The organism is Cerasibacillus sp. (assembly GCF_036516575.1).
In the GTDB taxonomy this organism is placed as follows: domain Bacteria; phylum Bacillota; class Bacilli; order Bacillales; family Amphibacillaceae; genus Cerasibacillus.
Genome location: NZ_DATBTY010000024.1, coordinates 1 through 115,343 on the forward strand (window position 1 = coordinate 1; position 115,343 = coordinate 115,343).

The following is a 115,343-nucleotide window of genomic DNA, read 5'->3' on the forward strand; positions in this document are numbered from 1 at the left end:
CCCTCAGAGACGATGAGGTTGATAGGTCCGAGGTGGAAGCGTGGTGACACGTGGAGCTGACGGATACTAATTGATCGAGGATTTGACTAGCTATTTAATTGATGTCTAAGGTTTTCTTCTTATTTGGTTTTCAGGGTATAAAAATCTTGAAAAAAACACTTGCATTTTGTGAAAAAAGTGCGTATAATAGATTTTGTCTTTCAAATCATTCTGTCTGGTGACGATGGCGAAGAGGTCACACCTGTTCCCATATCGAACACAGAAGTTAAGCTCTTCAGCGCCGATGGTAGTTGGGGCATAGCCCCTGCAAGAGTAGGACGTTGCCAGGCAATTAATTAAGCGAGGTATACCAATAAATGGTATACCTCGCTTTTGTTCTTTCTTGAGAAACTCTCCTTTATCCTCACTTTACTCCAAATCAATTCTCAATGTAACATGTTTTTCTTTCTATTTTTTTGTCAACAATAATATAAATGTAGATATTGGCAACTTCGTTTATATTGAAGTATAATAAAGATAAAGTCAAAGATAGTCAAAGTCAGGTAACACGCCTATAATATCCTTGTTAAACGTGTTGTGATGATAGTGAGGAGGTGGCTACATGAAGAATATCACAGATATTATTGAACAATATTTAAAAGAAATATTAGATAAAAAAGGCAAGAATGTCATTGAAATTAAGCGTAATGAAATAGCTGATCAATTTCAATGTGTACCTTCACAAATAAATTATGTTATCAATACACGTTTTACGACTGAAAAGGGTTATATGGTAGAAAGTAAGCGCGGTGGTGGTGGCTATATACGTATCATTAGAGTAAAGCATAAGGATGAAGCAGAATTAATTGATGAAATTATTCAAATGATAAATCCAAAAGTCAGCTTTCAGGCTGCGGTTGATGTAGTTGAACGCCTATTAGAAGAAGAAATGATTACAAGGCGTGAAGCAAAGATTATGATAAGTGCTTTAGACCGCGAAACATTAGCATTCAAGCTACCATTACGGGATGAAGTAAGAGCGAGGATTTTTACTCAGATGCTGAATACATTAAAATACATGAAGCATTAAATGTCAAGTTTATGAAAGGAGAGGTGTATAATGAAATGTCAGCAATGCCAAAAACGACCAGCGACAGTACATTACACACATGTGATGAATGGAAAAAAAACAAATATACATGTTTGTGAAGTGTGTGCCAAAGAAAATGGTTATATGACTTATCCTGAAGAAGGGTTTTCTCTCCATGATTTATTAACCGGTTTATTTCATTTAGATACACCAAAAGTCGATTTACAAGGACATCCTTTTCAACAGATTGAAGAAGTACGTTGTCCATCATGCGATATGACTTTTACAGAGTTTAAACGAATTGGTAAATTTGGTTGTGCTGAGTGTTACCATACATTTTCCAACCGCTTAGATCCTATTTTCAGTAGGGTCCATAGTGGAAACACCCGCCACATTGGTAAAATTCCTAAGCGAAAAGGTGGCCATTTACATTTAAAAAAACAACTTGAGGATTACCGTCAACAATTGAGAACCTTAATTGAAAATGAAGCATTTGAAAAGGCTGCTATCGTAAGGGATAACATTAAAGAACTAGAACAGCAAATTCGAAATAAGGAAGCGGGTGATACACCATGAGCTATGAACAGTTTATGGATCAAGCGATTAGTCCTTGGATGCTTGAGGACGGACCTGACCATGATATTGTTTTAAGTAGTCGAATTCGCTTAGCAAGAAATTTAGCAGATCACAAATTTCCAGTCATTGCGCCAAGTGAAGAACTAAACGATGTTAAGAACTTCTTTGAAAAAGAATATAATCAAGCATCGTTTGAAGGAAGTGGACCGCTCCAATTTGTGCCTGTTCAAGATTTAAGCACGATTGAGAAAATGGTTTTGGTTGAGAAGCATCTTATTAGTCCACTATTAACAAAGAAGTTTAACACTGCGGCATCACTTATTTCGCCAGATGAACAAATATCGATTATGATTAATGAAGAAGATCATTTACGTATTCAGCTTTATTATTCAGGTTTTCAACTTCAAGATGCTCTTACTAAAGCATTTGAAGTTGATGATTGGATAGAGGATAAAGTGAATTACGCTTTTGATGAAAAAAGGGGATATTTAACAAGTTGTCCAACGAATGTTGGAACAGGCATGCGTGCTTCTGTTATGATGCATTTGCCAGCACTTGTTATTACAAAACAACTGAACCGTATGATCCCTGCTATAAACCACTTAGGTGTCGTAGTAAGAGGGATATATGGTGAAGGCAGTGAAGCGCTTGGACATTTATTTCAAATATCCAATCAAATTACACTTGGTAAATCAGAAAATAATATTATTGAGGATTTACAAGGGGTTGTTCGTCAATTAATCGAACACGAACGCCATGCACGCAATAAGCTGTTAAAGGAATTAGGAACAGGATTAGAAGATCGTATATTCCGTTCTTTAGGCGCATTAAAATATAGTAGGATTATGGATACAAAAGAAATGGCAACTCGCTTGTCACACGTTCGACTAGGTGTTGATTTAGAATTAATTAATTTACCACGCCATATCTTAACAGAATTAACCGTATTGACTCAACCAGGTTTCTTACAATACCATACACAAAAAACATTAACGCCGAGAGAACGAGACGTATTACGGGCATCTGTCATTCGAGAAAAATTAGCAGATCTATAAACTAAGAATGTATACAAATTGATGGGAGGTTATACATGATGATGTTTGGACGTTTTACAGAGAGAGCACAAAAGGTTTTAGCATTATCGCAGGAAGAAGCAGTTAAACTTGGACATAATAATATCGGTACCGAACATATCTTATTGGGACTTATTCGTGAAGGTAAAGGTATTGCTGCCAAAGCATTACAATCATTAGGTTTAGAAGTGGAAAAAATTCAAGAAGAAGTTCTGAAGTTAATTGGAAAAGGGAAACAGCCGATGCAGGCAATCCATTATACACCACGCGCAAAAAAGGTCGTCGAACTTTCTCAAGATGAATCACGTAAACTTGGACATTCTTATGTAGGAACGGAACATATTTTGTTAGGTCTTATTCGCGAGGGTGAGGGAGTAGCTGCAAGAGTTTTAAACAATTTAGGTGTAAGTTTGAATAAAGCAAGACAGCAAGTTCTACAGCTATTAGGCAGTAATGAAACAGAAGCTTCTAGACAAGGACGTGGACGTCAAAACCATGTGAGTACACCAACACTTGATTCATTGGCACGTGATTTAACTGAGAGTGCTAAAGAAGGTAAAGTGGATCCGGTTATTGGTCGAAGTAAAGAAATTGAACGGGTGATTCAAGTATTAAGCCGTAGGACAAAAAATAACCCTGTTCTAATCGGTGAGCCCGGTGTTGGAAAAACAGCTGTTGCCGAAGGGTTAGCTCAACAAATTGTAAATAATGAAGTCCCAGAGACGCTCCGTGATAAACGCGTGATGACATTAGATATGGGAACGGTTGTAGCTGGAACGAAGTATCGTGGAGAATTTGAAGATCGGTTGAAAAAAGTAATGGAAGAAATTCGCCAAGCAAATAACGTCATTTTATTTATTGATGAATTGCATACATTAATTGGCGCTGGTGGAGCAGAGGGAGCAATTGATGCTTCAAATATATTAAAGCCTTCTCTTGCTCGCGGTGAATTACAATGTATCGGTGCAACAACACTTGATGAATATCGCAAATATATTGAGAAAGATGCAGCTCTAGAGCGACGCTTCCAGCCAATCCAGGTTGATGAACCAACGCCAGAAGAAACGGTACAAATTTTACACGGTTTACGAGACCGCTATGAAGCACACCATCGTGTAACAATTACTGATGAGGCAATTGAGTCAGCGGTAAATCTATCCGACCGTTATATTACTGACCGCTTCCTACCAGACAAAGCGATTGATTTAATCGATGAAGCAGGTTCGAAGGTACGTCTCCGTTCTTATACGATACCACCTAGTTTAAAAGAATTGGAACAAAAGCTAGAGGAAGTACGTAAAGAGAAAGACGCAGCTGTACAAAGCCAAGAATTTGAAAAAGCTGCTTCATTACGTGACTCTGAACAGCGTTTACGTGAAGAATTAGAAACAACTCGGGAAAAATGGAAGGAAAAACAAGGAAAAGAAGATTCAAAAGTGACCACTGAAGATATTGCCACCGTTGTTTCAAGTTGGACAGGAGTTCCGGTTGTTAGTATGACAAAAGATGAAACAGAGCGCCTACTTAATCTTGAGGAAATATTACACGGACGTGTCATTGGTCAAGAAGAAGCAGTGAAAGCGGTCGCCACTGCTATACGAAGAGCAAGAGCTGGGTTAAAAGATCCGAAGCGTCCGATTGGTTCATTTATCTTCTTAGGACCTACTGGTGTCGGTAAAACAGAATTAGCTCGTGCCTTAGCTGAAGCCATGTTTGAAGATGAGGATGCGATGATTCGGATTGATATGTCCGAGTATATGGAAAAACACGCCACATCCCGTTTAGTCGGTTCCCCACCAGGTTATGTTGGTTATGAAGAGGGTGGGCAATTAACAGAGAAAGTCCGCCGTAAACCTTATTCTGTTGTCCTGCTCGATGAGATTGAAAAAGCTCATCCAGAAGTATTCAATATTTTATTACAAGTGTTAGAGGACGGGCGTTTAACAGACTCTAAAGGAAGACTAGTTGATTTTCGTAATACGGTTCTAATTATGACATCTAATGTTGGTGCGAGTGAGTTAGAACGAAATAAATATGTCGGTTTCACGCTAAACGATGATGGTCAGGAGTACAAAGATATGAAAGATAATGTACTCACCGCTTTGAAGAAAGCCTTTCGTCCAGAATTCTTAAACCGAATTGATGAAACAATTGTCTTCCATACACTCGAGAAAAAGCATATGAAAGAAATTGCTAAATTAATGTTAAAACAATTACAAAAACGTTTAAAAGATCAAGATATCGAGTTTTCATTAACCGATAAAGCGGTTGAAAAAATTGCCGAAAAGGGTTTTCAACCAGAGTATGGTGCACGCCCGTTACGTCGAGCAATTCAAAAGAATATTGAAGACTTGCTATCTGAGGAATTATTAAAAGGAACAATAGTTAAAGGAAGAAAGGTTAAAGTTGGCTTAAATAATAAAGGAGAATTTATCGTTCTTCCGTAAGAACAACTTTGATATTTAACAGCTGGAAGGATCATTTCTTCTAGCTGTTTTTCCTATCTGTCTATAATTGTGGCATAAATATGTGACAAAGCAAAGGAAATGATAACTAATTGTAATTTCATGGTAAAGAAATTCGTATACAATAAAATTAGACGGGAAAGAGCGAAAAGTTATTTTGCTTTTTTGCCAGTGGAAGGGACCGAGTAAATTGGCTAAAACAAAGACAAAGTATGTCTGTCAATCTTGTGGATATGAAACCCCGAGGTGGATGGGGAGATGCCCAGGCTGTTCGAATTGGAATACACTTGTTGAGGAAATTGAGAGGAAGACAAAAGCGAACCGCCCATCAACTGGATTGACTTCAGGAAAACCTGTCAAAATCACATCTATCGAATCACAAGAAGAACCACGCATCATGACTTCTATGAAAGAATTTAACCGCGTTTTAGGTGGAGGTGTTGTTCAAGGTTCGCTCGTTCTAATCGGTGGTGACCCAGGAATTGGAAAATCAACACTGCTCCTACAAATATCATCACAACTTGCCGATCAACAATTACCGGTTTTATATATTTCTGGAGAGGAATCTACGCGCCAAACGAAGTTACGTGCTGATCGATTAGGTGTTGTTTCCGACTTGCTATATGTCTTAGCAGAAACAAATCTTTTTGATATTGCTAATCATATTGAACAATTAAAACCCTCTCTTGTTGTTGTTGATTCAATTCAGACAATCTATAGAGATGAGGTGACAAGTGCACCAGGTAGTGTGTCACAAGTTAGAGAATGTACAAGTGAATTGATGCGTATTGCAAAGACAAATAATATCCCCATTTTCATCGTCGGTCACGTGACTAAAGAAGGGGCGATTGCTGGTCCACGTATTTTAGAACATATGGTAGATACCGTCTTATATTTTGAAGGAGAAAGACATCATACTTATCGGATTTTGCGCAGTGTTAAGAATCGCTTTGGGAGCACGCATGAAATGGGTATCTTTGAAATGAAGGAAGAAGGACTTCGTGAAGTGATGAATCCGTCAGAGATTTTCTTAGAAGAACGATCAAAAGGAGCTGCTGGATCAACTGTCGTTGCCTCGATGGAAGGCACACGTCCTGTTTTAGTGGAAATTCAAGCACTTATTTCACCGACTAGCTTTGGAAACCCTCGTCGTATGGCTACAGGGATCGATTATAATCGTATACCACTATTAATGGCGGTATTAGAAAAACGCGTCGGACTCATGTTACAAAACCAAGATGCTTATGTGAAAGTAGCCGGTGGCGTTAAATTAGATGAGCCAGCCATTGATTTGGCGATAAGTGTAAGTATTGCATCAAGTTTTCGTAATCAACCGACTCGCCCAGATGATATTTTTATAGGAGAGGTTGGATTAACAGGCGAGGTGAGACGTGTATCTAGAATAGAACAACGGGTACAGGAAGCGGCTAAATTAGGGTTTAAACGAGTTATATGTCCACAAAAAAATATAGACGGATGGACCTTACCAAAAACAATTGAAGTCATTGGTGTGAACACTGTTCAAGAAGCATTGAATGTCGGATTACACCGATAAACAAACACATCGACATTGACATTGAATTAAATCTATGATAAAGTTTATTGTTTTACTAAATTGAATCTTTTTCAAGGCTATGCTATGATTTTAATGAAATCATATATGGAATTTTAAGATAACGGTTATTTTTTTAAGAGTTGAGGCAATAATAGAAATAGGAGGTGAAGTATCATGTTGCAAAGGATTGTTCATTTGTTTTTTTTGATTACAGGTGCAACAATGGGTTATTTGTATATACCTGAAATTATTATTTTACTAGGTATTACTGATATTGGTTGGTTACATTCTAGTTATTTTGGATTAATTGCCGGTGCGATTATTTTCTTCCTCATTTCATACTTCATTACCGATTATATTGTTGGTTTTTTGAAATGGGTAGAAGAAGCACTTATTAAGGTGCCACTTGGTGATTTGGCATTTGGAACACTTGGATTAATCGTTGGTTTAGTTGTCGCCTATTTGATTAATATTACGATTCAAGACATTAAGATACGCGTTGTTTCTCAAGTTGTTCCACTATTTATCATGATCATTCTCGGTTATCTTGGCTTTCAGGTTGGTTTTCGAAGACGTGAAGAATTTCTACAACTATTAGCAACAAAAAAAGATCGGGAAAAAAAGCGTCAGACATCAGAAGAGCAAGTTAAAAGAGAATATCAGAAACCAAAAATACTAGATACAAGTGTTATTATTGATGGTCGGATTGCTGATATTTGTCAAACCGAATTTTTAGAAGGAACTCTTGTCATCCCACAATTTGTACTTGGTGAGCTACAACATATCGCTGATTCTTCCGACGTATTAAAACGCAATCGTGGACGTAGAGGTTTAGACGTCTTGAATCGTATCCAGAAAGAGCTACCAATAGAAGTTAAAATTTACGAAGGTGACTTTGAAGATATTCCTGAAGTTGATAGCAAGTTAATCAAGTTGGCTAAGGTGATTGATGGAACAGTTGTCACAAATGATTTTAACTTGAATAAGGTCTGTGATCTACAAGGCGTACGGGTGCTAAATATAAACGATCTGGCAAATGCAGTAAAGCCAGTCGTTCTCCCTGGAGAGGAATTGGCAGTCCAAGTGATTAAAGATGGGAAAGAACATAATCAAGGCATCGCTTACTTAGACGATGGAACAATGATTGTTGTTGAAGAAGGGATGCGCTACATCGGTAAGAAAATCGAAGTCATTATTACAAGTGTTCTTCAAACATCAGCCGGTCGTATGATCTTTGCTAAGCCAAAACTACTTGAAAAAGCATTATAAAAAAGGTATAACATTATATAAGATGTATAGAAATAAAAAGTGATAACAGTAATTGTTATCGCTTTTTGTTATACTTATATAGGACACTTTTAAAGTGTGAATAACTTCGTGGTTTTCGTTGTCACACATGTATTGAACTTATTTATTTTTAGGAAGGGGTACCACCATGACAAAAGAAGTCCGCGTACGCTATGCACCAAGTCCAACAGGTCATTTACATATTGGGAATGCACGTACGGCTTTGTTTAATTATTTATATGCTAGACATTTTAATGGGAAATTTATCATTCGTATTGAAGATACGGATGAGAAACGAAATGTTGAAGGCGGCGAGGAAAGTCAATTAAAATACTTAAAATGGCTAGGCCTTGACTGGGATGAAGGGGCTGACATTGGCGGTGATTATGGACCATATCGCCAAATGGAACGCCTTGAAATTTATCAAAAATATATTGATGAGTTATTGGAAAAAGGTCTAGCTTACAAATGCTATATGACAGAGGAAGAACTCGAACAGGAACGTGAAGAACAAAGAGCTCGCGGCGAAATGCCGAAGTATTCTGGCGCGCATCGGAATTTAACAAAAGAACAGATTGCACAATTTGAAGCAGAAGGCAGAAAGCCGAGTATTCGCTTCCGTGTGCCAGATGATGTGACCTATACTTTTAATGATATCGTTCGTGGCGACATTTCATTTGAATCCAGTGATGTTGGTGACTGGGTAATGGTCAAGAAAAACGGCATTCCAACATATAATTTTGCTGTTGTCATTGATGATCATTTGATGGAGATTTCTCACGTGTTACGTGGAGAAGAACATATTTCAAACACACCACGACAATTGATGGTTTATGAGGCATTCGGTTGGGAGCCACCGACATTTGGTCATATGACATTGATCTTGAATGAAGACCGTAAGAAATTAAGTAAACGTGATCAACATATCATGCAATTTATTGAGCAATATAAAGATATGGGTTACTTGCCAGAGGCTTTATTTAACTTTATTACATTACTTGGTTGGTCACCAGTTGGCGAGGAAGAGATTTTTGATCAAGATAAATTAATTGAGATATTTGATCCAAATCGCCTGTCAACCTCTGCTGCTATATTTGATCAACAAAAGTTAAAATGGATGAATGGAGAATATATCAAGAAATTAGCTCCTGAAGAAGCTGTTTCTTTAGCATTGCCATATTTGATTGAAGCTGGAAAACTTTCAAAAGATATGGATGAAGCAAAACGCGAATGGGCAGAGAGACTCATTCATCTATACCAAGAGCAGTTACACTACGGCAAAGAAATTGTTGAACTGACAGACATGTTCTTTAAAACAGCTATCACATACGATGAAGCAGCAATGGACGTATTAAAGGAAGAACAGGTTCCAGAGGTTCTTCAAGTGTTTACTGACAAATTGATTCATTTAGATGAATTTAAAGAAGCGAACATTAAAGCGCAAATAAAGGCTACCCAAAAAGAAACAGGGCACCGAGGGAAAAAATTGTTTATGCCAATCCGTGTTGCTACAACAGGTCAAAAGCACGGGCCAGAGTTACCATTAGCGATTGAATTACTTGGAAAAGATGTTATTGTAAGCCGCTTAGATGATGTGTTGAAGAAGTTGAATGCATAAATAAAAAAAGGCAGCCACATCATTCATTTCGGTTCACATAATGAAATAAATATAATATAGTAATATCACATACTTGTGCGTTGAAGAGGGAAAGTAAAAAATAAATCGGTTACCCAGAGAGAACCACCTAGGCTGTAAGTGGTTTTAACCGCTATTTTTGAAATGCTCCTCTGAGCCCGTCATGGAATTAAAGTATATGACGGCGGTACTCTACCGTTATTTAGAGATTGAGCTGGGGGAGATGATTGCTTTTCCTCAATCAGAGTGGAACCGCGCAAATGAGCGTCTCTGTGTTAAAACACAGAGACGCTTTTTTTTATCAAATGAGAAGGAGGTTTAGAAGATGGGTATTTTTAAGCGGATGAAGGAGGATATGGATGTCGTTTTTGAACAGGACCCAGCGGCACGTACGTATATAGAGGTGTTCTTGACATATTCAGGTTTACATGCCATATGGTGGCACCGCATAGCACATGCGTTTTTTAAACGGAAAATGTTCTTTATTGCTCGTGCTATATCACAAATTAATCGCTTTTTAACAGGAATCGAGATACATCCGGGAGCTAAAATAGGCAGACGCTTTTTCATTGACCACGGCATGGGTGTTGTCATTGGTGAAACATGTGAAATCGGTGATGATGTGACTGTGTTTCAAGGTGTTACATTAGGCGGAACTGGAAAAGAAAAAGGAAAGCGTCACCCAACGATAGAGGATCATGCACTCATTGCCACTGGTGCGAAAGTGCTTGGATCGATTACAGTTGGTGAATATGCACGAATTGGAGCTGGTTCAGTCGTGTTAAAGGATGTCCCTGAACATGCGACAGTGGTCGGCATTCCAGGGAGAGTCGTTCGGCAACACGGTAAAAAGGTAGAGAAAACATTAGATCATCATAAATTACCAGACCCGATTCAAGATCGTTTCAATCACTTACAAAAAGAAATAGAAGCATTAAAAAAAGAGCTTGCTCAAAGAAAGGAAGGGGAACGACATGACGATTCAAATTTTTAACACATTAACAAGGGAAAAAGAAACCTTTAAGCCAATTGAAGAAGGAAAGGTACGGATGTATGTCTGTGGCCCAACGGTATATAATTATATTCATATTGGAAATGCGCGACCTGCTATTGTTTTTGATACGGTAAGACGTTATTTAGAGTTTAAGGGCTATGATGTGACATATGTCCTTAATTTCACTGATATTGATGACAAAATCATTCACGCGGCAAATGAAGCGGGTGAAGATGCCAAAACGATTGCGGATCGCTATATTAAAGCTTATAAGGAAGATGTTGCAGCACTAGGAGTTAATAAAGCGACTTACCACCCACGTGTAACTGAAACAATTGAAGATATTATTCGTTTTATCGAGGGATTGATTGAAAAAGGTTATGCTTATGAAGTAGACGGTGATGTTTACTTTAAACCGAGAGCTTTTGAGGATTATGGGAAACTATCACATCAATCAATTGATGAATTACGAGCTGGTGCACGTATTCAAGTTGGTGAGAAGAAAAATGATCCACTCGATTTTGCATTGTGGAAAAAGGCAAAAAAAGATGAAGTGGCTTGGGATTCACCGTGGGGGAAAGGGCGTCCGGGTTGGCATATCGAGTGCTCTACGATGGCAAAGAAATATCTAGGAGAGACAATTGATATTCACGCAGGTGGTCAAGACTTAACTTTCCCACATCATGAAAATGAAATTGCACAATCAGAGGCTAAAACGGGCAAACCTTTTGCAAATTATTGGATGCATAATGGCTATATCAACATTAATAATGAAAAGATGTCAAAATCTCTTGGCAATTTCGTTTTAACACGTGAATTGTTAAAATGGCATGATCCAAAAATTATCCGCTTCTTTATGTTAAGTGTTCACTATCGTCATCCAATTAACTTTTCGGAAGAATTGTTAGAGGGAGCTAAACAGAGCTTTGATCGAATTCAAACAGCATATTTTAACTTAGAACATCGTAAAAAGGTAAGTATGAATTTAACGAAAGATAACACCGAATGGCTTGAAAAAATTGGATTATTAAAAGAAAAATTTGAAGCGGCCATGGATGATGATTTTAATACAGCTAATGCCATATCTGTTTTATTTGATGTAACAAAAGAAGCCAATCTATATGTTGAACAGGATCAAACAGCAACAAGTGTAATCGATGCCTTCCAGAATACGATTCAAGCAATGCTTGGTATATTGGGTATAACACTGGAGGAAGAAGAAGCATTGTTAGATGAGGATATTGAACGTTTAATTGAAGAAAGAAATGAAGCACGGAAAAATCGCGATTTTGCACGTGCTGATGAAATTAGAGATCTTTTAAAAGAAAAGCAGATAATATTGGAGGATACGCCTCAAGGTGTCCGGTGGAAAAGAGGTCAATAATGAAACTTGATGTTAAACAAATGAAAAGTTTGGCACTTGCTTATATGGGTGATGCTGTTTACGAAGTTTATGTACGTGAGTATTTATTGAAATCTGGCGAAATCAAGCCAAATGAGCTACATCAAAGAGCGGTTACTTTTGTTTCGGCAAAAGCTCAGGCTAATGTCATATTAGCCTGGCTTGAGACCGACTTTCTAACAGAAGAAGAAAGGAAAGTCACGATTCGTGGACGTAATGCGAAATCCGGATCAATTCCAAAGAATGCAAGTGTGCAAGCTTACCGTTATTCCACAGCATTTGAAACGTTAATAGGCTATCATTATTTACTCGGTAACAAAGAAAGACTAAATACGTTGTTAAAAAAAGCGGTTGACCATTTAGATGTTCAGAAGGGAGGAAGCTTATGATGAAAGAGGAAATGATTATTGGCCGAAATCCAGTCATAGAGGCATTAAAATCAGGCCGAGCGATTCATAAAATATTAATTTCGGAACAATTAAATGCTCATGCACGTCGGGAAATCAACCGTCTAAGTAAAAGAGTCAATGCTGTTATCCAACAAGTGCCGAAGCATAAGCTCAATCAATTATCAAAAGGTAACCACCAAGGAATTGTGGCATTTGTAGCTTCTTATGAATACGCACAGCTGGATGATTTATTTGCAATCGCTAATGAACGCAATGAAGATCCCTTCTTTATTATTTTAGATGAATTAGAGGATCCACATAACTTAGGTTCCATTTTAAGAACAGCTGATGCGACAGGGGCGCATGGCGTTATTATCCCAAAGCGCCGTGCTGTCGGTTTAACAGAAACAGTTGCTAAAACATCAGCCGGGGCAATTGAATACGTCCCAGTTGTTCGCGTAACGAATATCGCTCAAACAATTGATCACTTAAAAGAGAAAAATCTTTGGATTGTAGGTACAGCTGGAGAAGCTAAAGAGGATTATCGGTCACTAGATTTAACGATACCTCTTGCCATTGTGATTGGAAATGAAGGAAAAGGGATTAGCCGCCTAGTCAAAGAAAAATGTGACTGGCTAGTGAAGCTCCCAATGGTTGGACATGTGCAATCACTTAACGCATCAGTAGCTTGTAGCTTGTTACTGTATGAAGTATATCGCAAGCGTCATCCCATAAGCGCCCAAACATGATTTATCTTGTAGTAGATGGCTATAACATTATTGGAGCGTGGGAAGAATTACAAAGATTAAAAGAAAAGGATATCGGACAAGCTCGTGATCGCTTACTTGATATGATGGCTGAATATCAGGCTTATTCAGGCTATCGTGTAATTGTTGTATTCGATGCTTATTATGTCAAAGGGAAAGCATCGAAATATCGAAAGTACAAGCTTGATATTATTTTTACAAAAGAAAAAGAAACAGCCGATGAGTGTATCGAAAGACTCGTCAAAGAGCTACATAATGTTCGTGATAAAGTGTATGTAGCGACATCAGATTATGACGAACAGCGAACGATTTTTGGAAGTGGGGCTTTGAGGAAATCAGCTAGAGAGCTCTATATCGAGATGGAATCGATGCAACAGGATATTAGAAATTGCATAACAAATCAAAGTCAACTCAAACCCCCTTCCAAGATTCCTTTAGACCCGAAAGTCCAAGAAGTTTTCGAAAAATGGCGCCGCGGCAGAAAGTAACTAGCCCTAAAGACCTAAAATAACCCTACGGATTATTGGTAATTTTATAAATTGAGCGAAAATACCTATCACATTTTATTGAGAAATTATCCTCTATATTGTATAATAGTTCCATAATTGCCAACAATTTGGTGGGGGAGGGCATACCAGGTGAGTGTAAAGCAACTTAGGGCTCGTTCGAATCAAATCCATCGTCTTAAAGATGAGGAATTGATTCAATTAATCCATCGAGGATGTGGACAAGCAATAGACTTTCTAATCAATAGGTACAAACATGTTGTTAGAGCAAAATCACACACATATTTTATCGTTGGAGCAGATCGTGAAGATATTTTTCAAGAAGGTATGATTGGTTTGTATAAGGCGATTCGTGATTACGATGCAGAGAAGTTGACGTCGTTTCGTGGGTTTGCAGATATTTGTATTACGAGGCAAATCATCACGGCGATAAAAGCTGCGACGAGACAAAAACATATCCCACTAAATTCTTATGTTTCCTTGGACAAACCAATTTATGATGAAGACTCAGATCGGACATTATTGGATACGATTGCGGGTTCGGAAACAACCGATCCACAAGAATTGCTTGTTTATCAAGAAAAGCAAGGATATATCCACCTTAAGTTAACTCAGTCTTTAAGTGACCTTGAGAGAAGGGTACTTGTTTTATACCTCGATGGGAAGTCCTATGAGGAAATATCGACAGAACTAAAAAGACATGTTAAGTCCATAGACAATGCATTACAACGGGTAAAGCGTAAGTTAGGTGAGTTTCATCGTTCTGGAGAAGTGATTCTATCATTTAATGAATATGTCGACTATTGACATTGATAACTTAGACATGCTACATTAAAGTGAGCATATCCCGAGAACGGGGTGACAGGATGAATAAGAAGATAACTTTAGCGTGTACACATTGTGCCAGCCGAAATTATACGACGAATAAGAACGTATCACAACAATCTGCACGCTTGGAAGTTAGAAAGTTTTGCAAAACATGTGGCAAACATACGTGGCATCGTGAAACTAAATGATAGATTAGAGCTTCTAGCGAAGATTGGGAGGTACAAAAGACTATGTTTAAATTTTTAAAAGATGTTACACGAGAGATGAGAAAAGTTTCTTGGCCAAAAGGTAGTGAATTAACAAGTTATACGATTACCGTTATTGCGACAGTTGCTTTCGTGGCTATATTCTTTTTTATTGTTGACCTTGGTATTACACAAGTAATTGAGTGGGTTCGCTAAGTAGCTTTTGGACTTATATTTTGAATAAATGTATGATAAATATGTTATAATGCTATATATACCTATTACAAAAAAACCCGACATAACGGGTTTTTTAAATTGTTTAAATATCACGATACAGATGTGCCTTATATGTTTAGAAATAGAGTTTATTGAATTTTAAGGGAGGGAAAGCAGGATGGATAAGAAATGGTATGTCATTCATACGTATTCTGGTTACGAAAATAAAGTAAAGACTAACTTAGAAAAACGTGTAGAAACGATGGGAATGGAAGATAAAATTTTCCGCGTTATCGTTCCAGAAGAAGAAAAAACAGAAATAAAAGATGGAAAGAAAAAAGTAACGAAGAAGAAGGTTTTTCCCGGATATGTTTTAACCGAAATGATTATGACAGACGATTCATGGTATGTTGTCCGAAACACACCAGGTGTTACTGGGTTTATCGGATCAAGTGGTGGAGGAACAAAGCCAACACCGTTATTACCACATGAAGTCGACGGTATTCTAAAACAAATGGGCTTAGCCGGCCAAGAGTATCAAGTTGATTTCGAGATTAAGGAAAACGTCCGAGTGACTGATGGTCCGTTTGCTAACTTTACAGGAACGATTGAGTCGATTGATACTGATAAGCAAAAAGTAAAAGTACATGTCAATATGTTTGGTCGCGATACACCAGTTGAATTGGAATTTGGCCAAATTGAAAAGTTATAACGACTGAAACACTTGCAAAAATGAAAGAAACATGCTAAAATCTTTTTGTTATTCATGTTCTGTTCTAATCGGTAGAACGGAAAGATTTAGAGTGGGAGGAGAAATAATAGGTTCTCCTATTACCACATCACGGACTTTAAGGAGGTGTGTCTCGTGGCTAAAAAAGTTATTCAAGTTGTAAAATTACAGATTCCTGCAGCTAAAGCAAATCCTGCACCACCAGTAGGGCCAGCATTAGGTCAAGCAGGTATTAATATCATGGGATTCTGTAAAGAATTTAATGCGCGTACACAAGAACAGGCAGGATTAGTTATTCCTGTAGAAATTACTGTTTTTGAAGATCGTTCTTTCACATTTATTACTAAAACACCACCAGCTTCTGTACTACTGAAAAAAGAAGCGGGAATTGATAAAGCATCTGGTGAACCGAATCGTAATAAAGTAGCAACGGTAAAACGTGACAAAGTTAAAGAAATTGCAGAATTAAAAATGCAAGATTTAAACGCAGCTGATGTTGAAGCGGCCATGCGCATGGTTGAAGGAACAGCGCGTAGTATGGGAATCACGATTGAAGATTAATTTTGAAATCTAACAGGTTGCGGCAAGTTAGCATTCAACTCGCAACCTTTTCGTATGATGATACCCTCTGTATGTCGGAGGGTGTTTTATAGTCATCTAAGCTTTATAAAGGCTCGTGTTCGTGCTTTTATAAGTGGGAGGTCAAACCGTTATAACCACAATAGAGGAGGAAATATAATGGCTAAAAAAGGTAAAAGATATCAAGAAGCGGCAAAATTAGTTGATCGCTCAAAAACTTATCAAATAGATGAAGCCGTTGAACTTTTAAAGCAATTTCCAAAATCAAAGTTCGACGAAACCGTTGAAGTAGCCTATCGCTTAGGAGTTGATCCGAAAAAAGCTGATCAACAAATTCGCGGTGCTATGGTATTACCGCACGGAACAGGGAAAACGCAAACTGTTCTCGTGTTTGCAAAAGGTGAAAAGGCGAAAGAAGCAGAGGCAGCAGGTGCTGATTATGTTGGTGACCAAGAATATATCGAAAAAATTAACCAAGGTTGGTTAGATTTCGATGTTATTGTAGCGACACCTGATATGATGGCGGAAGTAGGGAAGTTAGGTCGTGTACTTGGACCGAAAGGCTTAATGCCAAACCCGAAAACAGGAACAGTAACGTTTGAAGTTGGAAAAGCTGTAACAGATATCAAGGCTGGAAAAGTAGAATACCGCGTTGATAAAGCTTCAAATTTACATGCGCCACTTGGTAAGCTTTCATTTGATGCTAATCAGCTTGTCGAAAACTTTAAAGCTTTAACAGAAACAATTGTAAAAGTAAAACCACAATCTTCTAAAGGGAAGTATTTACAAAACGTCACCCTTACTTCTACGATGGGCCCAGGCATTAAAATTGATGTTTCGGAATTCCGTCCATAATAGAGTTGACTTTTGCATGTGAAGTCGATATAATAAATGACGTTACAAAAATAAATACGTTATACCGTAGACAGCAGGGGCGTTAAGCTTAATATCCTGCCGAGGTTTTTCTAATAAAGTAAGATGATGTCCGTTTGCAATCGTCTTAATTAAAGGAGCCTCTCTGTCTCGAGGCTCCTTTTTATTATGAGATTTATACGGTATGATGATTCCTTTCAGGAGGTGGAACGATGTCCAACGTAATGGAAACGAAGAAACAAGTTGTTGAAGAGATTACTGAGAAATTCCGTTCTAGCCAGTCAACTGTACTCGTCAACTACAGAGGTCTTGATGTTGCAGAAGTAACTGAGCTTCGTAAACAGTTACGTGAAGCTGGCGTTGATTACAAAGTTTATAAAAACACATTGGCACGACGTGCAGCAGAAGCAGCCGGTCTAGGTGAATTATCTGATACATTAGTCGGTCCAACTGCTATTGCATTTAGTGACGAAGATGTTGTCGCACCGGCGCGTATTTTAAATGATTTCGCTAAGGATCATGAAGCACTAGAAATTAAAGCTGGCGTGATCGAAGGAGAAATCGCATCTTTAGAGGATATTAAAGAACTTGCAAGCCTACCGAACTACGAAGGTATGGTTTCTATGTTGCTTAGTGTTCTTCAAGCACCAATTCGTAATTTTGCTTACGTTACAAAAGCTGTGGCTGAGCAAAAAGAAGAGCAAGGTGCTTAATTAAGAATGTTATTTAGAACGTATATAATAAATTAATAGGAGGAAATAACATGACACCAGAACAAATTATCGAAGCGATTAAAGAAATGTCTGTTTTAGAATTAAATGATTTAGTAAAAGCTATTGAAGAGGAATTCGGCGTTACAGCTGCAGCTCCTGTAGCAGTTGCTGGCGGTGCTGCTGGTGGCGATGCTGCTGAAGAAAAATCTGAATTTGACGTTGTTCTTGAAAGTGCAGGATCATCTAAAATTAAAGTTATCAAAGTGGTTCGTGAAATCACAGGTCTTGGCTTGAAAGATGCTAAAGAATTAGTTGACAACGCTCCAAAACCAGTAAAAGAAGGCGTTGCAAAAGAAGAAGCAGAAGAAATCAAAGAAAAGTTAGAAGAAGTTGGAGCAGCTGTAGAATTAAAATAATGGCACTCAATAAAAAAAGCTCGTCGGATTACGGCGAGCTTTAAATTTACACCTATTAACCAGTGAAAAAGCAGGTGTTTATGATGACAAATCATTACTTTTCCAAAAAACCCCAATCAAATAGTTCACCAAAGACATGGAAATATCAACTACGAAAAAGAGAGTTCACTTTTGTTAGTGATACCGGCGTATTCTCTAAAAACGAAGTCGATTATGGGAGTCGTCTCTTAATCGAACAATTTACCCCTCCGTCACACCAAGGAAATATTTTAGACCTCGGTTGTGGGTATGGACCAATTGGTATAGCTATAGCGGCAAGTTTTCCTGAACGGGAGATAACAATGGTGGACATCAATGAGCGAGCGGTCGAGCTTGCAGAACAAAATGTCAAAATAAACGATATAAAAAATGCAGAAGTTTTTGTGAGCAATCGCTTTGAAAAATTGCAAAATCGCTCATTTGTAGCTATTTTAACGAATCCTCCGATTCGGGCGGGAAAAAAGACAGTGCATGCGATGTTTGAAGAAAGTTTGGCTTCCTTGTATACTGAAGGTGAGTTATGGGTCGTCATCCAAAAAAAGCAAGGTGCTCCATCGGCGAAGAAAAAACTCGCTGAATTGTTTAGTCGTGTAGAAGTAGTTACTAAAAGTAAAGGATATTATATACTAAGAGCGATAAAAGTTTGACGTGACGCGCTCGTTATGATAATATTATTAAATGCTAATATGGGATTTCTTTTGTCAAGGATTTTATATTAAAAAAACATGTGAAAATATGAAAGGTATATTCTATTTTGAATCGGAAACAATGATAAAATGGTTACAAATTTTTGTTTTCCGATTTTTTATTCAACGATTTTCCATGAAAAATCTTTTCTATTTTAAGATAACGCATTAATCAATTATAAGCAAGATAATTATTTATTATTTTACGACCATTATTCATATAAGGCAAGTTATTATTTAAAAAGAATCCTTCATAGCGCAAGATATGTTTTAATTAAAATCTATAGGTATCAAGAGAAACCGAGACGTTTTAAGTGTACCGGTTTTTCTAAAAATATATTATTCATTTTTGTATGTATGTGTACATATTACATGCAAACAATGCAAGATTTGAGAGGTGAAGCAGTTGGCAGGTCAACTAGTTCAGTATGGACAACATCGCAAACGTAGAAGTTATGCTCGAATTAGTGAAGTGTTGGAGTTACCAAATTTAATTGAAATTCAAACCGCTTCCTACCAATGGTTTTTAGAAGAAGGAATGCGAGAGATGTTTCAAGATATTTCTCCGATTGAAGACTTCACAGGAAACTTGTCATTAGAGTTTGTAGATTATTCGATGGGAGATCCGAAATACCCTGTCGAAGAATCGAAGGAAAGAGACGTAACCTATGACGCTCCACTTCGAGTGAAAGTACGATTAATTAACAATGAGACTGGAGAAGTAAAAGAACAAGAAGTATTTATGGGTGATTTCCCGTTAATGACTGATACAGGAACATTTATTATTAACGGTGCAGAACGGGTTATTGTATCACAGTTAGTACGCTCACCTAGTGTTTATTTCAATGAGAAAATTGATAAAAACGGTAAGCGCGGACTGACAGCAACTGTGATTCCAAACCGTGGTGCATGGCTGGAATACGAAACAGATGCGAAAGATGTCGTCTATGTTCGTATCGATCGTACGAGAAAACTACCAATTACTGTTCTATTACGTGCTCTTGGCTTTAATTCAGACGAGGAAATCATTGATCTAATAGGTGACAATGAGTATCTATTAAATACGCTAGAAAAAGATAATACCGAATCAACTGAAAAAGCATTGTTAGAAATATATGAACGTCTGCGTCCTGGTGAACCACCTACAGTCGAGAATGCTAAGAGTCTCATCATATCACGCTTTTTTGATCCGAAGCGTTACGATCTTGCACATGTCGGTCGTTATAAAATCAATAAGAAGCTCCATTTAAAAAACAGATTATTTAATCAGGTGCTTGCAGAACCTATTGTAGATCCGGAAACTGGAGAAGTGCTCGCTCAAAAAGGCGATAAATTAGAACGGAAGTTATTGAACAAAATAATCCCTCATCTAGAGAATAATGACTCACTAGTAGGTGAGAAGGTTCTAGATTCAGAGGAAGCTATTTTAGGTGAACCAGTTCGCCTACAGTCTGTCAAAATTATTGATCCAACAGATCCAAGTGGAGAACGTGTTCTTCATGTCATTGGTAATGGAAACATCGAAGCAAATGTTAAAAATATCACACCAGCAGATATTCTATCTTCCATTAGCTATTTCTTTAACCTATTACATCAAGTTGGACACACAGACGATATTGACCATTTAGGAAATCGTCGCTTACGCTCTGTTGGCGAATTATTACAAAATCAGTTTAGAATCGGATTATCCCGAATGGAACGTGTAGTTAGAGAACGTATGTCGATCCAAGATACGTCTAGCATTACACCACAACAGCTGATTAATATTCGTCCGGTTATTGCGTCGATTAAAGAGTTCTTTGGTAGTTCCCAGCTATCACAGTTCATGGATCAGACGAATCCACTCGCTGAATTAACACATAAGCGTCGTTTATCTGCTCTTGGACCGGGTGGTCTAACACGTGAACGCGCTGGATTTGAAGTGCGAGACGTACACTATTCACACTATGGAAGAATGTGTCCGATTGAAACACCAGAGGGTCCGAACATCGGGTTGATCAACTCACTCTCATCCTATGCAAAGGTGAATAAATTCGGATTTATTGAAACACCATATCGTAGGGTTGACCCAGAAACTGGAAAGGTAACAGGGCATATCGATTACTTAACTGCAGACGAAGAAGATAATTATGTCGTTGCTCAAGCAAACGCGCCATTAGATGAGCAAGGGAAATTTATTGATGAAGAAGTTGTTGCAAGATTTCGTGGGGAAAACATCGAGGTAAAACATAGTCAAATCGACTATATGGACGTTTCACCAAAACAAGTTGTTTCGGCAGCGACAGCATGTGTTCCATTCTTGGAAAATGATGACTCCAACCGTGCTTTAATGGGAGCGAACATGCAACGTCAAGCTGTTCCATTACTTGAGCCTGAAGCACCAATTGTCGGAACAGGAATGGAATATGTTTCTGGTAAAGACTCAGGAGCCGCCATTATTTGCCGTCACACCGGAATCGTCGAAAGTGTGGAAGCAAAAGCAATTGTTGTTCGCCGTATTTCTGAGGTGGATGGCAAGGAAGTGAAGGGTGACCTTGACCATTACCGTCTACGAAAGTATGAACGTTCTAACCAAGGAACGTGCTATAACCAGCGTCCAATTGTTAAAAAAGGTGATCGCGTATCCAAAGGCGAGATCTTAGCTGACGGTCCTTCCATGGAAAAAGGCGAATTAGCTTTAGGACGAAATATTTTAATTGCCTTCATGACATGGGAAGGGTATAACTATGAAGATGCGATTATTATGAGTGAACGCCTCGTGAAGGATGATGTTTATACGTCCATTCACATAGAAGAGTATGAGTCGGAGTCGCGTGATACAAAATTAGGCCCCGAGGAAATTACAAGAGACATTCCGAATGTTGGTGAAGATGCACTTAAGAATCTAAATGAACAAGGTATTATTCGCATCGGAGCAGAAGTAAAAGACGGGGATATCCTCGTCGGGAAAGTAACGCCAAAAGGAGTTACAGAGCTTTCTGCGGAAGAGCGACTCTTACATGCGATTTTTGGTGAAAAAGCTCGCGAAGTCCGTGACACATCTTTACGTGTACCACATGGGGCAGGCGGTATCGTCCTTGATGTGAAGATTTTTAACCGCGAAGATGGTGACGAACTTCCGCCAGGGGTTAATAAACTTGTTCGCGTGTACATCGTTCAGAAGCGTAAAATAAAAGAAGGAGATAAAATGGCAGGAAGACACGGAAACAAAGGTGTTATTTCCAAAATCCTTCCAGAAGAAGATATGCCATTTTTACCAGATGGAACACCAATTGATATTATGTTGAATCCATTAGGTGTCCCGTCACGAATGAATATTGGGCAAGTATTCGAATTACATTTAGGCATGGCGGCTCGGAAACTCGGTATTCACGTCGCGTCACCAGTATTCGACGGAGCATCAGAACAAGATGTTTGGGATGCCCTAGCAGAAGCGGGTATGCCACGCGATGCAAAAACTGTTCTCTATGATGGTAGAACAGGAAAACCGTTTGATAACCGTGTATCTGTCGGTGTTATGTATATGTTGAAACTGGCACATATGGTTGATGATAAATTACATGCCCGTTCAACTGGACCATACTCCCTAGTTACACAACAACCATTGGGTGGTAAAGCACAATTTGGTGGTCAGCGGTTTGGAGAAATGGAAGTATGGGCACTTGAAGCTTATGGTGCGGCATATACACTACAAGAACTACTAACCGTTAAATCGGATGATGTCGTTGGACGTGTTCAAACTTACGAAGCGATTGTAAAAGGTAACAATGTTCCAGAACCTGGTGTTCCAGAATCCTTTAAAGTATTAATTAAGGAATTGCAAAGCTTAGGAATCGATGTAAAGATTCTCTCAAGTGATGAAGAAGAAATTGAGATTCGCGACTTAGAGAAGGAAGATTCTCAAACAGCTAGTAAGCTTAACTTAGAATTAAACAAAAAATAAGGATTGGCACCATAAAAAAGGAAAACCATTGATGAATTAAGGGATACCTTGATTCATCAGTGGTTTATGATATAAAGAAACCATACATTAAAAAGGGAGGTAGCCCCTTGTTAGATGTAAATAATTTTGAGTATATGAAAATAGGATTAGCTTCACCTGAAAAAATTCGCTCTTGGTCATATGGTGAGGTAAAGAAGCCAGAAACGATTAACTATCGTACATTAAAACCAGAAAAAGATGGGCTTTTCTGTGAGCGGATTTTTGGACCAGCCAAAGACTGGGAATGCCATTGTGGAAAGTATAAACGTATTCGTTACAAAGGGATTGTCTGTGATCGTTGTGGTGTTGAAGTTACTAAAGCAGCCGTTCGTCGTGAGCGTATGGGACATATAGAGTTAGCAGCACCTGTATCACATATTTGGTATTTCAAAGGGATTCCAAGCCGAATGGGACTTCTATTAGATATGTCCCCGAGAGCGCTAGAAGAAGTCATTTATTTTGCAGCATATATTGTAACAGAGCCAGGCAGCACACCATTAGAAAAGAAACAATTATTATCTGAAAAAGAATTCCGTTCCTATTATGAGAAATACGGAAATACTTTTAATGCGCAAATGGGTGCAGAGGCCATTCGAAAATTACTTCAGGATATTGATTTAGATAAAGAAGTTGCACAAATTAAAGAAGAACTAAAAACCGTTCAAGGTCAGCGTAGAACACGAGCCATTAGAAGGCTTGAAGTGCTTGAAGCATTCCGTCATTCTGGTAACGATCCATCATGGATGGTGCTAGATGTTCTACCAGTCATCCCACCGGAAATTCGTCCGATGGTCCAGCTAGATGGTGGAAGATTTGCAACTTCAGACTTAAACGATTTATATCGTCGCGTGATTAACCGAAATAACCGTTTAAAACGTTTATTAGATCTTGGTGCACCCGGCATTATTGTTCAAAACGAAAAAAGAATGCTCCAAGAAGCGGTAGATGCGTTAATTGATAACGGTCGCCGAGGACGTCCAGTTACAGGTCCAGGTAATAGACCATTAAAATCACTTTCACACATGTTGAAAGGTAAACAAGGTCGCTTCCGCCAGAACCTTCTAGGAAAGCGTGTTGATTACTCAGGACGTTCAGTTATCGTTGTTGGTCCAAGTTTAAAAATGTATCAATGTGGTCTGCCGAAAGAAATGGCATTAGAATTATTTAAGCCATTTGTTATGAAAGAGCTTGTTGACAAAGGCATTGCTCATAATATTAAATCGGCAAAGCGAAAGATTGAACGGATGCATTATGAAGTGTGGGATGTTTTAGAAGAAGTGATTAAAGAACATCCAGTACTACTTAACAGGGCACCAACCTTACACAGACTCGGTATTCAGGCGTTTGAACCGACATTGGTTGAAGGCCGTGCCATCCATCTTCATCCACTCGTCTGTACAGCATATAACGCGGACTTTGATGGAGACCAAATGGCTGTCCACGTTCCGTTGTCTGCTGAAGCGCAAGCCGAGGCGCGCATTTTAATGCTGGCGGCACAGAACATCTTAAACCCTAAAGATGGAAAGCCGGTTGTAACACCTTCACAAGATATGGTTTTAGGTAACTATTATTTAACACTTGAAAGAGAAAATGCCGTTGGTGAAGGGAAAATCTTCAAAGATACAAACGAAGCCCTTATGGCGTACCAAGCAGGCTATGTGCACTTGCACACACGCGTGGCTGTCCGGGCGGCAAGCTTAAATAACGAAACCTTTACAGAAGAACAAAACGATAAATTATTAATAACAACAATCGGGAAACTCATTTTTAATGAGATGCTCCCTAATTCATTCCCTTATATTAATGAACCGACACGTATGAATTTAGAGGTTCATACACCTGAGCAATACTTTATTGAACGAGGCGCGAACGTTGTCGAAGAAATCCAATCTAGAGAATTAGTAAAGCCATTCAAGAAAGGTTTCTTAGGCGATATTATTGCTGAAGTCTTTAAACGATTTAAAGTGAGCGAAACATCTAGAATGCTTGACTTAATGAAAGACCTCGGATTCCATTTTGCCACTGTTGCAGGAATGACAGTAGGGATTTCAGATGTTGTCGTCTTACCGGAGAAAGAAAAGCTTCTCGATGAGGCACAACAAAAAGTAGATCGTGTTCTCAAGCAATTTAGACGTGGATTGATAACAGAGGAAGAGCGCTATGAACGCGTCATTTCAATTTGGTCTGATGTAAAAGATGTTGTTCAGGACAAATTAATGGCATCCTTAGATCGACTCAATCCAATCTTTATGATGAGTGATTCAGGTGCTCGTGGTAACCCGTCTAACTTTACACAGTTAGCTGGTATGCGTGGTCTGATGGCTAACCCATCCGGACGAATTATCGAATTACCGATTAAATCCAGCTTCCGAGAGGGTCTATCTGTGTTAGAGTACTTTATTTCGACACACGGGGCACGTAAAGGACTTGCTGATACCGCCTTGAAAACAGCCGATTCAGGATACCTAACGCGTCGTCTTGTTGATGTTGCTCAAGATGTTATTATTCGTGAGACAGATTGTGGCACAGATCGTGGCTCTACCGTTTCTGCCATTACAGAAGGGGCCGAAGTCATTGAACCATTATATGATCGACTAGTTGGTCGAACGGCCTTTGAAGAAGTGACACACCCAGGAACTGGTGACGTCATCGTAACAGTTAATGAAGTCATCACAGAAGATCAAGCAAAACAAATTGTCGAATCAGGTATCGAATCTGTGACAATCCGGACAGTGTTTAACTGTAACACGCGTCACGGTGTCTGTAAGAAATGTTACGGGCGTAACTTGGCAACAGGTGCAGAAGTCGAAGTTGGTGAAGCAGTCGGAATTATTGCTGCTCAATCCATTGGAGAACCGGGTACACAGCTTACAATGCGTACGTTCCATACAGGTGGGGTAGCGGGCGATGATATTACCCAAGGTTTACCACGTATTCAAGAACTGTTTGAAGCGCGTAACCCTAAAGGAAAAGCAACTATTAGTGAAATCCATGGTTTTGTACATGAAATTACAAGCGAAAAAGACAAACAAGAAATCATTGTAAAAAGTGATGTTGAAGAACGGGCATACGCTGTGCCAATGAATGCTCGCCTAAAAGTTTCTGTCGGTGATGAAATTATTGCTGGACAGGAATTAACCGAAGGGTCTGTGGATCCAAAAGAACTTATTAAAGTTCAAGGGGTAGAAGGCGTTCAAGATTACCTACTACGTGAAGTCCAGCGTGTATACCGACTGCAAGGTGTAGAAATCAGTGACAAGCACGTGGAAGTAATGGTGCGTCAAATGCTACGCAAAATCCGTGTCCTAGATGCAGGGGAAACAGATGTATTACCAGGATCATTAATGGAAATACATCAATTTAAAGATGCGAACCGCAAGGCTTTAGAAGAAGGTAAGCAACTTGCGGTAGGAAAACCTGTTTTACTCGGAATTACGAAAGCATCCCTAGAAACGGACTCTTTCCTATCGGCTGCATCTTTCCAAGAAACAACTCGTGTGTTAACAGATGCAACGATCAAAGGCAAAGTTGATGAATTACTAGGCCTTAAAGAGAATGTTATTATCGGTAAACTCGTTCCAGCTGGAACAGGAATTGAACGCTACCGTAAAATTCAGGCGCCTACTTTTGATGAGGAAACAGAAGAGACGGAAGAAGTTGAAGAAACGGTTTAATATGACTGTGATACAAAAGTAAAGAGACATGTCTAGCAAGAAATCCCCTATATTTTGATTTCTTGCTGACATCTTTACTTCTTTTTTTAATAGCAGATTAATTATTAGTAAAAATAACGAAAAAACCTACGTATTCAGTTGACATTAAAAAAAGAGAATGATAATATATTCAAGGTGATTCCGTTTAAAATGTGTTGCTTTGGAGGATATAGAAAGATGTCTTATGAAAAAGTAACTCAAGCAAAATCGCGTTTAATTATTGGAACAAAACAATCGCTAAAGGCTATGAAAAATGGCGAGATTTGCGATGTGTTTATAGCTGATGATGCCGACCGGAAAATCACACAAGAAGTCATTGAAATGGCAGGAGAGTTAAGTATTCCGTGCCATTATGTTGACTCTAAGAAAAAACTAGGTCGTGCATGTGGAATTGAAGTTCACGCAGCAACAGTTTCCATAAGAAAACCTTAGTTTTGGTGGGTGTTACCACGAAAGCTTTGTTTTTTTACCAAAAGATGAGCCACCTGGATGTGTGGCATTAGAAAAAACGCATTTCAACGTGGTTCAAATCATTAAAAACGAGAAAGGAGGAACCATTAACATGCCTACAATTAACCAATTAATTCGCAAAGGTCGTAAGAGCAAACCTAAAAAATCTGACTCACCAGCTCTTAGCAGAAACTACAACAGCTTTAAAAAGCAATTTACACGCGTTAACTCTCCGCAAAAACGTGGAGTATGTACACGTGTAGGAACACTAACACCTAAAAAACCGAACTCAGCATTACGTAAATATGCGCGTGTTCGTTTATCAAATAACATGGAAGTAACTGCATACATTCCTGGAATTGGTCACAATCTCCAAGAACACAACGTTGTTTTACTACGTGGTGGACGTGTAAAAGACTTACCGGGTGTTCGTTATCACGTTGTACGTGGTGCATTGGATACCGCAGGAGTTGAAGGACGTATGCAAGGACGTTCTAAATACGGTGCTAAAAAACCGAAAAACTAAACTAATACAGACAGAAGGGAGGATTTTACATGCCACGTAAAGGTCCAGTACCAAAAAGAGACGTGTTACCAGATCCGGTATACGACTCAAAATTGGTCACTCGTTTAATCAACCAAATCATGGTAGATGGTAAACGAGGAAAAGCGCAAAAGATCTTATATAAAGCATTTGAATTAGTAAAAGAAAAAAGCGGCCAACAACCAATGGACGTTTTTGAAGAAGCGATGAAAAACGTTATGCCGGTATTAGAAGTTCGCGCACGTCGTGTTGGGGGTTCCAACTATCTTGTGCCGATGGAAGTGCGTCCAGACCGACGCCAAGCATTAGGTTTACGTTACCTTGTAAATTATTCTCGTCTACGCGGGGAAAAAACAATGGAAGAGCGTTTAGCTAATGAAATTCTAGATGCTTCTAATAATACAGGTGCAGCAGTGAAAAAACGCGAAGAACTTCATAAGCAAGCAGAAGCTAACAAAGCGTTTGCTCACTATCGTTGGTAATCAATTAAACATTTTTATATTAATAAAAGATAGGAAGGAGAAAGAGATATGGCTAGAAAGTTCTCCTTGGAAAAGACGCGAAACATTGGTATTATGGCACACATCGATGCTGGTAAAACCACTACAACAGAGCGTATTCTTTTCTACACAGGACGCATTCATAAGCTTGGTGAAACACATGAAGGTGCTTCACAGATGGACTGGATGGAGCAAGAGCAAGAACGCGGAATTACCATTACATCCGCAGCAACCACTGCTGAGTGGGATGGCCATCGTATCAACATCATTGATACACCAGGTCACGTAGACTTTACAGTTGAAGTTGAACGTTCACTTCGTGTACTTGATGGTGCAGTTACTGTACTTGATGCACAGTCAGGTGTAGAGCCGCAAACAGAAACAGTATGGCGTCAGGCGACAACATACGGTGTACCGAGAATTGTCTTTATTAATAAGATGGATAAAACAGGTGCGGACTTTTTATATGCAACAAACACATTAAAAGACCGTTTAGGAGCGAATGCTCATCCTGTACAACTTCCAATCGGTGCTGAAGACCAATTCGAGGGAATCATTGATTTAATTGAAATGGAAGCACATTTCTATTTAGATGATCTCGGAACAAAATCAGATTCAGGTGAGATTCCTGCTGAATTACAAGATAAAGCAGAAGAACTTCGTGAGTCTCTAGTGGAAGCTGTTGCTGAATTAGATGAAGAATTAATGATGAAGTATCTAGAAGGCGAAGAAATCACTAAAGATGAACTTAGAGAAGCTATCCGTAAGGCAACTTTAAGTGTTGACTTCTACCCTGTATTCTGCGGCTCAGCATTTAAAAATAAAGGGGTTCAATTACTACTAGACGGTGTTATTAACTATCTTCCGGCTCCAACAGATATTCCTGCAATCCAAGGGATTGTTCCAGGAACAGAAGAAGAAGTTGAACGTCCAGCAGACGATAATGCTCCATTCTCAGCATTAGCGTTTAAAGTTATGACAGATCCATACGTTGGTAAGCTAACCTTCTTCCGTGTGTATTCTGGTACATTGGATGCAGGTTCATATGTACAGAACCCTACGAAAGATAAACGTGAACGTATTGGACGTATTTTACAGATGCACGCAAACCACCGTGAAGAGATTCCAACCATTTATAGTGGGGAAATTGCGGCAGCTGTAGGTTTAAAAGATACGGCAACAGGGGATACACTATGTGATGCAAAGAATCTTGTTATCCTTGAATCTATGGAATTCCCTGAACCAGTTATCTCCGTAGCTATTGAACCTAAGACTAAAGCAGACCAAGATAAGATGGGGATCGCTTTAGGTAAGTTAGCGGAAGAAGACCCAACATTTAAAACAGAAATGAACGCCGAAACAGGCCAAACAATCATTTCCGGTATGGGTGAACTTCACTTAGACGTTATCGTTGATCGTCTAAAACGTGAATTTAAAGTTGAAGCTAACGTAGGTGCTCCACAAGTTGCTTATCGTGAAACATTCCGTAAAGCAGCTGAAGTGGAAGGTAAATTTATTCGACAGTCTGGTGGTCGTGGTCAGTACGGACATGTTTGGGTTAAATTCGAACCACTTAAAGAAGGTGCTGGTTTCGAGTTTGAGAACAACATCGTCGGCGGGGTAGTTCCACGTGAATACATTCCAGCTGTAGAACAAGGTATCGAAGAGTCAATGGAAAATGGGGTACTTGCAGGCTATCCACTTATTGATGTGAAAGCATCACTATACGACGGAAGCTACCATGATGTTGACTCGAATGAGATGGCATTTAAAATCGCAGCATCTATGGCATTAAAAGCTGCAAAAAATAAATGTGATCCTGTATTACTAGAGCCAATGATGAAAGTAGAAATCGTCATTCCTGAAGAATACATGGGAGATATCATGGGTGATGTTACATCACGTCGTGGCCGTGTAGACGGAATGGAAGCTCGTGGTAATGCGCAAGTTGTTAGAGCATTTGTACCACTTGCAGAAATGTTTGGTTATGCAACAGCACTTCGTTCGAATACACAAGGTCGTGGAACATACACGATGTATTTTGATCACTATGAAGAAGTGCCGAAAAGCATTGCTGAAGAAATTATTGAAAAAAACACAGGTGAATAATTGATTTTTTCGCCTGTGTCAAGTATAACTTTGAGTAAGGCTTAGATTTTCTAAGTTTAAATAAAAAACTATTCTTTTCATTTTGAAGGAGGAACTATAAATGGCTAAAGAAAAATTTGATCGCTCCAAAGAGCACGTTAACATTGGTACAATTGGACACGTTGACCATGGTAAAACAACATTAACTGCTGCAATCACAAACGTTATGAACAAATTAAACGGTTCAGGTGAAGCAAAAGCATATGACGAAATTGACGGTGCACCAGAAGAAAGAGAACGTGGTATTACAATCGCTACTTCTCACGTAGAATATGAAACTGAAACACGTCACTATGCACACGTTGACTGCCCAGGACACGCTGACTATGTTAAAAACATGATTACTGGTGCAGCACAAATGGACGGTGCTATTCTAGTTGTATCTGCTGCTGATGGCCCAATGCCACAAACTCGTGAGCACATCTTACTTTCACGTAACGTAGGTGTTCCAGCAATTGTTGTATTCATGAACAAAGTAGATATGGTTGATGATGAAGAATTACTAGAATTAGTAGAAATGGAAATTCGTGAACTATTATCTGAATACGAATTCCCTGGTGACGATATCCCAGTTATTGCTGGTTCAGCACTAAAAGCATTAGAAGGTGTTGAAGAATACGAGCAAAAAATCGTTGAACTAATGAACGCTGTTGACGAATATGTACCAACTCCAGAGCGTGATACTGACAAACCATTCATGATGCCAGTTGAGGACGTATTCTCTATTACTGGTCGTGGAACAGTTGCAACTGGACGTGTAGAGCGTGGTCAAGTTAAAGTCGGAGACGAAGTAGAAGTTATCGGACTTGCTGATGAAGCTACAAAAACAACTGTTACTGGTGTTGAGATGTTCCGTAAACTTCTTGATTATGCAGAAGCAGGAGACAACATCGGTGCATTACTTCGTGGAGTAGAACGTGAAGACATTAAACGTGGTCAAGTACTTGCTCAACCAGGTACAATTACACCACATACAAAATTCAAAGCAGAAGTTTATGTTCTATCTAAAGAAGAAGGTGGACGTCACACAGCATTCTTCTCTAACTATCGTCCACAATTCTACTTCCGTACAACTGACGTAACTGGCGTTGTTAGCTTACCAGAAGGTGTAGAAATGGTTATGCCTGGTGACAACGTAGAGATGGAAGTTGAATTGATCTCACCAATCGCGATTGAAGACGGTACACGTTTCTCTATTCGTGAAGGTGGACGTACTGTAGGTTCAGGCGTTGTTACAGAAATCTCTAAATAATAAATAGACTGAATCAAATCAGGTAGCTTCTAAATAGAGCTACCTGATTTTTCTTTTTGGGTATTCTTAACAAGTAATCATTTAAAAGGTAATGATTTTAACGAAAATAATTCCCCGTAACCCTTGCAATCTATATAGATAGTTTGTATAATTAATAAATGTGCAATCCTATAAAAACGGAAGAAGTTGCATTGTCAGCGTCATTTTTGTATAATATCAACGTTGACGAAAAAATAGGCAATGATGCGAAAGGTTGTTGGCACACCCGGCCCCTTTGCCATGGCGGTGCGCTAAGAAATTTTCGTGGAGCAAGTCTATTATAAAATGGGCGAAAAGGAGGGAAAGTAATGGCAAAAGAGAAAATCAGAATTCGTTTGAAAGCATATGATTATCGTATTCTAGACCAATCCGCAGAAAAGATTGTTAACACAGCAAAACGCTCCGGAGCAAACGTATCTGGACCAATCCCATTACCAACAGAAAGATCTGTTTATACAGTTCTAAGAGCGGTTCATAAATACAAAGATGCTCGTGAGCAATTCGAAATGCGCACTCATAAGCGCTTGATTGATATTGTCAATCCAACGCCACAGACAGTTGATTCGTTAATGCGTCTTGACTTACCGTCTGGTGTTGACATAGAAATAAAATTATAATTTTGAAAGACTTTAGGAGGTGTAACGGATATGACGAAAGGAATCTTAGGCCGCAAAATCGGCATGACTCAATTGTTTACTGAGAATGGAGAACTCATTCCAGTAACTGTTATTCAAGCTGAGCCAAATGTTGTATTACAAAAACGCACGATGGAAAATGACGGCTATGAAGCCATTCAAATCGGTTTTAAAGATCAAAAGGAATCACGTACAAACAAAGCCGCAAAGGGCCATGCTGAAAAAGCAAACACAACCCCTAAGCGCTACATTCGTGAGATCCGTAACGCAAATCTTGATGAATATGAAGTAGGTCAAGAAATTAGCGTAGATGTATTTGAACCAGGTGAAAAAATTGATGTAACAGGTACATCTAAAGGGAAAGGTTTCCAAGGATCCATTAAACGCCATAATTATGCGCGTGGACCAATGACTCACGGTTCTAGATATCACAGAGGACACGGAACGATGGGGCCTGTTGACCCTGCACGTGTATTGCCAGGAAAGAAACTCCCTGGACAAATGGGTTCAGAACAAGTAACGATTCAGAACTTAGAAGTCGTTAAAGTTGATACAGAACGCAACCTGTTATTAATTAAAGGTAATGTACCAGGTGCAAAGAAATCATTCGTAAAAATTACGAGTGCAGTAAAGGCTAAATAATCACATAAATGAAGGGAGGAAATGTCATGCCTAAAGTAGCACTATTTAAACAAGATGGTTCACAAACAGGTGACATCGAATTAAACGAGGCTGTTTTCGGAATAGAACCGAATACACATGTTTTACATGAAGCAGTCGTTATGCAACGCGCATCTCTACGTCAAGGAACACATAAAGTGAAAAATCGTTCCGAAGTAAGAGGAGGCGGACGTAAACCATGGCGTCAAAAAGGAACAGGTCGTGCACGCCAAGGCTCTATTCGCTCACCACAATGGGTAGGAGGCGGAGTAGTCTTTGGACCGACACCACGTAGCTATAGCTATAAGCTTCCTAAGAAAGTACGCCGTTTAGCATTAAAATCTGCTCTTTCATCGAAAGTAGCAAACGATAATGTTGTTGTATTAGAACAATTAGCATTTGAAGCACCAAAGACAAAGCAATTTGTCGACATGCTAAACAATTTAAAAGTAGATACAAAAGCATTAATCGTTACAACAGAAAAAGACGATAATGTAATTCGCTCAGCAAATAACCTTCAAGAAGTTAAAGTGCTAACTGTTGAAGAAGTAAATGTATTAGATTTGCTGGCGCATGACAAGCTGATCTTAACAAAAGACGCAGCGGAAAAAGCAGGGGAGGTGTTCGCGTAATGAAAGACCCACGTGATATTATCAAACGCCCCGTCATTACAGAACATTCTGCTGACTTGATGGCAGAAAAAAAATACACATTCGAAGTTAGCCCAAAAGCAAACAAAGCAGAGATTAAACACGCTATCGAGGTTATCTTTGATGTAAAAGTTGATAAAATAAACACAATGAATTTAAAAGGGAAGTTCAAAAGAATGGGCCGCTACGGTGGTTTCCGCCCAAATCGCAAAAAAGCGATTGTACAGCTTTCCGAAGATAGCAAGGAATTAGATTTTCTATAATAAAGTGAGGGAGGGAAATAAAAATGGCGATTAAGAAATTCAAACCTACCACTGGCGGTAGACGTACAATGACTGTATCTACTTTCTCAGATATTACAACAGATCGAGCTGAGAAATCATTATTAAGTCCACTAAGTAAACGTGCTGGACGTAATAACCAAGGAAGAACAACGGCGCGCTTTAAAGGAGGCGGCCATAAACGTCAATATCGTGTTATTGACTTCAAGCGAAACAAAGACGGTATACCAGGACGCGTTGCTACAATCGAATACGATCCAAACCGTTCTGCTAACATTGCATTAATCAACTATGTTGACGGTGAAAAGCGTTATATCCTAGCACCAAAAGGTTTAAAAGTTGGCGACACTATTGAATCTGGTGAACAAGTGGATATTATCACAGGAAACGCATTACCACTTAAAAACATTCCTGTAGGTACAATTATCCATAATGTAGAATTAAAACCAGGACGTGGTGGTCAGCTTGCACGTTCTGCTGGCGCAGAAGCGCAAATCCTTGGACGCGAAGATAAGTATGTGTTAGTTCGTTTGTCTTCAGGTGAAGTTCGTTTAATCCTTGGAACATGCCGTGCAACTGTCGGCCAAGTGGGTAATGTTGAACATGAATTGATCCGTATCGGTAAAGCGGGACGTTCACGCTGGTTAGGTAAACGACCACACGTACGTGGTTCTGTTATGAACCCAGTTGATCACCCACACGGTGGTGGTGAAGGACGTACACCAATCGGACTTAAGTCACCTGTTACACCATGGGGTCAGCCTACACTTGGATATAAAACACGTAAAGCGAAAAAGTCTGACAAATATATTGTACGTAGACGTAAAAAATAAACGAAACAGAATAGGATGACGGGATGATAATCCCCGTCTCTTAACTCTGAAAGGAGGTTTACTCATGGGTCGTAGCTTAAAAAAGGGACCTTTTGCAGATGACCATCTGATGAAGAAAATTGACGAATTAAATGAGCAAGACAAAAAACGTGTTATTAAAACATGGTCACGTCGCTCAACTATTTTCCCATCATTTGTGGGACACACAATTGCCGTATATGACGGACGCAAACATGTACCTGTATATATCACAGAAGACATGGTAGGACATAAATTAGGTGAATTCGCACCAACACGCACGTTCAAAGGGCATTCTGGTTCTGAGAAAATTACAGCAAAATAATGAGAGGAGGCACTTCGTATGCAAGCAAAAGCCGTAGCGAAATCAGTTCGTATAGCGCCTCGTAAAGTACGCTTAGTCATAGATTTGATTCGAGGAAAAGACGTTAATGAAGCAGTTGCTATTTTAAAGCACACACAACGCAGCGCTTCACCAGTCGTCGAAAAACTATTAAACTCAGCGATTGCAAATGCTGAACATAACTATGAAATGGATACAGACAACTTAGTCGTATCTGAAGCATATGTAAATGAAGGTGTAACACTTAAACGATTCCGTCCTCGTGCACAAGGTCGTGCAAGCGGAATTAATAAACGCACAAGCCACATTACCGTGGTTTTAACAGAAAAGAAGGAGGGGTAATCAGTGGGCCAAAAAATTAACCCAACAGGTCTTCGTGTCGGGATCATCAAAGACTGGGAGTCTAAATGGTATGCCGATGACAAAGACTATGCAGACTTACTACATGAAGATATTAAAATTAGAGAATATCTTGAGAACCGCTTAAGCAAAGCTGCTGTTTCGACAATTGAAATTGAGCGCGCTGCTAACCGTGTTAATATTACAATTCACACAGGTAAACCAGGAATGGTGATTGGTAAAGGCGGTTCTGAAGTAGAAGCTTTACGTAAATCATTAAACAAATTAACTGGCAAACGTGTTCATATTAACATTGTTGAAGTTAAAAAAGTTGATCTAGATGCTAAATTAGTTGCTGAAAACATCGCACGTCAATTAGAAGGACGTATCTCATTCCGTCGTGCACAGAAACAAGCGATCCAACGCGTCATGCGCGCAGGAGCAAAAGGTGTTAGAACGATTGTTTCAGGCCGACTCGGAGGAGCAGATATTGCTCGTGCAGAACAATATAGCGAAGGGACAGTACCACTTCACACATTACGCGCAGACATTGACTACGCAAATGTAGAAGCTGACACCACATACGGTAAACTTGGCGTAAAAGTGTGGATTTATCGTGGAGAAGTCCTTCCAGAAAAACCAAAAAAATAAGGAAGGGGGCAACGAATTATGTTAATGCCTAAACGCGTGAAATATCGTAAAGAACATCGTGGCAGAATGAAAGGCCAAGCTAAAGGTGGAAAAGAAATTGCCTTTGGTGAATACGGACTACAAGCATTAGAACCAACATGGATTACAGCACGTCAAATTGAGGCAGCTCGTATTGCCATGACACGTTTCATGAAACGTGGAGGAAAAGTTTGGATTAAAATTTTCCCGAACAAACCATATACCGCTAAACCTCTAGAAGTACGAATGGGTTCTGGTAAAGGTGCCCCGGAAGCATGGGTTGCTGTCGTTAAACCAGGAAAAATCCTATTTGAAATCGCAGGTGTTGAAGAAGAGGTTGCACGTGAAGCATTGCGCCTTGCCTCTCATAAACTGCCGATTAGAACTAAATTTGTAAAACGTGAAGAAATTGGTGGTGAAATCAATGAAGGCTAATGAAATCAGAGAACTGACCACTGCCGAAATTGAGCAAAAAGTACAATCGTTAAAAGAAGAATTGTTTAATCTTCGTTTCCAACTAGCGACAGGGCAACTTGAAAACACAGCACGTATTCGTCAAGTTAAAAAGTCCATCGCACGTATGAAAACAGTTATCCGTCAACGTGAATTAAGCGTTAATAACTGATTATGAGAGGAGGTTAACCTCATTATGGCTGAACGTAATGATCGAAAAGTTTATACTGGTCGGGTTGTATCAGATAAAATGGATAAAACAATTACTGTTTTAGTTGAAACATATAAAGTCCATCCATTATATAAGAAACGTATTAAAGACTCGAAAAAATTTAAAGCACATGACGAAAATAATCAAGCAAAAACAGGCGACATCGTACGTATAATGGAAACTCGTCCATTATCAGCGACAAAACGTTTTCGCTTAGTCGAAATCGTTGAAGAAGCAGTTATTATATAATTAATGTTCGCTCGGAAGGTGTCCGAAAGGAGGTCAGAGTGTTATGATCCAACAAGAAAGTTCTTTGAAAATTGCAGATAACTCTGGTGCACGTGAAGTAAAGACAATCAAAGTCCTCGGCGGAACTGGCCGTAAGACCGCAAATATTGGTGATGTTATCGTTTGTTCAGTTAAACAAGCTACACCAGGAGGCGTTGTCAAAAAAGGCGAAGTCGTTAAAGCGGTTATCGTACGTACAAAAACGGGCGTGCGCCGCAACGATGGTTCTTATATCCGTTTTGATGAAAACGCAGCTGTCATCGTTCGCGATGATAAGAGCCCACGAGGAACACGTATTTTTGGGCCTGTAGCACGTGAATTACGAGATGCAGACTTTATGAAAATTATATCTTTAGCTCCAGAAGTATTGTAATAACCGAATTGACCTTGTAAGGAGGTGCATCAAGCATGCATGTAAAAAAAGGTGATAAAGTTAAAGTGATTTCCGGAAAAGACCGCGGAAAACAAGGTACAGTTTTAGAAGCATTTCCTAAAACGGATCGTGTACTTGTAGAAGGTATTAACATGGTTCAAAAACACGCAAAACCTTCACAAGAAAACCCGCAAGGCGGAATTCTTAATCAAGAAGCACCGATCCATGTTTCCAATGTCATGCCAATTGATCCAAAATCAGGTGAACCAACTCGTGTTGGCTTTGAGGTTCGCGATGGCAAAAAAGTTCGCATTGCAAAAAAATCCGGTGAACCTTTAGATAAATAAATTGTTGGCGAAAGGAGGGCATCATGATGAATCAATTGAAGCAAAAATATCAAGAAGAAATCGTTCCATCTTTAGTTGAGAAGTTTAACTATTCATCCGTAATGGAAGTACCAAAAATCGAAAAAATCGTAATCAATATGGGAGTGGGCGACGCCGTTCAAAACGCTAAAGCATTAGATAGCGCAGTTGAAGAACTCTCATTAATTTCTGGGCAAAAGCCTGTGGTTACACGCGCGAAAAAATCTATCGCAGGTTTCCGTCTACGTGAAGGCATGCCGATCGGAGCAAAAGTAACCCTTCGCGGTACACGTATGTATGAATTCTTACAAAAACTTATCAGTGTTGCATTACCAAGGGTTCGTGACTTCCGTGGCATATCTAAAAAAGCATTTGATGGTCGTGGAAACTATACACTTGGAATTAAAGAACAATTGATTTTCCCAGAAATTGAGTATGATAAAGTAAACAAAGTCCGTGGTATGGATATTGTTATCGTAACAACTTCTAACACAGATGAAGAAGCTCGTGAACTGTTAGCTCAACTAGGCATGCCATTCCAAAGATAATCACTCTTTAGGAATATGAAGGAATGACCGATGTAAAAGGCTATTTCGTAAGTGGTTTTACTTCTATATTAAAGGACGACTCCATTACGAGATAAACCGGTTAACCGAAACACGTTTTAGAGCTAAACAAGGAGGGAAAATTGTGGCCAAAAAATCAATGATTGCGAAACAGAAGCGCCCACAGAAATTTAAAGTTCGTGAATATACTCGCTGTGAACGTTGTGGTCGTCCACATTCTGTAATCCGTAAATTTAGACTTTGCCGTATTTGTTTCCGCGAACTTGCCCATAAAGGTCAAATTCCTGGTGTCAAAAAAGCAAGCTGGTAAACCCGTAAATTAGGGAAGGAGGTAAATATTAATGGTAATGACAGATCCAATTGCAGATATGTTAACTCGTATTCGTAATGCGAGCGAAGTAAAACATGATAAATTAGAGCTTCCGGCTTCTAAAATGAAAAAAGAAATAGCTGATATCCTAAAACGTGAGGGTTTTGTCCGTGATTACGAATATATCGAAGACAACAAACAAGGTGTTCTCCGTATATTCCTTAAATACGGTCCAAATGATGAGCGTGTTATAACTGGCCTAAAACGTATTAGTAAACCAGGTCTTCGTGTATATGCTAAAGCAACAGAAGTGCCACGTGTACTAAATGGTTTAGGTATTGCAATCGTGTCAACATCAAAAGGAGTGCTTTCAGATAAGGAAGCACGCGCACAAGCCGTTGGTGGCGAAGTTCTTGCATATGTGTGGTAAGTAACAATTAGGTTGAGGAGGTGCAAGTGATGTCTCGTACAGGATTAAATCCAATTGAAATTCCACAAGGTGTAGAAATTACACTTGATGGAACGACTGTAAAAGTAAAAGGCCCAAAAGGCGAATTGACAAAAGAAATCAGTGAATCAATTCATGTTAAAATAGAAGAAAACACAGTATTCGTTGAACGATCAAATGATACGAAAGAACAACGATCTTTACACGGAACAACACGTAGCCTAATTGCTAATATGGTTGAAGGTGTTAGCAAAGGTTTCCAAAAAGAACTAGAAATAATCGGTGTTGGTTACCGTGCTCAAAAACAAGGTAACAAGGTGATCATCAACGCAGGATATTCACACCCTGTAGAAGTTGAACCATTAGAAGGTACTGAAATTGACGTTCCTAAAAACACACAACTTGTTGTAAAAGGAATTGACAAAGAGGCAGTAGGTGCACTAGCTGCAAACATTCGTGCAATTAGACCACCTGAGCCATACAAAGGAAAAGGTATTCGTTACGTTGGTGAATACGTACAACGTAAAGAAGGAAAGACTGCTAAATAAGGTTAGTTAGAGCAGAAAGGAGTGACGTTAATGATCACTAAGACAAGTAAAAATGTAACACGAAAAAGAAGACATGCACGTGTGCGTCGTACGCTTCAAGGTACAACAGAACAGCCACGTCTAAACGTTTTTCGTTCAAATAAACACATCTACGCTCAGTTGATCGACGATACAGAAGGTAAAACTTTAGCAGAAGCGTCAACAGTAGATAAAGAATTATCACTTGATTCAACAAGTTCAGTAGAAGCTGCTGAAAAAGTTGGAGAACTGATTGCTAAACGTGCTCAAGAAAAAGGCTATACTTCGGTTGTATTCGACCGTGGTGGTTATCTTTTCCATGGGCGTGTCAAAGCATTAGCAGACGCTGCTCGTAAAGCAGGTCTTGAATTTTAATAAGAAGGAGGGGACCTTTAGATGCGTACAATTATTGATCCAAACAAATTAGATCTTGAAGAACGTGTTGTTACAGTTAATCGTGTAGCAAAGGTAGTAAAAGGTGGACGTAATTTCCGTTTTACAGCACTAGTAGTTGTTGGTGATAAAAACGGTCATGTAGGATTCGGTACAGGAAAGGCGTTAGAAGTGCCAGATGCAATTAAAAAGGCAGTAGAAGACGCTAAGAAGAATCTTATTAAAGTACCAATTGTTGGAACGACGATTCCACATGAAATCCATGGGAAATTCGGCTCTGGTAATGTCCTTATGAAACCAGCAGCAGAAGGTACAGGAGTTATCTCTGGTGGTCCAGTTCGTGCGGTTCTTGAGCTTGCAGGAATTGGTGACATCTTGACGAAATCCTTAGGATCAAACACTCCAATCAACGTTGTCCGTGCTACAATTAACGGCTTAGTTAGCTTAAAGCGAGCAGAAGATGTAGCAAAACTACGCGGCAAAACGGTTGAAGAACTGTTAGGTTAAGGGAGGGAAGTCAGATGTCTAAAAAAATTAAAATCACCCTTACAAAGAGTGTTATTGGTGCACAAAAAAGACAATTACAAACGGTAGAAGCACTTGGCTTAAAAAAAGTCAACGAATCCGTTGAGAAAGAAGATACACCTTCTGTTCGTGGGATGATCGATAAAGTATCCCATCTCGTAACAGTTGAAGAGATATAATGACTATATAGTGTAAAGAGGAGGTGCTCGCATGAAACTTCATGAATTACAACCAGAAGAAGGTTCACGTAAAAAACGTAATCGAGTAGGACGTGGAATGGCATCAGGAAACGGTAAAACATCTGGTAAAGGACATAAAGGTCAGAAGGCACGTGCAGGCGGAAAGGTGCGTCCAGGATTTGAAGGTGGTCAAACACCTTTATTCCAACGTTTGCCAAAACGTGGATTTACTAATATTAACCGTAAAGAATATGCGGTTATTAATCTTGACACACTGAATCGATTTGAAGACGGTACAACAATTACACCAGAGCTCTTACTTCAAGAAGGTATCGTAAAAGACCTTAAATCAGGAATTAAGGTTTTAGCAAACGGAACGCTTGATAAAAAATATACAGTAAAAGCTCATAAGTTCTCTGCTTCTGCTAAAGAAGCAATAGAAACAGCGGGCGGTAAGGCTGAGGTGATTTAATTGTTCCGTACAATCTCCAATTTTATGCGCGTAGGTGATATCAGACGGAAGATTATTTTTACACTGCTTATGCTTGTTGTATTCCGTCTGGGCACATTTATTCCTGTGCCTTTTACAGATAAGCAGGCACTCGATTTTATGAACCAGCAAAATGTGTTTGGCTTTTTGAACACATTCGGCGGTGGGGCATTACAGAACTTCTCCATCTTTGCCATGGGAATTATGCCTTACATTACAGCATCGATTATCATGCAATTATTGCAAATGGATGTTGTACCAAAGTTTACTGAGTGGAAAAGAGAAGGTGAAACAGGCCGTAAGAAATTAGCACAAATCACTCGATACGGAACTGTCGTTCTTGCATTTATTCAAGCTATTGCAACCTCGATTGGATTTAATGCGATGGCAGGTGGTCTTTTAATTAAAGATCCAAGTGTTATGAAGTTCATTATCATTGCACTTGTATTAACTACAGGAACAACCTTTTTAATGTGGTTAGGTGAGCAAATTACGGCAAATGGAGTCGGTAATGGTATTTCGATTCTCATTTTCGCTGGGATTGTTGCTGCTGTACCAAATGGTATACAACAACTCTATATCCAGTTCTTCGATAACCCAGGTGACGAGTTATTCCTAAACATTGTCACGGTTGCATTAATCGTTCTAGTAGCGATTGCAGTGACAGTAGGAGTTATCTTTATCCAACAAGCATTAAGAAAAATACCGATTCAATATGCTAAAAAAATTGTTAACCGTTCACCAGTTGGTGGGCATTCTACCCACTTACCACTTAAAGTAAATGCTGCCGGTGTTATTCCAGTTATCTTTGCTGTGGCATTTATAATGGCACCACGTACTGTGGCAGGATTCTTTGATGGAAAAGTAGCTGGAACAATTGAGTATATTTTTGATTATACAAACCCTGTCGGTATGATCATCTATGTTGCGTTAATTATCGCATTCACCTATTTCTATACGTTCGTTCAAGTTAATCCTGAACAAATGGCTGAGAATTTGCAAAAGCAGGGTGGATATATCCCAGGCATTCGACCTGGTAATAATACAGAAACCTATTTAACCCGAGTGATTAATCGATTGACATTTGTTGGTGCAATATTCCTTGCTGTTGTATCTGTATTCCCAATTATACTAGCAGCAGTAGCAAACCTTCCATCAGGTATCCAAATCGGTGGAACGAGCTTGCTTATCGTCGTTGGGGTAGCACTACAAACAATGAAACAGCTGGAAAGCCAATTAGTCAAACGACATTACAAAGGGTTTATCAGGTAATTACAGGTCAATGAAAGCGAGGGGAAAACGTGAAATTAATATTAATGGGTCTTCCTGGTGCTGGTAAAGGCACTCAGGCGGAAAAGATAAGTGAAGCATATCATATCCCTCATATTTCAACAGGAGATATGTTCCGTCTAGCAATGAAAGAAGGAACTGATCTTGGTAAAAAGGCAAAATCTTTCATGGACCAAGGTAATCTTGTGCCAGATGAAGTGACCATTGGCATAGTGAAGGAACGCCTTTCAAAAGAAGACTGTAAAGATGGGTTCTTATTAGATGGCTTTCCACGAACAATAGCTCAGGCGGAAGCATTACAAGAGCTATTAGAAGAAATGGATACAGCTATTGATTATGTATTGCATGTAAATGTACCAAAGAACAAACTCGTCGAACGATTAACAGGACGTCGTGTATGTCCAACATGTGGTACATCTTATCATGTGCTATATAACCCCCCTAAACAAGAGGGATTATGTGACAAAGACGGAGCGACTCTAATCCAAAGAGATGATGACCAAGAAGCAACCGTCAAAAATCGTTTACAAGTTAATATCGAACAAAGTCAACCATTACTAGACTTTTATAAAGAGAAAGGTTATCTTGTTGATATTGATGGCGATCAAGAGATCGGCCTTGTATTCAAAGATATTCAAACCATTCTTGAAAACAATAAATAGAGAGATGCAATTCTCTTTATGACGTTATATAATAGATGTCGTAGTGTTTGAAGTATACAAGTGACACACGATTAACAGTGAACTACTGTAGGTCTTTGCAAGCTTTAAATAAACCTAAACGAAGGTGATCGTTGTTGAGCGAAGTGGATGGTATACCGCGAATAGGTGAAGTTGTCCGTATTCTGCGAGGACGTGAAGCGGGACAGTACGCGATTATTATAGATGTTATAGATGATCGTTTTGTTCTGCTTGCTGATGGTGAAAAGCGTAAATATGACCGGCCAAAAAAGAAGAATCGGAATCATATTGAGCTCTTAGATTACATTTCTCCAGAAGTCCAAAACAGCCTTCTAGAAACTGGTCGTGTCACAAATGGTAAATTACGATTTGCTTTAGATAAATTTGTAAATGAGATTGTGACTGATTAAAGAAGGGAGATCAACACGATGGCAAAAGAGGACGTTATTGAAGTGGAAGGTATTGTCACTGAAACATTACCGAACGCTATGTTTCATGTAGAACTCGAAAACGGTCATACTGTTTTAGCACACGTATCTGGTAAGATCCGTATGCACTTCATTCGTATTCTACCAGGTGATAAAGTGACTGTAGAACTTTCACCGTATGATTTGACAAAAGGGCGAATTACGTATCGTTATAAATAAGTGCATAAGCTCCGATATAAAAGGAGGTAAAGATAATGAAAGTAAGAGCATCCGTTAAACCGATGTGCGAAAAATGTAAAATAATCAAACGCAAAGGAAAAGTAATGGTGATTTGCGAAAATCCAAAGCATAAACAAAAACAAGGATAAATTTCGAGGAGGTGCTGATATAAAATGGCTCGTATAGCAGGAATTGATATTCCACGTGATAAACGTGTAGTTATTTCATTAACATATATCTATGGTATTGGTAAAACAACTGCACAAAAAATCCTTCAAGCAGCAGGTGTATCCGAGGATACACGCGTACGTGACTTAACAGAAGACGAACTTGGAAAAATTCGTCAAGAAGTTAACAATTACACAATTGAAGGGGATCTTCGTCGTGAGAAATCATTAAACATTAAACGTTTAATTGAGATCGGCTCATACAGAGGAATGCGTCACCGTCGAGGATTACCAGTACGTGGTCAAAGCACGAAAAATAATGCTCGTACACGTAAAGGTCCACGTCATGCAATCGCTGGTAAAAAATAATAAGTAAAGGAGGAAAAATCATCTATGGTACGTCAAAAAACTAATAACCGTAAACGTCGTGTGAAAAAAATCATTGAATCAGGAGTAGCACATATTCGTTCTACGTTTAATAATACAATTGTAACCATTACTGATACACATGGTAATGTTGTTTCTTGGAGTTCTGCAGGTGCACTAGGATTTAAAGGTTCACGTAAATCCACTCCTTTTGCTGCTCAAATGGCTGCAGAAACAGCAGCAAAACCAGCATTAGAAAGTGGTATGAAAACATTAGAAGTTACTGTAAAAGGCCCAGGTGCTGGTCGGGAAGCAGCAATCCGCTCTTTACAAGCAGCGGGATTAGAAGTTACTGCTATTCGCGATGTAACACCGGTACCACATAATGGTTGTCGCCCACCAAAACGTCGTCGTGTATAACGCTCAAAATGCGTATAGAATTTGTCAGCCTGTCTATAATGGGTTATGATGGCATAAGATATGTCTTTTAACTCATGAACCTATTAAACAACATCGCATAGACAAAATGGTACGAAAGAAATAGTGCAGAGACAATGCAAACTGCCTATTTGGGGAATTTCGGTTAAACATTATGTTTAACCGGGGTTTCGACGTTTTAAAGGAGGGGTTTAAGGAATGATCGAAATTGAAAAGCCGAAAATTGAAACGGTAGAGATCAGCGAGGACGCTACATTCGGGAAGTTCGTTGTCGAACCACTTGAACGTGGGTATGGAACTACACTAGGAAACTCCTTGCGTCGTATCCTGCTATCCTCACTTCCGGGCGCTGCTGTTACATCAGTTCAAATTGATGGAGCTCTTCATGAATTCTCAACAATTGATGGGGTCGTTGAAGATGTAACAACGATTATTTTAAATTTGAAAGATTTAGCTCTGAAAATTTATTCCGATGAAGCAAAAACATTGGAAATTGATGTGCAAGGAGAGGGGACAGTTACGGCTCGAGACTTGATTTATGATAGTGATGTAGAAGTATTGAATCCGGATCTCCATATTGCAACGCTAAATGACAAAGGAAGCCTGCATATGAAACTAACTGCTGAACGTGGCCGTGGCTATCGTCCAGCAGAGGATAATAAGCGGGATGATTTACCGATTGGGGTTATTCCAATTGATTCCGTATTTACACCAGTTTCACGTGCAAACTATCAAGTTGAAAATACTCGTGTAGGTCAAAGCGCAAACTTTGACAAACTGACATTTGATGTTTGGACAGATGGAAGTATTCGCCCAGAAGAAGCAGTTTCTCTTGGCGCTAAGATTTTCACAGAACATCTCAATATATTTGTTAGTTTAACAGAGGAAGCCCAAAGCGCTGAAATTATGGTAGAAAAAGAAGAAGATCAGAAAGAAAAAGTCATGGAAATGACTGTTGAAGAGCTTGATCTTTCTGTGAGATCTTATAACTGCCTAAAACGTGCCGGGATTAATACTGTACAAGAACTAACAACAAAATCTGAAGAAGACATGATGAAAGTACGTAATCTTGGACGCAAGTCATTAGATGAGGTTAAATCAAAACTAGCCGAACTTAATTTAGGTTTGCGTAAAGATGACTAACACTTAAAACGACATCTTTAGATTAGGTTCAAGAAGCCTGTCGATACGCTATATTATTCTTCGTTGACTTCTTGGTAACGACTATTTGTCAGGAAGCATTCTTTAAAAAGAAAATAGATCGTTTAACAGAACAAGAACAAGACGAACAATTATAGCGTTTTTTACAGCTTTTTGACCGGTTACATTTGGAAAAAGGGAGGGATAGTCCATGCCAAGAAAACTAGGCCGTAGTACGGACGCTCGTATGGCATTACTTCGCAACCTTGCATCTGATTTAATCCTTCACGAACGTGTTGAAACAACAGAGGCAAAAGCGAAGGAACTTAAAAAAGTAGTAGAAAAAATGATCACACTCGGTAAACGTGGTGATCTTCATGCACGTCGCCAAGCAGCTGCATTTCTATATAACAAAACAAATGAAGAAGAAAAAGTTATCGATAAACTTTTCGGTGATATTGCATCACGTTATGAAGACCGGCAAGGTGGCTACACACGCGTACTTAAATTGGGTACACGTCAAGGTGATGGCTCCAAAATGGCGATTATTGAACTTGTGTAATAATCCATACAAGCTAAGGGCAGGACTGAATCTCTTTCATGAGGTGAATCCAGGCCCTTTTTTTGCACATTGAATGGAATGTAAATCGAACCTTTATTAAAACCCAAGCAGTTGAGCTAAGGATGATGAGGAGGAACACCATGGAGAACAAGTTAATAGAGTTTAGAAATGTATCCTTTCGATACACAGATGAGCAGCCTTGGGTGTTGAAGGATTGTTCGTTTACCATTTATGAAAATGAATGGGTAGCGATTATCGGACATAACGGTTCAGGAAAGTCAACGATAGCAAAACTCATGAACGGACTTATCTTTCCACAAGAAGGGGAAATTTTAATCGGCGGTAGGGCGGTTAATGAAGAAACAGTTTGGAGTATACGGCATGATGTCGGAATGGTGTTTCAAAACCCTGATAACCAATTTGTCGGAACAACAGTTCAAGATGATGTCGCTTTCGGTATGGAAAATCGAGGCTTTTCAAGAGATGAAATGATACGACGAATAGAAGAGTCATTAGCAGCAGTAGGTATGCAAGATTATCGACTTACAGAGCCATACCGTCTCTCTGGTGGTCAGAAGCAACGTGTCGCCATTGCAGGAGTCTTAGCCATTTCGCCACAAGTACTCATCCTTGACGAGGCAACATCGATGCTAGACCCGAGAGGGCGACTTGAAATTATGCATACTGTTTCAAACATCCAAACAGATCGTGATTTATCGTTAATTACAATCACACATGATTTAAATGAAGTGGTCCAAGCGGGTCGAGTCATCGTGATGAATAAAGGTGAAATCTGGAAAGAAGGTACACCGAGAGAAATTTTCACAGAGAAGAAAGTCCTTCGTCAAATTGGTCTCGATGTCCCATTCACATCGACATTAGCAGAAGAATTACGTAATTATCAAATACCGATTGAAATGGAACCATTAAATCATGAGGAATTGTTGGAGGAACTATGGACATTACATTCAAAGATGTGAGCTATGTTTATCAACAGAACACACCATTTGCTCACAAGGCACTTGATAATATTTCATTTCACATACCATCGGGTTCATTTGTTGCGATTATCGGACATACAGGGTCAGGTAAATCAACACTTATTCAACATTTAAATGGTTTAGTCTTCCCTAGCGAAGGAGAAGTCATCATTGGGGATGTTCGCTTAACCAATCGAGAAAAACCAAAAGACATGAAAACATTACGCAGCCAAGTTGGCGTCGTTTTCCAATATCCGGAACATCAATTATTTGAAGAAACGATTGAAAAGGATATCGCATTTGGTCCACAAAACTTCGGTGTAGCTGAAGGAGAAATTAACGAGCGAATCAAAACGATATTACCAATGGTGGGCTTATCTGAAGAGTTTTTAGAGCGTTCGCCTTTTGATTTAAGTGGAGGACAAATGCGGCGTGTAGCGATTGCAGGTGTCTTAGCAGTAAAACCACGCATTCTCGTTCTAGATGAACCAACAGCTGGTTTAGACCCAAGAGGGCAACAGGAAATCATGGACATGTTTTATCAACTGCATCAAAAGGAACATTTAACGACCGTTCTTGTGACACATAGTATGGAAGATGCAATGAAATACGCCGATCATATCATTATTTTAAATAAGGGTAAGAAATATATGGAAGGCCGACCAGAAGACGTATTTACACAAGTAGAAGCGTTAAATAAGGTACAACTTGACACACCAGAGGTTATTCAATTTATGAATAAGTTTTCCGAGCGCTTTAACAAGGAAATCCCTTTTCAACGGCAGAGCCCGAAGCAACTCGCAGAACAGATTTGCCAACTGCTTAAAGGAGATGAACGAACATGAATTCTCTTGTTATTGGTCAATATGTACCTGGTAATTCAGTCGTTCATAGGCTTGATCCTCGGACGAAAATAACAATCATCTTCTTTTTTGTTATTATTGTCTTCTTTGCGAATTCGTTTTGGAGTTATTTTGTACTAACATTATTCGGTTTAACGAGCATGCTAGCTTCAAGGGTGCCAATTCGATTTATTATGAAAGGGTTAATGCCGGTCTGGTTTTTAATTATCTTTACATTTATTTTGCACTTATTTATCAATAAGGAAGGCACTCTGTTAATCGACTGGTCATTTATTAAAATTTATTCCAGTGGTGTCATTCAAGGAATTGCTATTTCAATGCGTTTCTTTTTATTGATTTTAATCACATCTTTATTGACACTGACAACAACACCGATTGAAATAACCGATGCTGTTGAAGAAATGCTTCACCCATTGAAGCGGATTAAATTTCCTGTCCATGAACTTGCGTTAATGATGTCGATTTCACTTCGCTTTATTCCGACTCTCGTACAGGAAACAGATAAGATCTCTAAAGCACAAGCCTCAAGAGGTGTTGACTTTAGAACTGGTCCAGTCAAAGAACGTATAAAAGCAGTTGTTCCATTACTCGTTCCGCTTTTTGTCAGTGCCTTTAAACGTGCAGAAGAATTGGCGATGGCCATGGAAGCACGTGGTTATCAAGGTGGCGAAGGTCGTTCGAAATTGCGGGAATTAAAGATTTCCAAATTAGATCTATGGATTTATTTATTATTTATTGGGGTCATCATTGCCCTGTTTTTAACGAGAAACTATGGATAAATACTTAGAAAGGCCGATCCACTTATGAATAAGGTGAAATGTATCGTCAGTTATGACGGGACCAACTTTTCTGGATTCCAAGTCCAACCTTTAAAAAGAACAGTCCAAGGTGAAATTGAAAAGGCACTTAAGCGAATTCATAAAGGACAAGGCATTCGAATCTATCCTTCTGGTCGGACCGATCGGGGGGTACATGCGATTCGGCAAACGATTCATTATGACACACCGATTAAAATGAATGAGGACAGTTGGAAAAAGGCACTTAATGCCTTGTTGCCAGAAGATGTATATGTGAAAGAAGCTCAAATAGCTTCGTCGTCCTTTCACGCCCGTTTTTCAGCGATTGAAAAAGAATATCGTTATATCGTATTAAATGATAAAGAGCCGAATCTATTCCGCCGTCATTATGTCTATCAATTTCCATATGCATTAGATATTGATAAAATGCAAGAAGCATGTCAATATTTAGAAGGTGAGCATGATTTTACTGCCTTTTCTTCTGCTAAATCCACAGCTAAAGGAAGTAAAGTCCGTACACTCTATGAAGCGTCTTGCATACAAAAAGGCTCCGAAATTATGTTTGTTTTTCGTGGCAATGGTTTTTTATATCATATGGTGCGCATCTTAGTGGGAACATTATTAGAGGTCGGTCAAGGGAAACGGGAACCAGTGAATATAAAAGGGTTACTTGAACAACAGGACCGTCAGCAAAGTGGCAAGACAGCTCCTCCACAGGGGTTGTATTTATGGAATGTCACATATTCTGATTAAAATGAGGAAAAGACGATAATTTCTTGACATCATCCTTTGTTTTGTTATATAATTTTTTATGGCGTTTTATTTCTAATACCATGATTAGCCCCGAAACTAATTATGTTAATGATAGGAATAACTTTTTGAAACGAGTTTGAAATTGGAGGGAAACATGATGCGTACAACATTTATGGCAAATGAAAATAATATTGAACGCAAATGGTTGCTTGTAGATGCAGAAGGCAAGCGTCTTGGACGTTTAGCGAGTGAAGTAGCTCATATTCTTCGCGGTAAGCATAAACCAACATACACACCACATGCTGATACAGGTGACTATGTGATTGTAATTAATGCTGAAAAAGTAGAACTTACTGGTAACAAAGAAACAGATAAGATTTATTATCGTCATTCTGGCTATGCTGGTGGTCTTAAAGAGCGTACAGCGGCTGAAATGCGTGAAAAGTTCCCAGAAAGAATGATTGAACAAGCGGTAAAAGGTATGTTACCAAAAGGTAAACTTGGCCGTAAGATGGGTAAGAAATTATTCGTCTATAAGGGTTCTGAACATAATCAAGAAGCACAAAAACCAGAAGTTTACGAGCTTCGTGGATAATTAAAGGGAGGTAAATCAATTGGCACAAGTACAATACTATGGCACAGGTCGTCGTAAGAAATCAACTGCACGTGTACGTTTAGTTCCTGGAACTGGCCGTATCGTCATTAATGATCGTGAAGCAAAAGATTATTTTCCATATGAAACACAGCTACTTATTATGAACCAACCATTAGTAGCGACAGAAACACAAGGCACATACGACGTTTTAGTTAACGTTCATGGTGGAGGTTTCACTGGCCAAGCTGGAGCAATCCGCCACGGAATCTCTCGTGCACTTCTAGAAGCAAACCCAGAATTCCGTACAGTACTAAAACGTGAAGGATTCCTAACACGTGACGCACGCATGAAAGAACGTAAGAAATACGGACTTCGCGGCGCTCGTCGTGCACCACAGTTCTCAAAACGTTAATAGAAACATTGATATATCAATGTTTGCAGAGCTTTTTTGGTTCAAGTTGGTTTAAATCAGCTTGAACCTCATAAAGAACTTAACAGATTTAAAGCATCAGCATCTTGCTGGTGCTTTTTTTCTGGCATTAATTCCAGATAATAATTCTGTGTTGTTTGTATATTTATGTGTCCTAATCGTTTGGATACATATGCAATATCTATGTCTTGAGAAAATAGAAATGATGCATGAGTGTCTCTTAAACCGTGAAACGTTGTTTTCTTAATATCTAATTTCTTCAATAACTCGGCTAATTGATCGGACTGCTTAAATCCTCCAAAACTAAAAATATAACCATTTTCTTTAACAGGAATTTTACGAATGAGTTCATATACTTCTTTGTTAATAGAAACATCGCGTTTTGCATTTTGTGTCTTTAACGAAGTGTCATCAGTCATCAGAAGTAGGACTGATTGAATGTCTAACTTTTATTCCGTATTCATAAAGACTCTCTGGGCGTATTGCTAGTAGTTTTCCACGAGTTCGAGCAAAATCATTTGCAATATAACCACGAGCATATGCATCACGTAAAGATGTATTTATTTAAAGAAGAACCCGGTAGTATGGTTATTAGGGTTAATGTATTATTAGAATATGGATTCATTGCATATTAAGATATTTTATTTCAATATATATCCCAAATTTTGTTCAACGAACGGGGGTAGTAGAGTAGAATAATAGTGAATATTTGAATCGATAAATATTATATTTTAATTAAAAGTGCAGTGCTTGAGGTTTCTATAAATTTAACCCTCAATTTTACGAAGGTTATTTCTAAATGATAGAGTGGAAAAAATTTAATATTTCCGATAAATAAAGGGATTATTAATGTTATTATAAAGATGTTTAAACAAATATTTAATAGGAGGTATTTTCATTGGTACAAGGAACACCGAATACATACACACCACCAAAACATTTTGTGTCAGCGGCAACTGTTGTAATTAATGATAAAAATGAAATTTTATTAATCAAGGGACCTATAAGAGGTTGGGAGATGCCAGGTGGAATAGTTGAAGTAGGAGAATCATTAAAAGATGGTGCAATCAGGGAAACAAAAGAGGAAACAGGGATAGATATAGAAATTATAAGGTTTTGTGGCATATTTCAAAATGTAAAGAAATCGATTTGTAATACCCTCTTTTTAGCAAAACCTGTTGGAGGTAAATTTACAACTTCATCAGAAAGTTTGGAAGTAGATTTTTTCCCTATTGAACAAGCCTTAGAAATGGTGACTATTGGAAATTTTAGAGAAAGAATTGAATACTGCCTTGATTATAGTAAACACCCATTTTATATAGAATTTTAGTTCTCAAGGGAATTAGGTATATTGCATAAAACTTAAATGGTAAAAAATTCAATATGGTTATAGTAATGAATATCTTTCATTTTTCACAATAAAGGTTCTGATTATTCTAATTGGTCAGGTTTGGAAGAAAACCATATTTTAATGGAGGGATATACAATGCAAATGCCAGTACATATTGTTGCTGTAGGGGGATTTGTTGAAAATGCCAAAGGTGAAATATTATTAGTAAAAATCCGTCGAGATGGTCATTGGGTATTTCCAGGAGGTCAAGTAGAGGTAGGGGAAAATTTAATAGATGGGGTAATTAGAGAAGTTAAAGAGGAAAGTGGAATTGATGTTAAAGTATCTCACTTGGTAGGGGTTTTCTCTAATACAGCTACATATGAGGGGCATAGCGGAGTAAAGATAGTACCGACAAAAGTTATGTTTGATTTTGTATGTGAACCTATAGGTGGGGAATTGACATCATCGGATGAAACATCAGACAGTCGCTGGGTTAGTAAAGGGGAAGTTCTAAATATGGTTTTAGCACCCGCATTGCGTACACGCTATCAAGCATATTTAGATTATAAAGGAAGTGTCCATTATATGGACTATATAACTAAGCCACAGTTTGAATTAAAATTTAAGAGAAATATATAAAATAATGAATTAACTATTACATTTTATACTCATCAGTATTCAACAAACTGGTGCTTTTCTTGAATAAGCTCCATAATCAAAAGACCATAAATATACTCCATTTTATATGCAGACAGTATGTTAAAGGTCTTAATATATCTAAGAAATATACTGCCATTCCATACATGAATTAAATGCCAAATACAGTTTAAGTTGAAATCGGGAGAAACTTTTTAAAATGTATGTAACTGTTCTCCATTTTCAGTGACGAAACAGTGACGACTTCATGATATAAGTCTATTGAAGCTAATATAAAAGTTATGGTCAGATATAAAATAATAATTAGTATTGTATTCAATTAACATCTATCATGTTGGTTCAAATTGGTTCAAGTTTGTCATTTTCAATCCTCTTTTATACATTTTCATCCATATAACAATTCCTAAAACGTTGATATAAATGGATTACAATGTATTTAATACACTTAGAATTTATCTGTATATTTTTCAAGACGTTAATATATACGTTTCAAAGACTCTTTTCACTTCGGTGGAAAGGGTCTTTTTATATGCTTAACATAGCCCGTGACCACATTATGACCAGCTCTCATCCTGGTCAGTAAATTATTTCATACACAGTTCTATCCTTTGCAATGACTAAAATGAGCTTAAAATATACAGTGTAATCCTTCGTGTACCAAACTTTCTTAAAGCATATAGCACTTGACCTTATATGACACAAAAACTACAAGATTTTCTCCTGAAATTTTCAGTTTTAGTCTTAAATTGAAGTAATTAACTTAAATAAAATTTTAAAATAATGTTGACAAATTAGAAATGGTTTGCTATAGTTTCTATTAACAAAATTGGAAACCAAAATTGATGACGAGAAGAGTAAGATAAGCGCCCTGTTCTACAGAGAATCGGTATATGGTGCGAGCCGATGTCCAGAACTTGTCTGAAAATCATCTCTGAGATGTAATCCTGAAACTTTAGTAAGGATTACCGGGTGGTCCACCGTTACCAAGGAACACGTATGATAGTACGTTAAGTAAGTGCCTCTTGTGTATTTTTTATACATAAGTTGAACTAGGGTGGTATCGCGAGTCAACTCGTCCCTTATTTAGGGACGAGTTTTTTGTGTTTTCAAATAACTATAAAAGGGGTGTAAGTATGAAGGGACAATGGATTTATTTAAATGGCGAATTTGTCAAAAAAGAAGACGCTGTTGTATCTGTGTATGATCATGGATTTCTTTATGGAGACGGAGTGTTTGAAGGTATTAGATTGTACGATGGCGTTGTTTTCCGTCTGGAGGAACATGTTGATCGACTGTATGATTCTGCAAAGTCAATTATGCTAGATATTCCTTACTCGAAGCAGGAAATGAGTGATGTAATCGTCGAAACATTAAGGAAAAATGAGCTTCAAAGTGGTTATATCCGTGTCGTTGTTTCGCGTGGAGTTGGAAGTTTGGGGATTGATCCAAGGACTTGTAAACAGCCACAAGTTATTGTCATTGCAGAGGACCTAGCCATATTTCCAAAGGAATTATACAAAACGGGAATCGAGATTATGTCTGTGGCAACAAGAAGAAATCGCTCCGATGTTTTATCGCCAAAGGTAAAATCGATGAACTACTTAAATAACATTTTAGTAAAGATCGAGGCCAATTTAGCGGGAGTAAGTGAGGCACTCATGTTAAATGACCAGGGCTATGTAGCGGAAGGGTCAGCGGATAATGTTTTTATCGTAAAAAACGATGAAATTCTTACACCGCCTGGTTATGTTGGTGCGCTTGAAGGAATTACAAGAAATGCCGTTATGGAAATAGCAACTAAATTAGGCTTCACCATGAAAGAGGAAGTATTCACTAGACACGATGTTTACACCGCGGATGAGGTGTTTTTAACTGGAACAGCAGCTGAGATTATTGCTGTTGTGAAAGTAGATGGAAGAATAATAGGAGATGGCAAACCAGGATTTTATACAAATAAGCTTCTCAGGGAATTTAGGAAAACTGTCTCCACAGATGGTGTTGAAGTGTATGCATTTCAGTAGCTAGATGACAGATAAAAAAAGGGGGGGAAAGCATGCGAAGTGACATGATAAAAAAAGGAATTGACCGAGCACCACATCGGAGTTTGTTATATGCAACAGGGGTAAAAACAAAGGACTTAGATAAGCCATTTATCGGTGTCTGTAACTCTTACATTGAAATCATCCCCGGTCATATGCATCTTAATAAATTTGCTGTTGTAGTAAAAGAGGCGATTCGAGCAGCAGGTGGAATTCCCTTTGAGTTCAACACGATCGGAGTTGATGACGGAATTGCTATGGGGCATATTGGAATGAGATATTCGTTGCCTAGCAGAGAGTTAATTGCTGATTCAGCGGAAACGGTGATTAATGCACACTGGTTTGATGGGGTCTTCTATATTCCTAATTGTGACAAAATTACGCCGGGAATGTTAATGGCAGCTGTTCGAACCAATGTCCCTTCTGTTTTTGTTTCGGGTGGTCCAATGGAAGCTGGTGTTTCAAGTAGTGGTAAGCCCTTATCATTAGCATCTGTCTTTGAGGGAGTAGGTGCTTACCAATCCGGAAAGATGTCATATGAGGAGTTATTGGATATAGAAGCTAATGCTTGTCCAACTTGTGGTTCTTGTTCAGGAATGTTTACCGCAAATTCCATGAACTCTTTGATGGAAATACTTGGATTAACTGTTCCAGGAAATGCAACAACTGTAGCAACTTCAAAGGATCGATACAAGTTAATCTATGATGCCGCACACCACCTAGTGGAGATGATTAAAAAGGATATAAAGCCACGAGATATTGTTACGAAAGAGGCGATAGATGATGCATTCGCCCTTGACATGGCAATGGGGGGATCAACTAACACAGTTCTTCATACGTTGGCTATCGCGCATGAGGCAGAAATTGATTATGACTTACGGCGAATTAATGAAGTGGCAAAGAGAACCCCTTATTTATCTAAAATCAGCCCTGCCTCTGACTATTCGATGGAGGATGTTAATAACGCTGGTGGCGTAAGTGCAATTATAAATGAGCTTTGCAAAATAGACGGAGTTATTCATAAGGATCGCATCACAGTAACAGGAAAATCAGTCTATGAAAATGTTAAGAATGCAGAAATTTTAAATGATCAAGTCATACGGCGAAAAGAAAATGCATATAGTCCTGTTGGTGGCCTTTCTGTCTTATTTGGAAATGTTGCTCCAGATGGATGTGTCATTAAGGTAGGTGCGGTTGATCCCTCCATTAAGACGTTCACTGGGGTAGCGATAGTTTATGAATCTCAGGATGCTGCCTTAGCGGGAATTGAAAGTGGAGAAGTGAAGCCAGGTCATGTGGTAGTCATTCGCTATGAGGGGCCAAAAGGAGGTCCTGGTATGCCAGAAATGCTAGCACCAACAGCTGCCATTGCTGGAAGAGGCCTTGATAAAGAGGTAGCACTCATAACGGATGGAAGGTTTTCTGGAGCATCGAGAGGAATATCAATCGGTCATATTTCACCGGAAGCAGCTGCAGGAGGACCGATTGCTTTTGTTGAAAATGGTGATTCAATCTTTATTGATTTAACGAACCGGACAATAGCTGTTCTTGTTTCTGATGAAGAGTTAAAGGAGCGAAGGAAGAATTGGAATCAACCACCTCCGAAGATTAAAAATGGGTATTTAGCCCGATATTCTAAGTTAGTTACTTCTGCCAGTACTGGCGGAGTATTAAAAATTTAAATAAGTTAATTCGTTGACGAGGCTTAAGATTTGGATCCCGTATTTACAGAGAGCTGGTTGTGCTGGAAGCCAGTAATACGCCCAGATCTTTCATCCCCTCTGAGTGATGTTCCGAACTGGAAGTAAGAACATCCGAGTAAAACCGATACTCGTTACCAAAAATGAGGCAGGATATTGTTTTTACCTAGAATTGGTCTGTAAACTGCTTCGTAAGGTAATATTTTGTAAGAAATATTACGAATGAGGGTGGTACCGTGAAAAGATTGAAGCCTTTTCGCCCCTATAGAATGACATATTATTCTGTAGTAGGGTGAGAGGGCTTTTTTTATATTTCTTTATCTCGCTATTTCAGGGAAAAAACTAATACAAAAGGAGACAATCAGATGGAAGCTAATAAATCCGCTCAGCTTGAGAGCGTTCAAATAAATGGGGCAGATTTATTCATCCAAGCTTTAAAAAACGAGGGTGTAGAAATGTTGTTTGGGTATCCTGGTGGGGCCGTCTTGGGGCTATATGATGCACTATACAAATCTCCAATCGATCATGTTTTAGCACGTCATGAGCAGGGAGCTATTCATGCCGCAGAAGGTTATGCTCGTGTATCTGGTAAACCAGGCGTAGTTATTGCAACCTCAGGACCCGGAGCAACTAATGTAATGACTGGCATTGCAGATGCAATGATGGATTCGTTACCAATGGTTGTTTTCACGGGGCAGGTTGCTTCTCATGTAATTGGTACAGATGCATTTCAGGAGGCAGATGTAGTAGGAATGACGACACCAATTACAAAACAAAATTATCAAATAAAAAGTATAGAAGAGTTACCAAGAGTGGTAAAAGAGGCATTTCATATCGCAACCACAGGAAGACCAGGACCTGTGTTGGTGGACATTCCAAAAAATATTGCAGCAGAGCTTACTCCACCACTTCAGGAGGAAGAAGTGAACCTTCCGGGGTATGAACCAAAGCTAAAACCTAATCCATTGGAAGTACAACGATTAGTAAGTGCTCTTAGAAATTCAAAAAAACCTGTTATTTTAGCGGGAGCAGGGGTGCTATTCTCTAAAGCGACCGTTGCTTTGGAGAGGTTTGCCAAAAACAATCATATTCCTGTTGTCCATACGCTTTTAGGACTTGGGGGGTTTCCTGCTAAGGAACGTTTGTTTATAGGAATGGCTGGAATGCACGGTTGTTTTGCTGCGAATATGGCCCTTTATGAATGCGATTTATTAATAAATATAGGTGCTAGGTTTGATGATCGCCTTACAGGGGAATTGAAACATTTTGCACCCAATGCAAAGGTGGCCCATATTGATATTGATCCAGCGGAAATTGGCAAAAATGTTGAAACACATTATCCGATCTTAGGTGATGCAAGATTTGCCTTAGAGGAGCTATTGAGTCAAATCGAGCAGAAGCCTGATACATCAGAATGGCTACTACATTTAAAGAAATACAAACAGCAACATCCTTTTTGGTATAACAAATCGGATGAGTTCTTACCACCTCAACAGTTAATGGAATTGATACATCATCATACAAGTGGTAAGGCTATTGTCACTACAGACGTAGGGCAACATCAAATGTGGGCGGCACAATATTATACCTTTAACCAACCGAATCGTTGGGTAACTTCGGGTGGCCTAGGTACGATGGGGTTCGGATTTCCCGCAGCGATTGGTGCTCAGCTAGCTGAACCAGATACAACAGTAGTATCAATTGTTGGCGATGGTGGATTCCAAATGACGTTGCAGGAACTGATTTTATTAAAAGAGCTCGATCTTCCTATAAAGGTTTTTATCGTAAATAATGGTTCATTAGGAATGGTCCGTCAATGGCAAGAGACATTTTATGAAAAACGGTATTCACAATCAATTCTCTCGCTTCAACCGGATTTTCTAAAACTGGCAGAATCGTATGGGATAAAAGCAGTAAGAGTTAAGACGAAAGAGCAAGCGGAAAAAATTTTTCCAAAAGTATTAAATAGTTCAGAGCCTGTTGTCATTGATTGTTGTGTGAACCCGGGCGAAAACGTATACCCAATGGTAGCCCCCGGAAAAGGGTTACATGAAATGATTGGAGTGAAACCAATATGATGCGGATAGTGTCCGTTCTAGTCCTTAACCAAACTGGGGTATTATTAAGGCTTACAGGGATGTTAACTAAGCGTCAAATTAATATTGAAAGCATGTCTGTAGGACCCACTGAGAAAGAAGGCGTTTCAAGAATGACCTTTTTAATAAGAGTGAGGGACGACAAGAGGCTAGAGACATTGTTGAAACAAATAAGTAAGCAGGTTGATGTACTACAAGTATCAGATCTGTCGAATGAAAGGGCAATTATAAAAGAACTTGCCCTCATAAAAGTTGTTAGTAATGGACTAACGAGAGTTGAAATAAATGGAATTATTGAACCATTTCGAGCTTCCGTCATTGATGTTAGTAGGGACAGCTTAACTGTTCAGGTTACAGGTGGTATATCCAAAATTGAGGCGATGATTGACCTTTTGAGTCCTTATGGGATAAAGGAAATTACACGTACAGGGATCGCTGCATCCACTAGTGAAGGAAGAGTAAAAAAAATTCAACAAATCGGATTAAAATAAATGAGATAAAGGGGAATACAAGATGATTAAAGTTTATTATAATGACGATGTGAATGAGGATGTAATGAAGAGAAAGACTGTCGCGATTTTAGGTTATGGCTCACAAGGCCATGCCCATGCACAAAACTTACGGGATAGTGGCTATGAAGTGGTCGTTGGATTACGTCAAGGAAAATCATGGCAGCAAGCTGAGAAAGATGGGTTTAAGGTGTTATCGGTTAAGGATGCATGTCAAAAAGCAGATCTCGTAATGGTCCTTTTACCAGATGAATATCAAGCTTTTGTTTTTGAAAAGGAAGTAAAACCTTACTTGACTGCTGGAAAGGCATTAGCCTTTGCTCATGGTTTTAATGTTCATTTTCATCAGATAGTACCTCCCGAGAACGTAGATGTATTTTTAGTAGCACCAAAAGGACCTGGTCATTTGGTAAGAAGAACCTTTGAAGAGGGTGCTGGAGTTCCTGCCTTATTTGGGGTGTATCAAGATGTAACAGGAAAAGCGAAAGAACTTGCCTTAGCTTATTCTAAAGGAATTGGGGCTGGAAGAGCAGGAATTTTGGAAACGACTTTTCAAGAGGAAACTGAGACGGATCTTTTTGGAGAGCAGGCAGTACTTTGTGGTGGTTTAACGTCACTTGTCAAAGCAGGATTCGAGACACTTGTAGAGGCAGGATACCAAAAGGAGGTCGCTTATTTCGAATGTCTACATGAGCTGAAGTTAATTGTTGACCTTATGTATGAAAAAGGAATTGCGGGGATGAGATATTCCATCTCAGACACTGCTCAATGGGGAGATTTTGTGTCCGGTCCAAGGGTTATCAATGCCGAAACAAAAGAAAGAATGAAGGAGGTTCTAGTAGATATTCAATCGGGTAAGTTTGCTAAAGGGTGGATTTTAGAAAATCAAGCCAACCGAGCGGAATTTAATTCGATTAACAATCGTGAAAAACAACATCCAATTGAAGTAGTAGGAAAAGAACTTCGACAAATGATGCCATTTATTCAACCTAAATAATAATTTGCAGGAAAAGAGAGGTGAATCCTATTGGGGATTTGTTAACGAGTAAACATGTAGTAAAAGCAATGGGAAACTTGATTGAATTAGTACACCGTACCCCATTAAAGCAAAGTACAACATTAAATAGAATAACGGGGTCAGATGTATTCTTGAAGTTAGAGAATTTGCAGAAGACTGGTTCTTTTAAAATTCGAGGTGCGTTAAACAAGGTCTTATCATTACCTGAAGATGAAGCTAAGAAGGGGATATTTGCAGCGTCTGCAGGAAATCATGCACAGGGTATTGCCTTAGCCTGCTCATTACGTGGAGTGCCATCCAAAATATTTATGCCAAAGCATACACCTTTATCAAAAGTGTCAGCCACTAGACAATATGGTGCAGAAGCAATATTAGTTGGAGACACGTACCAGGAATCATACAGCCAAGCATTAGAGGAAGTGGAAAAAGCAGGGAGTACGTACGTCCATGCTTTTGATGATTATAGGGTCATGGCTGGGCAAGGAACGATAGCGTTAGAAATGCTTCAGCAAAATAGTCAATTGGATATGATTTTCGTTTCTGTTGGGGGTGGAGGTCTAATTTCTGGAATGGCTGTCGCTGCCAAGGCAATCAATCCAAGGATTAAAATTGTAGGTGTCCAGGCAGAGGGGGCTTCCGCTACCTATAAGAAGTTCCATGGAATTCATTATAAGGGAACAGAACGAGTGGGGACAATTGCCGATGGAATATTGGTAAAAGAGCCAGGGCAAAAAACCTACCCGCTAATACAAAAATATGTCGATGAAATGGTTACGGTATCTGATGAAGAAATTGCATATACAATTATGTTTATGTTAGAAAGAGAGAAAATGCTTGTAGAAGGTGCTGGTGCGGCGGCGCTAGCGGCAGTTCTATATAAAAAAATTATAACCAATGGAAAAAATATTGGTTGTGTTATAAGTGGTGGAAATGCTGATTCCATTCAATTTATGAAGTATAGGGAACTAGCAGAAGGGGCTATGGGAAATATTATATAGTAAGCCCGATAGAAACAAAAAAATAATCCCTCATGCACTTAAATAGGTAAGTGAGGGATTATTTTCTCTTATAGCGCCTACCCCTCTTGACGGGGTTCGGTCTGTTGATGACCGCCCTATGTGACTGCATGGGCGGTCTTTATTATGATATGAATTTCTAATTATAGAATCCCTCATTTTATTCATAAAATAAACATGTTAAATAAGCATACCAATGAGAAATATCACTAAGAAACTACCGATGTTTCTCATGATACTTTTCAACCCAATCCATATCGATTGGTCCATTGACAACTTTATAGCCACCAGAACGATACAGTAGAACGCGATCTTCATAGATTGAAATCATGTTCGGTTTTCCATCCAAGAAAATAGTCATGTAAAACCCTTTATCTTGTGAAACATCGCTATCCCATTCGTCATCTTTCATTTTTTTAACGCGATATTCACTTAAAAATTCTATGAGTTCTTCCACTGTTTCTTGTTCATTCGTTTTCCATTCATCATAGTGATCACCAATAAACTTAAATTCAAAATCATTAAATGCAGTTGATTGATAGTTGATGACATCATCTAAGTTTTTTTCTTTATATTCATTCATTATTTTGGCGGAAAATAATGTAATGGGGATAGCCATCATAACAATCATAAAAAGTTTAAAGCTTTTGCTATTCTTGAGCTCCTTACTTTGAGCGTATGTAGCTAATTTTTCTGATAAAAAAGCCGTTAGTGGAATAATAGCGATGAAGTAAATTAGCACAGCCATAAAGTCAGTGATAGCAACCCAAGTTGGTGTTATTCGCTTATAAATAAATTCATAAATAAAAAAACGATATATATATGAAATTATAGATAATAGAGTGATAAAGAAGATCCAGTATAACCATCTCATTTTAGCCATTTGGTCCACCTACTTTAAATATTAGTCTTATTCAATCAAATTTAATGCTTATAATAATATAAGGAATTATATATCGGAAAAATTAGATTAATTGAGCTGCTACTTCTCAGGATAAAAATACATTAATTAGCAATTAATTATTTTATTCGCTAAATGGGGATGTAAAATGCAGAGTAATTTACATCCCATATTATTATTTAAATTGGTATTTCATCAAAAGAAAAGGTTTTTATTTCATAAAAGAATCGATTTTAGGGAACTCACCCGTTTTATCAACATGTAAATTATAATCAAGATCAACAAAAGTGTTTCCGTTTATTTTAGCAGTTTTAACCAGTTTAAACTTTAACTTTAATAACTCACCAGCATCATAATCGTTCGTTAAATCTCCTTTAAATCTAATTATATGATACTCTGGATCTGAATAGGTAGAATGGAATTTCAATTCTGTGTAATTGTCGTCTTCGTGATAATATAAATCCATTATTCTATCTACCATAATAACATCATTACCAGGTGATAGTGTTTTTGTTTGGTTAGACAGTTCTTCTGTACTAACATTGTAAAACTCTGTAAATAAATCGTTCATTGTAAATTTGTCTATTTCATTTCGTGAGGTTTTATCAGTAGCACTAATAATCGTTTGCTTTATATATATCTGGTTGTCTTTCATAACTAGATTACTATCTTCTGCATTACTAGATGATGTGGGTAAACAAGGGATGCATGGTTCACTTGAACGTATGTACCACATTCTAGGATACCAGTTATCACTATATGAAGAACCGTAATGGATATAGTAATTGTTATATTTAGAATTATAACCTCCAGGGATTTTATATTCTACAACTTGTCCACTACTCACCGATCTATTTCTTACTGGATCTCTGCCACCATTATAAATATGGATAAATGCTTTACTAGCAAATAACTGGTTTTTTTGCATGAAAGCTCTGATGATGTCTTGACCATAAGTGGTAAGGTTTTTACGGACAGTAGTTTTTATACTACCACTATTAAATTTAACATTTTTATGAGTAACATAATATGAATGGCCATGGTCAACTACACGACCAGGATTATTACCCAATGGTTTATTACCGACGACATTTATCAATAATTTTCCTAATACCTTAATAATTGTATTTTTTATGGAATTGGTTTCAACATCCATTTCAGAAACATAAAGTTCATTACTATTATTAATAGATGAGTTACTATTCGCAAAAGCTGCTAATGGACTAATGAATAAAACTAAAACTATTGTTATTGACACTCTCTTTAACTCTTTCATACAATATCCTCCTCGTATAGTATGTTTAGGCGTTATTTTTTTCCTTTTAAACCTGCCTTATTCATAAAAATTGTATCTGCTAGTACAACCGTTACTTTTCATTGCAGACGGACGCTTTCTTTAGGACTTCTTGAGCCTTCCCACTCGCAATAAATGCTCGTTGCAGGGTTTCAATACTCATGCTTTTTCCGCAGAGTCGCCGCCTTCTGTTCCAAGTAACTTGGTTTGGACAAATTCATGAATTGGTAAATGTTTTAAATAATATGTCAAATGTCTTGGACGTTCCGTAATGTTCATAGATAATGATCTTAGAATCATTTGGGACAATATTTACTTTCCTTGCGGACATAATCGCATAATTAAGACTGTTTTCCAATGTGCGTTTCGATCTTCATTACACGCAGGCTGCACACCTTGATATTCGAATATAGATGGTAGTAGCTCTGGGGTGGCTTTCGATACAAGGATAGTACTCATACACAAGGCTGTTGATCGGCGTTCACACTAGGGATATTTCAGAGCGCGCCACATTTGTTCCAATGATTCTAGTATTCGGGCAAAGCGATGATGGATTTATTTCTCGAAAACTACAGCTTAGATGAGCTAGCAGAAACACCCTTGGAAGATTTAGTGATTTACCTTTCAATCGAAAGGGAGAACCGATTTCCAAATCTAGAATATGTGACTAAATCCATTTAAAAGGCTATTCGCTCTTCTTATTTAAAGAAAGTAGTAGAAGATTCCATCGATACGATTCTTGGCATATCCATTACAATGATTCTTACATTTGAAAGACAGATTAAAGAGCTAGATAAATCGATTGAAAGAATCTTAAAAGCTGTTCCACAAACCATACAAACAGTTCCTGGCATAGGACCCGTTTTCACAGCTGGGATTATCGCCGATATTGTCCAAATTGAACTCTTTTTTAGCGAAGGGAAAATTGCAAAATATGCGGGTCTTTATGGGCGTAACAATCAGTTGGGTCGTTTTACTGCAGAGATATTTCGTTATCACGAAATGGGAATCAGTATCTCAGATATTACCTCGTTGAAGCCGCCAACTCGGTAAGAAAACACATTCCCGAATATCGTAATTACAACACTGAAAAGTACCATGAAGTACCTAAGCTTCAATATAAAAGAGTCCTTGTCTTAACCGCAAAAAAATTTGTGCGTTTGGTGGGATGCACTATTACGTAAAAACCAAATCTATACGCCAAAAAGGATCGTTATTAATGAAGCATAACTAGCCTCAAAAATCCCTTTAGATAATTCCCATTTTATTACTGCTCTAACTTAGAGTTCGCCTTTTTTAAGCAATTTGAACCATGATAATCAAATCTTTATTTTTATCTTGACATATTACCGCAGGTCTAAATTAAAAGGTTATAAAATAAATTACTATCCTCCTTTGCTTTAAAGTTTACTTTTAATATAAAACACTTATAAAAGCAACACAATACTTTCGACAAAAATAGTTCTAAAAAGACAAAATTCACTGGCATTTCATTAATTGGATCATTTAACATAAAACACCAAAAATATTCAATAGACTAATGTCCATACAAAAAAATCCTTTACAATGGAAGTACAGGTTGTTTCCTGCCCAAATCCAAAATAAAGGAACATTGCATGGCCAAGAATACACTTATCCGTTTATATAAAAGATCACAGCCTGGCCGATCTTATGCAAATCAATGGTATAAGTAAAAAAGCGCTTACCCAATTATTGCAGTCGTTGAGAATCTGTTTACAAGTAGGCTAATTCAAGAATTAATCCAGAGGACCTATTAATGGTCCAAGAAAACATCCGCACCTCCAACTGTTGATTCTATTCTAGCAGTTACAATTGTCTATCTACAAATCAAAGTTTGATAAAACTCAAAACGTTACTTTTATATTATTCGTTTAAAAAACCCTTTCTCACTATGGTGGGAGAGGGTTTTTACATAAAAAATCTATGGATGTAGTTATTGATAAATAAAATGAACACAGACTTTTGTTATTCTCTTCAGTATATTGATAATATGGTGTTGGATATTAATGGTTATTCAGTAAACGGGTCATTATGTTGAATAGGTTTTAGGAAAGAGTGATCTAATTGATCTACAATTGATTTTTAATGATTCAGTGGAGTGGTTAGGGAATATCGTAACTTATGATTTTCAATATACATCATTTTGAAAGGTTAAGAGTTTATATTTGGTATTTACGATTGAATAATCTTTGTCCGGGTTGCCAACGACAATATATGCCATCGTTAAGAATGTTGTCACACCAGCAAGTATTTCCGTTCTAACTTCTATATTAGATATTATCTATCTTAGTTAGCTATAGTTCTTATGTTATACTAACCATACAATAGATCGGCTTCGCATGAGGGATGGCGCGCCGAATCACCTTTTTCGGGTACTTTCCGAGAAAGGAGGTGTTGCCTTATGGATATGGAAAATGTGTTGACGCTGATGATTTCATTCGGCATGTTAATAGCATTCATCATGTCCGATAGAAACAAAAAATAATCCCTCATGCACTTTAGCAGGTAAGTGAGGGATTATTTTCTCTTACAGCGCCTACCCCTCTTGTCAGGGTTCGGTCTGTTGATGACCGTCCTATGTGACTGCATGGGCGGTCTTTATTATGATATGGATTTCTAATTATAGTATACCTCATTTTATTCATAAAATAAACATGTTAAATAAGCATACCAATGAGAAATATCACTAAGAAACTACCGATGTTTCTCATGACACTTTTCAACCCAATCCATATCGATTGGTCCATTGACAACTTTATAGCCACCAGAACGATACAGTAGAACGCGATTTTCATTGATTGAAATCATGTTCGGTTTTCCATTCAAGAAAATAGTCATATAAAACCCTTTCTCTATTCATTTTACCCACATCCATCATCTAGGAAGTGGATTTCTAGAAAAAATGTTTTTTATCAAAAGGCAAGTTGTTTTATAAAATAAACAAAAAAACAGCCCAAGCTTTCAATTTTTGAAAGGGGCTGTTATATCTCAAGTATTTAATGTCCCGGAAAGAATACCATTTGTAAGACAAAAATCACGCCAAAAATATATAAAATAGGATGGACTTCTTTGCCTTTTCCAGCGATCAATTTTAGAAGCGGATAAGTAATAAAACCGACTGCAATACCTGTTGCGATGCTCGATGTTAATGGCATCATTAAAATAATCGCGAAAGTCGGAAAGGCATCCGTAAATTCCTTCCAATTAATATGAACTAAGCCTGACATCATATAGCTGCCGACAATGATTAATGCGGGAGCTGTAATTGCCGGTAATGAAGAAATCGCTGAAATAATCGGCGAAAAGAATAATGTCACTAAGAAAAGAATAGCGACAACGAGTGATGTTAACCCTGTTCTTCCTCCAACAGCGACACCTGATGATGATTCGACATATGCACTTGATGGAGAAGACCCAAGTGTTGCTCCTACAGTTGTTGCTACTGCATCAGCTGCAAGGGCGGCTTTTGCTTTAGGTAGTTGGCCATTCTTCATTAAATTTGCTTGCTCTGCAACACCGATCATCGTTCCTGTCGTATCAAAGATTGTAACTAATAAAAAGGCGAACACGACCGCATATAAAGAGTGTGAAAACACCCCGGCAATATCTAAATCAAAAAAGACAGGTGAGGGTGGTGTCGAAGCAATACCGTCTACTTTTAACATGCCCATAAAGTAGCCGATTAGCGCTGTCATAAACATCCCAATAAATAGAGCGCCTTTTATATTGCGTGCGACTAATATTAATGTAATGGATAAGCCGATAAGAGCTAATACGGTTTGCTTGTCCGTCATATCGCCAAATGCAACATATGTATCAGGATTCGCCACAACGATTCCTGACATTTTCAAACCAAGGAAAGCAATGAACAATCCTATTCCTGCTGTGATTCCAAATTTTAAAGGAGCTGGAATCGATTCAATGAGTAATTCGCGAAACTTCGTAAACGTCAGTAGTAGGAAAATAATTCCTGCTAGAAAGACCGTACCAAAAACAGTTTGGTAACTAACGCCTTGAGTAGCAACCACACTTACGAAATAAGCATTCATCCCCATACCAGGAGCAATCGCAATGGGATAATTAGCTCCAAACGCCATGATTAATGTCCCTACAACTGCTGATGCAATCGTTGCAATAAAAACTTGATCAAATGGAACGCCTGCAGCTGAGAGAATGGCAGGATTGACAACGACAATATATGCCATCGTTAAGAAAGTTGTCAGACCAGCGAGTACTTCCGTTCTAACGTCAGTATTAGATTCTGTCAATTTAAAAAAGTTGTCCATGAATGTCACCTTTGCTGTTTTATTCTTTAAAGTATAATGAAGCATCATATGAATGATTTCATTTAATAAACACGGAGAATATCATAACGGAAAATAGAGGGTATTTCAAGTTAGTCCTTTATAAAGGAAAGCGAATGATCCCGTTGGGGGTGGTAGTTGTGTATTATTATTACTCGACAGAAAATAAGTCATCCCTCGAGTGCTTGGCAGGTGATAAAGGGATTACTTATTTAATTTGTATCCAAAAGAATGTCTCCTCAAACCTAGAGAAAATCTAATCATAACAGACTTTTCAACACTTGGGCATGATTATATTTCTTTAGCTGCATATAGTAATGTCACATCATATTTTAGAGTGAGCTCTTTTAGTTCTGAGTATGCATGAGATTGTACTTCATTTTCCTTAAGTTCTTTTTCGTATTTTCTCTTGAACTCAGCAAACTTCTTTGGATCATGATTAAACCATTGACGTAACTTTGTAATAGGTGCAACTCCTTTGAGCCATTCATCGAGTTGAGCTCTTTCCTTAGATACACCTCGGGGCCAGATACGGTCGACTAGTATTCGTTTTCCATCATTTTCTGCTACGTCATCATATATTCTTTTTATTTGAACAGACATATGAAATTTCCCCTGCTTTTTAGGCATTGCAAAACAGAAGACTGAAACTGTCTATGGTTATTCTAATTTAATCGAATGAGATTATGGAGTCAACGATTGTGTTATCATGTTTACAATAGTTTGATAATAAAATATAATCAAAAATAATAAAAAGGATAATTAAAGGCGAATAACTTATTAGGTAAGATATGATCCTTCCCAACAATTGATAAATGTCATCAAGATTGAAGAGGTGTTTGAATATTAATAATCGGAGGTCATGGCATGATTCGTTTTATATGGAAAAGTTGGTGGAGACGTAAGGAACGGTTAATATTGCTGTTGATTGGTGCCTTGATGATTAGTGTTGGCTTGACGTATTTAGTTGGGATCTCTGATTCGAATAAGGGGACGATTGAAGAAAGTTTACAGAAGAGCTGGACGGCTTCTTATGATATTGTCGTTCGTCCTCAAGGTTCACGTAGTATGACAGAGGAGAAGGGATTACTAGAACCGAACTATTTAAGTGGTTTAGATGGTGGCATTAGTGTTGATCAATATGAAAAAATTAAAAATATACGTGATGTCGAGATAGCTGCACCGATCGCCATGATTGGTTATGCCTCATACACGGTTAATTTTGACCCAATTACGTTAGGAATAGACGGAATATACCGACAAACAATTAAGGAAATAGTGAATAATGGTGTTAGAGATGTGACATCGACTTGGGATACATATTTTGCTTATGGTGATTGGCCAGTAGTCGAAGAAAACTTAGCAGAAAAAGGCTCAGAATATGGAGTGGGTGCCAAGCCAAACCATTTAAGTGTGACGACCCAAGCGTTATTAGCAGGAATTGATCCAGAGCAGGAATCAAAGCTTGTAGGACTAGAAAAATCAATCGTACCTATTGGAAATAGTCGATACTTTAACGAAGTAGAATTTGGAAAAAACGTCGATGATTCATACAACAAGGGTTATTTAGATTTTCCAGTAATCGTTAGCAATCATGCTTTCGATGATAAGCAAATTCAATTCACCATTGAACGACTTGATATCCCTTTTGAGCAGGATACAGCCAATGACACACTTGAGAATATAAAAAATAAAGGAGGTATAGATTATCTTCATACATTTGAGGGAATAGATTCACAAACATTCTCTTATTCTTCAGGGGAAGCCTTTACATTATTTATTAACAGTATGACAGGTATTGATATAGATACTGGTGAGCCAGTTGAAACAGATGTTGTAGCGGATGAGGTATCGTGGATGGTTTTTCGTCCGAGTCCTTTAGATTATCAACCTGTTTCAAGTCCTTTTCAAGACCAGTGGCCATTTGCTTATCAAGTGAATGTGTATCAAACGAACCCAGATGATAGACCGGCATTTGTAGGAAAGGAGTCCTTTAGAGAACCGAAGACATTTGGTAAAAACTCTGCAGACTGGCCACAAATAAGACCCAATTGGATTGGTTTTTATGATCCAAGTCAACTTGATATCTCAAGAGACCCAGCAAACGAACTACCAATGGAAACCTATCGACCAGCGACAGCTGAGCTAGTGATTGATGCGGAGAATCGCCCAGTTAACCCCTCAGTTACCTTAAAACCAACAGATAATCCGTATGATTTTTTGACAAACCCACCGAGTATGTTAACAACGATAGAAGCAGCGGAGCAAATATTAGGAGATTTACCTATTTCTGCTATCCGGGTGAAAGTAGCTGGTGTAACAGAAATGAATGAAGAAAGCCAGGCTATTTTAGAACGTGTTGCTCGTGAGATTGAAAATGAAACAGGACTCATGACGGATATTACGTTAGGTTCGTCTCCACAATTGACACTGACACATGTACCTACGATAAATGATGAAGAAGCAATCGGCTGGTTACAGCAGCCATGGGTTAATATCGGATCGTCCATTTCTATTTTTCGTGAAACAAAGATCGGCTATTCTGGTGTTATCTTAAGTGTTATGGTTGTTGCTGTTATTTATGTCTGGGCATCGACACTCGTTTCATTACTGACTAGGAGAAAAGAATTTGCTGTCCTTTTATCAATTGGGTGGCGTCCGGGACAAATAAGTAGAATGCTCATTATAGAATCCTTTGTTCTAGGTTGTTTCGTTTCTGTTATTTCATGGCTCATGCTTGGGTATGTTTATATGTCAACAGACACCGTTATTTCTCCGTCTCGTTTTTTATTAACTGGTTTGTTTGGTTTCTTGATTTACTTATTAGGAGCGATTGTTCCGGTCATTGCTTCATGGCGAATTAAATCGTATGAGACGTTGCGAACAGGGGAATTCTCAAGGATCAACAAACGCTTTTTTAAAGCAAAAGGTATCTTTTTCATAGCGTTCAATCATTTTATAGGAAAGTGGAAGCGGAGTTTATTGTCGGTTCTGGCTATTGCTTTGCCAACGGGTTTACTTGCCTTGTTCCTCTACATCACATTTCGTTTGCAGGGCGTCATGTATACAACGTGGCTAGGTAAATATACAGCTTTAGAGGTAGGTGCAATCCACTATACGGCTATGATTGTCGCTTTATTGATTGCTATTTTAACGACAGCAGAAATGATGTGGCAAAATATTGCTGAACGAGCTGAAGAAATGGCTCTGTTTAAGGCCATTGGGTGGCGGAACACTTCGCTTCGTTTCCTTATCTGGTCTGAAGGAATATTAAGTGGCGTTTTTGCGGCGATTATTGGGCTTTCGTTTGCATTTATAATGATATGGTCGCTTTATGGTGCTTTTCCAACAGAAGATATCATAGTAATGATGTCAACTGGCCTTATTCCAATAATCATTGGTGTTATCGGTACAATTATCCCGGCAGAGAGAGCGGTTAGAATGCAACCTAACCAAGGGATGCGTGGCCAATATGTTAATAAAAAGTCAACGGAAAAAGGTTTAAAAATTATTCTTATAGGCGCTTCTGTTTTACTGATTAGTAGTATTATTTATATGATGATTCAAGTCACACCGCAATTGGCAAATGTCACACGTTCAAAGGAAGTCAATCAACAAGATTCTCATACACCTACAAAAGGTGATTTAGAAGAGGTTACAACTGATAACAATGAACCGGAGAAACAAGATGAAGAAGAACAGGAAGAGATTAATAGTGGCATAAAAAATAAGTATGATGGGGTGTTAGAACCGGAAGAAAATTTACATTGGTCGGTTGCTGATTTTCAAGCTAAAGAGGTGGAGCGTCGTTCTCTAGACCAGTCAGAAGAAAGCATAGTAAAGGTTTCCATAGAATTCACATATCGAAACACGGACAGCAGGAAACATCAAATGGAGTTACAAAATAACTTCACCCTTAGAAATTCATATGATGCTTATGCAGACATTTATCAGCCTTCAGAAATAACTGTTCTTAATAATGAAAACTGGGATGAAGAAGGTGGTTGGCTAGAACCAGAAGGAGAAGTAACAGCTGTCATGGAATTCGAAGTCCCTAAGCAGGAAGATCCTTATTTATTTCATTTTAAATCTTATGAATATCCAAAAGGACTGATTGTTATTTTTAAATAGAAAGGATATGAAATAAAACAACCACCCTTGATTTTCAAGCAATAGATAGGGTGGTTATGCTTATCAACTGCGAGGGTAACTATAGATTCTATATAGCCATCAATGTAGCTGCTGGCCACATAAATCCAGCTGATGATGTCATGTTTTGATAACCGATTTTCTTACCCTTTAAATCTTCTACAGATTCAATATCAGAATCTGCGCGAGTGATAAAAAATAGATTTATAAGAATCTACTAATTCATCTGTTACAGAACCATCACCATTTACGACATAACGTTGTGCTTGTAACATAACGTCGGCTGCTTCTTGCTCATGTGCAAGTACGTATGCAGTAGGAGGTAGAAATCCGACGTCAACTTAGTCAGATTTCAGCGCTTCTACAATCGTATTATAGTTAGTCGAAACACTCACCTTTACTGGAATTCCTGGTTGATCACCTAGTAATTTTTCTAATGGTTTTGCTTTTGCTTCTATATAATAAATAAAAATGAACGATTCATTCAGTCTAAATAAGAAAGGAAGTCCGATGATGACTAACAAAGCAAGTATTAAAATTCTTTATACAAGTGATGTTCACGGTCAAGCGATGCCGATTATTTATGGAACAAACGAAGAAGCAGATACTGGTTTAGCAAAATATGCAACAATTGTTCAAAAAAAACGTCAGGAGAATGATTATCTGATTGTGCTTGATAATGGTGATTTAATTCAGGGGACACCGTTTATGACCCATTATGTAAAGGACCACTCTGATAAAGAAAATCCGATGGTTAGCGCAATGAATCATATCGGTCTTGATGCGGGCATTATAGGCAATCATGAATTTAATTTTGGGAAAGATAAGTTGTGTTCAGCGATTGAAGCTTCGCATTATCCTTGGCTTTCCGCCAACATATTGGATGAAATAACGGGTAAACCTTATTTCGGAAAGCCGTACATATTAAAAACATTTTCGAACGGTATTAAAGTGGCAATTATCGGAGTGACAACGCATTATATCCCACATTGGGAATCCCCAGAGCATATTAAAGGATTGCAATTTGCCGATGCTTATCAAACTTTAAAGCAGTGGGTACAAGACATTCATAAAAGAGAACAGCCACACTTGTTAATCGCTGCTTATCATGGTGGGATTGAGCGTGATATTGAAACAGGAGAACCTTTAGATAAATTAACAGGTGAGAACCAAGGCTATAAAATGGCAAGTGAAATTGAAGGAATCGATATTTTATTAACAGGCCACCAGCATCGGGTGTTAACGGGGAAGCTTCGCGATTGTCTTGTCATTCAACCAGGAAGTCATGGGAACATGTATGGGGAAATTGATGTTAAATTCATTGAGAAAGATAACCATTGGTTGATATCAGATAAGCAAGCAGATGTGAAAACATTAGAAGGGGTAGAAGCAGATTCCGCTATTTTAAATAAACTACAAAGTATTGAAACATCAACTCAGAGTTGGCTTAATCAACCAATTGGTCAGATTGATGGTGATATGACGATTGAGGATCCGTTTCTACTAAAAATAACGAAACATCCTTTTATCGAATTGATTCAAAAGATCCAAATGGATGCAAGTTGTGCTGATATTTCTGTTACCTCATTATTAAATCAAGATTCGAAAGGGTTTCCTGAGCTAGTCACGATGCGTGATGTCGTCTCTAATTATATTTATCCGAATACATTAGTAGTCCTCACTTTAACGGGAAGGGATATCAAGGAAGCAATCGAACAAAGTGCAACCTATTTTATTCTTGATGACGATGGGAACATAACCGTTAATCCAAGTTTTCTTTCACCGAAACCCCAGCATTATAATTACGATATGTGGGAAGGAATTGATTATACGATTGATGTGTCGAAGCCATTTGGCTCGAGAGTAGAGACAATTTATTATCAAGGAAAGCCACTCCGTATGGAAAGTCACTACGATGTCGTCCTAAATAACTACCGAGCAAGTGGTGGTGGAGATTTTGGTATGTATAAAAACAAACCCGTTGTAAAAGACATTCAGCAGGATATGGTAACGCTTATTAGTAAATATTTTAATAAGCATCAAACTGTCCAAGCAACCGTAACGGAGAATTTCGTTGTAAAGGCATAGTCAGATGTATAAAAAGATGGCATGATGAGCAGTATAATAATGCGAACACGCGTTCCTTATGGTGTGATTAATAATATGTGTCATAAGGTGTTCGTGGGTGGTGGCTCGCCTTTTTTCCTTTGTTTGAAAGGAAGGTGATGCTTATGACAGTGTTTGAGACGTTGATGTTAATGTTCACATTTGGTGCGCTCATCGTGTCAATTCTGTCAAAAAAATAAAATAACCACCCTTTAGCCTGCCTAGCGAATAGAGTGGTTATTTAACACTTGATAGCGAGTCGCCCCCTTGAAGGGCTATGACACGCTAGGCCGTTCCATGTTCCCGCATGGAGCGGTCTTTTATTATATTATGAATTTTTATCTACAGTATACCTTATTTGAGTTATAAAATAAATATAAAGAAGAGTTAACCTAAATGCAATTATTGTTTTATTGCCTGTTTACTGTATAATTTTTACTAGACATCGTTTGCAGAGATACTCTATAAATATTTATAGTAAGATGCTTGTCTACATCATGATCGGTATTGAATTAACGAATATGATTTTGATAAATAACATGAAATTTATGGAATCGCAATTAATGGAGGAGTCAAATGTATAAACCTTACGATCGTAGCCAGTTACAAAATGTGATTAATCTAATTGTTGGTTGTAATAACTCTGAATCTTATCAAGTTGGCTTTGTTGGCGATGGGTATGAAGAGGTTAGAGAAACGTTATTATATGATTTTTCGGATTTACCATTAGAAGAATCGATTTATACGTATGAAGAAGATGATGTTTTTACATGTTTTGCTTTTGATATTAGCACTCGCGATAAATATGTTGAGGTTTGGGGACCTTTTTTAGATAAACATATAGGCCTTGATAAAGTATATAACCTATGGGTGTATGCGATGGAACATCTCCACCCTTTAAAATTAAATTACAATTTTTTCATTGGAGCACATAACCAGCTAGCGATAAACTTTTTGGAGGATTATGTAAAGGCGGATCGGATTAGGCAGCATGATAACTTAGAATTCAAAATAAGTAACCGCTCTTTTTCAAATATACGATTACCAAATAATGTTCAAGTGATAAAAGTAGAGACATTGTCTCAAAATTATTATACGGCTTTAGTCAATCTTCATCACCGTTATTTTCCGGGTACGTATTATTCTATTGATGATATATTAGAGCGAATAAATCGAGAAAATAACTTATATCTACTGATTAAGAATCATCAATTAGCTGGTTATGCCTATCTTGAAAAGTCTACAACCGATAAACATGTTTCTCTAGAATATATTGCAATTGATGGGGCATTTCAAGGGCAAGGTTTGTCAAAGTTACTATTTGCATCGATTGTAAAAGAGACTGAACAAGATGAGTTTTCTCACATTCAGCTTTGTGTCGATGAAAATAACCAACGCGCGCTGAATCTGTATGAATCACTAGGGTTTTTTTTAGCAAGTTCATATATACATTACAAATTATAGTATGAGTTAAATGTTTGTGGGGTTATAATTAAAGTATTGATTGGGAAGCAAACAGATGGGAGAAGCTCCCGTAAATACTAGACAGACTCCAAATTATAGACTAATTTGACTATCCTTAATTTTAAGGATAAAATAAAAAGAATATTCTAATCCGTTCTTATCAAGAGAGGTGGAGGGACTGGCCCAGAGAAACCTCGGCAACAGCGTTTAAGCGATGTGCCAATTCCAGATACGTTAATCGTAGAAGATAAGAAGAGCAAGCAACAAGACAGGCATTCGTCTACCTCTTCTTATAATGAGAAGAGGTTTTTTATCTATAAAAGAGAAAAATAGGGGGATTTACATGCAACAAGAAGCAGTTAGCTATCAAAGTAAAAACGCTTTTATCCAAGGAGTAAAAGACTGTATTCCGACTTTACTCGGCTATTTAAGTATTGGTTTTGCTTTCGGTGTCGTTGGCACAGTAACAGGACTTAGTTTACTAGAAGTAGCGTTAGTTGCTATCTTTATTTATGCTGGTGCAGCACAATTTATTTTATGCGCTTTATTAGTGACAAACACGCCAGCATTATCTATTGTTTTTACTGTTTTTGTTGTCAATCTGCGCCACTTTTTAATGAGCTTATCAATTGCTCCTTATGTCACGAGATATTCGACATTACGAAATATTGGGTTCGGTACATTGTTGACTGACGAAACGTTTGGTGTTGCTGTTACCGAAGCGATGAAAAGTAAAAAAATTTATGGTAGATGGCTAGATGGTTTAAATGTTACCGCATATGTGTCATGGATCATCGCTTGTGTAGCGGGCGGTTATTTTGGACATTGGATTACCGATGTGGAGAAATGGGGGTTAGACTTTGCGCTGGTCGCGATGTTTATCGCCTTACTCGTTTTACAGTTATCTGAAACAAATAAATCAAAGTTAAATATGTACTTAAAACTCATCATTATCATGTTCATAACGGTTTATATTCTATTAAATTTTTTTTCAACGCATATAACCGTTCTCATAGCAACTCTATTTGTCGCGACGTTAGGAGTGTGGATGGATAAATGACAATTAATTCCTATTTGTTTTGGATTATTATTGGCAGTGGCCTTGTGACATGGCTACCGCGCATTATTCCGTTTCTTTTTGTAAAAAATATTCAATTACCTAAAGTAATCTTAAAATGGTTAACGTTTGTGCCAGTATGTATATTAAGTGCGCTTGTATTTACAAATCTGTTTGAACAAGGGGATAGTAGGGCAGTTACATTTAATCTTCCGTATGTATTTGCTTTTATTCCAACCGTTCTGATAGCCGTTTGGACAAAAAGTTTATTTTTAACAGTGGCATTAGGTGTTGTGAGTATGGCAGTGATTCGTTTCATTTTTTAAAATAAGGGGTGTTTATATTGGGTAAATCTTCTATATCTAAGTGGTTTAAAAAATTTGCCGCAAATGAATGTAAAGGGTCAAGCCCGTTGTATGATTTTTTGTCTAGAAAAATAGCAAAAGATGATGACATCCTTGAATTATGTATGCATGCGAGAAAAGGGCAACCAATCCCTAATTTACTATTCGGTGCTGTCCATTATTTATTGCTAAAAGGGAGTAACCATTCATTAAAGGAATATTATGTGAGTATTGTACAGGAGCCTAAAGCAAAAGAAGAATCTTTTCTTCCTTTCAAGGACTTTTGTCGAACTTATCGAGATGAAATGATTTCGATTTTATCCACTAAACTGGTTCAGACGAATGAGGTGAGGCGTTCTGGTTATCTGTATCCAAGTTTTTGTTACATCTATAACATTGTAAAAAGGCCATTATCCTTAATAGAAATTGGGACGAGTGCAGGTCTTCAACTTCTATGGGATCAGTACAGTTATTCATATGGGAATCCTCAAGTGTATGGGAATCAATCGTCAGATGTACATATTACATCAACGATTAAAGGGGAAAATATGCCGCATTTATTAGAAGAAAGTCCACCGGTTAAAACGAAAGTTGGGCTCGATCTGCATGTGAGTCGCTTGGATCATCCGGAAGATTATTTATGGCTAAAAGCGCTTATTTGGCCGGAGCACCAGGAAAGACGTCAATTATTTGAACAGGCAGCAAAGACATTTATAGAAAATCCCGTCAAACTGATAGAGGGTGATGGTATAGCATTGTTAGAAGCGATTGCTATGGAAATGCCGAAAGACACTGCGATATGTATATTTCATACCCATGTCGCTAATCAGATTCCAAATGATCAGAAACTAAAACTGATCGAAAAAATTAAACATATTGGGAAAAGAAGAGACATATTTCATCTGTATAATAATATGTGGGATACGAAGCTTCATCTCGATTATATACTTAAAGGAATGGAGTATCATAAAACAATTGGAGAAACGGACGGCCATGGTAGTTGGTTTAGTTGGGAGTTAGATTAGAACTTTGATAGTTATATAATTACGGAATAAAAATGAAGCATCAACATCCAATCGGAAAAATTGGGATGTTGATGCTCTTTTCTTATGTTTTTACCTTTTTCGGTTGATGACTATATCTTACCTTTTCAATTTTTCGTTTTTCCTTAGCGAGTGATTTAGATAAGGAAACCATCATTAAAATCATGATGACTGAAAAAGGTAGGGCGGCAATAATTAAGGCGTTTTGCAAGGCTTGTAGTCCACCACTGTACAATAAAATCGCTGCCATAGAGGCAAGAATGATACCCCAAGTGATTTTGACATAGTTTGGTGGTGTTAGTGAACCATAAGTTGTTTGCATACCTAAAACAAATGTTGCTGAATCGGCAGACGTTATAAAGAATGTCCCGATTAATAGTACCGCAACAATTGATAGGATGGTGGAGAACGGTAAGTGCTCAAAAACAGCAAATAACACTTCTTCAGTGGCAAATTGGGTTAAGTCCGTTAGACCCGTTTGCTGTACTGAGATGGCTGTACTTCCGAAAGCTGTAAACCAAATAAAACTTACAATGGTAGGCAATAATAAAACACCGACTAAAAATTCGCGTATCGTTCGCCCTTTTGAGACGCGAGCAATAAAGACACCGACAAATGGTGTCCATGAAATCCACCAAGCCCAATAAAAGATGGTCCATCCATTAATCCATTCGCGTTGATCCGCCTGTAATGGTGCAATTCGAAAACTCATTTGAATAATATTTTGTATGTAAGCACCTAATGTATCTGTAAAGAAATTTAGTATAAACAACGTTGGTCCTATTAAGAACACTAACAATAGTAGAATAAAGGCTAGAATCATATTAATATTACTTAAATACTTAATTCCTTTCCCTAAACCAGACCAGGCAGATAGGATAAATAAACAAGTCACGATTGCGATAATAACGAGTTGCATCGTAAAGTTATTCGGAATACCAGCTAAGAATGATAGGCCACCATTTATTTGTGCCGCACCAAATCCTAGTGTTGTTGCCACTCCAATAACAGTCGTTGTCACAGCAATAATATCAATAACGTTTGCGACTTTATTATTCTTCCCTAGTATTGGGCTCAATGTTGCACTAATGAGACCGGGTTGGTTTTTACGGAAATTAAAATAGGCGAGGGACAGTCCAACAAGTGCATAGATTGCCCAAGCATGTATACCCCAGTGGAAAAAGGAAAAGCGCATGGATTCTTTTAAGGCAGGATCTGTACCTGCTTCTGAAAGCGGAGGTTGACTAGCATAATGATAAAGGGGTTCAGCAGCTCCCCAGAAGACTAAACCAATTCCCATGCCAGCACTAAACAACATGGCAAACCAAGTCGTTCTTGAGTATTCAGGTTTTTGGCCTTCCTTTCCTAGGCGGACAGAACCTACGGGGCTAAAAATTAAGATGATACAAAATAAAACGATGACTGAAACAATTATTAAATAATACCAACCGAAAGTTGAGGTTATAAATGCTTGTACATTTTCAGTTATATTCTCAAAGTGATTCGGTGCCACAACTCCAAGGATTACTGCAACGAGTAGAATACTTGCAGATATCCAAAAAACATTTGAAATTTTCTTCATCAAATTCTCCTTTATTTCGTTAAGGGAGACATGAAAAGGCTATTTTCCATTCGCTTTTTAAAATGCCTTTTTCCCTTACCTTTTACATACTAACAATGATGGTAATTTAGTTCAATTGATAGAACTAAGAAATTGATGAGAAATTAAACACTTAATTTTCCCTCGAATGATATATTTCCAACCTTTTAAAAAATACTATTGTAAACGCTTTCAATATCTGGTATTTTAATAGTGAGTTCATAACGAAGTGGCTTTTAATATTATTTTAATAGCGAATTAAAGAGACCTAACAATCTCCACATAGTAAATTTTCGAATTAGCTTGAAATTAGTTATTCTATATTATATAATCTAAACAATCAGTTTTTTGAATAATAATAATCAAACATACTTATCAAATTACTGTTTATTAAGAAGAAAAAATCATTTATAGTGGCTAAGGAAAAGAAATTGGAGAATGGGTAACAAAATGAACTTAAGACAACAGAGGAGATGGGGGGATTATATTGGCAGAGAGATTAATTGACATTAATAATTTAAAAACATCGTTTCGCATCGGTGACGATTACTATGCCGCTGTTGACGGTGTTTCGCTATCCTTAAATAAGAACGAAGTGTTAGCCATTGTGGGAGAGTCAGGCTGTGGAAAAAGCGCTCTCGCTTTTTCGATTATGGGGCTGCATAATCGTGCAAAAATTGAAGGTGAGATTTTATACCGTGATCATAATCTAGTTGATGTTAGTGAGAGCACATGGAGTAAGCTTCGTGGAAAAAACTTAGGTATGATTTTCCAAGATCCATTAACGGCACTGAATCCATTGATGACAGTGGGTGCCCAAATTAGTGAAGCTTTATTTTTACATAATCGTAAATTATCGAGTGAAGAAAGAAAAGCGAAAGTTATTGAGTTAATCGAGAAGGTAGGTATACCGCGTCCAGAACATGTTTATACGCAATATCCGCATGAATTATCTGGTGGAATGCGCCAGCGTGTCGTCATTGCAATTGCAATTGCGAATGACCCAGAGGTTTTAATTGCTGATGAGCCGACAACTGCGCTCGATGCAACGATTCAATCACAAATTTTAGATTTAATTAGGGAATTAAAAGAAACGATGAGTGCCGGTATTGTTTTAATTACACATGATTTAGGTGTTGTAGCCGAAATGGCTGACCGGGTGGCAGTGATGTACGCAGGCCAAATTGTCGAAATAGTTGACGTAAACCGACTATTTGAGAGTCCACTCCATCCTTATACGAGGTCTTTACTGAATTCGATACCGAATGCAGAAAAAGGTCAGGAAAAGCTCCATGTCATTCAAGGTATTGTCCCAGCATTACAGAATTTGCCACGAGAAGGCTGCCGCTTTAAAGAGCGGATTCCGTGGATTGATGAATCTGCACACGAAGAAAACCCTGAGTTGCATGAAGTGACACCTGGACACTTCGTTCGTTGTACATGTTATAAACAGTTTCATTTTCCAAATGAAGTGAAGGAGGACCAGGTACATGCCAATTCTTAAAGTAGAAGACTTAAAGGTGCATTTTCCAATCAAAGGTGGTATTTTTGGCCGTACGGTTGATCATGTGAAAGCGGTTGACGGTGTTTCTTTGGAAATTGAAAAGGGAACGACTTATGGACTCGTTGGTGAATCGGGTTCTGGAAAGACAACAACAGGGCGAGCGATTATTGGCTTAAATAAAATTACGTCTGGAAAAGTTTCCTTTGAAGGAAAAGATGTAACGAATCTAAGGAGAAGTCGAGCGAGTTTTCACCGCGATGTCCAGATGATATTCCAGGATCCTTACTCATCACTGAATCCGAAAAAGCGGGTGCTCGATATTGTTGCTGAACCGTTACGAAACTTTGAAAAAATGTCGCGTTCAGAGGAAAAGAAACGGGTTGAAGAATTATTAGAGTTAGTCGGATTAAGTCCGGAGAGTATTGTTAAATATCCGCATCAGTTCTCGGGAGGACAACGTCAAAGAATTGGGATTGCCCGTGCGATTGCGTTGAAGCCGAAACTTATTATTGCTGATGAACCAGTTTCAGCACTTGATGTTTCTGTACAAGCACAAGTTCTAAACTTTATGCAAGAAATTCAGAAAGAACTTGACTTAACATTTCTCTTTATTAGTCATGATTTAGGTGTCATTAGGCATATGTGTAATCAAATTGGAATAATGTATAGGGGGCGCTTTGTAGAAGAAGGCCTAACAGAGGACATTTTTAATAACCCTCAACATATATATACGAAACGTCTTGTAGCAGCTATACCTAATATCGATCCAGGTAAACGGGAAGACTCATTACAATTCCGCCAAGAAGTTGATAACGAATACAAAGAATCTTACGACAATTACTTTGATGAAGAGGGGCTAGCTTATAAATTGCAACCAGTAACCGACACGCATTTTGTAGCTTTGCCTGAGAAAGGTTGAGTGGTATGTGGAAATTTACAATACGACGTATATTAATCATGATTCCTCAAATTATTTTATTAAGTGTCTTAATTTTCATCCTAGCAAAAATGATGCCGGGTGATGCCCTAAGTGGAATGGTAGATCCGAATACATCTCATGAAACATTAGAGAAAATAAGGGAAGATCTTGGATGGAATGACCCTTGGCCAGTCCAATATGCTAATTGGGCCAAAGATTTAATTCAAGGTGATTTAGGACAGTCCTTTTTCTACAAGATGCCTGTAACTGAATTAATTGGGCAGCGACTTATTAATACGTTCTGGCTATCATTAGTGACGTTAATTTTAATCTATTTAATATCGATTCCACTTGGTATTATTAGTGGACGCTACAATAATACATGGGCAGATCAGCTCATTACCGGATATACTTATATTGGTTTTGCGACACCATTATTTATTTTTGGACTTGTTATGCTGTGGATTTTCGGTTATTATTTCGGTTGGTTTCCAACAGGTGGAAGTGTCGAACCCGGAATGGAGCCAGGAACGTTCTCATATGTTCTTAGCAAATTGAAGCACTTACTATTACCGGCTTTTTCATTAGCATTAATCGGTACGGTCGGTACGGTTCAATATTTGCGCAATGAAATCATTGATACGAAACAACGGGATTTTATTATAACAGCAAGAGCGAAGGGTGCACCTGAATCAAGAGTGTACAATCGTCATATTTTACGAAACTCATTATTACCGATTGCCGCATTTTTTGGTTATGAAATTACAGGATTAATCGGTGGAACCATTTTTATCGAGATGATTTATAGTTATCCTGGAATGGGTCAATTATTTATGGAATCCATTGTGTCACGAGATTATAGTGTCTCAACAGCACTTGTCTTATTGTATGGTATTGCCGCTATTTTAGGAGCGTTAATTTCGGATATTGTGTTAAGTATTGTTGACCCGCGTATACGGATTAAATAATCGTGTGAATAGGGAAGTAGTAAAATGAAAGGCACTCGAGGTGGATAATATGGATAAAGAAGCAGTGATTACATCTGAACAACTACAAGAAACGAATGTCAATCCTTCGGGGTTGAGGATTTTTTGGCGAGAAATTGTTCGAGATAAATTGGCGTTATTCTCTTTGATTTTCATAGTTGTTATTACAGCATTTGTGTTTATTACATCTGAAGTTTTAGACTATGAAGAGATTGTTAGGGTTGATTTATTTAATACACATGCACCGCCTTCATCCGACAACTGGCTTGGTACCGATTATGGTGGTCGGGATGTGTTTGGCCAATTAATTATCGGAACGCGTAATTCATTATCAATCGGTATATTAGTAACAGTCATGTCAGGAATAATTGGTATTGTTTTTGGATTGACTTCTGGTTATTTCGGTGGGACAGTCGATAACGTGTTTATGAGAATACTCGATTTCTTTATGATTTTACCTTTCTTAATGATTGTTATTACTTTTGTAGCAATCGTACCAAAGTACAGCATTATTTCATTTTCATTAATTATGACCGCTTTCTTATGGATGGGAATAGCTAGATTAGTACGTTCGAAAGCATTACAAGAACGAGAACTAGATTATGTTAATGCAGCGAAAACATTAGGAACGTCGAATTTTAAAATTATGTTTACACATGTATTTCCGAATTTGAGTTCGATTATTATCGTTAATATGACACTTAATTTGGCTGGAAATATTGGTATTGAATCTGGTCTATCGTTTTTAGGGTTTGGTTTCCCGGAGAGTACACCAAGTTTAGGAACACTTTTAAGCTATGCAACAAACCCAGCAACATTAGAGTATAGATGGTGGATTTGGTTACCAGCTGCGATCTTGATTTTATTACTGATGCTTAGTGTTCGTAATGTGGGAGAAGCCCTTAAGCGAGCGACTGATGCAAGACAAAGAAGAGGATAATTTGTAAATTTTAAAAGATTTAGTAACAAAAGACTTGATTTTTTCTAAAAATTAGGTATCTTAGTATAAAAGCAAGATAATTAAGATGTACAGGGAGCCATTTATTCCCTGCACAAAAAATTGTCAGAATCAAACAAAAAGGGAAAACAATAGATAAATTATAGGTTATACTATAACTTGTTTTTTCTAAAAAATCACATTCAACTCGGTATTAACATTAGTATTATTAGAATATTAATGTTTAATATACAATCCAAATCATATTGGATTAAAAGCTTAAAATACAAAGGGAGGTTATTTAAGCATGAAAAAGTCAAATCTTTTTCGATTAATACTAGCAGCCATGCTCGTATTAATGCTATCGTTAGTTGCTTGTAATAAGAGCGACGAGACCACAACGAAAGATAAAGGCGGTGATACAACAGAGCAGAAAAAAGGTGGCGATGATAAAGAAGGCGATGATAAGGAATCTGATTTACCGAAGCATGAAGAAGTTTTAAGTCAGTTTAGCCAAACGGCTACGAACACAGGTGAGCCACTTGAAGATGGAGAATTAACGTTTGGACTGGTATCAGCGGATCCTTTCAAAGGAACATTAAACTGGAACTTCTACTCAGGTGCACCAGATGCTGAAGTTCTAAAATGGTTTGATGAAAGTTTACTTGGCTTTGATGGTGACTTCCTTTATGATCAAACAGGAGCTGCGACATTTGAGCATGATGAATCAGGTAAAGTATTTACGTTTAAGTTAAAAGAAGGTATCAAATGGCATGATGGTGAGCCATTAACTGTAGAAGATTGGGTTTATGCTCATGAAGTAATTGCACACCCAGATTATACAGGTGTACGCTTCGACGAAACATTAAGAAATGTTGAAGGAATTGAGGAATATCATGAGGGTGAAGCGGATACGATTTCAGGTCTTGAAATTATTGATGACCATACATTAAAGATGACATTTAAGGAAGCGACGCCATCTTTATTAGCTGGTGGAATTTGGACGTATGCTTTACCGAAGCATATTTTCAAAGATATTCCTGTAAAGGATATGGAATCTTCTGATGCCGTTCGTAAGAATCCAATCGGAATTGGGCCTTATAAAGTTGAAAGCATTGTTCCAGGAGAGTCAGTTGTTTATTCTAGAAACGAAGACTATTGGCGCGGGAAACCAGCTTTAGCAAAAGTAACATTAAAAGTGGTGGCACCTTCAACGGTAGCTAAAGCACTTGAAACCGGTGAAGTTGATATGGTGGATGGCTTTAGTGCGGACCAGTATCCAGATAATAAAGATATGGAAAACGTTGAGTGGTTAGCAAGTATTGCTAACTCTTATAACTATATCGGATTTAAATTAGGAGAATGGGACTTCGACAATAAACAAGTTAAGACAGATTCAAAGAAGAAAATGTCTGACCCAGCATTACGCCAAGCAATGGCACATGCAATCGATGGGGATGCAATTGGTGAGAAATTCTACAATAACATTTATTGGGGAGCAAACTCACTCATCGACCCAGGTCACAGACTATACTATGACCACACATGGGAAGGCTTTGATTATGATTTAGATAAAGCGAATAAAATTCTAGATGATGCTGGCTATACTGAAAGAGATGCCGACGGATTCCGTAAGACGCCAGACGGTGAAGAATTAGTCATTAACTTCGCTGGCATGGATCGAGGAGACGATATCTCTGAACCATTGGCACAGTACTATTTACAACAGTGGAAGGAAATCGGTCTAAATGTCCAGTTAATCGATGGCCGTTTACTCACTTTCGAAGATTTCTATGACCGCGTTGGAAACGGTACTGACCAAGACGATCCGAACATTGATGTTTATGCAGGTGGTTGGGGAACGGGTTCAAACGTTGACCCATCCGGATTATACGGACGAAATGCAAAGTTTAACTTCTCACGTTATGCAAGTGAAGAAAACGATCGTTTACTAGCAGAAGGATTAGCAGAAGAATCATTTGATCTTGACCACCGTAGAGATGTTTACAAACAGTGGCATGAATTAATGATTAAAGATGTACCAGCATTTGCTATTCTTTACCGTTTAGATTTAACACCAGTTAATAAACGTGTAACAAATTATTCTGTTGACCCAGACTCTGAACTATTCCTTTATCAAATCGGAGTTACAGAAGAAGAACCGGTTAAAGCGAAGTAAAAAGCTTCAAAAAAGCTAGCACATTTTAACATGTGCTAGCTTTTTTATTTGACTAAATATACAATAGGGGGGTATAGTATAACTGAAATGACAATCCTAAGAGGTGATGAGATGGGAGAATATCTTCATGATCATCCGGTTACTCCGCGAACAGAAGATGAAAAGAAGGCGATTATTAATCGTCTGAAGCGTATAGAAGGTCAAGTTCGTGGTATCCAGAAAATGGTCGAAGATGATCGTTATTGTATAGATATTTTAGTGCAAATTAATGCCATCAATGCAGCGCTTAATAAGGTTGGATTGGCTGTTGGTGAAAGACATATGAAACATTGTGTCTCACATGCTGTTCAATCTGGCGAAGGAAATGCTGCGATTGAAGAATTAATCGACGTCATGAAACATTTCTCTAAATGAAAGAGGTGAATGTGAATGGATAAAGAAAAGAAACTTACTGTCGGCGTATCGGGTATGACCTGTGCAGCATGCTCGAGTCGTGTCGAGAAAGTATTAAATAAAATGACAGGTGTTGAAGCTGAAGTAAATTTAACGACGGAAAAGGCAAATATTCATTACGACCCGGAGTCCGTTTCTGTTGATGATATTACAGCTAAAATAGAACATTTAGGATATGGCGTGCAAGTTGAAAAGGCAGAATTTGATGTCTATGGAATGACATGTGCCGCATGTTCATCACGGATAGAGAAAGTATTGAACAAACAACAAGGTGTGCAAAAAGCGTCAGTCAACTTAGCGAATGAAACAGCCGTCGTTGAATACTATCCCGGGGTAATCGAAAGAGAGTCAGTCATTGATACGATTCATCGCTTAGGTTATGAAGCTAGTGAAAGAGTAGCAGAAGGTGCAAAACAGTCGCATCAAGAAAAGGAAATAACAGCGATGAAAAGAAAGTTATTGGTTTCTACTCTCCTATCAATACCGCTATTATTAACGATGTTAGATCATTTATTAGGTATCACTATTCCAAACCTTTTACTTAATCCATGGTTCCAATTTGCCTTAGCGACACCAATTCAATTTATAATAGGGTTCCAATTTTATAATGGTGCTTATCGTAGTTTAAGAAGTGGCAGTGCGAATATGGATGTTTTGGTTGCGCTTGGTACGAGTGCCGCTTACTTTTACAGTCTATATGAAGCAATTAAAACAATCGGTAATCCAACATATACCCCGCACTTGTATTTTGAAACGAGTGCTATCTTAATTACTCTTATTTTATTAGGGAAGTATTTAGAGAAGAATGCAAAATCTAGAACGACGGATGCCATTTCTAAGTTACTCCATCTTCAAGCGAAGGAAGCACGTGTCCTAAGAGATGGAGAAGAAGTGATGGTTCATATCGATAAAGTGAAAGAAGGCGACTATTTATTAGTTAAGCCAGGCGAGAAAATACCAGTAGACGGTATCGTTGTAAAAGGTCGAACATCTGTTGATGAATCGATGCTGACAGGTGAATCGATACCAGTTGAAAAAGACCTCGAATCTACTGTTATTGGTGCAACGCTTAATAAGAGTGGAGCCATTGAGATGAAAGCAACTAAAGTAGGCAAAGATACGGCTCTCGCTTCGATTGTTAAAGCGGTCGAAGATGCTCAAGGTTCTAAGGCACCGATCCAACGTATGGCCGATGTGATTTCCGGTTATTTCGTGCCGATTGTCGTTCTCATTGCAATCATCACATTTACCGTTTGGATCACGCTTGTTACACCTGGAGACGTCGAACCGGCTCTTGTTAGTGCAATTGCTGTTCTCGTGATTGCTTGTCCTTGTGCGCTTGGTTTAGCAACACCGACATCGATTATGGTTGGGACAGGAAAGGGTGCTGAAAATGGTATCCTATTTAAAGGAGGAGAACATTTAGAGCGTACCCATAAAATAAACACCATTATTTTAGATAAAACAGGAACACTAACAAAAGGGAAACCTGAAGTGACAGATTATACAGGAGATAAAGATGTTCTACAATTAGTAGCTAGTGCGGAAAGAAGTTCTGAACATCCGCTTGCTGAAGCTATTGTTGCTTATGCAACAGAAGAGTTAATCGACTTACTTGAGGTGGAAGAGTTTTCAGCCATTCCTGGTCACGGTATAGAAGCAAAAGTTTCTAATCAACATGTGCATGTTGGAACAAGAAGACTGATGACAAAGATTGGTATCGATGTATCTCATCTTGAAGCAGATATTCAAGCCTTAGAGTCTGCAGGAAAAACGACGATGCTTATTGCTATCAATCGTGAATATCATGGGATGATTGCTGTAGCCGATACGTTAAAAGAAACCGCTCGAGAAGCCGTTGAGCAATTAAAAGCTGATGGCATCAATGTGTTAATGCTAACGGGTGATAATAAACGTACAGCAGAAGCGATTGCCAAGCAGGCTGGAATCGACCATGTCATGGCTGAAGTCCTTCCTGAGGAAAAAGCGGAAAAAGTAAAAGAAATCCAACAACAAGGAAAAGTCGTTGCCATGGTTGGCGATGGAATCAATGATGCTCCAGCATTAGCGACGGCTGATATCGGTATTGCCATTGGCACTGGGACAGAAGTAGCGATTGAAGCTGCTGATGTAACTATTTTAGGTGGCGAATTATTACTCATTCCAAAAGCCATCCATTTAAGTCATGCGACCATTCGAAATATTAAACAAAACTTGTTCTGGGCTTTAGCCTATAACAGTGCAGGTATTCCAATTGCTGCTTTTGGATTATTAGCCCCATGGATTGCAGGTGCAGCCATGGCATTTAGCTCTGTGAGTGTTGTGACAAACTCGCTTCGCTTGAAACGAGTAAAAATATAAAGTAATCTATTTTTGAAAGGGGATGTATCTATGAAAACGACATTAAAAGTACAAGGTATGACATGTGGACATTGTGAGGCTGCCGTAAAAGGAGCACTTGAAAATATAAGTGGTGTATCACATGTTGATGTTCATTTAACAAGTGGAAAAGTCGATGTGACACATGAATCTGAAGTTGATGTACAAGCCTTGCGTGATGCTGTTGAAAACCAAGGTTATGATATAGTCGAATAACAAACAGGCTGATTTCCTAGGAAGTTTTAGGAAATCAGCTTTTTTAAATAAAGAAAGGATGAGAAAACATTAAATATCCAATGACTGAGCATGGCCTGAAAAAACTAAAAGAAGAGTTAAAAGTACTTGAGTCAATTGAATGGCCAAGAGCGAATGCCAGCGTTAAAAAGGCGCGTCGTTTTTGTGATTTTAGTGAAGATCCGACATTTCATGAAGCGGTCAATGAGCTCGCATCATTAAATCAACGTCGAAAAGAACTTGAACATATGATTCGCCATGCAGCCATTATAGAAAATGCTTCGTCACATATCGTTAGATTAGGAAGCAAAGTCACTTTTCAGGAGCTATCTAACGGTGACATACAGACATTTACAATTGTTGGGGCAACTGAGGCAGACCCGTTAAATGAGACGATTTCAAATGAATCCCCTCTAGCTAAAAGTTTATTAGGCGCTAAAATGAAAGATATCGTATCCCTTCATGTCCCGGATGGAGAAATAAAAGTAAAAATATTAGATATTCGTTAGTTAGGAGCTCTTTATTCAAATTTCGTGCTAATATAAGATAAAAAGGGGGGGCTTTAATGGAGGATAAACGGCAGAAAATTATCGAAAGACTTGAAAAACATTTACGAAAGACACGACGAGAACTCATCAAAATGGATACCGAAGAAGAGGCTATCCAATTTTTAATCGATTCCTTTATTGATGAACTGTACTGTGATTTCGTCGGTGTCATTCTCGTACAAGATGATGAATTTATACCTAAAGCATGGGAAGGTGATGTATCTAAAGTTGAAACAGCTTTTCCATTAAGAAGAGAAAATTGTTCTCCAAAATTAGTTTCCCAAAGTTTACGCTATGTCGATAAAGACTTGCTCGGTCAATGTCAATTATCCCAACATTTAGAGGATGTTGGAGTTGAAACGTGGTTTACTGTTCCCTTATTAGATGGGGAGAACAAGTTTGGATTTTGTATTATTGGTTTTTATACGTACATCCCCTTGTTAGATATGTATCATATTTTTGATGAATTTGGTCAAGATGTTGCTGTTGCCATTTCAATGGCTCGACAAAAAAATAAGCAATTAAAGGAATTAAAAGAAATTGATTGGGTGCAATATTTTTCAATTAATAAATCATTAGAAGAAAGTATTCGTGAATTTACATTACGGGCCGCTAATGTAACGAATGCGTCATCAGCATGCTTTTATTTATATAATGAAAAGGCAGGTTATTTTAAACTACAAACACCAACTTTTGGTGATGCCTTTTTTAATGAAATAATTAACGTTAGTCAGCAAAATAAATTAGGAACATACTTTTCAAACTTTGAACAATCGGGGGGAAATGAGCTGACAGTTCCTGTTGTCATAGATTTAGAAATCCTCGGTGTACTATATGTATCAAATAAAAAGGATGGTATGTTTTTCACGAATGATGATCAATATGCTTTACGTTTACTGACAGATCATGTTGCTATTTTACTTGAAAATACGAGGCTCTATAATAAAGAGAAAGAACAACGGAATCGCTTAACATATTTATTAGACTATCAACAAGCACTCGTTAAAGAAACTGTCAGACATGATGATTTATACGGTGTGACAATGATGATTAGCGAATTGTTTCAGCAATCCGTTATTTTATTAGATCGATTTTTACAACCAATCACATGGGAGATTGTGAATAACGAATTGACGATTTTAGAACACTTAAAACAGGTGGACCATTATCAAATAAATGCTCCGGACGTTATACATTTCCTGGAAGAAAAGCAATTTTCCGTTTGGTCGATCAATGGGGTGAATGATTTATTAGGTTATTTGGCTATTAAGGTGGATAAGGAAACACTGGATGAACTTGATCAATTAATGATTACTGTAGCAAGAAATGTCTGCTCCATCCAGTTTATAAAGCAGAAATTAGTTATTGATGCAAACGAACAAGCGAAAGAAACATTTATGGACCAGCTTCTCGTTAAGAATATTTCTGATAAAGACCGCCTTCTCCAATATGCCAATTTATTTCAATGGGATATTTACGAACCGCACTGGGTTGCTACTTTAGCAATTGAAATAACAGAAAAGACAGAGATGAATTTATTAGAGCAGATCACTCAGAAAGAAACGATTTGGGATCATATCTTACATAGAGAGCTCGTACAAGTCAATCAGCTTTTTTCGGCACCTTATCATGAACATGTTGTCTTATTCATACCAGAAAAACAATTTAACATAGAACGCTGGAATGCATTTTATCAAGCAATCAGAAAAGCGGCTTCTGAAACAGAAATACCTTGTCAGACATACCTAGGTATCGGTCATGTTGCCACATCGATTGATGCGTATTATACAAGCTATCAGCAGTCGTTACAAGCGTTAAATATCGTTAAAAATCGCTTATCATCTAAAGGCTATGCCCGATTTGAAGAATTGGGATCATATACGATTCTCCACCGATTAGATGAAAACATAACGACCTTATTTATGGAAGACCAGCTCGGTGTGATTCGAGCGTATTCTGAAGAAAATAATGTCGATTTATGGCATACATTGCGTGCTTATTTACAATATAATGGTAACGTAAAGCGTACGGCGGAAAAATTATTCATGCATCGTAGTACATTAATTTATCGGTTAGAAAAAATAGAAGAAATTCTGGATGTTGATTTATCTAATGCAGAAACTCGGTTCGATCTTATGATGGCATATAAATTATATGATATGAAAGAAAATCAATAACAATACGATGTCACCTGGCTCTATGTATTCACAGGAGTCAGGTTTTCTTTTTTGTACAAAATGTTCAAATATGAATTGTTATTTCATACACTTTGTAGATACAAATAGTTATGTAAGCGCTTTATAATAAAGGTGGTATTGATATTAAAACAAAAATAATTATAGGGGGTGCCCGATGTGGCAGTCAAAACAATCGGAGTTGTTGGAGCGGGAGCAATGGGAACTGGCATTGCGAATCTTGCTGCAATGAGTGGTTTTGAAGTTGTATTAAGAGATATAGAGGAGCGTTTCTTGGATAATAGCAAGAAGCGAATGAATGCATTTATGGAGAAATCTGTAGCACGTAATAAAATGACGGCAGATGAGAAGGAAGCTGCTCTTAACCGTATTAAGACGACAACGGATTTAAAAGATTTAAAAGACGTTGATTTTGTTATTGAAGCCGTTCTTGAAGATATGGAATTGAAAAAGAGCGTATTCAAAGAGCTTGATGAAGTTACGAGAGATGATGTCATCTTAGCAACGAATACTTCATCTATGTCAATCACTGAAATAGCAGCTGCTACGAAGCGTCCTGAGTGTGTTGCTGGTTTTCACTTTTTTAATCCGGCACAAATTATGAAGCTCGTGGAAATTGTTCGTGGTTTTAATACAAGCGATGAAACGGTAGATAGATTAAAAGAAATCGCCGAGCAATTAAACAAAGAATATGTTGTCGTTAACAAAGATACGCCTGGGTTCATTGTAAACCGGGTTATGATTCCACACTTCATTGAATCAATTCGTTTATTAGAAGAAGGTGTTGCTTCAGCAGAAGATATCGATAAAGCAGTGAAGTTTGGATTAAATTACCCAATGGGGCCATTTGAATTACAAGATTATGCTGGTGTTGATATCGGCTATCATGTGATGGAATATTTCCGCAAAGAGTTTGATGATACCCGTTTTTCACCACCGCTTTTATTAAAACAAATGATGAGCGCTGGTCGATTTGGCCGCAAATCAGGCGCAGGATTTTATGATTATGAATGAGAGGAGAAAAATAAATGAATTATGAGTACCTTTTATTAGATGTAGATAATCATATTGCAACGGTAACGATTAACCGTCCACCTGTCAATCCATTAAACAGTGTTGTTTTTAAAGAAATTGGTCTCATGATGGATGAGCTCGATCAGCGTGATGATGTTAGAGTTATTGTTTTAACAGGTAGTGGTGATAAAGCGTTTGTTGCTGGTGCAGATGTAAACGAAATGGCGGATGTTAATTTAACAGAAATCAATAAAATGAATAAAGTATCGCGCGCAGCCTTCGCAAAAGTGGAAAATGCGACTAAACCAGTTATCGCTGCGATTAATGGTGTTGCTTTAGGTGGTGGATTTGAATTAGCCCTTGCTTGTGATTTGAGAATTAGTAGCGAAAAAGCTCAGTTTGCTTTTCCTGAAGTAGGTTTGGGAATAATCCCTGGCGGCGGGGGCACACAACGCTTACAAAAAATTGTCGGACAAGGTATAGCGAAAGAATTACTCTACTTTGGCGACATGTTAAGTGCGAAAAAAGCTGAAGTCTATCATATTGTTAACAAAGTAGTCGCTCATGAAGAAGTGCTCGACACAGCGAAAGAATGGGCAACGAAACTAGCTAAAAAACCACCAATTGCCTTACAAATGTTGAAGCTAGCTGTAAATAAAGGAAGTAATACGGATATTGATACAGGTTTAATTATTGAAAGTACATGCTTCGGCAATGTGTTCGCAACCGAAGATGCAAAAGAGGGTATGCGAGCTTTCACTGAAAAAAGGAAGCCTGTTTTCAAAGGAAAGTAAGTCAGAACGGGTGGTTTAGTAACCACCCGATTTTCAAGAAAAAAGAGAGGTGTACAATCATGAGTAAAGTCGTTATTACGAGTGGTGCACGAACAGCTGTCGGTGCCTTTTTAGGGGGATTAAAAACAGTTCCAGTGGAAGAATTAGCATCGATTGCCATTAAAGGGGCGTTAAAGCGTTCAAACATAGATGGAAAATTAGTTGATGATGTTGTGATGGGACATGTCGAATCTTCAGGTGATGCACCTAACTTAGGGAGAAACGCTGCTTTGTTAGCAGGGCTTGATCATGTACCAGGTTATACAGTGAACCGAATTTGTGGTTCAGGGTTACAGTCGATTGTTAATGGGACGCAAGATATTTTAACAGGTAATTCAGAGATTGTTGTTGCTGGAGGTGCAGAAAGTTTATCACGTGCGCCATATTACTTACCGTTAGAAGTGCGCTATCAAGGATTTCGTATGGGGAATCAGGAATTAAAGGATGCTAATACGAAATACCACCACAATGCCCAGCCTTATCCACAATATCCAGTCATGCATATGGGAAATACAGCAGAAAATGTCGTTAAAAAATACAATATTTCAAGAGACGACCAAGATTTGTTCGCCTATAATAGCCAAATGCGTGCGAAAGCAGCACAGGAAAATGGTCGCTTTAAGAAAGAAATTGTACCCGTTGAAGTAAAGGGAAGAAAAGGGAAAGTAACTGTTGTGGACACGGATGAACATCCAAGACCAGATACAACATTAGATGTGTTGGCGACATTAAGCCCTGCATTTGAAAAAGACGGAACTGTCACAGCAGGAAATAGTTCTGGTTTAAATGATGGTGGAGCAGCGCTTGTATTAATGAAGGAAGAAAAAGCTAAAGACTTAAATGTAGAGCCGTTAGCTGAAGTGGTTGATTTTGCTGCCGCAGGTTTAGATCCAACATTAATGGGCCTAGGGCCAGCTTATGCCATTAAAAAGCTACTTGACAAAGTCGGCATGACAAAGGAAGAGATTGATTTATATGAAATAAATGAAGCGTTTGCTGGACAAATGTTGGGTGTCATGAAGGAAATGGATATGTATTTAGAACACCCACTTTATAAACGTTTAAATGTAAACGGGGGTGCTATCGCACTTGGTCATCCACTTGGAATGAGCGGTACGCGTATTACACTTTCATTAGTGTATGAATTAATCGAAAGAAATTTAAAGTACGGGATTGCAAGTGCCTGTATTGGTGGCGGTATGGGTATTGCACTTTTAATTAAAAATCCAAATGTGTAAATGAAGGAAATGATTCATCTTAATCGATAAGGGGGATGATCATGAGTAAAATTATTTCAGCTAAAGAAGCAGCACAATTAATAGCGGATTATGCAACGATAGGGACAAGTGCTTCATCGGGTCTAGCTGGTTTACCAGAAGAATTACTCATTGCGATTCGTGATCGGTACTTAGAAGAGGAACATCCAAGGGACATCACATTTATTCATTCATCAGGTATCGGCAATAATACCGAGGGACGAGGTGCTGATCATCTAGCATACAAAGGATTGACGAAACGAATTATTTCTGGGCACCCAGGGTTTTCCCATCGTATGGCTCGGTTTATTTCTGAAGGAAAAGTCGAAGCGTATCTCTTTCCGCAAGGCACGATTGCGCAAATCTGGCGTTCAACGGCAGGTAACAAGCCAGGGTTAATTACAAAGATTGGTTTAAATACGTATGTTGACCCACGTGTTCAAGGTGCTAAAGCAAATGATAGGACAACAGAAGACTTGATTGATGTCATTGAACTAAATGGTGAGGAGTGGTTACATTATCATAATTTCCCCATTGATGTTGCAATTATTCGCGGCTCAACAGCTGATATTAATGGTAATATAACGACAGAGCGTGAAATAGCGAATTTTGAAATTCTTCCCGTCGCGATGGCAGCCAAGAACAATGGTGGGATCGTTATTGCTCAAGTAGAAAATATAGCAGAAGCTAATTCGTTAAATCCGAAGCAGGTAAAAGTTCCTGGGGTACTTGTCGATTATATTGTCGTCGCTAAACCAGAAAACCACTACCAAACGATGCGTCAATATTATGACCCAGCACTGTCTGCTGAATTAAAAGTACCGACAGATACGATTCCAAAAATGCCTTTAAATGCACGGAAAATTATCGCAAGGCGTGCTGCAATGGAATTAGAACCTCATTCAATTGTTAATTTAGGAATCGGCATGCCTGACGGAGTTTCAAGTGTGGCTGCTGAGGAAGGGGTATCCGATGAGATTACTTTAACCGTTGAGTTCGGAATTTTTGGAGGCCTACCAGCTCTAGGTTATGACTTTGGTTCGAGTTATAATGCCGAAGCATATATTGATCACCCTTCAATGTTTGATTTTTATGATGGTGGTGGATTGGATGCAACCTTCTTAGGGTTTGCTCAATTGGATCAATTTGGCAATGTGAATGTGAGTCAACTAGGGACAAAAGTAATCGGTCCAGGTGGCTTTATTAATATTAGTCAATCTTCCAAGAAAGTTGTCTTTGTCGGAACATTTACTGACGGGCTAAAAGTGAATATTGATAATCAAGCCTTGCAAATAACGGATCATGGTAAAACCAAAAAATTGATTCCACAGGTTGAACAGATTACATTTAGTGGAAAGTTTGCATCAGATCACGATTTACCAGTACTTTATATTACCGAACGAGCCGTCTTTGATTTAATAGATGGGCGTTTACGTTTGATTGAGATTGCACCAGGTATTGATTTGGAAAATGATGTTTTAGCATGGATGGATTTCAAGCCGTTAATAGCAGATCAAATTAAGGAAATGGATCCAGCTATTTTTAATGAAACATGGGGCGGATTAAGAAAAATTATGGATACCAAAAAAGCAACATGTTAATCTGCACAATAATTTGTTTTCAATATGGGTGAATTCTATAGCAGTTGACATACACGAAGACTCCTGCGGGAAAAGCTAGGCTAGCGAGACCCCACAGAACGAAACGTCAGTGAAGTTCGAGGAGGCTCGCAGACCGCCCGAGGAAAGCGAAGTGTATGTCAATTGCGGGACCGTAGCAACACTCATAATGAAAATGATTATATAAAAGTAGCGCATCAAAAAACTAGGGGGGCTTTATTGTGAATATTAATGAGCAATTATCTATCATGGTCCAATATAATCCACACCATCCTGCATATATATTTGAAAATCAGGTAACGACATATCGTGAGTTTTTAATAGAGGTCAACCGTGTTGCATCTGGTTTAAGAACATTAGGCTATAAAAAGGGAGATCATCTTGCCTTAATTGCTTGGAATAGTCCTTATTTCTTAGTGACCATGTATGCAGCATTGAAGATCGGTGCAGTGATTATTCCCATTAATCCTATGTATACCCCTAGTGAGATGAAATATATTTTAGAAAATGGGAATGTATCAGCCATTATCGCAATGGATGTTATATTAAAAGACCTTGACGTCATTAGTGATGAGATATCATTTGTTAGACATATTATTTCTTGCCCGACAAATAGTGACATTGCTCATAACACATATTCGTTTGCACCGAGATTGTACCATTTTTCCCATTTGATCCAATCAGGTGACGATGAAATGATACAATCTCAGGTCGAAGCAGATGACCCAGCGATTATTCTATATACATCAGGAACAACTGGACATCCAAAGGGGGCAGTGTTATCTCATAGGAGTGTCTACTATGGAGCGAAAAGTTTTGCGGAACATTTCAATATTAAAAGAGGAGACCGCATGATTACAACTTTGCCAATGTACCATGTATTTAGCTTAATGGTGGCAGTTAATGGACCACTTGTGCATGGCGCGACACTACTCTTAATGCAAGACTTTTCACCGAATAAAGTGTTTCGTTTAGCAAAAGCGTATCAGGCGACTGTTTTTGCTGGGGTTCCGACCATGTTTAGTTATTTGTTACAAAACGAAACCGACAATCAAGTCAAGCGAGAAAGTTTTCAGTCAATCCGTTGTTGTGCTTCAGGTGGAGCACCATTTCCAGTCACCTTAATTGAGGAGTTTGAAAAGCTCTTTCAAGTACCTGTTATAGAAGGTTATGGACTAACCGAAGCAGCACCAGTATCTTTTAATCCACTTCATGGGCCAACAAAGCATGGTTCAATCGGAGTGCCAGTCCCTTATATGAAAGCTAGGGTAGTTAATGAACATGGGAATGCTGTTGGGGTTGGTGTAGAAGGTGAACTGGTCGTTCAAGGAGAAGCGATGATGACAGCGTATTACCAGCAACCGGAAGATACAGCGATGGCCATGAGAGATGGCTGGTTTTATACGGGGGATATGGCTATACAAGATGAAGATGGTTATTTTTACATCATAGATCGGAAGAAAGATGTCATTATTGTCAACGGGTATAATGTTTATCCACGAGAAATAGAAGAAGTGCTTTATAGTCATCCGAATGTGATTGAAGTAGCAATTATTGGAGGCCCTCATCCAGATTCAGGTGAAGAAGTGATTGGATGCGTTGTTGTTGATGATAAGACGATTACAGAAGAGTCATTAACTAATTACTGTAAGCGCTATCTAACGAGCTATAAGGTACCTAATCGCTTTGAATTTATGGATGAACTACCGAGAAATACGACAGGTAAAATATTGAAGACGGTCCTTAAAAGCCATGTGTAATAATTATTAATAAGGAAAGGGATGTGTTTCATGAGTCAATTAAAAGATCTCGTACCGGGTTGTTCCTTTTTAGTCGATGACATTGAACATATTGTGACACCAGAAGATTTTACCGATGAGCATCAGATGATTGCTCGAACGACGGAAGAATTTTTAGATAAAGAAATTTTACCGAAAATGGAACATCTTGAAAATCAAGAGATAGAATATACAGTCGATTTATTAAAGCAAGCTGGAGAACTCGGGTTACTAAGTGCAGATATTCCTGAAGCGTATGGTGGATTAGCTTTAGATGCCGTTAGTTCGGCATTAATTACTGAAAAATTATCTGTTGCAGGTGGTTTTTCTGTATCACATAGCGGTCATGTAGGGATTGGTTCATTACCTATTATTTACTTTGGTAATGAAGACCAAAAGAAAAAGTATCTACCCAAACTTGCAACAGGAGAATTGCTTGCAGCTTATGCTTTAACAGAACCTGCCTCAGGATCTGATGCGTTAGGTGCACGGGCGACAGCTAAATTAAATGATGCTGGCACACATTATATTTTAAACGGCGAAAAGCAATTTATTACAAATGCCGGTTTTGCTGATGTCTTTATCGTTTATGCTAAGATTGACGGCAAACATTTTTCAGCTTTCATTGTAGAGCGTGATTTTCCGGGTGTTTCGACGGGACCGGAGGAAAAGAAAATGGGTCTGAAGAGCTCATCTACCCGTACATTAATTTTAGAAGATGCTGAAGTTCCTGTTGACAATTTATTAGGAGAAAAAGGGCGCGGCCATATTATTGCTTTTAATATTTTAAATGTTGGTCGATCTAAATTGGCAATCAGTAGTGTTGGAGCAACAAAACGTGCTCTTGAATTAGCAACAACGTATACAAATGAACGTGAACAGTTTAACCAACCTTTATCGCGTTTTACATTAACGCAAAACAAGTTAGCGACAATAGCCACTGAGTTATATGCTCATGAAAGTGCCGTATATCGTACAGTTGGCCTTTATGATCAACGAATTGGTAGTTTATCGATAGAGCAATTAAAAGATGGGCGGGAAGTAGCGAATGCCATTGCAGCTTATCAAGTAGAATGTTCGATTAATAAGTATACATGCACAGAGTTACTAGATCGTTCGGTCGATGAGGCCCTTCAATTACATGGTGGATATGGTTTTGTACAAGAATATGAGATTGAGAGAATGTATCGTGACTCGCGTGTGAATCGTATTTTTGAAGGAACAAATGAAATTAATCGCATTCTCGTACCTAGACAATTATTAAAACTAGCAGCTAGTGGTCAACTATCTCTCTTTGCTAATATTGAACAAAGTCAAAAAGAACTTTTATCCCCTTATCAGGTAAAAGACGAACACGTATTAGCGAAAGAAAAAGTGGTGCTAAACAAAGCGAAACACCTTTTCCTATACGTTATCCATCATTTAAATGAAAACTATCAAGAAAAACTAGAATTTGAACAAGAGCTTTTAGTCAATTTGGCAGATATAGTTGCTCATATTTATAATATGGAATCAGCCATTTTACGAACTGAAAAAGCCATTCAAGCTACTGGAAAAGAAAAGAGCGCTTTAAAACGCCTCTATACAGAAGTATACGTTCAAGAAACGATAGAGAAAATTGTAACTGACGCGAAACATTCTCTCTTGGCCACTGAAGAAAATAATTCACAACAAGACATTCGAGCTGCTTTAGACGAATTTATTCGCCAAGTTACTATCAATATCATACCGAAAAAACGTGAGATAGCTAGAAAGGTCATAGAAGAAGAAAAATATGTTGTATAATGTCGAGGGACTCGGACATAACTAGCATAAAATAATGATCAAAGATTGGTACATCGTATTTTGTTTATTGGAACAAGAGACAGGATTTGGAAGAAACTTTGTATAGTTTGTTATAAAGAAAAATAATCATCCACTCCTTTTCCTTAGGGGTGGATCCCTTTTTAAAATCATATCATAGGTGTTATCATGACGTCTCGAAGCGCAGACTTCCAATGTGAGCTAACTTTCACTATCATCGCTGACTTACATACCATTGCCCGCCTCAATGTGAGCTAATTTTAATAACCATCGCTGATTTATGTATGATTGACCCCTCCCAATGCGAGCTAACTTCAACTAACAACGCTGACTTACGTACCATTGCCCGCTTCAATGTGAGCTAACTTCAACAACCACCGCTGACTTACATACCATTGACTGCTTCAATGTGAGCTAACTTTAATAACCATCGCTGACTTACATGCCATTGCCCGCTTCAATGTGAGCTAACTTCAACAACCACCGCTGACTTACATGCCATTGACCCCATCAATATGAGCTAACTTCAACTAACAACGCTGACTTACGTACCATTGCCCGCTTCAATGTGAGCTAACTTCAACTAACAACGCTGACTTACGTACCATTGCCCGCTTCAATGTGAGCTAACTTCAACAACCATCACTGACTTACAAATCTTTAAACATTCTAATGCGATATTCCAGAAAAAACCCAACCGCTTAAATCAATTTTTATTATCCCTTTGTCTACTTGACAGGGGGCAGTTCACTTCATGTTGTCACGGCCCCTTATGTTGAATTAGGGAATTCCTTAGGATATATAGGGAATTCCCTAATATGTTTTAGACCCATCGTTTACTAGCATTAGAAGTAGATAAGTAATTGTCTTCTTTTTACTAATTGCTTAAAAAGGAGTGAGTTCATTCAATGAAGAAGAAAAAGTTTGGTCTGAAATATTTTAAACCGATTGAACGTTATTCAGGAGATTGGTCAGCTTTAGAAGAGAAAAGTCGTGATTGGGAAAACATGTACCGTCAACGGTGGTCACATGATAAAGTCGTCAGAACGACTCATGGGGTCAATTGTACCGGTTCATGTAGTTGGAAAGTATTTGTAAAGAATGGAATCATTACATGGGAAAATCAACAAATTGATTATCCGTCTTGTGGACCGAATATGCCAGAATTTGAACCACGTGGTTGTCCTCGTGGCGCGTCGTTTTCTTGGTATGAATATAGTCCGCTTAGAGTGAAGTATCCATATATTAGAGGGAAACTTTGGAAGTTATGGAAGCAAGCACTTAAAGAACATCAAGATCCAGTAAAAGCATGGAAAAGTATTGTTGAAGATCCTAAAAAAGCAAAACAGTATAAAAAAGCACGCGGTAAAGGTGGCCATGTTCGTGTTCATTGGCGCGATGTAACAAAGATTATTTCTGCCCAATTAATCTATACGATTCAAAAATACGGTCCAGACCGTATAGCAGGGTTTACACCTATTCCGGCGATGTCTATGGTGAGCTATGCTTCTGGTGCTAGATTCATATCTTTACTTGGTGGAGAAATGCTTAGTTTCTATGATTGGTATGCTGACTTGCCACCTAGTTCACCACAGATTTGGGGAGAACAGACAGACGTTCCCGAATCAAGTGACTGGTTTAATGCAGGCTACATTATTATGTGGGGGTCAAACGTACCACTAACCCGGACACCGGATGCCCACTTTATGACAGAAGTTCGTTATAAAGGGACAAAAGTTGTTTCAGTCGCACCAGACTATGCTGAAAGTGTAACACATGCAGATGATTGGATTGCAGCAAATCCTGGAACAGATGCCGCTGTTGCTCAAGCAATGACACATGTCATCTTAGACGAATTTTATGAAAAACGAAAAGAACCGATGTTCATAAATTACGCAAAACAATACACTGATATGCCATTTCTCATTTTATTGGATGAACATCAAGGTGGAACCTATAAAGCCGGACGCTTCTTACGTGCAAGTGATTTAGGCGAAGAGACTGAACATGCTGAATGGAAACCTGTTATTTTTGATGAAGCAAAAGAACAAATCATTGTCCCGAACGGAACGATGGGGCAACGTTGGGAAAAAGATGTGAAGTGGAATTTAATTCTCGAAAACGATGATGGAACAGTTATTGAACCGGCATTATCAGTTGAACCACATAGTACTGAATGGCAAACAATCGAATTCCCATACTTCGATAACGAAGGTAATGGAACGTTTAAGCGTCCAATTCCAGCTATGAAAGTGACGCTTCAAGATGGTTCAGAACGTTATGTTGCATCTGTTTATGATTTAATGCTTAGTCAATACGGTGTTAGTCGCGCAGGCAGTGATTTAGAAGCAAGTGGTTATGATGATGCGACATCACATTATACACCGGCTTGGCAAGAAAAGATCACAAATGTAAAACCTGAACTCGTCATTCAAATCGCTCGTGAATTTGCCCAAAATGCGATTGATACGGGCGGACGTTCCATGATTATTATGGGAGCAGGAATAAATCACTGGTTTAATAGTGATACAATCTATCGTTCGATTTTAAATCTCGTTACGCTTACTGCTTCCCAAGGTGTTAACGGCGGTGGATGGGCTCATTACGTCGGTCAGGAAAAATGTCGTCCAATTGAAGGATGGAATAATATTGCCTTTGCAAAGGATTGGCAAGGTCCACCACGATTACAAAATGCGACATCATTCTACTATTTCGCAACCGATCAGTGGAAATACGAAGAATCTGGAACTGACACTCTACGCTCACCTTTAAGTGGAAAAGAGAGATATCAACATCCAGCTGATTACAACGTTTTAGCAGCTCGATTAGGTTGGTTACCTTCTTATCCACAATTTAATAAAAACAGCTTACTATTTGCTGAGGAAGCTGCTCGAGAAGGTAAGAAGACAGATAAAGAAATAATCGATCATACACTTGAACAGTTAAAATCTGGTGAAACAAGCTTTGCAGTAGAGGATCCCGATGCACCAGAGAACTTCCCGAGAACATTATTCGTTTGGCGCTCTAACCTCATCTCTAGTTCTGCTAAAGGACAGGAATATTTTATGAAACATTTATTAGGGGCATCTAGCAACCTTCTAGCAGAGCCAAATGAAGATATGAAGCCAGAAGAAATCAAATGGCGTGAAGATGTTGAAGGTAAACTCGATCTATTAGTCGCACTTGACTTTAGAATGACAACAACACCACTGTATGCGGATATCGTTCTTCCAGCAGCGACATGGTATGAAAAAGAAGATTTATCATCAACAGATATGCACCCATTCGTTCATCCGTTTAACCGAGCCGTTGACCCATTATGGGAGGCACGTTCTGATTGGGATATTTACCGTTCAATTGCGAAGGATTTCTCTGAACTAGCAAAAACGCATTTACCAGGCGTTTACAAAGATTTAGTGACATCTCCTCTTGGCCACGATTCAATTGAAGAAATCGCGCAACCATATGGGAAAGTGAAAGACTGGAAAAAAGGCGAAGTTGAAGCTATTCCAGGTCAAACGATGCCAAGTATGAAAATTGTCGAACGAGATTACACGAAGATTTATGATAAATATATTACGTTAGGTCCAAACTTATCAACTGGAAAAGTGGGCGCACATGGTGTTAGCTTCTCTGTCAAAGAAGAATATGACATGCTAAAAGATATTAACGGAATACATGAAGATGACACGATTAAGAACGGATTACCTAAATTATTGACAGCTAAAAATGCTGCAGAAGCGATGCTGACCTTATCTTCAGCTACAAACGGCCGTGTATCGCAAAAGGCTTATGAAGCTGCAGAAGAAGATACAGGGGTTGAACTAACAGATATTTCACGAGACCGAGCGGCTGAGCGTTTTACTTTTGCTAGCATCACGGCACAACCGAAAGAGGTTATCCCGACACCTGTATTTAGTGGATCAAATAAATCTGGACGAAGATATTCTCCATTTACAACGAATATTGAGCGCTTAGTTCCGTTTCGGACATTAACAGGCAGACAGCATTATTATTTAGATCATGAAATTTTCATGAATTATGGTGAAGCTTTACCAGTATACAAGCCGACATTACCACCACTAGTGCTTGGTACGAGAGATAAGAAAGTTGTCGGAGGAAAAGATGCGCTCGTACTAAGATATTTAACGCCGCACGGAAAGTGGAATATTCACTCGACCTATCAAGATAACAAACATATGCTCACTCTATTCCGAGGAGGTCCGACAGTTTGGTTATCAGATGAGGATGCAAAAGCACACCAAATAGAAGACAATGATTGGCTTGAAGTGTATAACAGAAACGGGGTTGTTACTGCTCGAGCGGTTGTTAGTCACCGTATGCCGAAAGGGACGATGTTTATGTACCATGCTCAAGATAAACATGTTCAAGTTCCTGGATCAGAAATTACTGGGGAACGTGGTGGAAGCCATAATGCACCAACACGTATTCATCTAAAGCCTACACAAATGGTCGGTGGCTATGCTCAGTTAAGTTACGGATTTAATTATTATGGTCCGATTGGAAACCAACGTGATGTTTACGTTGCCGTCCGAAAAATGAAGGAGGTTGACTGGCTTGAAGATTAAAGCACAAATTGCAATGGTCATGAACCTGGATAAGTGTATCGGTTGTCATACATGTAGTGTGACATGTAAGACAACCTGGACAAACCGCGAAGGTGCCGAATATATGTGGTTTAATAATGTGGAAACAAAGCCAGGAGTCGGTTATCCGAAACGCTGGGAAGACCAGGAGAAATATAAAGGCGGTTGGGAATTAAAAAACGGAAAGCTTGAACTAAAATCTGGTTCCAAATTATCCAAGATTGCCTTAGGGAAGATTTTCTACAATCCAGATATGCCGGAAATGGAAGATTACTATGAACCATGGGATTACGATTATGAAAAACTAACAAACGCGAAGGATAGTAAACATACACCTGTCGCCCGCGCTAAGTCCGTTATCACCGGAGATAATATGGACCTTAAATGGGGACCGAATTGGGAGGACCAGTTAGCAGGTGGACATGTGACAGGACCGACTGATCCTAATATCCAAAAAATTGAAGAAGAAATTAAATTTAACTTTGAACAAGCTTTTATGATGTATTTACCACGACTTTGTGAACACTGCTTAAACCCGAGTTGTGTCGCATCATGTCCGTCAGGCGCAATGTATAAACGTGATGAAGATGGTATTGTTCTTGTCGACCAAGATGCATGTCGTGGCTGGCGTTATTGTATGACAGGATGCCCATATAAAAAAGTGTACTTTAACTGGAAAACAAATAAAGCTGAAAAGTGTACATTCTGTTTCCCAAGAATTGAATCGGGGCTTCCAACGGTTTGTTCAGAAACGTGTACAGGACGTATCCGTTATTTAGGTGTTTTACTCTATGATGCGGACCGTGTTCAAGAAGCGGCTTCAACACCAGATCCAAAAGACTTATATGAAGCACAATGTGACCTTTTCTTAGATCCAAACGATCCAGAAGTTATCGAACAAGCACTTAAAGACGGTATTTCAGAAGAGTGGATTGAAGCAGCACAGAACTCACCAGTCTATAAACTAGCGATTGAATATAAATTAGCATTCCCGCTTCATCCAGAATATCGGACACTGCCAATGGTTTGGTACGTCCCACCGCTTAGTCCGATCATGAACTATTTTGAAGGGAAAGATTCCATTAAAAACCCTGATATGATTTTTCCGGCAATCGAAGAAATGCGTATTCCGATTGAATATTTAGCGAACCTTTTGACTGCGGGAGATACAGAGGTTGTTAAAGGATCTTTACAACGCATGGCCATGATGCGCTCTTACATGCGTGCGATTTCTTCAGGTAAAGATTTTGATGAGGGAAAATTAGCCCGAGTTGGCTTAACAGCTGAACAGACGAAGAAAATGTATCGTTTACTAGCTATTGCTAAGTATGAAGATCGATTTGTTGTACCGTCATCCCATAAAGAAGGTCAGATGGATGTCTATCGTTCTCAAGGCTCTACTGGTTATGGTGAATTAGGCAGTTCTATCCCAGAACAACAATATTCTGTCATGGGTGAAAACGGTGTCTGTGATGGATGTGGTCCCGTATCTCAGCCTAGAAAAACGGGTGAAGAGATTTACAAAGAGAATTTCTATGGAGGGATCTGGCGTGATTAATTTAAATCGATTATATGATGAGAAGAATCTATTCGGTTTTTTCGCGCAACAATTGTCCTACCCAGAGAAGTTGACTTACCATCCATCGGTGTTTGAGGAGTCCATAGACTCCTCACACCCAGTGTATCCAGATATAAATGAGTACTGGCAACGCATGCATGATTATAGCATGGATGAAATAAGGGAAATGTATACGAATACGTTTGATTTTCAAAAAGAAACAACCTTGTTTATGACACATGTTAAGTTTGGCGATTCGAAGGAACGCGGCCAAATGTTAGCCAGATTAAAAGTGCTTTATGAAATGTTTGGTCTTAGCATGCCAAAAGGTGAGTTATCGGATTATTTACCACTTATGTGTGAGTTTATTTATGCAGCCGATTGGCGGGGAGACTCGCGAGCTGATGAAAGTTTTTCATTACTCTTAGCTGTATTAGAAGACGGTTCTTATCATTTAATGAAAGCATTAGAAGAGCATAACAGCCCTTATTTCTATTTAATCCGGGCGATGCGAGACGTTTTTAAAATGTGTATCCGTCAGGAGGTTCAAAACAATGGTTAATCAATTTCTCTGGGTCATCTTCCCTTATATTTGTATCGCTGTTTTCGTTGTAGGGCATATTTTTCGCTATCGAAACGATCAATTTGGTTGGACGGCAAAATCGAGTGAGTTTATTGAGAAGAAGCAATTAATGATTGGTAGTTTGTTGTTCCATCTCGGGATTATCCCAGTAATATTAGGCCATATTTCTGGACTAGGAATTCCAAAAGAATGGACAAGAGCACTTGGTGTTAGTGATCATCTGTATCATATAGGGGCAGTGTATATCGGGGGTTTCTTTGGCGTCATAACTTTAGCAGGAATGATAATACTAACAGCACGACGCTTTACGAAGAAAAATGTACGAAAACTATCATCTACATCTGACTTAATTGTCAATACATTGCTATTACTTATTGTATTCATTGGAGTTTACAGTTCATTAGTAACAAATACGCTTAATCCAGGATTTGATTATCGTGATTCCATCTCTATCTGGTTCCGAAATCTGTTAATTTTTAAGCCAGATGCATCTTTAATGACTGCTGTACCTGTAGCATTTAAGTTACATGTATTGTCAGGGTTTCTAATATTTGCCCTATGGCCTTTTACAAGACTTGTCCATGTTTGGAGTGTACCATTGAATTATGTCAGGAGAAATTATATCCTGTATAGAAAACACCACTCTAGTTAATGGAGCCGGTTTATAAATAGGGGAGAAAACGAATGAGTAATGAATATAAATTTGACTTTCAACAAATGATTGAATCGATTAGAGAGCAATATCAGTTTGATTTTGTTGGGGTAGCAATGGTTCAATCACAGGAATTACGATTCGAATTAAGATGGGAGTTTGTAACAGGTAACAAGAGCGAACGATATCGTCGCATTGTTTTACAGTCAGGCAAAGGGATCGCTGGTATTGTTTTTAAAACAGGGAAACCAATGTTAATTGAAAATGTTGATCGGATGATTCCAGCCGGTCAATTATATAATTATCCAATTGTCATTACGGAATCATTAAAAAGCTTTGGCGCTGTGCCATTGATTCATAATAATCGTGTGAGAGGTGTCTTACTCGTCGGATTTAGAGAAAATGATCGATTAACATCTGAGAAATTTAGTACATTTAAACGCGATGTAGAATCAAGTCTCTATCCATTTCACATTAGGGAAGTGGTGAAATAATGTTACGAAGGATTAGGGAAAACTTACCAGAGTTACTAAATAAAATGTATGAGAATTCTAGAGAGGTCATTCTCTTCTTCGATCGAGATGGCAAGGTCATTTCTATGAATAAACATGCTGAGAACATACTTAAAAAAGAGGTTCTCGAACAGATGGCTTCAGGTAATCCAAAGTCAATTTGTATGACATGCAGGGGATATATGAGTGAACATGATTTAAGAACATGTCAGTCTTGTTATATGTATACGGGGGAGAAAGAAGGTAGTTTTCAAGTGTATTTAGACACAAAGGGAGCAGGTGTTGTACCTTATACAGCAACCTTTCAGACGATTGATGAAGAAACAGGCACGCGTGTCCTTATGTTACGAGATATGTCAAAGCAATTTGAAACGCAAGAATTACTAATGCAAAAAATATTGATGCGACGTGTTGTTAAGGCTCAAGAAGATGAAAGGAAACGAATATCAAGAGAACTACATGACAGTGTTGCACAAGAAATGCTTAGTTTATTAGTTGATCTTCGTTTATTAAAGTATATGAACGTATCAGAAGAAGCGAAGGAAAAAGTCCAACAAACAGAAGGCTCTTTAATGCGCTTATTAGACGATATTCAACATATGTCTGTAGAGTTGCGCCCAGCAGCTTTAGATGACTTAGGATTAGAAGCTGCGTTTCGAACGCATTTTAAAACGATTGAGAAGAACTATGGTCTTTATGTTCAATTTGAATCGAATATTGGTAACAAAAGATATGAGGGCGAAATTGAGACGGTTGTATATCGGATTTGTCAAGAAGCGATTTTCAATGCGTTGAAATATGCTGAAGTTGATGACGTGTCTGTTCATCTATCGGAAGAAAACGAGACACTTCATTTACGAATCAAAGATAAAGGTGTTGGCTTTAATCTAAATAATATTAATCCAAAAGGCACGGGATTAGGGCTTTATGGTATGAGGGAAAGAGCGGAACTTGTTTCTGGTCAACTTTCTATACACTCTTCATTAGGAAATGGAACTGTCGTTTATTTAATCGTTCCTTTGCAAGAGGTGGGAAATGATGACAATTAGAATCATGATAGCTGATGATCATGCGGTTGTTCGTAGTGGCTTTATGCATATTTTAAATTATCAACAAGATATGGAAGTTGTTGCAACAGCTGCTGATGGACTTGAGGCATACGATCTCGTAGCTAAGCATCAACCAGATATCGTTTTAATGGACTTAAGCATGCCACCTGGTGAAAGTGGCATCATTGCAACAGGGAAGATTAAAGAAGACTTTCCTGATACCAAGATCATCATTTTGACTATGTATGACGATGAAGAGTATTTATTTCATGTCTTAAAGAATGGTGCATCTGGATATGTGCTAAAAAAATGTCCAGAAGAAGAGTTATTCCATGCGATTCGCACGGTTTATCAAGGTGGAACATATATCCAACCAGAAATGGCCACGTCACTCGTTAGAGAGTTTTTAGAACCTGGTTCAGAGGTAGCTGAAACAGACCCATATCAAATTTTATCAAAGCGTGAAATTGAAGTATTACCACTTGTTGCTAAAGGATATGGAAACAAAGAAATAGGTGAAATGCTCCATATTTCTGTAAAAACGGTTGAAGCACATAAAGCGAATATTATGGAGAAGTTAAATCTAAAAAGTAAACCCGAACTTGTAGAATATGCGCTCAAGAAAAAGTTACTAAACTTTTAATGTGAGGTGAATGATTAGATGAGTCAGGCGACGTTTACCTTTAATCTACCTATATTAAGGCTCTTGGAAAATGAACATCAATATTTAACCTATGTTATGAATCAGTGGCATCCGATTGTCCTCGGTTTTGAACGAAATCAATATTCAGTAAAAGAAGGACGTCAAGCAGTAAAAGAGTTACGTCAGCAGATTATTCAATTTATGGAGCCTTTAAAAAATCATATGGAAAAGGAGGAAGCATATTTATTTCCTGCTATTGCTAAGTATATTGGTAATGAGCAGGGGCCGATTTTAGCCGTTGAAGAAGAACATGAAGAAATTGATGCTTATTTAAATCATTTTCTACATCATTCACGTGAGAGTTTACAAGACCTTAGATTGCAAGACATGAAACAGCTTGTTCAAGATGCAGGAGAAGCATTTGAAATCATTACGATTCACTTTGTAAAAGAACAGTCCATCGTATTTCCGATGGTTAGGGATATGCTTAATAAAGAAGAACAAGACAAATTAATGAATCAGCTTTATACACCGATATTGAGCTTGCGGGACTTGATTTAAGTTGATTTAAAACTATGATTGAAATGGACTGATGATGATGAAGAAAAAAATACAATTACCTTTACAAACAGCCAATTTAGTTGTCGGTTTTATGGTTTGGGTGTTAATTTCATCTTTATTGCCATTTATTCGTGCGGATATCGATATTCCACCAGAGAAAATTGCCATCGTGACTGCTGTACCAGTCGTATTAGGATCTGTACTTCGAATTCCACTCGGATATTATGCCAATATTTTTGGAGCAAGACTAATCTTTCTTACGAGCTTTGTCATCTTGTTATTTCCTGTATTTTATATTAGTAAGGCATCTACATTAACGGATTTAATTATTGGGGGAACATTTCTTGGTATTGGTGGTGCTGTATTCTCTGTTGGAGTTACATCTTTGCCTAAGTATTACCCAAAAGAGAAACATGGATTAATTAACGGTATCTACGGCATGGGGAACGTAGGAACAGCCGTTACAACATTTGCAGCACCAGTGATTGCGACACAAGTTGGCTGGGTTACGACCGTTCAACTTTATCTTATTCTATTAATTATTTTTGCTCTTTTAAACTTTATCTTCGGTGATCGCCACGAACCGAAAGTGAAGACACCGATAATCGAACAAATCAAAGGTGTTTATAAAAATGAGAAACTATGGTTCTTCTCTTTATTCTACTTTATTACATTCGGTTCTTTCGTAGCTTTCACTGTGTTTTTACCGAACTTCCTAGTCGATTTCTTTGAGCTTGGAAAGGTAGATGCTGGAATTCGAACAGCTGGGTTTATTATTGTAGCGACACTTCTGCGCCCGATAGGTGGGTGGCTCGGTGATAAGTTTCAGCCGTTAATCATTTTGATGGGTGTCTTTGCGGGCTTAACAATCGGGTCTATTATTCTAGCTTTTTCACCTTCACTTGTACTATATACAGTAGGTGTCATGTTAATTGCTATAACAGCTGGATTAGGAAATGGTGTTATATTTAAATTGGTTCCATTTTATTTTAATAAACAAGCAGGAATTGTCAATGGTATCGTATCTATGATGGGTGGCTTAGGCGGATTCTTCCCACCACTATTACTAGCGGTGATCTATTCAATCACAGAATCATACTCTATCGGCTTTATGGCCTTTTCTCAAGTATCATTAGTCAGCTTAGTCTTAGTCCTATGGCTTTACTATATGGATGAGCTGACTTTGTCAAAAGAAGTCTTTGATCATACAGGTCAAGGTATCTTAGTAACAAATGCTAAAGGAAAAATTATGTCTGTTAACCCTGCATTTACTGACTTAACGGGTTATAATGAAAGTGATGTATTAGGAAAAAATCCTAATATGCTTAGTTCTGGAGAACATGACTCTGCATTTTATGAACAGATGTGGCATACAATTCAGGAAAAAGGTGAATGGCAAGGTCAAATATGGAATCGGAAGAAAAACGGCGATATTTATTTAGAGTTATTAACGATTAGTACGGTGTTTGATGATTCTGGTGATATTGTTCGTTACGTAGGGACGTTTAGTGATATAACAGACGAAAAAGTATGACATATGCCCGGTCTTAATGATCGGGTCTTCATCATGTTTTGAAAGGAAGGGTATGTCATGAAGGATAGATACTCACGCCAAATACTATTTAAACCGATTGGCGAAAAAGGGCAAGAAAGATTAGCATCCTCCCACGTCGTTATCATCGGCTGTGGGGCTTTAGGCACAACAACTTCTGAGATGCTTGTTCGAGCAGGTGTCGGAAAACTAACGATTGCAGATCGTGATTATGTTGATATGTCAAATTTGCAACGCCAGCAATTATTTACAGAACAGGATGCATTGGAAGGAACCCCGAAAGTGGTTGCTGCAAAACAGCATTTAGAAAAGATACGAGAAGACGCCAAAATCCGGACAGTCCTAGATCATGTCGACGGACCATTATTAGAACAATTGATTGTAGATGCGGATCTGATCATTGATGCGACTGATAATTTTGAGACACGTCTGTTAATTAATGATGTCGCTTGGAAGTATGGGATACCTTGGATTTATGGAGCATGTGTTCAAAGTACGGGTGTTGTATTTCCATTTGTTCCATCGAATACAGCCTGTTTCCGGTGTTTATTACCTGTTCTTCCGTCTGTCAGTCAAACATGTGATACGGCGGGAATCATTGCACCTGCTGCACAAATTGTTGCTTCTAATCAATGTGCCGAAGCATTGAAATGGTTAACCGGAAATAAGGAAACGATGAGAACAAAGCTATTACACTTTGATATTTGGAATAATTCGTTTGTAGAAGCGGGCATTTCTCGTATAAAAAACAAAGCCTGTCCGACATGTTCTGAGCATCCGACATACCCTGCCTTAACAAAACAAGAAGGAACGAATTATGTCGTATTATGTGGCCGAGATACGGTACAGGTGACTCCAGACCCATCACGACATATTACAATGTCCGATGGAGAAAAAGTTGCCAAACGATTAGGGATCGAATATCGTCTGACTGATTTTTTTATTGAGTTTTATATGGATGATTATCGCTGTATTTTATTTCAAAATGGTCGTATGTTAATTCATGGTTTAAAGGAAATTTCAGAAGGAAGAAAACTGTATCATCAATTATTTGGGTGAATTTATTCTATATAGAGACATGATATAATGTGATTTAGTATAAAGAAGGTTATAAGGGGGATCTATCATGGTAAAATTAAGAGAGCCAATACCTGTATCAGAAGCGATTGAGCGTGTATTAGAACATGTGACACCTTTAGAGGAAGAAAAGGTAGACCTTGATAAGGCGTATGGTCGTGTTTTAAGTAAGCCAATCATTGCCACACATCATGTACCACCTTTCGACCGTTCGGCATATGACGGTTATGCGATTCGAGCACAAGATTCTTCTCAAGCTTCACTACAACACCCCGTGTCATTTCGTGTCATTGGAGAAATCGGCGCAGGACATATTGGAGATCAACCAATCGGAGAAAATGAAGCCTATCGGATTATGACAGGCGCCCTTTTACCTGATTCAGCAGACGCCATTGTCATGCTTGAAAATACGATTGAAACATCTGAAGGATTCCAAATCATGAAGCCTTTAAAAGCCGGAGATAATGTATCCTTTAAAGGAGAGGATGCTAAGGAAGGCGAAGTATTAATTGAAGCAGGGACGAAGATTCACCCTGGAACAATCGCACTACTAGCAACATTTGGTTATGCTGAAGTGAAAGTTGCTAAACAACCTGTTGCAGGCATTCTTGCTACCGGGACAGAATTATTAGATGTAACCGATCCATTAGAACCTGGTAAAATACGCAACTCTAATGGCCCCATGATAAAGGCCCAATTAGACCGCATGGGGATTGAAAGTAAGTCATATGGGATGATGGAAGATGATCTGGATGCATGTGTCCGTATTGTGGAAAAAGCACTAGAAGAGACAGACTTCCTTATCACAACGGGTGGTGTGTCTGTAGGTGATTATGACTATTTACCAGCGATTTATGAACGAATCGGTGCAAAAGTTTTGTTTGATAAAGTGATGATGCGACCTGGAAGTGTGACAACGGTTGCTCTGTTAGATGATAAACTATTATTCGGTCTATCGGGAAATCCGTCTGCTTGTTTCACAGGATTTGAATTATATACTCGTCCAGCCATTCAACGTCTGATGGGAAGTACGGAACTGTTTTTGCCACATATGCATGCGACATTAGGAGAAGACTTTACAAAAACGAATCCATTTACGCGCTTTATTCGCGGAATATGGGAAATGACGGATGAAGGCGTTATGGCGAGACCAGCTGGTTTTAATAAATCGAATGCGGTCTCTTCAATTGCACGTGGGAATTGTCTCATCGTCTTACCGAGCGGTTCAGAAGGATATACGAAAGGTTGCCGAGTTGATATCTTGCTCTTAGGTTCTGAACAAGGAGAGAGTGTGTGGCGACTATGAAAACATTACATGTCGTAGGCTTTAAAAATAGCGGTAAAACGACATTAGTTTCGCGTTGGGTACGTCTCTTGAAACAGAATGGTTATTCTGTTTCGGTTATCAAACAACATGGACATCATGGCAAACACGGTAAACTCAAAATGCCAGATGCTAACACAGATTCGATGAAGTTTTTTAATAATGGGGCTGATTTATCGATTGTTTCTGGTGGCGGGGCTGTACAAATGATGTTAAATGAGTCACCTGATTTTCAGCGCTTAAAACAACTAGCTACCATTGACAGACCTGATGTATTATTAATTGAAGGTTTTAAAGAAGAAATGGGTCCTAAAGTTGTTTTAGTGAAAGAAGCAGCTGACTGGGAGACGCTAAAACAATTACAGACAATAGAATTAGTTGTCGGTTTATCACATGAAACAATACCTTTTACACAAATCTCCTCGCGAAATAACGAGGAAGAGTTGGATCAATGGTTGTTAAGTTGGATGGGAGTGGAACGTTAATGAAAAAGCCATTTGAAATTGTAACAGAGCCAATTGATGTTCAACCGTATATTGATTATGTTCTTCATCCACATCAAGGTGCTGTTACAGTCTTTACTGGTCACGTACGTGAGTGGACACATGGTGTTCGTACATTATATTTATCGTATGAAGCGTATGTGCCAATGGCAGAGAAAAAAATGGCCGAAATTGGCGCCGAAATGGAGAAAAAATGGCCTGGCATTAAAGTGGCAATCGTCCATCGCATTGGAGAATTACACATATCTGATATAGCAGTTCTTATCGCCGTGTCATCTCCACACCGTAAAGCAGCATATGAAGCTAACGAATATGCTATTGACCGTATTAAAGAAGTTGTACCGATTTGGAAAAAAGAAATATGGGAAACCGGTGAACAATGGATTGGCGCTCAGAAAAAATATCCCGAACAAGGAGAGGTAAAAAATGATTAAAGTCATTTATTTTGCTGTTGCTAGGGAAATGGTAGGAAAAGGCGAAGAGACGTTAAAGGTAGAGAACTTAAAAGTGAAACAATTA

Annotated in this window: 115 protein-coding genes, 2 rRNA genes, 3 pseudogenes, 1 riboswitch and 3 other annotated features (1 of these 124 running past the window's edge); of the genes and pseudogenes, 112 read left to right on the forward strand and 8 right to left on the reverse strand. The window is 38.3% G+C overall.

All coding sequences use genetic code 11. From position 1 onward, the window contains the following. From VIG73_RS03840 to rpsI, 66 genes and pseudogenes are all read left to right on the forward strand, one after another. A 23S ribosomal RNA gene (locus VIG73_RS03840) occupies positions 1 to 90 on the forward strand; the annotation flags it as partial. Positions 91 to 213: 123 nt separating this feature from the next. After that, a 5S ribosomal RNA gene (gene rrf, locus VIG73_RS03845) occupies positions 214 to 329 on the forward strand. Between the two features lie 272 nt (positions 330 to 601). Next, positions 602 to 1,069, forward strand: a complete 468-nt coding sequence (locus VIG73_RS03850; RefSeq protein ID WP_331639213.1) for a CtsR family transcriptional regulator — start codon at positions 602 to 604, stop codon at positions 1,067 to 1,069. A 30-nt stretch (positions 1,070 to 1,099) separates the two neighbouring features. Beyond that, positions 1,100 to 1,645 (forward strand): UvrB/UvrC motif-containing protein, encoded by a 546-nt coding sequence (locus tag VIG73_RS03855; protein WP_331639214.1) that lies wholly within the window; start codon positions 1,100 to 1,102, stop codon positions 1,643 to 1,645. Beyond that, positions 1,642 to 2,700: a protein arginine kinase gene (locus tag VIG73_RS03860; protein ID WP_331639215.1), complete on the forward strand. Its 1,059-nt coding sequence runs from the start codon at positions 1,642 to 1,644 to the stop codon at positions 2,698 to 2,700. Before VIG73_RS03855 ends, VIG73_RS03860 begins: the two co-directional genes overlap by 4 nt. 38 nt (positions 2,701 to 2,738) lie before the next feature. Then, positions 2,739 to 5,165, forward strand: coding sequence for an ATP-dependent protease ATP-binding subunit ClpC (gene clpC / locus VIG73_RS03865; protein WP_331639369.1), 2,427 nt, complete (start codon positions 2,739 to 2,741; stop codon positions 5,163 to 5,165). Between the two features lie 208 nt (positions 5,166 to 5,373). Next, on the forward strand, positions 5,374 to 6,738 hold the full coding sequence (radA, locus tag VIG73_RS03870; RefSeq protein WP_331639216.1) for a DNA repair protein RadA: 1,365 nt from the start codon (positions 5,374 to 5,376) through the stop codon (positions 6,736 to 6,738). A gap of 174 nt (positions 6,739 to 6,912) precedes the next feature. After that, positions 6,913 to 8,007, forward strand: a complete 1,095-nt coding sequence (locus tag VIG73_RS03875; RefSeq protein ID WP_331639217.1) for a PIN/TRAM domain-containing protein — start codon at positions 6,913 to 6,915, stop codon at positions 8,005 to 8,007. Between the two features lie 166 nt (positions 8,008 to 8,173). After that, positions 8,174 to 9,643, forward strand: a complete 1,470-nt coding sequence (gltX, locus tag VIG73_RS03880) for a glutamate--tRNA ligase (RefSeq protein ID WP_331639218.1) — start codon at positions 8,174 to 8,176, stop codon at positions 9,641 to 9,643. A 71-nt stretch (positions 9,644 to 9,714) separates the two neighbouring features. Further along, positions 9,715 to 9,936 (forward strand) — a binding site (T-box leader). Between the two features lie 50 nt (positions 9,937 to 9,986). Beyond that, positions 9,987 to 10,655 carry a serine O-acetyltransferase gene (gene cysE / locus VIG73_RS03885; protein WP_331639219.1) on the forward strand — a complete coding sequence of 223 codons (669 nt, stop codon included), beginning with the start codon at positions 9,987 to 9,989 and terminating at the stop codon, positions 10,653 to 10,655. Next, complete coding sequence (gene cysS, locus VIG73_RS03890; RefSeq protein WP_331639220.1) at positions 10,636 to 12,039, forward strand: cysteine--tRNA ligase; 1,404 nt, start codon at positions 10,636 to 10,638, stop codon at positions 12,037 to 12,039. Before cysE ends, cysS begins: the two co-directional genes overlap by 20 nt. Next, on the forward strand, positions 12,039 to 12,446 hold the full coding sequence (locus tag VIG73_RS03895) for a Mini-ribonuclease 3 (protein WP_331639221.1): 408 nt from the start codon (positions 12,039 to 12,041) through the stop codon (positions 12,444 to 12,446). Before cysS ends, VIG73_RS03895 begins: the two co-directional genes overlap by 1 nt. Then, positions 12,446 to 13,195, forward strand: coding sequence for a 23S rRNA (guanosine(2251)-2'-O)-methyltransferase RlmB (gene rlmB, locus VIG73_RS03900; RefSeq protein ID WP_331639371.1), 750 nt, complete (start codon positions 12,446 to 12,448; stop codon positions 13,193 to 13,195). Before VIG73_RS03895 ends, rlmB begins: the two co-directional genes overlap by 1 nt. Continuing rightward, on the forward strand, positions 13,192 to 13,701 hold the full coding sequence (locus VIG73_RS03905; RefSeq protein ID WP_331639222.1) for an NYN domain-containing protein: 510 nt from the start codon (positions 13,192 to 13,194) through the stop codon (positions 13,699 to 13,701). Before rlmB ends, VIG73_RS03905 begins: the two co-directional genes overlap by 4 nt. 150 nt (positions 13,702 to 13,851) lie before the next feature. Next, positions 13,852 to 14,526 (forward strand): RNA polymerase sporulation sigma factor SigH, encoded by a 675-nt coding sequence (sigH, locus tag VIG73_RS03910; protein WP_331639223.1) that lies wholly within the window; start codon positions 13,852 to 13,854, stop codon positions 14,524 to 14,526. A 59-nt stretch (positions 14,527 to 14,585) separates the two neighbouring features. Continuing rightward, positions 14,586 to 14,735 carry a 50S ribosomal protein L33 gene (rpmG, locus tag VIG73_RS03915; protein ID WP_331639224.1) on the forward strand — a complete coding sequence of 50 codons (150 nt, stop codon included), beginning with the start codon at positions 14,586 to 14,588 and terminating at the stop codon, positions 14,733 to 14,735. A 42-nt stretch (positions 14,736 to 14,777) separates the two neighbouring features. Next, positions 14,778 to 14,948 (forward strand): preprotein translocase subunit SecE, encoded by a 171-nt coding sequence (gene secE / locus VIG73_RS03920; RefSeq protein ID WP_331639225.1) that lies wholly within the window; start codon positions 14,778 to 14,780, stop codon positions 14,946 to 14,948. A gap of 178 nt (positions 14,949 to 15,126) precedes the next feature. Then, positions 15,127 to 15,660: a transcription termination/antitermination protein NusG gene (gene nusG / locus VIG73_RS03925; protein ID WP_331639226.1), complete on the forward strand. Its 534-nt coding sequence runs from the start codon at positions 15,127 to 15,129 to the stop codon at positions 15,658 to 15,660. Positions 15,661 to 15,813: 153 nt separating this feature from the next. Further along, positions 15,814 to 16,239 (forward strand): 50S ribosomal protein L11, encoded by a 426-nt coding sequence (rplK, locus tag VIG73_RS03930; protein WP_331639227.1) that lies wholly within the window; start codon positions 15,814 to 15,816, stop codon positions 16,237 to 16,239. Between the two features lie 177 nt (positions 16,240 to 16,416). Continuing rightward, positions 16,417 to 17,112, forward strand: a complete 696-nt coding sequence (rplA, locus tag VIG73_RS03935; RefSeq protein ID WP_331639228.1) for a 50S ribosomal protein L1 — start codon at positions 16,417 to 16,419, stop codon at positions 17,110 to 17,112. 46 nt (positions 17,113 to 17,158) lie between these two features. Beyond that, positions 17,159 to 17,307 (forward strand) — a sequence feature (ribosomal protein L10 leader region). A 35-nt stretch (positions 17,308 to 17,342) separates the two neighbouring features. After that, on the forward strand, positions 17,343 to 17,843 hold the full coding sequence (rplJ, locus tag VIG73_RS03940; RefSeq protein ID WP_331639229.1) for a 50S ribosomal protein L10: 501 nt from the start codon (positions 17,343 to 17,345) through the stop codon (positions 17,841 to 17,843). A gap of 50 nt (positions 17,844 to 17,893) precedes the next feature. Beyond that, the gene (gene rplL / locus VIG73_RS03945) at positions 17,894 to 18,259 is read left to right on the forward strand and encodes a 50S ribosomal protein L7/L12 (protein WP_146938337.1); all 366 of its coding nucleotides are present in this window, start codon (positions 17,894 to 17,896) and stop codon (positions 18,257 to 18,259) included. An 83-nt stretch (positions 18,260 to 18,342) separates the two neighbouring features. Next, a complete protein-coding gene (locus VIG73_RS03950) occupies positions 18,343 to 18,945 on the forward strand; it encodes a class I SAM-dependent methyltransferase (RefSeq protein WP_331639230.1) in 603 nt (200 codons plus the stop codon). 445 nt (positions 18,946 to 19,390) lie between these two features. Next, positions 19,391 to 22,927, forward strand: a complete 3,537-nt coding sequence (gene rpoB, locus VIG73_RS03955) for a DNA-directed RNA polymerase subunit beta (RefSeq protein ID WP_331639231.1) — start codon at positions 19,391 to 19,393, stop codon at positions 22,925 to 22,927. 107 nt (positions 22,928 to 23,034) lie between these two features. Beyond that, a complete protein-coding gene (gene rpoC, locus VIG73_RS03960) occupies positions 23,035 to 26,640 on the forward strand; it encodes a DNA-directed RNA polymerase subunit beta' (protein WP_331639232.1) in 3,606 nt (1,201 codons plus the stop codon). A gap of 216 nt (positions 26,641 to 26,856) precedes the next feature. Further along, positions 26,857 to 27,111, forward strand: a complete 255-nt coding sequence (locus tag VIG73_RS03965) for a ribosomal L7Ae/L30e/S12e/Gadd45 family protein (RefSeq protein ID WP_331639233.1) — start codon at positions 26,857 to 26,859, stop codon at positions 27,109 to 27,111. A 130-nt stretch (positions 27,112 to 27,241) separates the two neighbouring features. After that, positions 27,242 to 27,655: a 30S ribosomal protein S12 gene (gene rpsL, locus VIG73_RS03970; protein ID WP_331639234.1), complete on the forward strand. Its 414-nt coding sequence runs from the start codon at positions 27,242 to 27,244 to the stop codon at positions 27,653 to 27,655. A gap of 29 nt (positions 27,656 to 27,684) precedes the next feature. Further along, the gene (gene rpsG, locus VIG73_RS03975; protein ID WP_331639235.1) at positions 27,685 to 28,155 is read left to right on the forward strand and encodes a 30S ribosomal protein S7; all 471 of its coding nucleotides are present in this window, start codon (positions 27,685 to 27,687) and stop codon (positions 28,153 to 28,155) included. Positions 28,156 to 28,203: 48 nt separating this feature from the next. Continuing rightward, a complete protein-coding gene (gene fusA, locus VIG73_RS03980; protein WP_331639236.1) occupies positions 28,204 to 30,282 on the forward strand; it encodes an elongation factor G in 2,079 nt (692 codons plus the stop codon). 100 nt (positions 30,283 to 30,382) lie between these two features. Then, positions 30,383 to 31,573 carry an elongation factor Tu gene (gene tuf, locus VIG73_RS03985; RefSeq protein WP_331639237.1) on the forward strand — a complete coding sequence of 397 codons (1,191 nt, stop codon included), beginning with the start codon at positions 30,383 to 30,385 and terminating at the stop codon, positions 31,571 to 31,573. 347 nt (positions 31,574 to 31,920) lie between these two features. Further along, positions 31,921 to 32,229 carry a 30S ribosomal protein S10 gene (rpsJ, locus tag VIG73_RS03990; protein WP_331639238.1) on the forward strand — a complete coding sequence of 103 codons (309 nt, stop codon included), beginning with the start codon at positions 31,921 to 31,923 and terminating at the stop codon, positions 32,227 to 32,229. A 30-nt stretch (positions 32,230 to 32,259) separates the two neighbouring features. Next, positions 32,260 to 32,889 (forward strand): 50S ribosomal protein L3, encoded by a 630-nt coding sequence (gene rplC, locus VIG73_RS03995; RefSeq protein ID WP_331639239.1) that lies wholly within the window; start codon positions 32,260 to 32,262, stop codon positions 32,887 to 32,889. 26 nt (positions 32,890 to 32,915) lie between these two features. After that, positions 32,916 to 33,539, forward strand: a complete 624-nt coding sequence (gene rplD, locus VIG73_RS04000; protein ID WP_331639240.1) for a 50S ribosomal protein L4 — start codon at positions 32,916 to 32,918, stop codon at positions 33,537 to 33,539. Then, positions 33,539 to 33,820 (forward strand): 50S ribosomal protein L23, encoded by a 282-nt coding sequence (gene rplW / locus VIG73_RS04005; RefSeq protein ID WP_331639241.1) that lies wholly within the window; start codon positions 33,539 to 33,541, stop codon positions 33,818 to 33,820. Before rplD ends, rplW begins: the two co-directional genes overlap by 1 nt. Positions 33,821 to 33,843: 23 nt before the next feature. Beyond that, positions 33,844 to 34,671, forward strand: a complete 828-nt coding sequence (rplB, locus tag VIG73_RS04010) for a 50S ribosomal protein L2 (protein ID WP_331639242.1) — start codon at positions 33,844 to 33,846, stop codon at positions 34,669 to 34,671. 64 nt (positions 34,672 to 34,735) lie between these two features. After that, positions 34,736 to 35,014, forward strand: coding sequence for a 30S ribosomal protein S19 (gene rpsS / locus VIG73_RS04015; RefSeq protein WP_331639243.1), 279 nt, complete (start codon positions 34,736 to 34,738; stop codon positions 35,012 to 35,014). Between the two features lie 18 nt (positions 35,015 to 35,032). Further along, positions 35,033 to 35,374: a 50S ribosomal protein L22 gene (gene rplV, locus VIG73_RS04020; RefSeq protein ID WP_331639244.1), complete on the forward strand. Its 342-nt coding sequence runs from the start codon at positions 35,033 to 35,035 to the stop codon at positions 35,372 to 35,374. Positions 35,375 to 35,377: 3 nt separating this feature from the next. Then, a complete protein-coding gene (gene rpsC / locus VIG73_RS04025; protein WP_331639245.1) occupies positions 35,378 to 36,022 on the forward strand; it encodes a 30S ribosomal protein S3 in 645 nt (214 codons plus the stop codon). Between the two features lie 18 nt (positions 36,023 to 36,040). After that, entirely contained in the window at positions 36,041 to 36,475 is a 435-nt protein-coding gene (rplP, locus tag VIG73_RS04030; RefSeq protein WP_331639246.1) for a 50S ribosomal protein L16, read from the forward strand. Then, a complete protein-coding gene (gene rpmC / locus VIG73_RS04035) occupies positions 36,465 to 36,665 on the forward strand; it encodes a 50S ribosomal protein L29 (RefSeq protein ID WP_331639247.1) in 201 nt (66 codons plus the stop codon). The genes rplP and rpmC overlap by 11 nt, the downstream gene beginning before the upstream one ends. A 24-nt stretch (positions 36,666 to 36,689) precedes the next feature. Next, entirely contained in the window at positions 36,690 to 36,953 is a 264-nt protein-coding gene (gene rpsQ / locus VIG73_RS04040; RefSeq protein ID WP_146938356.1) for a 30S ribosomal protein S17, read from the forward strand. Positions 36,954 to 36,996: 43 nt separating this feature from the next. Then, complete coding sequence (gene rplN, locus VIG73_RS04045; protein ID WP_331639248.1) at positions 36,997 to 37,365, forward strand: 50S ribosomal protein L14; 369 nt, start codon at positions 36,997 to 36,999, stop codon at positions 37,363 to 37,365. A 35-nt stretch (positions 37,366 to 37,400) separates the two neighbouring features. After that, the gene (rplX, locus tag VIG73_RS04050; protein ID WP_331639249.1) at positions 37,401 to 37,712 is read left to right on the forward strand and encodes a 50S ribosomal protein L24; all 312 of its coding nucleotides are present in this window, start codon (positions 37,401 to 37,403) and stop codon (positions 37,710 to 37,712) included. A gap of 26 nt (positions 37,713 to 37,738) precedes the next feature. Next, positions 37,739 to 38,278 (forward strand): 50S ribosomal protein L5, encoded by a 540-nt coding sequence (gene rplE / locus VIG73_RS04055; RefSeq protein WP_331639250.1) that lies wholly within the window; start codon positions 37,739 to 37,741, stop codon positions 38,276 to 38,278. 142 nt (positions 38,279 to 38,420) lie between these two features. Continuing rightward, positions 38,421 to 38,606: a type Z 30S ribosomal protein S14 gene (locus tag VIG73_RS04060; protein ID WP_331639251.1), complete on the forward strand. Its 186-nt coding sequence runs from the start codon at positions 38,421 to 38,423 to the stop codon at positions 38,604 to 38,606. Positions 38,607 to 38,637: 31 nt separating this feature from the next. Further along, complete coding sequence (gene rpsH / locus VIG73_RS04065; RefSeq protein WP_331639252.1) at positions 38,638 to 39,036, forward strand: 30S ribosomal protein S8; 399 nt, start codon at positions 38,638 to 38,640, stop codon at positions 39,034 to 39,036. A 29-nt stretch (positions 39,037 to 39,065) separates the two neighbouring features. Beyond that, positions 39,066 to 39,602, forward strand: coding sequence for a 50S ribosomal protein L6 (gene rplF / locus VIG73_RS04070; protein ID WP_331639253.1), 537 nt, complete (start codon positions 39,066 to 39,068; stop codon positions 39,600 to 39,602). A gap of 30 nt (positions 39,603 to 39,632) precedes the next feature. Beyond that, positions 39,633 to 39,995, forward strand: a complete 363-nt coding sequence (gene rplR, locus VIG73_RS04075; protein WP_331639254.1) for a 50S ribosomal protein L18 — start codon at positions 39,633 to 39,635, stop codon at positions 39,993 to 39,995. A 21-nt stretch (positions 39,996 to 40,016) separates the two neighbouring features. Next, a complete protein-coding gene (gene rpsE / locus VIG73_RS04080; RefSeq protein WP_331639255.1) occupies positions 40,017 to 40,520 on the forward strand; it encodes a 30S ribosomal protein S5 in 504 nt (167 codons plus the stop codon). Positions 40,521 to 40,534: 14 nt separating this feature from the next. Further along, complete coding sequence (gene rpmD, locus VIG73_RS04085; protein WP_331639256.1) at positions 40,535 to 40,717, forward strand: 50S ribosomal protein L30; 183 nt, start codon at positions 40,535 to 40,537, stop codon at positions 40,715 to 40,717. A 31-nt stretch (positions 40,718 to 40,748) separates the two neighbouring features. Then, positions 40,749 to 41,189, forward strand: a complete 441-nt coding sequence (gene rplO, locus VIG73_RS04090; protein WP_331639257.1) for a 50S ribosomal protein L15 — start codon at positions 40,749 to 40,751, stop codon at positions 41,187 to 41,189. After that, positions 41,190 to 42,479 (forward strand): preprotein translocase subunit SecY, encoded by a 1,290-nt coding sequence (gene secY, locus VIG73_RS04095; protein ID WP_331639258.1) that lies wholly within the window; start codon positions 41,190 to 41,192, stop codon positions 42,477 to 42,479. 29 nt (positions 42,480 to 42,508) lie between these two features. Then, complete coding sequence (locus VIG73_RS04100) at positions 42,509 to 43,159, forward strand: adenylate kinase (protein WP_331639259.1); 651 nt, start codon at positions 42,509 to 42,511, stop codon at positions 43,157 to 43,159. 134 nt (positions 43,160 to 43,293) lie between these two features. Beyond that, a pseudogene (locus tag VIG73_RS04105) lies at positions 43,294 to 43,628 on the forward strand (KOW motif-containing protein). Next, entirely contained in the window at positions 43,606 to 43,824 is a 219-nt protein-coding gene (infA, locus tag VIG73_RS04110) for a translation initiation factor IF-1 (RefSeq protein WP_331639260.1), read from the forward strand. The pseudogene VIG73_RS04105 and the gene infA overlap by 23 nt, the downstream one beginning before the upstream one ends. A 35-nt stretch (positions 43,825 to 43,859) precedes the next feature. Then, complete coding sequence (gene rpmJ, locus VIG73_RS04115; protein ID WP_146938370.1) at positions 43,860 to 43,973, forward strand: 50S ribosomal protein L36; 114 nt, start codon at positions 43,860 to 43,862, stop codon at positions 43,971 to 43,973. Positions 43,974 to 43,997: 24 nt separating this feature from the next. Then, entirely contained in the window at positions 43,998 to 44,360 is a 363-nt protein-coding gene (gene rpsM, locus VIG73_RS04120) for a 30S ribosomal protein S13 (protein WP_331639261.1), read from the forward strand. A 24-nt stretch (positions 44,361 to 44,384) separates the two neighbouring features. Next, the gene (gene rpsK / locus VIG73_RS04125) at positions 44,385 to 44,777 is read left to right on the forward strand and encodes a 30S ribosomal protein S11 (RefSeq protein WP_331639262.1); all 393 of its coding nucleotides are present in this window, start codon (positions 44,385 to 44,387) and stop codon (positions 44,775 to 44,777) included. Between the two features lie 216 nt (positions 44,778 to 44,993). Further along, positions 44,994 to 45,938: a DNA-directed RNA polymerase subunit alpha gene (locus tag VIG73_RS04130; RefSeq protein WP_331639263.1), complete on the forward strand. Its 945-nt coding sequence runs from the start codon at positions 44,994 to 44,996 to the stop codon at positions 45,936 to 45,938. A gap of 208 nt (positions 45,939 to 46,146) precedes the next feature. Next, positions 46,147 to 46,497: a 50S ribosomal protein L17 gene (gene rplQ / locus VIG73_RS04135; RefSeq protein ID WP_331639264.1), complete on the forward strand. Its 351-nt coding sequence runs from the start codon at positions 46,147 to 46,149 to the stop codon at positions 46,495 to 46,497. A gap of 140 nt (positions 46,498 to 46,637) precedes the next feature. Next, entirely contained in the window at positions 46,638 to 47,477 is an 840-nt protein-coding gene (locus VIG73_RS04140) for an energy-coupling factor ABC transporter ATP-binding protein (RefSeq protein WP_331639265.1), read from the forward strand. Further along, positions 47,453 to 48,322: an energy-coupling factor ABC transporter ATP-binding protein gene (locus VIG73_RS04145; RefSeq protein WP_331639266.1), complete on the forward strand. Its 870-nt coding sequence runs from the start codon at positions 47,453 to 47,455 to the stop codon at positions 48,320 to 48,322. Before VIG73_RS04140 ends, VIG73_RS04145 begins: the two co-directional genes overlap by 25 nt. Continuing rightward, positions 48,319 to 49,119, forward strand: a complete 801-nt coding sequence (locus tag VIG73_RS04150; RefSeq protein ID WP_331639267.1) for an energy-coupling factor transporter transmembrane protein EcfT — start codon at positions 48,319 to 48,321, stop codon at positions 49,117 to 49,119. The genes VIG73_RS04145 and VIG73_RS04150 overlap by 4 nt, the downstream gene beginning before the upstream one ends. Positions 49,120 to 49,143: 24 nt before the next feature. Further along, the gene (gene truA / locus VIG73_RS04155; RefSeq protein WP_331639268.1) at positions 49,144 to 49,890 is read left to right on the forward strand and encodes a tRNA pseudouridine(38-40) synthase TruA; all 747 of its coding nucleotides are present in this window, start codon (positions 49,144 to 49,146) and stop codon (positions 49,888 to 49,890) included. A 157-nt stretch (positions 49,891 to 50,047) separates the two neighbouring features. Further along, on the forward strand, positions 50,048 to 50,485 hold the full coding sequence (gene rplM, locus VIG73_RS04160) for a 50S ribosomal protein L13 (RefSeq protein WP_331639269.1): 438 nt from the start codon (positions 50,048 to 50,050) through the stop codon (positions 50,483 to 50,485). Positions 50,486 to 50,504: 19 nt separating this feature from the next. Beyond that, a complete protein-coding gene (rpsI, locus tag VIG73_RS04165; RefSeq protein ID WP_331639270.1) occupies positions 50,505 to 50,897 on the forward strand; it encodes a 30S ribosomal protein S9 in 393 nt (130 codons plus the stop codon). A gap of 68 nt (positions 50,898 to 50,965) precedes the next feature. Here rpsI and VIG73_RS04170 read toward each other — a convergent pair whose 3' ends face one another. Next, positions 50,966 to 51,334, reverse strand: a complete 369-nt coding sequence (locus VIG73_RS04170; RefSeq protein WP_331639271.1) for a tyrosine-type recombinase/integrase — start codon at positions 51,332 to 51,334, stop codon at positions 50,966 to 50,968. A gap of 479 nt (positions 51,335 to 51,813) precedes the next feature. On the opposite strand from VIG73_RS04170, the gene VIG73_RS04175 reads away from it, so the two are divergent. The 8 genes from VIG73_RS04175 (at position 51,814) to ilvA (ending at position 61,265) form a co-directional block, all read left to right on the forward strand. Next, a complete protein-coding gene (locus tag VIG73_RS04175; protein ID WP_331639272.1) occupies positions 51,814 to 52,245 on the forward strand; it encodes an NUDIX hydrolase in 432 nt (143 codons plus the stop codon). A 156-nt stretch (positions 52,246 to 52,401) separates the two neighbouring features. After that, positions 52,402 to 52,887, forward strand: a complete 486-nt coding sequence (locus tag VIG73_RS04180) for an NUDIX hydrolase (protein ID WP_331639273.1) — start codon at positions 52,402 to 52,404, stop codon at positions 52,885 to 52,887. An 851-nt stretch (positions 52,888 to 53,738) separates the two neighbouring features. Beyond that, positions 53,739 to 53,988, forward strand: a binding site (T-box leader). A 50-nt stretch (positions 53,989 to 54,038) separates the two neighbouring features. Further along, the gene (ilvE, locus tag VIG73_RS04185) at positions 54,039 to 54,926 is read left to right on the forward strand and encodes a branched-chain-amino-acid transaminase (protein WP_331639274.1); all 888 of its coding nucleotides are present in this window, start codon (positions 54,039 to 54,041) and stop codon (positions 54,924 to 54,926) included. A gap of 32 nt (positions 54,927 to 54,958) precedes the next feature. After that, positions 54,959 to 56,626 (forward strand): dihydroxy-acid dehydratase, encoded by a 1,668-nt coding sequence (ilvD, locus tag VIG73_RS04190; RefSeq protein ID WP_331639275.1) that lies wholly within the window; start codon positions 54,959 to 54,961, stop codon positions 56,624 to 56,626. 383 nt (positions 56,627 to 57,009) lie between these two features. Then, positions 57,010 to 58,722 carry an acetolactate synthase large subunit gene (gene ilvB / locus VIG73_RS04195; RefSeq protein ID WP_331639276.1) on the forward strand — a complete coding sequence of 571 codons (1,713 nt, stop codon included), beginning with the start codon at positions 57,010 to 57,012 and terminating at the stop codon, positions 58,720 to 58,722. After that, the gene (gene ilvN / locus VIG73_RS04200; RefSeq protein WP_331639277.1) at positions 58,719 to 59,231 is read left to right on the forward strand and encodes an acetolactate synthase small subunit; all 513 of its coding nucleotides are present in this window, start codon (positions 58,719 to 58,721) and stop codon (positions 59,229 to 59,231) included. Before ilvB ends, ilvN begins: the two co-directional genes overlap by 4 nt. 22 nt (positions 59,232 to 59,253) lie before the next feature. After that, positions 59,254 to 60,246, forward strand: a complete 993-nt coding sequence (gene ilvC, locus VIG73_RS04205; RefSeq protein WP_331639278.1) for a ketol-acid reductoisomerase — start codon at positions 59,254 to 59,256, stop codon at positions 60,244 to 60,246. A 20-nt stretch (positions 60,247 to 60,266) separates the two neighbouring features. Beyond that, complete coding sequence (ilvA, locus tag VIG73_RS04210; RefSeq protein WP_331639279.1) at positions 60,267 to 61,265, forward strand: threonine ammonia-lyase; 999 nt, start codon at positions 60,267 to 60,269, stop codon at positions 61,263 to 61,265. 235 nt (positions 61,266 to 61,500) lie between these two features. On the opposite strand, the gene VIG73_RS04215 is transcribed toward ilvA, so the two are convergent. Further along, positions 61,501 to 62,166: a hypothetical protein gene (locus VIG73_RS04215; RefSeq protein WP_331639280.1), complete on the reverse strand. Its 666-nt coding sequence runs from the start codon at positions 62,164 to 62,166 to the stop codon at positions 61,501 to 61,503. A 229-nt stretch (positions 62,167 to 62,395) separates the two neighbouring features. Beyond that, positions 62,396 to 63,460, reverse strand: a complete 1,065-nt coding sequence (locus VIG73_RS04220) for a hypothetical protein (protein ID WP_331639281.1) — start codon at positions 63,458 to 63,460, stop codon at positions 62,396 to 62,398. A gap of 555 nt (positions 63,461 to 64,015) precedes the next feature. Between VIG73_RS04220 and VIG73_RS04225 the strand changes: the two are divergent. Continuing rightward, positions 64,016 to 64,708: pseudogene (locus VIG73_RS04225) on the forward strand (transposase); the annotation flags it as partial. Positions 64,709 to 66,193: 1,485 nt separating this feature from the next. Here VIG73_RS04225 and VIG73_RS04230 read toward each other — a convergent pair. From VIG73_RS04230 to VIG73_RS04240, 3 genes are all read right to left on the reverse strand, one after another. Continuing rightward, positions 66,194 to 66,337: a hypothetical protein gene (locus VIG73_RS04230; protein WP_331639283.1), complete on the reverse strand. Its 144-nt coding sequence runs from the start codon at positions 66,335 to 66,337 to the stop codon at positions 66,194 to 66,196. A gap of 158 nt (positions 66,338 to 66,495) precedes the next feature. Beyond that, a complete protein-coding gene (locus VIG73_RS04235; protein ID WP_331639285.1) occupies positions 66,496 to 67,785 on the reverse strand; it encodes an NCS2 family permease in 1,290 nt (429 codons plus the stop codon). Positions 67,786 to 68,094: 309 nt separating this feature from the next. Then, positions 68,095 to 68,406 carry a DUF488 domain-containing protein gene (locus tag VIG73_RS04240; protein ID WP_331639287.1) on the reverse strand — a complete coding sequence of 104 codons (312 nt, stop codon included), beginning with the start codon at positions 68,404 to 68,406 and terminating at the stop codon, positions 68,095 to 68,097. 264 nt (positions 68,407 to 68,670) lie between these two features. On the opposite strand from VIG73_RS04240, the gene VIG73_RS04245 reads away from it, so the two are divergent. Next, positions 68,671 to 71,934, forward strand: a complete 3,264-nt coding sequence (locus VIG73_RS04245; protein WP_331639289.1) for an ABC transporter permease — start codon at positions 68,671 to 68,673, stop codon at positions 71,932 to 71,934. A 97-nt stretch (positions 71,935 to 72,031) separates the two neighbouring features. Here VIG73_RS04245 and VIG73_RS04250 read toward each other — a convergent pair. Beyond that, a pseudogene (locus VIG73_RS04250) lies at positions 72,032 to 72,410 on the reverse strand (phosphate/phosphite/phosphonate ABC transporter substrate-binding protein); the annotation flags it as partial. A 55-nt stretch (positions 72,411 to 72,465) separates the two neighbouring features. Here VIG73_RS04250 and VIG73_RS04255 point away from each other — a divergent pair. The 6 genes from VIG73_RS04255 (at position 72,466) to VIG73_RS04275 (ending at position 77,948) form a co-directional block, all read left to right on the forward strand. Next, positions 72,466 to 74,040 (forward strand): bifunctional metallophosphatase/5'-nucleotidase, encoded by a 1,575-nt coding sequence (locus VIG73_RS04255; protein ID WP_414648365.1) that lies wholly within the window; start codon positions 72,466 to 72,468, stop codon positions 74,038 to 74,040. 143 nt (positions 74,041 to 74,183) lie between these two features. Beyond that, complete coding sequence (locus tag VIG73_RS15695) at positions 74,184 to 74,258, forward strand: putative holin-like toxin (RefSeq protein WP_414648368.1); 75 nt, start codon at positions 74,184 to 74,186, stop codon at positions 74,256 to 74,258. A 376-nt stretch (positions 74,259 to 74,634) separates the two neighbouring features. Then, the gene (locus VIG73_RS04260; protein WP_331639293.1) at positions 74,635 to 75,522 is read left to right on the forward strand and encodes a GNAT family N-acetyltransferase; all 888 of its coding nucleotides are present in this window, start codon (positions 74,635 to 74,637) and stop codon (positions 75,520 to 75,522) included. Between the two features lie 154 nt (positions 75,523 to 75,676). After that, positions 75,677 to 75,776, forward strand: a riboswitch (SAM riboswitch). An 89-nt stretch (positions 75,777 to 75,865) separates the two neighbouring features. Continuing rightward, a complete protein-coding gene (locus tag VIG73_RS04265; RefSeq protein WP_331639295.1) occupies positions 75,866 to 76,582 on the forward strand; it encodes an AzlC family ABC transporter permease in 717 nt (238 codons plus the stop codon). Further along, entirely contained in the window at positions 76,579 to 76,905 is a 327-nt protein-coding gene (locus tag VIG73_RS04270) for an AzlD domain-containing protein (protein ID WP_331639297.1), read from the forward strand. The genes VIG73_RS04265 and VIG73_RS04270 overlap by 4 nt, the downstream gene beginning before the upstream one ends. Positions 76,906 to 76,919: 14 nt before the next feature. Beyond that, positions 76,920 to 77,948 carry a DUF2332 domain-containing protein gene (locus VIG73_RS04275; protein ID WP_331639373.1) on the forward strand — a complete coding sequence of 343 codons (1,029 nt, stop codon included), beginning with the start codon at positions 76,920 to 76,922 and terminating at the stop codon, positions 77,946 to 77,948. A gap of 82 nt (positions 77,949 to 78,030) precedes the next feature. Here VIG73_RS04275 and VIG73_RS04280 read toward each other — a convergent pair whose 3' ends face one another. Further along, a complete protein-coding gene (locus tag VIG73_RS04280) occupies positions 78,031 to 79,548 on the reverse strand; it encodes a glycine betaine uptake BCCT transporter (protein ID WP_331639299.1) in 1,518 nt (505 codons plus the stop codon). A gap of 505 nt (positions 79,549 to 80,053) precedes the next feature. Between VIG73_RS04280 and VIG73_RS04285 the strand changes: the two genes are divergently transcribed. From VIG73_RS04285 to moaD, 30 genes are all read left to right on the forward strand, one after another. After that, positions 80,054 to 81,070 (forward strand): ABC transporter ATP-binding protein, encoded by a 1,017-nt coding sequence (locus VIG73_RS04285; protein WP_331639301.1) that lies wholly within the window; start codon positions 80,054 to 80,056, stop codon positions 81,068 to 81,070. Next, positions 81,057 to 81,989, forward strand: coding sequence for an ABC transporter ATP-binding protein (locus tag VIG73_RS04290; RefSeq protein WP_331639303.1), 933 nt, complete (start codon positions 81,057 to 81,059; stop codon positions 81,987 to 81,989). Before VIG73_RS04285 ends, VIG73_RS04290 begins: the two co-directional genes overlap by 14 nt. Positions 81,990 to 81,994: 5 nt before the next feature. Continuing rightward, complete coding sequence (gene opp4B, locus VIG73_RS04295) at positions 81,995 to 82,957, forward strand: oligopeptide ABC transporter permease (RefSeq protein ID WP_331639305.1); 963 nt, start codon at positions 81,995 to 81,997, stop codon at positions 82,955 to 82,957. A gap of 49 nt (positions 82,958 to 83,006) precedes the next feature. Then, a complete protein-coding gene (locus VIG73_RS04300) occupies positions 83,007 to 83,915 on the forward strand; it encodes an ABC transporter permease (RefSeq protein ID WP_331639307.1) in 909 nt (302 codons plus the stop codon). 304 nt (positions 83,916 to 84,219) lie between these two features. Then, positions 84,220 to 86,091, forward strand: a complete 1,872-nt coding sequence (locus tag VIG73_RS04305) for an oligopeptide ABC transporter substrate-binding protein (RefSeq protein ID WP_331639309.1) — start codon at positions 84,220 to 84,222, stop codon at positions 86,089 to 86,091. Between the two features lie 111 nt (positions 86,092 to 86,202). Continuing rightward, on the forward strand, positions 86,203 to 86,505 hold the full coding sequence (locus VIG73_RS04310) for a metal-sensitive transcriptional regulator (protein WP_331639311.1): 303 nt from the start codon (positions 86,203 to 86,205) through the stop codon (positions 86,503 to 86,505). Between the two features lie 15 nt (positions 86,506 to 86,520). After that, on the forward strand, positions 86,521 to 88,905 hold the full coding sequence (locus VIG73_RS04315) for a heavy metal translocating P-type ATPase (RefSeq protein ID WP_331639313.1): 2,385 nt from the start codon (positions 86,521 to 86,523) through the stop codon (positions 88,903 to 88,905). A 30-nt stretch (positions 88,906 to 88,935) separates the two neighbouring features. Next, positions 88,936 to 89,139: a cation transporter gene (locus VIG73_RS04320; RefSeq protein WP_331639315.1), complete on the forward strand. Its 204-nt coding sequence runs from the start codon at positions 88,936 to 88,938 to the stop codon at positions 89,137 to 89,139. Between the two features lie 80 nt (positions 89,140 to 89,219). Further along, positions 89,220 to 89,666, forward strand: coding sequence for a transcription elongation factor GreA (gene greA, locus VIG73_RS04325; protein ID WP_331639317.1), 447 nt, complete (start codon positions 89,220 to 89,222; stop codon positions 89,664 to 89,666). A gap of 56 nt (positions 89,667 to 89,722) precedes the next feature. Further along, the gene (locus VIG73_RS04330; RefSeq protein WP_331639319.1) at positions 89,723 to 91,882 is read left to right on the forward strand and encodes a helix-turn-helix domain-containing protein; all 2,160 of its coding nucleotides are present in this window, start codon (positions 89,723 to 89,725) and stop codon (positions 91,880 to 91,882) included. A gap of 177 nt (positions 91,883 to 92,059) precedes the next feature. Further along, positions 92,060 to 92,914: a 3-hydroxyacyl-CoA dehydrogenase family protein gene (locus VIG73_RS04335; RefSeq protein WP_331639321.1), complete on the forward strand. Its 855-nt coding sequence runs from the start codon at positions 92,060 to 92,062 to the stop codon at positions 92,912 to 92,914. Between the two features lie 14 nt (positions 92,915 to 92,928). Further along, positions 92,929 to 93,708, forward strand: a complete 780-nt coding sequence (locus VIG73_RS04340; RefSeq protein ID WP_331639323.1) for an enoyl-CoA hydratase-related protein — start codon at positions 92,929 to 92,931, stop codon at positions 93,706 to 93,708. Between the two features lie 59 nt (positions 93,709 to 93,767). Further along, positions 93,768 to 94,985 (forward strand): thiolase family protein, encoded by a 1,218-nt coding sequence (locus tag VIG73_RS04345; protein ID WP_331639325.1) that lies wholly within the window; start codon positions 93,768 to 93,770, stop codon positions 94,983 to 94,985. A gap of 41 nt (positions 94,986 to 95,026) precedes the next feature. Further along, positions 95,027 to 96,604: an acyl CoA:acetate/3-ketoacid CoA transferase gene (locus VIG73_RS04350; protein ID WP_331639327.1), complete on the forward strand. Its 1,578-nt coding sequence runs from the start codon at positions 95,027 to 95,029 to the stop codon at positions 96,602 to 96,604. 239 nt (positions 96,605 to 96,843) lie between these two features. Continuing rightward, positions 96,844 to 98,382 (forward strand): long-chain-fatty-acid--CoA ligase, encoded by a 1,539-nt coding sequence (locus VIG73_RS04355; protein WP_331639329.1) that lies wholly within the window; start codon positions 96,844 to 96,846, stop codon positions 98,380 to 98,382. Positions 98,383 to 98,412: 30 nt separating this feature from the next. Continuing rightward, entirely contained in the window at positions 98,413 to 100,185 is a 1,773-nt protein-coding gene (locus VIG73_RS04360) for an acyl-CoA dehydrogenase family protein (protein ID WP_331639331.1), read from the forward strand. Between the two features lie 926 nt (positions 100,186 to 101,111). After that, positions 101,112 to 104,792, forward strand: coding sequence for a nitrate reductase subunit alpha (locus tag VIG73_RS04365; RefSeq protein WP_331639333.1), 3,681 nt, complete (start codon positions 101,112 to 101,114; stop codon positions 104,790 to 104,792). Then, the gene (gene narH, locus VIG73_RS04370) at positions 104,782 to 106,368 is read left to right on the forward strand and encodes a nitrate reductase subunit beta (RefSeq protein ID WP_331639335.1); all 1,587 of its coding nucleotides are present in this window, start codon (positions 104,782 to 104,784) and stop codon (positions 106,366 to 106,368) included. Before VIG73_RS04365 ends, narH begins: the two co-directional genes overlap by 11 nt. Beyond that, the gene (narJ, locus tag VIG73_RS04375; RefSeq protein WP_331639337.1) at positions 106,361 to 106,930 is read left to right on the forward strand and encodes a nitrate reductase molybdenum cofactor assembly chaperone; all 570 of its coding nucleotides are present in this window, start codon (positions 106,361 to 106,363) and stop codon (positions 106,928 to 106,930) included. Before narH ends, narJ begins: the two co-directional genes overlap by 8 nt. After that, a complete protein-coding gene (gene narI, locus VIG73_RS04380) occupies positions 106,923 to 107,603 on the forward strand; it encodes a respiratory nitrate reductase subunit gamma (RefSeq protein WP_331639339.1) in 681 nt (226 codons plus the stop codon). The genes narJ and narI overlap by 8 nt, the downstream gene beginning before the upstream one ends. Before the next feature lie 32 nt (positions 107,604 to 107,635). Then, positions 107,636 to 108,097, forward strand: a complete 462-nt coding sequence (locus VIG73_RS04385; protein WP_331639341.1) for a GAF domain-containing protein — start codon at positions 107,636 to 107,638, stop codon at positions 108,095 to 108,097. After that, on the forward strand, positions 108,097 to 109,164 hold the full coding sequence (locus VIG73_RS04390; RefSeq protein ID WP_331639343.1) for a sensor histidine kinase: 1,068 nt from the start codon (positions 108,097 to 108,099) through the stop codon (positions 109,162 to 109,164). The genes VIG73_RS04385 and VIG73_RS04390 overlap by 1 nt, the downstream gene beginning before the upstream one ends. Then, a complete protein-coding gene (locus VIG73_RS04395) occupies positions 109,160 to 109,807 on the forward strand; it encodes a response regulator transcription factor (protein WP_331639375.1) in 648 nt (215 codons plus the stop codon). The genes VIG73_RS04390 and VIG73_RS04395 overlap by 5 nt, the downstream gene beginning before the upstream one ends. 18 nt (positions 109,808 to 109,825) lie before the next feature. After that, positions 109,826 to 110,368 (forward strand): hemerythrin domain-containing protein, encoded by a 543-nt coding sequence (locus VIG73_RS04400; RefSeq protein ID WP_331639345.1) that lies wholly within the window; start codon positions 109,826 to 109,828, stop codon positions 110,366 to 110,368. A gap of 37 nt (positions 110,369 to 110,405) precedes the next feature. Further along, positions 110,406 to 111,902, forward strand: coding sequence for a nitrate/nitrite transporter (locus VIG73_RS04405; protein ID WP_331639347.1), 1,497 nt, complete (start codon positions 110,406 to 110,408; stop codon positions 111,900 to 111,902). A 57-nt stretch (positions 111,903 to 111,959) separates the two neighbouring features. Continuing rightward, the gene (locus VIG73_RS04410; protein WP_331639349.1) at positions 111,960 to 112,979 is read left to right on the forward strand and encodes a ThiF family adenylyltransferase; all 1,020 of its coding nucleotides are present in this window, start codon (positions 111,960 to 111,962) and stop codon (positions 112,977 to 112,979) included. A gap of 67 nt (positions 112,980 to 113,046) precedes the next feature. Beyond that, complete coding sequence (glp, locus tag VIG73_RS04415) at positions 113,047 to 114,303, forward strand: gephyrin-like molybdotransferase Glp (protein WP_331639351.1); 1,257 nt, start codon at positions 113,047 to 113,049, stop codon at positions 114,301 to 114,303. Beyond that, positions 114,300 to 114,806 (forward strand): molybdopterin-guanine dinucleotide biosynthesis protein B, encoded by a 507-nt coding sequence (mobB, locus tag VIG73_RS04420; RefSeq protein WP_331639378.1) that lies wholly within the window; start codon positions 114,300 to 114,302, stop codon positions 114,804 to 114,806. The genes glp and mobB overlap by 4 nt, the downstream gene beginning before the upstream one ends. Further along, positions 114,773 to 115,258 carry a molybdenum cofactor biosynthesis protein MoaE gene (locus VIG73_RS04425; protein ID WP_414648366.1) on the forward strand — a complete coding sequence of 162 codons (486 nt, stop codon included), beginning with the start codon at positions 114,773 to 114,775 and terminating at the stop codon, positions 115,256 to 115,258. The genes mobB and VIG73_RS04425 overlap by 34 nt, the downstream gene beginning before the upstream one ends. After that, a protein-coding gene (moaD, locus tag VIG73_RS04430; RefSeq protein ID WP_331639353.1) for a molybdopterin converting factor subunit 1 crosses the window boundary here: on the forward strand, positions 115,251 to 115,343 show its 5' portion. Its footprint extends 141 nt past the window's final position; the window shows 93 of its 234 coding nt (coding positions 1-93); it begins with the start codon at positions 115,251 to 115,253; the stop codon falls past the right edge of the window. Before VIG73_RS04425 ends, moaD begins: the two co-directional genes overlap by 8 nt.

Bases quoted from the DNA above. Each gene is read 5' to 3' on its own strand.
- VIG73_RS03850 (WP_331639213.1), top strand. From the start codon at position 602: ATGAAGAATATCACAGATATTATTGAACAATATTTAAAAGAAATATTA.
- VIG73_RS03855 (WP_331639214.1), top strand. From the start codon at position 1,100: ATGAAATGTCAGCAATGCCAAAAACGACCAGCGACAGTACATTACACA.
- VIG73_RS03860 (WP_331639215.1), top strand. From the start codon at position 1,642: ATGAGCTATGAACAGTTTATGGATCAAGCGATTAGTCCTTGGATGCTT.
- clpC (WP_331639369.1), top strand. From the start codon at position 2,739: ATGATGTTTGGACGTTTTACAGAGAGAGCACAAAAGGTTTTAGCATTA.
- VIG73_RS03875 (WP_331639217.1), top strand. From the start codon at position 6,913: ATGTTGCAAAGGATTGTTCATTTGTTTTTTTTGATTACAGGTGCAACA.
- gltX (WP_331639218.1), top strand. From the start codon at position 8,174: ATGACAAAAGAAGTCCGCGTACGCTATGCACCAAGTCCAACAGGTCAT.
- cysE (WP_331639219.1), top strand. From the start codon at position 9,987: ATGGGTATTTTTAAGCGGATGAAGGAGGATATGGATGTCGTTTTTGAA.
- cysS (WP_331639220.1), top strand. From the start codon at position 10,636: ATGACGATTCAAATTTTTAACACATTAACAAGGGAAAAAGAAACCTTT.
- VIG73_RS03895 (WP_331639221.1), top strand. From the start codon at position 12,039: ATGAAACTTGATGTTAAACAAATGAAAAGTTTGGCACTTGCTTATATG.
- rlmB (WP_331639371.1), top strand. From the start codon at position 12,446: ATGAAAGAGGAAATGATTATTGGCCGAAATCCAGTCATAGAGGCATTA.
- VIG73_RS03905 (WP_331639222.1), top strand. From the start codon at position 13,192: ATGATTTATCTTGTAGTAGATGGCTATAACATTATTGGAGCGTGGGAA.
- rpmG (WP_331639224.1), top strand. From the start codon at position 14,586: ATGAATAAGAAGATAACTTTAGCGTGTACACATTGTGCCAGCCGAAAT.
- secE (WP_331639225.1), top strand. From the start codon at position 14,778: ATGTTTAAATTTTTAAAAGATGTTACACGAGAGATGAGAAAAGTTTCT.
- nusG (WP_331639226.1), top strand. From the start codon at position 15,127: ATGGATAAGAAATGGTATGTCATTCATACGTATTCTGGTTACGAAAAT.
- rplA (WP_331639228.1), top strand. From the start codon at position 16,417: ATGGCTAAAAAAGGTAAAAGATATCAAGAAGCGGCAAAATTAGTTGAT.
- rplJ (WP_331639229.1), top strand. From the start codon at position 17,343: ATGTCCAACGTAATGGAAACGAAGAAACAAGTTGTTGAAGAGATTACT.
- rplL (WP_146938337.1), top strand. From the start codon at position 17,894: ATGACACCAGAACAAATTATCGAAGCGATTAAAGAAATGTCTGTTTTA.
- VIG73_RS03950 (WP_331639230.1), top strand. From the start codon at position 18,343: ATGACAAATCATTACTTTTCCAAAAAACCCCAATCAAATAGTTCACCA.
- VIG73_RS03965 (WP_331639233.1), top strand. From the start codon at position 26,857: ATGTCTTATGAAAAAGTAACTCAAGCAAAATCGCGTTTAATTATTGGA.
- rpsL (WP_331639234.1), top strand. From the start codon at position 27,242: ATGCCTACAATTAACCAATTAATTCGCAAAGGTCGTAAGAGCAAACCT.
- rpsG (WP_331639235.1), top strand. From the start codon at position 27,685: ATGCCACGTAAAGGTCCAGTACCAAAAAGAGACGTGTTACCAGATCCG.
- fusA (WP_331639236.1), top strand. From the start codon at position 28,204: ATGGCTAGAAAGTTCTCCTTGGAAAAGACGCGAAACATTGGTATTATG.
- tuf (WP_331639237.1), top strand. From the start codon at position 30,383: ATGGCTAAAGAAAAATTTGATCGCTCCAAAGAGCACGTTAACATTGGT.
- rpsJ (WP_331639238.1), top strand. From the start codon at position 31,921: ATGGCAAAAGAGAAAATCAGAATTCGTTTGAAAGCATATGATTATCGT.
- rplC (WP_331639239.1), top strand. From the start codon at position 32,260: ATGACGAAAGGAATCTTAGGCCGCAAAATCGGCATGACTCAATTGTTT.
- rplD (WP_331639240.1), top strand. From the start codon at position 32,916: ATGCCTAAAGTAGCACTATTTAAACAAGATGGTTCACAAACAGGTGAC.
- rplW (WP_331639241.1), top strand. From the start codon at position 33,539: ATGAAAGACCCACGTGATATTATCAAACGCCCCGTCATTACAGAACAT.
- rplB (WP_331639242.1), top strand. From the start codon at position 33,844: ATGGCGATTAAGAAATTCAAACCTACCACTGGCGGTAGACGTACAATG.
- rpsS (WP_331639243.1), top strand. From the start codon at position 34,736: ATGGGTCGTAGCTTAAAAAAGGGACCTTTTGCAGATGACCATCTGATG.
- rplV (WP_331639244.1), top strand. From the start codon at position 35,033: ATGCAAGCAAAAGCCGTAGCGAAATCAGTTCGTATAGCGCCTCGTAAA.
- rplP (WP_331639246.1), top strand. From the start codon at position 36,041: ATGTTAATGCCTAAACGCGTGAAATATCGTAAAGAACATCGTGGCAGA.
- rpmC (WP_331639247.1), top strand. From the start codon at position 36,465: ATGAAGGCTAATGAAATCAGAGAACTGACCACTGCCGAAATTGAGCAA.
- rpsQ (WP_146938356.1), top strand. From the start codon at position 36,690: ATGGCTGAACGTAATGATCGAAAAGTTTATACTGGTCGGGTTGTATCA.
- rplN (WP_331639248.1), top strand. From the start codon at position 36,997: ATGATCCAACAAGAAAGTTCTTTGAAAATTGCAGATAACTCTGGTGCA.
- rplX (WP_331639249.1), top strand. From the start codon at position 37,401: ATGCATGTAAAAAAAGGTGATAAAGTTAAAGTGATTTCCGGAAAAGAC.
- rplE (WP_331639250.1), top strand. From the start codon at position 37,739: ATGAATCAATTGAAGCAAAAATATCAAGAAGAAATCGTTCCATCTTTA.
- rpsH (WP_331639252.1), top strand. From the start codon at position 38,638: ATGGTAATGACAGATCCAATTGCAGATATGTTAACTCGTATTCGTAAT.
- rplF (WP_331639253.1), top strand. From the start codon at position 39,066: ATGTCTCGTACAGGATTAAATCCAATTGAAATTCCACAAGGTGTAGAA.
- rplR (WP_331639254.1), top strand. From the start codon at position 39,633: ATGATCACTAAGACAAGTAAAAATGTAACACGAAAAAGAAGACATGCA.
- rpsE (WP_331639255.1), top strand. From the start codon at position 40,017: ATGCGTACAATTATTGATCCAAACAAATTAGATCTTGAAGAACGTGTT.
- rpmD (WP_331639256.1), top strand. From the start codon at position 40,535: ATGTCTAAAAAAATTAAAATCACCCTTACAAAGAGTGTTATTGGTGCA.
- rplO (WP_331639257.1), top strand. From the start codon at position 40,749: ATGAAACTTCATGAATTACAACCAGAAGAAGGTTCACGTAAAAAACGT.
- infA (WP_331639260.1), top strand. From the start codon at position 43,606: ATGGCAAAAGAGGACGTTATTGAAGTGGAAGGTATTGTCACTGAAACA.
- rpmJ (WP_146938370.1), top strand. From the start codon at position 43,860: ATGAAAGTAAGAGCATCCGTTAAACCGATGTGCGAAAAATGTAAAATA.
- rpsM (WP_331639261.1), top strand. From the start codon at position 43,998: ATGGCTCGTATAGCAGGAATTGATATTCCACGTGATAAACGTGTAGTT.
- rpsK (WP_331639262.1), top strand. From the start codon at position 44,385: ATGGTACGTCAAAAAACTAATAACCGTAAACGTCGTGTGAAAAAAATC.
- VIG73_RS04130 (WP_331639263.1), top strand. From the start codon at position 44,994: ATGATCGAAATTGAAAAGCCGAAAATTGAAACGGTAGAGATCAGCGAG.
- rplQ (WP_331639264.1), top strand. From the start codon at position 46,147: ATGCCAAGAAAACTAGGCCGTAGTACGGACGCTCGTATGGCATTACTT.
- VIG73_RS04140 (WP_331639265.1), top strand. From the start codon at position 46,638: ATGGAGAACAAGTTAATAGAGTTTAGAAATGTATCCTTTCGATACACA.
- VIG73_RS04145 (WP_331639266.1), top strand. From the start codon at position 47,453: ATGGACATTACATTCAAAGATGTGAGCTATGTTTATCAACAGAACACA.
- VIG73_RS04150 (WP_331639267.1), top strand. From the start codon at position 48,319: ATGAATTCTCTTGTTATTGGTCAATATGTACCTGGTAATTCAGTCGTT.
- truA (WP_331639268.1), top strand. From the start codon at position 49,144: ATGAATAAGGTGAAATGTATCGTCAGTTATGACGGGACCAACTTTTCT.
- rplM (WP_331639269.1), top strand. From the start codon at position 50,048: ATGCGTACAACATTTATGGCAAATGAAAATAATATTGAACGCAAATGG.
- VIG73_RS04170 (WP_331639271.1), bottom strand. From the start codon at position 51,334: ATGACTGATGACACTTCGTTAAAGACACAAAATGCAAAACGCGATGTT.
- VIG73_RS04180 (WP_331639273.1), top strand. From the start codon at position 52,402: ATGCAAATGCCAGTACATATTGTTGCTGTAGGGGGATTTGTTGAAAAT.
- ilvE (WP_331639274.1), top strand. From the start codon at position 54,039: ATGAAGGGACAATGGATTTATTTAAATGGCGAATTTGTCAAAAAAGAA.
- ilvD (WP_331639275.1), top strand. From the start codon at position 54,959: ATGCGAAGTGACATGATAAAAAAAGGAATTGACCGAGCACCACATCGG.
- ilvB (WP_331639276.1), top strand. From the start codon at position 57,010: ATGGAAGCTAATAAATCCGCTCAGCTTGAGAGCGTTCAAATAAATGGG.
- ilvN (WP_331639277.1), top strand. From the start codon at position 58,719: ATGATGCGGATAGTGTCCGTTCTAGTCCTTAACCAAACTGGGGTATTA.
- ilvC (WP_331639278.1), top strand. From the start codon at position 59,254: ATGATTAAAGTTTATTATAATGACGATGTGAATGAGGATGTAATGAAG.
- VIG73_RS04215 (WP_331639280.1), bottom strand. From the start codon at position 62,166: ATGGCTAAAATGAGATGGTTATACTGGATCTTCTTTATCACTCTATTA.
- VIG73_RS04220 (WP_331639281.1), bottom strand. From the start codon at position 63,460: ATGAAAGAGTTAAAGAGAGTGTCAATAACAATAGTTTTAGTTTTATTC.
- VIG73_RS04230 (WP_331639283.1), bottom strand. From the start codon at position 66,337: ATGACTATTTTCTTGAATGGAAAACCGAACATGATTTCAATCAATGAA.
- VIG73_RS04235 (WP_331639285.1), bottom strand. From the start codon at position 67,785: ATGGACAACTTTTTTAAATTGACAGAATCTAATACTGACGTTAGAACG.
- VIG73_RS04240 (WP_331639287.1), bottom strand. From the start codon at position 68,406: ATGTCTGTTCAAATAAAAAGAATATATGATGACGTAGCAGAAAATGAT.
- VIG73_RS04245 (WP_331639289.1), top strand. From the start codon at position 68,671: ATGATTCGTTTTATATGGAAAAGTTGGTGGAGACGTAAGGAACGGTTA.
- VIG73_RS04255 (WP_414648365.1), top strand. From the start codon at position 72,466: ATGACTAACAAAGCAAGTATTAAAATTCTTTATACAAGTGATGTTCAC.
- VIG73_RS04260 (WP_331639293.1), top strand. From the start codon at position 74,635: ATGTATAAACCTTACGATCGTAGCCAGTTACAAAATGTGATTAATCTA.
- VIG73_RS04265 (WP_331639295.1), top strand. From the start codon at position 75,866: ATGCAACAAGAAGCAGTTAGCTATCAAAGTAAAAACGCTTTTATCCAA.
- VIG73_RS04270 (WP_331639297.1), top strand. From the start codon at position 76,579: ATGACAATTAATTCCTATTTGTTTTGGATTATTATTGGCAGTGGCCTT.
- VIG73_RS04280 (WP_331639299.1), bottom strand. From the start codon at position 79,548: ATGAAGAAAATTTCAAATGTTTTTTGGATATCTGCAAGTATTCTACTC.
- VIG73_RS04290 (WP_331639303.1), top strand. From the start codon at position 81,057: ATGCCAATTCTTAAAGTAGAAGACTTAAAGGTGCATTTTCCAATCAAA.
- opp4B (WP_331639305.1), top strand. From the start codon at position 81,995: ATGTGGAAATTTACAATACGACGTATATTAATCATGATTCCTCAAATT.
- VIG73_RS04300 (WP_331639307.1), top strand. From the start codon at position 83,007: ATGGATAAAGAAGCAGTGATTACATCTGAACAACTACAAGAAACGAAT.
- VIG73_RS04305 (WP_331639309.1), top strand. From the start codon at position 84,220: ATGAAAAAGTCAAATCTTTTTCGATTAATACTAGCAGCCATGCTCGTA.
- VIG73_RS04310 (WP_331639311.1), top strand. From the start codon at position 86,203: ATGGGAGAATATCTTCATGATCATCCGGTTACTCCGCGAACAGAAGAT.
- VIG73_RS04315 (WP_331639313.1), top strand. From the start codon at position 86,521: ATGGATAAAGAAAAGAAACTTACTGTCGGCGTATCGGGTATGACCTGT.
- VIG73_RS04320 (WP_331639315.1), top strand. From the start codon at position 88,936: ATGAAAACGACATTAAAAGTACAAGGTATGACATGTGGACATTGTGAG.
- greA (WP_331639317.1), top strand. From the start codon at position 89,220: ATGACTGAGCATGGCCTGAAAAAACTAAAAGAAGAGTTAAAAGTACTT.
- VIG73_RS04330 (WP_331639319.1), top strand. From the start codon at position 89,723: ATGGAGGATAAACGGCAGAAAATTATCGAAAGACTTGAAAAACATTTA.
- VIG73_RS04340 (WP_331639323.1), top strand. From the start codon at position 92,929: ATGAATTATGAGTACCTTTTATTAGATGTAGATAATCATATTGCAACG.
- VIG73_RS04345 (WP_331639325.1), top strand. From the start codon at position 93,768: ATGAGTAAAGTCGTTATTACGAGTGGTGCACGAACAGCTGTCGGTGCC.
- VIG73_RS04350 (WP_331639327.1), top strand. From the start codon at position 95,027: ATGAGTAAAATTATTTCAGCTAAAGAAGCAGCACAATTAATAGCGGAT.
- VIG73_RS04360 (WP_331639331.1), top strand. From the start codon at position 98,413: ATGAGTCAATTAAAAGATCTCGTACCGGGTTGTTCCTTTTTAGTCGAT.
- VIG73_RS04365 (WP_331639333.1), top strand. From the start codon at position 101,112: ATGAAGAAGAAAAAGTTTGGTCTGAAATATTTTAAACCGATTGAACGT.
- narI (WP_331639339.1), top strand. From the start codon at position 106,923: ATGGTTAATCAATTTCTCTGGGTCATCTTCCCTTATATTTGTATCGCT.
- VIG73_RS04385 (WP_331639341.1), top strand. From the start codon at position 107,636: ATGAGTAATGAATATAAATTTGACTTTCAACAAATGATTGAATCGATT.
- VIG73_RS04390 (WP_331639343.1), top strand. From the start codon at position 108,097: ATGTTACGAAGGATTAGGGAAAACTTACCAGAGTTACTAAATAAAATG.
- VIG73_RS04400 (WP_331639345.1), top strand. From the start codon at position 109,826: ATGAGTCAGGCGACGTTTACCTTTAATCTACCTATATTAAGGCTCTTG.
- VIG73_RS04405 (WP_331639347.1), top strand. From the start codon at position 110,406: ATGAAGAAAAAAATACAATTACCTTTACAAACAGCCAATTTAGTTGTC.
- VIG73_RS04410 (WP_331639349.1), top strand. From the start codon at position 111,960: ATGAAGGATAGATACTCACGCCAAATACTATTTAAACCGATTGGCGAA.
- glp (WP_331639351.1), top strand. From the start codon at position 113,047: ATGGTAAAATTAAGAGAGCCAATACCTGTATCAGAAGCGATTGAGCGT.
- mobB (WP_331639378.1), top strand. From the start codon at position 114,300: ATGAAAACATTACATGTCGTAGGCTTTAAAAATAGCGGTAAAACGACA.
- VIG73_RS04425 (WP_414648366.1), top strand. From the start codon at position 114,773: ATGGTTGTTAAGTTGGATGGGAGTGGAACGTTAATGAAAAAGCCATTT.